Genomic DNA, 115,343 nt, shown 5'->3' on the forward strand with positions numbered 1-115,343 from the left:
TGATTGTCTAATTGTTCTTTTTTTACAGCAAAGCCATGGTTTTGAGAAGTAATTTCTCCTTTTCCTGTAATGATATTTTTAACCGGATGATTAATCCCACGATGCCCATTAAACATTTTATAAGTCTGAACTCCATTTGCCAAAGCAATTACCTGATGTCCTAAACAGATTCCGAATAAAGGTTTATCTTCTTCAAGAATTTTCTTTGCAACTTCGATTGCACCAAATAATGGATCCGGATCCCCAGGTCCGTTTGACAAGAAAAATCCATCTGGATTAAACGAATTCAAATCTTCATAAGTTGAATTATACGGAAAAACTTTAATGTAGCAATCTCTTTTAGCAAGATTTCTTAAGATATTCTTTTTAATTCCAAGATCAAGTGCAGAAATCTTATACGTCGCATTTTCATCCCCAACAAAATATGGTTCTGTAGTCGAAACTTTTGAAGCCAACTCCAAACCTTCCATGTCCGGAACATTTGCTAATTCTTTTTTCAAATCCTCAACTGAAGTCCCATCTGTACAAATTACTGCATTCATCGCCCCATTGTCGCGAATGTAACTTACAAGGGCTCTTGTATCAACATCAGAAATACAAATCAGGTTTTGTTTCGTAAAGTAGTCTTCCAGACTTCCAGAAGCACCTTCTCTAGAATAATTAAAGCTAAAGTTTTTACAAACCAAACCAGCAATCTTGATGCTGTCTGATTCAACTTCTAAATCATTAACACCATAATTACCAATATGCGGATTAGTCGCAACCATAATTTGACCAAAATAAGAAGGATCAGTAAAAATCTCCTGATATCCGGTCATTCCAGTATTAAAACAAACTTCACCAAAAGTTTTACCGCTGATTCCGATAGATTTACCATGAAAGATAGTTCCATCGCTAAGTAATAAAATGGCGCTTTGTCGTGTTGTGTATTTCATTCTTTAATTTGTATTGTTTTTAATCGTCTTATGAAACTTATTAATATTTCATTTGTAATTAGGTATTTTGCAAATTTACTTCTTTAAAAGAGCGCTGCCAAGATTTTTTAAATTTTTCATTCATAAAAATAAAACCTTGACACTGAAATAAGTTAAATTTTACTCTTCTAAAAAAATCAAAAAAAAAGGATAAACTAAAAATTAGCTTATCCTTGATTTCTATAGAATCATTACTTTCATAATTATTCAGAAGCTTCAGTAGTCGATTCTGATTCAGCTGCAGGAGCTTCAGGAGCAGTACCTTCAGCTTTCTTAGCTTTACCACCACGACGGCTTTTAGCTTTTTTAACTTCTTTTTTACCTCCATTGTAAAGTTCATTGAAATCTACAAGTTCGATCATCGCCATATCGGCGTTATCTCCCAAACGATTTCCAACTTTAATGATACGAGTGTATCCACCTGGGCGGTCTCCAACTTTAGCAGCTACATCTCTGAACAAATCAGTTACAGCATATTTGCTACGTAAGTATGCAAAAACAATACGACGATTGTGAGTCGTATCTTCTTTTGATTTTGTGATTAAAGGCTCAACGAATTGTTTAAGCGCTTTAGCTTTAGCAACAGTAGTGTTAATACGTTTGTGCTCGATAAGAGAACAAGCCATATTAGCTAACATAGCTTTTCTATGTCCAGTCTGTCTGCTTAAGTGATTGAATTTTTTTCCGTGTCTCATTGCTATTTTAAATTTAATCCCGCAAGCGGGATTGAATTATTCTTTATCTAGTTTGTATTTAGCTAAATCCATTCCGAAAGTTAAATTCTTAACTGCAACAAGTTCATCAAGTTCAGTTAAAGATTTTTTACCAAAATTACGGAATTTCATTAGGTCATTTTTATTGAACGATACTAAATCACCAAGTGTATCAACTTCAGCCGCTTTCAAGCAATTTAATGCTCTTACAGATAAATCCATATCAACAAGCTTAGTTTTAAGCAATTGTCTCATATGCAATGACTCTTCATCATACGATTCTGTTTGTGCAATTTCGTCAGCCTCAAGTGTAATTCTTTCATCAGAAAACAACATGAAATGGTGAATTAAAACTTTAGCAGCTTCAGTAAGGGCATCTTTTGGATTAATAGATCCATCAGTTTTGATTTCAAAAACTAGTTTCTCGTAATCTGTTTTTTGCTCTACACGGAAATTTTCGATTGCATATTTTACATTTTTTACCGGAGTAAAAATAGAATCTGTAAAAATCGTTCCAATTGCAGCATTCTGTTTTTTGTTCTCTTCAGCAGGAACGTATCCTCTACCTTTTTCGATTGTTAGATCGAAGTTCAATTTGATTTTAGAATCTAAATTACAGATAACAAGGTCTGGATTCAAAACTTGAAAACCTGAGATAAATTTTTGAAAATCACCTGCTGTCAATTGATCTTTACCAGAAACAGAAATTGTAACTGATTCATTATCGATATCTTCAATTTGACGTTTGAAACGTACTTGTTTAAGATTAAGGATAATTTCGGTAACATCTTCAACAACACCTGAAATAGTAGAAAACTCATGATCTACACCTTCGATACGAACAGATGTAATTGCATAACCTTCTAACGCTGAAAGCAAAACTCTTCTAAGTGCATTACCAACTGTCAATCCATAACCAGGTTCTAAAGGTCTAAATTCGAATTTACCTTCAAAATCGGTTGAATCGATCATGATAACTTTATCGGGCTTTTGAAAATTAAATATTGCCATAAATTTCGACTAAGTCAATTATTATTTGTTGTACAACTCTACGATTAATTGTTCTTTAATGTTTTCTGGAATTTGAAGTCTCGCAGGTACAGAAACAAAAGTTCCTTCTTTAAGATCATTGTTCCAAGTAATCCATTCATAAACATGACTTGAATTTGATAAAGAACGTTCGATAGCTTCTAAAGATTTAGATTTTTCACGAACAGCAACTTTATCACCAGGTTTTAGGTGGTAAGAAGGAATGTTTACAACTTCTCCGTTTACAGTAATGTGTCTGTGAGATACAATTTGACGAGCACCTCTTCTAGATGGAGCAATTCCCATTCTAAAAACAACATTATCTAATCTTGCTTCACATAGTTGTAATAAAACTTCACCAGTTACACCTTTAGTAGCTGATGCTTTTTCGAATAAATTTCTGAATTGTTTTTCTAAAATTCCATAAGAATATTTAGCTTTTTGCTTTTCCATTAACTGAACAGCATACTCAGATTTTTTTCCTCTTTTCTTAGCCATCCCGTGTTGTCCAGGTGGGTAATTTCTTTTTTCGAAAGATTTATCATCTCCGAAGATTGCTTCGCCAAATTTACGAGCGATTTTGGTTTTTGGACCAGTATATCTTGCCATTTTAAAAAAATTTTAAGGTAGAGATTATGAATTCAGGTCTAATCCTCCGATAATCTATATTCTACCTTGATTATACTATAAAAATAAAAAATTAAACTCTACGTCTTTTTGGAGGACGACATCCGTTGTGCGGCATTGGAGTAACGTCGATAATCTCAGTAACTTCAATTCCACCGTTATGAATAGAACGGATAGCAGACTCACGTCCGTTTCCTGGTCCTTTTACATAAACCTTAACTTTTTTAAGTCCTGCCTCAAGAGCTACTTTGCTACAATCTTCTGCTGCCATTTGAGCTGCATACGGAGTATTCTTTTTAGAACCTCTGAAACCCATTTTACCAGCTGAAGACCAAGCAATAACTTCACCTTTCTTATTTGTCAAAGAAATGATAATATTGTTGAAAGTCGAAGAAATATGAGCTTCACCCGTTGATTCAACGATAACTTTACGTTTTTTTGCAGTTGCTTTAGCCATATTACTTATTATTTAGTTGCTTTTTTCTTGTTAGCAACAGTTTTTCTTTTTCCTTTTCTTGTTCTAGAGTTGTTTTTAGTTCTTTGACCTCTTAATGGAAGACCAGATCTATGACGAATTCCTCTATAACAACCAATATCCATTAAACGTTTGATGTTCAAAGAAACTTCAGAACGTAATTCTCCTTCAATTTTGTAAAATGAAACAGCATCACGAATCGCTCCGATCTCGTCATCATTCCAATCTTGAACTTTTTTATCTTGGCTAACTTGAGCTTTTTCTAAAATCTCAATAGCTCTACTTTTTCCTAATCCGAAGATGTAGGTAAGTGCTATAACACCTCTTTTGTTTTTTGGGATATCTACCCCTGCTATTCTTGCCATAATTATCCTTGTCTTTGTTTAAATCTAGGATTCTTTTTGTTTATCACGTACAATCTTCCTTTTCTACGCACGATAATGCACTCGGCACTTCTCTTTTTTACTGATGCTCTAACTTTCATAGTGAATATCCTTTAATATCGATAAGTAATTCTTGCTTTTGACAAATCGTAAGGACTCATTTCCAGTTTCACTTTATCACCAGGTAATAACTTGATATAATGCATACGCATTTTTCCAGAAATATGAGCAATTACAATATGTCCATTTTCTAACTCCACACGGAACATCGCATTAGATAATGCTTCAATGATTGATCCGTCTTGTTCTATTGCTGATTGTTTTGCCATAAATATATTAAGCTACTGCTTTTCTATTTTTACCAGTCTTCATTAAACCATCATAATGTTTGTTTAACAAGTATGAATTGATTTGTTGAATAGTGTCTATTGCAACCCCAACCATAATTATTAATGAGGTACCTCCAAAAAACATTGCCCAAGATTGTTGTACATCCATAATACTTACAACAATAGCTGGGAACACAGCAATCAAAGCAAGGAATAAAGATCCTGGGAAAGTTATTAAAGACATCACTTTATCTAAGAAATCTGAAGTTTCAGCTCCCGGACGAACTCCAGGAATAAAACCGCCGCTTCTTTTTAAATCATCAGCCATTTTGTTAGTAGGTACAGTGATTGCAGTATAAAAGAATGTAAATACAATAATTAAAGTTGCAAAAACAAAATTATACCAGAAACCAAACATATTACTAAATGCACCAACAATAGATTGTGATGTATCTGACTTAGACAATCCAGCTACAGCTGCAGGGATAAACATAATTGCCTGAGCAAAAATGATTGGCATAACTCCAGAAGCATTAAGCTTAAGAGGAATCCATTGTCTATTACCGCCTGCCAAATCTTGCTCATAATCACCAGTTGTTGTACGACGAGCGTATTGAACCGGGATTCTACGTACTGCCATTGTAAGCAATACACAAGAAATGATTACTAATAACCACACAATAATTTCAATAACTAACAACATTGGACCTCCATTGTTGTTGGTAACTCTCGTTGTAAACTCTTGAATAAAAGCTTGAGGTAAACGAGCTAGGATACCAACCATAATTAATAATGAAATTCCATTTCCAATACCTTTATCAGTAATTTTTTCACCAAGCCACATAGCAAAAATTGTACCTGTAACTAAGATGATAACAGAGGAGAACAAAAATTCAGGTGAATTAAAGCCTAGTAGAAAAGCACTACCAGGCAATGTTCTGTATAAATTATAGATATAAGTTGGACCTTGAACCAGTGTAATAGCTATAGTCAACCAACGAGTGATTTGATTAATCTTTTTTCTACCACTTTCTCCGTCATTTTGAAGTTTTTGTAAATAAGGAATCGCAATTCCCATTAACTGAACAACAATAGATGCAGAAATATAAGGCATAATACCTAAAGCAAAAACTGAAGCTTTAGAGAAAGCACCCCCAGTAAACATGTCTAGGATAGATCCTAAACCATTTTTAGTTTGTCCCGCTAAACCTGTTAATTGAGTTGCGTCAATTCCAGGAAGCGTAACGTGTGCACCAAAACGATATACTAAAAGCAATCCTAATGTAATTAAGATTCTGTTTTTCAGTTCTTCGATTTTCCAAACATTACTTATTGATTCAATAAATTTCTTCATCTTAATAGATAAGTTATATAGTTACAGCTTCTCCACCAGCAGCCTCAATAGCAGCTTTTGCAGTAGCAGTAAATTTGTGGGCAGTTACTTTTAATTTTGCTTTCAATTCTCCTCTACCTAAAATCTTAACGATTTCATTTTTGGTAGCTAGACGATTTGCCACGAAATCTGTCATTGAAACAGAATCAGTAATCACACCATTGTCTACTAATAATTGAAGCGTATCTAAATTAACACCTTCGTATTCTTTACGATTGATGTTTTTGAAACCAAACTTAGGAACACGTCTTTGAAGTGGCATTTGTCCACCCTCAAAACCAATCTTTTTAGAATAACCAGAACGAGATTTTGCTCCTTTGTGACCTCTTGCAGCAGTGCCACCTTTTCCAGAACCTTCTCCTCTACCTAATCTTTTATTTTGATTGTGCGTTGATCCTTCAGCAGGTTGTAAGTTACTTAAATTCATAACAGTATTTGTTATTTAGCTTCTTCAACAGAAACTAAGTGTTTAACTTTATTTATCATACCAAGGATAGCAGGATTTGACTCATGCTCCACAACTTGTCCCATTTTACGTAGACCTAAAGCTTCTAAACCTCTCTTTTGAGAAAGAGGACAGTTGATCTTGCTTCTTACTTGTTTTACTAATAATTTAGCCATAATTTACTTGATTAACCTTTAAAAACTTTTTCTAAAGAAACACCTCTTTGTTTTGCAACAGTATGAGCGCTTCTCATTTGTAATAAAGCATCAAAAGTTGCTTTAACTACGTTATGAGGATTTGACGATCCTTGAGATTTTGATAATACATCATGAATACCAACTGATTCAAGAACTGAACGAACAGCTCCACCAGCAATAACTCCTGTACCATGAGAAGCAGGAATTAAGAATACACGTGCACCACCAAATTTTCCTTTTTGTTCGTGAGGAACTGATTGACCATTTAAAGGAATTTTTACCAAATTTTTCTTAGCATCTTCTACTGCTTTCGCAATTGCTTCAGAAACGTCTTTAGATTTTCCTAATCCGTGACCAACTACTCCATTTTCATCACCTACAACTACAATAGCAGAAAAACCAAAAGCTCTACCTCCTTTTGTAACTTTAGTAACACGATTAACACTTACCAGACGATCTTTAAGTTCAAGACCACTTGGTTTTACCAATTCTACATTTTTGTATTTAGACATAATATATTAGAATTTAAGTCCAGCCGCTCTTGCGCCTTCTGCTAATGATTTAATACGACCGTGATATAAATAACCACCTCTATCAAAAGTAATGGTATCAATCCCGGCTTTTAACGCTTTCTCTGCAACTAATTTTCCAACAGCAGCAGCGATTTCAACGTTAGTACCTTTTCCTATTTCTTTTTCTCTCGAAGATGCAGCTAATATAGTAACTCCATTTACATCATCAATAAGTTGAGCATAAATTTCTTTGTTACTTCTAAATACAGATAGTCTTGGTTTAGCAGCAGAACCACTAATCGTTTTTCTAATTCTGAATTTAATTCTCTGTCTTCTTTCAGATTTTGTTAATGACATAATCTTATTTTTTAAGCTGATTTACCTGCTTTTCTTCTTAATACTTCACCCACAAATTTAACACCTTTACCTTTGTATGGCTCTGGCTTACGGAAACCTCTGATTTTCGCAGCAACTTGACCTAAAAGTTGTTTATCAAATGATGTTAATTTTACGATTGGGTTCTTACCTTTTTCAGATATTGTTTCTAAAGCTACTTCTGGAGCAATTTCTAAAACAATATTGTGAGAATATCCAAGAGCTAAATCTAATTTTTGACCTTGGTTTGAAGCTCTATAACCAACTCCAACTAATTCTAGTTCTTTTGTAAAACCTTCAGAAACACCGATAATCATATTATTGATCAAAGATCTGAATAATCCGTGTTTTGCTCTGTGGTCTTTATGATCAGACGATCTTTCAACTAAAACTTGATCGCCTTCAACAGTTACATTTACGTCCGAAAACTCCTGAACTAATTGACCTTTTTTTCCTTTTACTGTAATAATACCGTCTTTAACTTCTACAGTTACACCAGCAGGGATTACAATTGGGCTTTTACCTATTCTTGACATCTTATCTAGTGTTTAAAATTAGTATACGTAACAAATTACTTCACCACCTACATTTAATTGCTTAGCTTGTTTTCCTGTCATCAAACCTTTTGATGTAGAAACAATAGCAATTCCTAATCCGTTAAGGATTCTTGGTAATTTGGCAGCACCTGCGTACTTACGTAAACCAGGTTTACTAATTCTTTGGATATCTTTAATTACAGGCTCTTTAGTGTCTTTATCATACTTTAAAGCAATTTTGATAGAACCTTGAACAGTGTTCGTCTCAAATTTGTAACTTAAGATATAACCTTGATCAAATAAGATCTTAGTTATTTCTTTTTTAAGATTAGAAGCTGGAATTTCAACAACTTTGTGGTTTGCTGCCACAGCGTTACGAACTCTAGTCAAATAATCTGCAATAGGATCTGTATACATATGTATTTGATTGCGATTATGGTTTTCAGGAAGCACCCTGCCTCCTGAACCTTTAATCAATTTATAAACTTTTTTAAATTACCAGCTGGCTTTTTTTACACCTGGAATTAATCCATTGTTAGCCATTTCACGGAAAGTTACACGTGAAATACCGAATTGACGGATATAACCTCTTGGTCTTCCAGTTAATTTACAACGGTTGTGTAAACGAACAGGTGAAGCGTTTTTTGGTAATCTTTGTAAACCTTCGTAGTCTCCAGCTTCTAATAAAGCTTTTCTCTTTTCAGCATACTTAGCTACCGTTTTTTCTCTTTTCACCTCACGGGCTTTCATTGATTCTTTAGCCATATCTTAATTCTTTTTAAAAGGTAATCCTAATTCAGCCAATAATGACTTTGCTTCCTTGTCTGTTTTTGCAGTAGTAACAAATGTAATATCCATTCCTGAGATTTTGTTTACTTTGTCAATATCAATTTCCGGGAAAATGATTTGCTCCAAAACTCCAAGATTGTAGTTACCTCTTCCGTCGAAACCAGTAGCTTTAATACCACTAAAATCTCTAACACGCGGTAAAGCAGAAGTAATAAGTCTATCTAAAAACTCATACATTCTTTCACCACGTAATGTAACTTTTGCTCCAATAGGCATCCCTTTTCTCAATTTGAAAGACGCAACGTCTTTCTTTGAAATTGTAGATACTGCTTTTTGTCCAGTGATCTTTGTTAACTCATCAACTGCATAGTCAATAAGTTTTTTATCAGATACAGCTGCACCAACTCCACGGCTCAAAACGATTTTTTCAAGTTTTGGAACTTGCATAACGTTTGTATATCCGAACTCTTCTTTAAGAGCAGAGATTACTCTACTCTTATATTCTTCTTTTAGTCTAGGTGTATATGCCATTACTATAGTACTTGATTAGATTTTTTTGAAAATCTTACTTTCTTATCTCCTTCTACTCTAATACCTACTCTAGTTGTTTCCTTAGTTTTAGGATCAATTAGTGCAATGTTAGAAATTTGAATAGAAGCCTCTTTCTTAACGATACCACCTTGAGGGTTTTTAGCACTTGGTTTTGTATGTTTTGAAACCAGGTTAACACCTTCAACTATCGCTTTATTTTTCTCACGGTAAACACGTAAAACTTTACCTTCAGCACCTTTATGGTCTCCGGCAATAACTCTTACGATATCTCCTGATTTTATTTTTAGCTTTATCATCTTAAAACGAATTAAAGCACTTCTGGTGCTAATGATACAATTTTCATGAATTGTTTTTCACGAAGTTCTCTTGCTACCGGACCAAAAACACGAGTTCCTCTCATTTCCCCTGCTGCATTCAAAAGAACACATGCATTGTCATCGAAACGGATATAAGAACCATCAGCTCTTCTCACTTCTTTTTTGGTACGCACAACAACTGCAGTTGAAACAGCTCCTTTTTTCACGTTACCGTTTGGAGTTGCATCTTTAATAGATACTACAATCTTGTCACCAACAGAGGCATACCTTCTTTTGGTACCTCCTAAAACACGAATAGTTAAAACTTCTTTTGCTCCCGTGTTATCTGCTACTTTTAGTCTTGATTCCTGTTGTACCATAATTATTTAGCTCTTTCTAAGATTTCAACTAATCTCCAACATTTTGTTTTACTTAAAGGACGCGTTTCGCTAATTCTTACAGTATCTCCAATGTTACAGTCGTTTGTTTCGTCGTGTGCAACATATTTCTTAGTTTTCAACACGAACTTACCGTATAATGGGTGTTTTACTTTTCTTACTTCAGCAATAACAATAGATTTATCCATTTTATTTGAAGTAACAACACCTATTCTTTCTTTTCTTAAATTTCTTTTTTCTTCCATCTTTCAGCAGAATACAATTATTGTAACTCTCTTTTAGTTAACTCTGTAGCCAATCTTGCAACTGTTCTTCTAACGCTTCTAATTTGAAGTGGGTTAGCAATTGGAGAAATAGCGTGAGCCATTTTTAGGTCAGCATATACTTTCTTAGTTTGACTAAGCTTTTCTTGCAACTCCGCTGCAGAAAGATCTTTTATTTCTGATTGTTTCATAATAAATATAAATTATGCTTCGAAATCTCTAGCAACGACGAATTTAGTTTTTACTGGAAGTTTCTGAGCCGCAAGACGCAAAGCCTCTTTTGCAACTGACAATGGAACTCCTCCAACTTCAAACATAATTCTTCCTGGTTTAACAACAGCAGCCCAATACTCAACTGCTCCTTTACCTTTACCCATACGTACTTCAAGAGGTTTCTTAGTGATAGGTTTGTCTGGAAATATTTTAATCCATAATTGCCCCTCTCTCTTCATGTAACGAGTTGCAGCAATACGCGCAGCTTCGATTTGACGAGAAGTTAAGAACATTCCATCTTCATGTACAGATTTAATACCAAACATTCCATTAGAAAGTTCATGCCCTCTTTGAGAGTTACCTTTCATTTTACCTTTTTGTACCTTACGGTATTTTGTTCTTTTAGGCTGTAACATTTTTCTTTAGTTTAAAAATTTACTTTCTTTTACGAGCGTCTGGTTTTCCACCTTTATTAAAGTTAGATTTACCTCTAGGGGCATCTCCACCTTTACCACCGCCAGTACCAGATTGTTTTTTATCCATCCCAGCAAGTGGAGAAAGATCTCTCTTTCCATAAACTTCACCTTTCATGATCCATACTTTGATACCCATTCTACCGTAAGTAGTGTGAGCTTCAGCCAAAGCATAATCAATATCAGCTCTGAAAGTTGATAGAGGAATTCTACCTTCTTTGAAACCTTCAGAACGTGCCATTTCAGCACCATTCAAACGACCAGAAATCAAAACTTTAATACCTTCTGCATTCATACGCATAGAAGCTGCAATAGCCATCTTAATTGCACGTCTGTAAGAGATACGGCTTTCGATTTGACGAGCGATGCTAGTCGCCACAAGATAAGCATCTAACTCAGGTCTTTTAATTTCAAAGATGTTAATTTGAACCTCTTTGTCAGTAACTTTCTTAAGTTCTTCTTTTAACTTGTCTACCTCTTGTCCGCCTTTTCCGATAATGATACCAGGTCTAGCAGTAGTGATAGTAACGGTTACAAGTTTCAAAGTTCTCTCTATGATTACTTTTGATACACTAGCTTTTGATAAACGAGCGTGGATATACTTTCTGATTTTGTGATCTTCGGCAAGTTTATCACCGTAATCATTTCCACCATACCAGTTTGAGTCCCACCCTCTGATGATACCAAGTCTATTTCCAATTGGATTTGTCTTTTGTCCCATGCTGCTTAAGAATTGCTTTGTGTGTTATTGATAGCTCCAAGCACGATTGTAACGTGATTAGAACGTTTTCTTATTCTGTGTGCACGACCTTGTGGAGCTGGACGAAGTCTTTTTAACATCATTCCACCATCTACTCTGATCTCTTTAACAAATAATCCAGCTTCTTCTAAATTACCTTCACTATTTTTTTGCTCCCAGTTATTGATTGCAGATAATAATAGTTTTTCTAATTTTCTTGAAGCTTCTTTAGAACTGAATCTTAAAATGTTAAGTGCTCTTTCTACCTTCTGACCTCTTACCAAGTCCGCTACTAAGCGCATTTTTCTAGGTGAAGTAGGGCAGTTATTCAATTTTGCGAAAGCAATAGACTTATTAGCCTCTTTTCTCGCATCTGCTGTTTCTCTTTTACGAACTCCCATTGCTTCTTATTTTTTACCTTTATTTTTTGCTCCAGCATGACCTCTAAAAGATCTAGTTGGTGAAAACTCTCCTAATTTGTGACCTACCATGTTTTCTGTTACGTAAACTGGTACAAATTGACGACCGTTATGAACTGCGATAGTTTGTCCAACGAAATCTGGAGTAATCATTGAAGCTCTAGACCAAGTCTTTACTACTCCATTTTTACCACTTTCTACGTTTTCCTGAACTTTCTTGTCTAATTTATAATGAACGAAAGGTCCTTTTTTTAATGAACGTGCCATATCTTATTATTTCTTTCTACGTTCTACGATATACTTGTTACTCGGGTTTTTCTTAGAACGAGTTCTGTAACCTTTAGCTGGCAATCCGTTTCTTGAACGCGGGTGCCCTCCAGAAGAACGTCCTTCACCACCTCCCATAGGGTGATCAACTGGGTTCATCGCTACTGGTCTAGTTCTAGGTCTTCTTCCTAACCATCTTGTTCTACCTGCTTTTCCAGATACAACTAATTGGTGGTCAGAATTAGAAACAGCTCCAATTGTAGCCGAACAAGTTAACAAGATTAATCTTGTCTCACCAGATGGCATTTTAATTGTTGCATATTTCCCGTCTCTTGCCATTAACTGAGCAAAAGTTCCAGCTGAACGAGCAATAACCGCTCCTTGTCCTGGACGTAACTCAATACAAGATATAACAGTTCCAAGAGGAATTCTGCTTAAAGGTAATGTATTACCAATTTCAGGTTGAGATTCTGGACCAGAAACTAATTTCTGACCAACTTTCAATCCGTTTTGAGCAATAACATAAGTTTTCTCTCCATCAGCGTAAGCTAATAAAGCGATGAACGCAGTACGATTTGGATCGTATTCGATTGATTTCACTGTAGCTGGGATTCCATCTTTAGTTCTTTTGAAATCAATAATACGATATCTCTGCTTGTGACCACCACCCGTATAACGCATGGTCATCTTTCCTTGACTATTTCTACCTCCAGAGTTTTTTATCGGCGCTATCAAAGAGCGTTCCGGCTTATCAGTTGTAATGGCGTCATAACCATTCACAACTCTAAATCGCTGACCTGGGGTAATAGGTTTTAATTTTCTTACTGACATTTTTCTATCTTAGATATTGTTGTAAAAATCAATTGTTTCTCCTTCTTGTACTTGAACAATTGCTTTTTTAATTGCATTTGTCTTTCCACTGATTAAACCACTTTTAGTGTATTTAGTAGATCTATCTGGTCTCACATTCATTGTGTTAACTGAAACGATAGTTACTCCATAAGCAGCTTCAACAGCTTTCTTAATCTGAACTTTGTTTGCTTTTTTGTCAACAACGAATCCGAAGCGGTTTAGAACTTCACTTTCTTTGGTTACTTTTTCAGTTACTATAGGTCTAATTATGATACTCATACTCCTATTATTTGCTTAAATTTTCTTCAATTAACTCTAAAGAACCTTCCAAAAGCACCAAATTATTAGTGTTTAATATTGCGTAAGTGCTTAATTCTGAGCTAGTTACGACATTAGAAGCCTTTAAATTGCGTGACGACAAATATACATTTTTATTTGACTCTCCCAACACAAATAGAGATTTTTTATTTTCTAACCCTAAAGCTTTCAAAACGTTAATGAAATTTTTAGTGTTTGGCGCATCAAAATTAAAGTCTTCAAGAACAATAATATTTGATTCTTTTGCTTTGATCGAGAAAGCTGATTTTCTAGCCAATCTTTTCAATCCTTTATTCAATTTGAATGAATAACTTCTTGGTCTTGGTCCGAAAACTGTTCCCCCACCTTTAAACAAAGGATTCTTAACACTTCCCGCACGAGCTGTACCCGTACCTTTTTGCTTTTTAATCTTACGCGTACTTCCAGTTACTTCAGCTCTTTCTTTAGCTTTGTGAGTACCCTGTCTTTGATTAGCAAGATATTGCTTAACATCAAGATATACAGCGTGATTATTTGGTTCAATTGCGAATACTGAATCAGAAAGTTGAACTTTTCTACCAGTATCTTTTCCGTTGAAATCTAATACTTTTACTTCCATTACTTCTGAATGATTACGTAAGAGTTTTTGTGTCCAGGAATACATCCTTTAACAACAAGTAGATTCTTTTCAGCAACTACTTTTAAAACTCTAAGGTTTTGAACTTTTACATTATCTCCTCCCATTCTTCCAGCCATACGCATTCCTTTGAATACTCTAGATGGATAAGAAGAAGCTCCTACAGAACCTGGCGCTCTTAAACGGTTGTGCTGACCATGAGTAGCTTGTCCAACACCACCAAAACCGTGACGTTTAACAACCCCTTGGAAACCTTTACCTTTAGACACACCTTGTACGTCTACAAATTCTCCTTCTTCAAAAATAGAAACATCAATAAGATCTCCTAATTTTTGTTCAGTTGCAAAATCTTGGAATTCAACGACTTTTTTCTTAGCAACAGTTCCAGCTTTTTTAAAGTGACCTAAAGCCGCTTTAGTAGAATGTTTCTCGTTTTTGTCATCGAAACCTAGCTGCAACGCTTCGTACCCGTCAACACCTTTGGTTCTGACTTGGGTAACAACACACGGCCCAGCTTCGATTACTGTACAAGGAATGTTTTTCCCGTTTTCATCGAAAATACTAGTCATGCCGATTTTTTTACCAATTAACCCAGACATAAATATTAATTATTAATTACTAAAATTCCCTTCAATTTGAAAATAACAGAAATTTCCAAACAGGGAGTGCAAAAGTAGATATTAAAATTGAATATACCAAACAGTTACAAAAATTAAATCGCTCATTATCAAAATCCAAGCCCCAAACTCACAACAAAAGAGATTTTATTTATTCCAAAATCTAAACTTTAGACTTCAATAAAATTCAATTTTACATACAACAATTACTTAAACAAATCACAACAAAAAACTCTCGCAGCATGCTAAAATAAAGACATCTATACATTTCATCTCTAGCCTTAACTACAAAAAAATCAAATTAAAAATCACCTTGAAGCAACAAAAAAAGCGAGACACTTACGTCTCGCTTTTATATATAAAAAATATAAAAAAAATTATACTTTTATCTCTACTTCAACACCACTTGGCAATTCAAGTTTCATTAATGCATCGATAGTTTTTGATGAAGATGAATAAATATCAATCAATCTCTTGTATGACATTACTTCAAACTGTTCTCTCGCTTTTTTGTTAACGTGCGGAGAACGTAGCACAGTGAAAAGTTTTTTGTGAGTTGGCAACGGAATTGGACCTGTTACAACTGCTCCAGTAGTTTTTACTGTTTTTACGATCTTTTCAGCAGATTTATCTACCAACATGTGATCGTAAGATTTTAGTTTTATTCTGATTTTTTGACTCATTTTCTTAAAATTAAGCGTTACCTTTTGCTTTTTTGATTACCTCTTCTGAAATATTAGAAGGTGTTTCTGCATAGTGAGAAAACTCCATTGTTGAAGTAGCTCTACCAGAAGATAATGTTCTTAATGTAGTTACATATCCAAACATTTCTGATAAAGGCACATCAGCCTTAATAGTTTTAGCACCATTTCTATCACCCATATCATTAACCTGACCTCTACGACGGTTCAAGTCACCTACGATATCACCCATATTTTCTTCTGGAGTAATAACTTCGATTTTCATGATTGGCTCAAGAATAACAGCTCCAGCAGCACGTCCTGATTCTTTATAACCCATTCTTGCAGCTAACTCAAAAGATAATGCATCAGAATCCACAGGGTGGAAAGATCCATCAGTTAAAGTTACTTTCAAACTATCCACAGCATATCCTGCCAACGGACCAGTTTTCATAGCCTCTCTAAATCCTTTTTCAACAGCAGGGATATATTCTTTAGGAACGTTACCACCTTTTACAGCATTGATAAATTGTAATCCAACTGGAACTTTACCATCAACTTCATCAGCAGGCTCGATTGTAAATACGATATCCCCGAATTTACCACGACCTCCAGATTGTTTCTTGTAAGTCTCTCTATGTGTTGCAGATCTTGTAAACGCTTCTTTATACTCAACTTGAGGCTCACCTTGGTTTACTTCAACTTTAAATTCACGTTTCATACGATCCACTAAGATATCTAAGTGAAGCTCACCCATACCTGAAATAATAGTCTGCCCAGAAGCCTCATCAGTTCTAACTGTAAATGTTGGATCTTCTTCAGCTAATTTAGCTAAAGCCATACCCATTTTATCTACGTCAGCTTTTGTTTTTGGCTCAATAGCAATACCAATTACAGGATCAGGGAATTTCATAGATTCCAAGATAATTGGATTCTTTTCATCACAAAGAGTATCTCCTGTTTTAATATCTTTAAATCCAACAGCAGCACCAATATCTCCAGCTTCAATAAATTCGATTGGATTTTGTTTATTAGCATGCATTTGGTAAATACGAGAAATTCTTTCTTTATTACCAGAACGAGTATTTAAAACATAAGATCCAGCATCTAAACGCCCAGAATATGCACGGAAGAAAGCTAAACGCCCAACGAATGGGTCAGTAGCAATTTTAAACGCCAAAGCAGCGAATGGCTCTTTAACATCTGGCTTACGTAAAATTTTCGTTTGATCTTCTTCTAATAAATCAGCATCATCAGGATGAATTCCTTCAATACCTTCTTTATCTAAAGGAGATGGTAAATACTTACAAACCGCATCCAACATAAACTGAACACCTTTGTTTTTGAAAGATGAACCAGCAAGCATTGGAATAATAGCCATATCAATAGTAGCAGCTCTTAATGCATTGTTGATTTCTTCCTCTGTAATAGAGTTTTCATCTTCCATATATTTATCCAAAAGATTTTCATCATAAGTTGCAATCTCTTCGATAAGAATAGAACGGTAATGCTTAACATCATCAATCATATCCGCTGGGATATCAACGATATCAAAAGTAGCTCCTTGAGTTTCATCATGCCATACAATAGCTTGATTTTTCACTAAGTCAACAATACCTTTAAAATCAGCTTCATCTCCAATAGGCAAAGTAATTGCAACCGCATTCGATTTCAACATGTCTTTAACCTGTCCGCATACAGCTAAAAAGTTAGCACCTTGACGATCCATTTTATTTACGAATCCCATACGAGGAACTCTATATTGATCAGCAAGTCTCCAGTTAGTTTCTGATTGAGGCTCAACACCATCAACAGCACTAAATAAGAAAACCAAACCATCAAGTACACGTAAAGAACGGTTTACCTCTACGGTAAAGTCAACGTGTCCAGGAGTATCAATAATATTAAAGTGATAAGGCAATGATTCCGGAAGCGCTTTACCTTGCTCTGTTGGAAAATTCCAAGTACAAGTCGTAGCAGCAGAAGTAATTGTAATACCTCTTTCCTGCTCTTGCGCCATCCAGTCCATTGTTGCAGCACCATCGTGTACCTCACCAATTTTGTGTGACTTTCCAGTATAAAAAAGAATACGCTCAGTAGTTGTTGTTTTACCAGCATCAATGTGAGCAGCAATTCCGATATTTCTTGTATATTTTAAATCTCTAGCCATTTCTTACGAATTAAAATCTAAAGTGAGAGAATGCTTTGTTAGCTTCTGCCATTTTGTGAGTATCCATTCTTTTCTTAACCGCAGCACCTTCTTCTTTAGCAGCAGCTAAACATTCTGACGCTAAACGTTGTGCCATAGATTTTTCATTTCTTCTTCTAGAATAAAGTATTAACCACTTCATTGCCATAGAAATTTTTCTGTCTGGACGAATCTGCATTGGAATTTGAAATGTAGCTCCACCAACTCTACGGCTACGTACTTCTACGTGAGGCATAACGTTTGTTAAAGCATCTTTCCAAATTTCTAATGAAGTTTTCTCTGAATCTTGCTTTTTAGTTTCAATGATATCAATTGCATCATAAAATACTTTGAAAGCTGTAGATTTTTTACCATCCCACATTAAGTTGTTCACAAAACGCGTTACCAACTGGTCATTAAACCTTGGATCCGGTAAAAGTGGTCTTTTCTTTGCCGCTCTTTTTCTCATGTCTTTTTCTTAAAAGTTTTAAATTACTTTTTTGCTTCTTTTGGGCGTTTAGCACCGTACTTAGATCTTCTTTGCGTTCTTCCTGCAACTCCTGACGTGTCAAGCGCTCCACGAACGATATGATATCTAACACCTGGTAAATCTTTTACCCTTCCGCCTCTAACTAATACTATCGAGTGCTCTTGTAGATTGTGTCCTTCTCCAGGAATGTAAGCATTCACCTCATTACCATTTGTCAAACGTACACGCGCAACTTTACGCATTGCAGAGTTTGGTTTTTTTGGTGTAGTAGTGTAAACACGCGTACAAACCCCTCTTCTTTGAGGACAAGAATCTAAAGCAACCGATTTACTCTTCTTAGTTATCTGAGTTCTTCCTGTTCTTACTAATTGTTGAATTGTTGGCATAATTAATACTAAAAATTATTATGTTTATTAAATTCCCGCTTTTTACGGGGTTGCAAATGTATAAAATAATTTCCACTATACAAACGTTAATCTATTAATTTTCAACAACATTATTTATTAGTATGTTTTTACAAACAAACAATAGATATTTGCATACACTTTAATTAAACAAAACATTTTCACTTGAAACAGTTTTTCAATACATTGTTTTTTTTCTTCATAAGCTTTTCTGCTTATACTCAAACCTTTCATCTAAAAATAAACGGATCAAATGAAATTGAAAACAAAATTATTGACTCCTTAAATTACACTGCAGTTCACCCAAATATCAAATCACTGTTTGATGAGATAAAAAACACTTCCGGCAAACTTTCAAAAAAAGGCTTTTTAGACAATAAAACACTTGAAAACAACAAAATAAATGACAGCACTTATGCCGTTATTTTTAGCCTGAAAAACAGAATACAAAGTATACATATATATATAGGTATAAATAATCGCTTTTTTGATTCTCATAAAAAACAAAATGACTCCATAATTCTTCCTTATAGTGAAATTGAAAACTATTTAAACTCGAAAATAATCCAAGCTGAAAAAGATGGTTTTGCACTTAGCAAAATTAAACTCGAAAATATCCGAAGAAAGGATTTGGTAATTTGCGCCGATTTAAATTTTAAATCTGAAAAAAAACGCAATGTAAATTCCATTATTCTAAATTATGTAAATAACAATTCTCGTAATTTTTTCCCGAAAGGCCATTTAAAACAACTTAACAAAAAATATCTAAACAAGACATTTAATCAGGAAATCACAAAACAGCTTTACGAAGACATTAATAATTTCGAGTTTGTTTCTCAAACTAAATATCCCGAAATACTCTTTACAAATGATTCTACTAAAATTTATACTTATATAGAAAAAAGAAAGGCAAACACTTTTGATGGTTTTATTGGGTTTTCAAATGATGAAAACAAAAAAGTAACTCTTAATGGTTATCTTGACATTCTACTAATCAACACACTTCATGCCGGAGAACAATTTTCATTGTACTGGAAAAGCGACGGAAATCAACAAAAGACCTTTAACACTAAATTGGAGATTCCATATATATTCAAGTCACCACTTGGAATAAAAGCCCAATTAAATATATTCAAACAAGACAGTACTTTTCAAAACACAAAAACGGCAATTGATTTAGGTTATTATATAAATTACAATTCTAAAATATATCTAGGATATCAATCTACTGAGTCAAGCGACATTCAAAACACCAACAACTCAACAATCAGTGATTTTGACAATTCGTATTTCACATCAACTTTCGAATATAAAAAAACAGATTACAACAATTACCTGATGCAAAGAAAAGCATTCTTGAACCTAGCATCCGGATACGGGAGAAGAAATACAAATAACGATTTAGAAACAGCCGGATCAAGCAAACAATTCTACATAAGTTTAAGTGCCGGCTATAATTTTGAACTCAACAGTAAAAATTATATTAACATAAATTCACAAAATTTTTATTTGCAAAGTAAAAACTACATTTCAAACGAATTGTTCAGATTTGGCGGAATTAAATCAATAAGAGGATTTTTAGAAAATAGTCTCCAGGCAAATTTCACAGCATCCATTCTTACAGAGTACAGATATATTGTTTCATCAAATCTCTACATTAATTCAATCTTAGATTATGGAATATATCAAGACTTAACAAGCGTTTCAGAGCCTAACAAAATAAAAAAATTAATAGGAATTGGAATTGGAACCACAATTCAAACTCCAAATGGGTTAATAAATATTAATCTCACAAACGGAGCTAATAAAACTCAGGAATTACAATTATATAACACTATCATAAACATATGTTATAATGTTAAATTTTGACCTTTAACGAAAAAAAAAAATATTTTACTAGGAAAGTTAACAAATTATTAAGAGTTTTGCGATACTAATTCAAAATATTTAAAAATGAAACTAAAGTTCAATGGATTCTTAGTGCTTTTATTAGTACTAGTTGCGCAACTTTCTTTTGCGCAAGAAAGAGCTGTTTCGGGAACAGTTTCTGACAATGCAGGAATGCCTTTACCAGGTGTTAGTGTAATAGTCAAAGGAACAAAATCTGGAACACAAACCGATTTTGATGGTAAATATTCTATCAAAGCTTCATCAAGCCAAATTTTGGTATTTAGCTATATTGGGATGAAAACCCAAGAAATAGCTGCAACTTCATCAACAGTTAATGTAAAATTAGCAGGAGATGCACAAGAACTTGAAAGCGTTGTTGTAACAACAGCTTTAGGTGTAAAAAGAGAGAAAAAATCTCTTGGTTATGCAACACAAGAGGTTAAAGGAGGAGATTTAAGAAATGGTACTGCAAGTGGTAACTTCTTAAACGAACTTTCTGGTAAAGTTGCCGGGGTTAACGTAAGAAGAAATACTAACTTTGGTGGTTCTACAAGTGCTATCTCACGTGGGGTTAAAGCTATCAATCAAAGTAATGAGATGCTTATTGTAATTGACGGTATGCCAATTAACAATGCAAACAATACTAATGATGGTACTGTAGCTCAATCAAGAGGAGCTCAAGGTTATGACTATGGAAATAATGGTATGGATATCAATCCAGAAGATATTGAAAGTGTCAACGTATTAAAAGGTGCAGCTGCATCTGCACTATATGGTTACCTTGCTGGAAACGGGGTTTTAATGATTACTACTAAAAAAGGTAAAGCTAAAAAAGGTTTAGGAATCACTGTTTCATCTGAAGTAGTTACTGGTGTAATAGACAAAAGCACTTTTACTAAATACCAAAAATCATACGGAGCTGGATACGGTGCTTCTTTTGACACTACACAAGATATTGATGGTGATGGTGTAAATGACAGAGTTGTATACATGGGAGATGATGCTTCTGTTGGAGCTGCTTTTGATCCATCATTAAATGTTTACCAATGGGATGCATTCTCTGCTTATCCAGGAAATAACAATTACGGAAAAAAAACTGCTTGGGTTGGAGCTAAAAATGATCCTACATCATTCTTTAAAAATTCTTTATCATTAGTAAATACTATCTCTTTTGAAGATGGTAATGACAAAACGAATGTTGTATTCAACTATACAAACACTAAACAAACAGGTGTAATGCCTAATAGTGAAATAAACAAAAATAATTTCAGTTTAAAATTGAACCATCAATTTACAGACAGATTATCTTTGAGCACTTTTGCTAACTTTTCAAATCAAGCTACAATTGGTAGAAACATGACTGGATACAGCGACAACTTAGTTTCTGGTTTCCGTCAATGGTGGCAGACAAACGTTGATATCAAACAACTTGAGCAAGCTTACAACGCTTCAGGCGGGCAAAACATTACTTGGAACAGAACATCTGCATCTAATGGATTCCCAGCTTATTGGAACAACCCATATTTTGATCGTTACAAAAACTACCAAAATGACAGCAGAAATCGTTTTGTAGGTTATGCTAACTTAACATACAAAATTGCTGACTGGTTGTCTGCAACAGCAAAAATATCTACAGATACATACGCTGAACTTCGTGAAGAAAGATTAGCAGTAGGTTCTGTTGGAAAAACTTTTGGTATCAATGCTTTCACAGAAACATCAGGATACCAACGTTATAATGGTAACTTCTCTGAGCAGAACTACGATTTATTACTTAACTTCAAAAAGAATTTTGGAGAGAACTTTAGCTTCACTGGAGTATTAGGTGGAACTGTAAGAAGAAATTACTTCAATCAAATTACAGCTTCTACAGAAGGAGGACTTATTACTCCGGGACTTTATAGCTTAGATAATTCAGTTTCTGGAAGCCCATTCCCTTACGAAAGAGAAACTAAAACTGGAGTAAACAGTTATTTTGCTTCTGTTTCGTTAGGTTACTTAGATCAGTTTTTCATCGATGCTACATCAAGAAGAGATGCATTCTCTCAATTACCAGAAGGTGACAACTCATTATTTAGTAACTCTATTTCAGGCAGCTGGGTTTTCACAAAAGCTGTAGATGCTAGCTGGTTAACGTTTGGTAAATTAAGAGGTGGATACTCTGAGAGCCCACTTGGAACTCCAACATTGGCTTTAGTTGATACTTATACTAAAATCAACTCATTCAATGGACAACAACAATATTCTGTAAACTCTACAAAAAACAATCCCAATTTAGAACCTATCAAAACTAAAACACAAGAGATTGGTCTTGAGATGCAATTCTTAAACAGAAGAGTTGGTTTTGACGTGAGTTTATACAAAAACGTTAATGACGGTGAAGCTATCCCAGTTCCATATTCAACTGCAACAGGATATTCAACTCGTTATGTAAATGCTGCAACTATTGAAAATAAAGGTATTGAGGTGCAATTTAACGCAACCCCTATTAAAACAAATGATTTCGCTTGGGATATTACAGTTAACTGGTCTAAAAACGACAACAAAGTAACTGCATTAGCTGATGGCGTACAGAACTTATTAATTGGAGCTTCATACCCTGGAGGTGTAACATTAAATGCAGTTGTTGGACAACCATTTGGTGTACTAAAAGGTACAGATTATACTTATACAGCTGATGGTCAAAAAATTGTTAACCCTACAACAGGAAGATATGTTATCAACACATCTACAAATAACATCATTGGTGATATCAACCCAGATTGGATTGGTGGTATTCGCAACAAATTCTCATACAAAAATCTTTCTTTCAGCTTCTTAATTGATATGAAAAAAGGAGGAGATATCTTCTCAACTGACCAATGGTATGGTGTTGGTACAGGTTTAACTGATGATACTGCCGGCAACAACGACCTTGGAAACCCAAAAAGAAATACAATTGCTAATGGTGGAGGTATAATCAATCCGGGAGTTTATGCTGACGGGACACCAAATACTACAAGAACTGCTTATTCAACTGGTGGAGCTATTACTAATGCTTACTCTAACGGACCAAGAAGTCAATATATATACGATGCTGGTTTTATCAAATTAAGAGAAGTAAATATTACTTATACTTTACCAACTTCATTAGTACAAAAAATCAAATTGGTAGATGCAAAAATCTCGCTTATTGGATCTAACTTATGGATAATTGACAAAAATCTTCCAGACGCAGACCCAGAAAGTGGTTTAGGTTCTAACATTGGATCTGCTGGTTTATCTATCGGATCTCTTCCAACCACTAGAAACATTGGTTGCAACTTAACAATAAAATTCTAAGCTATGAAAAATAGACTTCTTATATTAATACCGCTTTTATCCTTGTTTGCATCATGTACTGATGATATCACAGGATTAAACACGGACACTAAACGTCCAACTTACACTCAGGCTGAATACTTATTTACTAACGCAGAACATGCAATGGTAGATCAAGTAACAAGCACTTCTGTTAACTTTAACGTTTTCAGATTATTTGCTCAACAATGGACAGAAGTTCAATATCCACAAGAAAGTCAGTATGATTTAACAGGACGTACTATTCCTGATACTCACTGGACAACATATTACCGTGATGTACTAAAAGACTACAAAGAAGCTAGACAAATTTTGGTTGATTCAAAAGCTGCTTATACTGGAGCTCCTGAAGGTCTAATTGTTATCGATAATAAAATTGCTGTAATCGATATCTTAACTGCATATAGTTATGGAATTTTAGTAGATACTTTTGGAGACGTTCCTTATAGTGAAGCATTAGATATCTTAAATCACCCGCTACCAAAATACGATGACGCTCAAACAATCTACAGAGATCTTATCTCAAAATTAACAACAGCATCAAATGCATTAGATGCCAGCGAGGATAGTTTTGGTGATGCTGATTTGATCTATGGTGGAGATGTAGCAAAATGGGCAAAATTTGCAAATTCATTACGTTTAAGAATGGCAATTAACATGCATGATGTTGATGCTACTTATGCTTCAACTCAAGCTTTAGCTGCAATTGCAGATGGTATAATCACATCAAGTGCTGATGGAACTTATATGAATTATGCTGCAACTCAGCCAAATGCAAACCCATTGTATGTTGATTTAGTTGCATCTGGTCGTAATGACTTTATACCAGCTGATACATTCGTAAACAAATTAAATGCGCTTAGCGATCCTAGAAGACCTCAATATTTCACTGAATATCCAGTTGGATCTGGATTATACAAAGGCGGTGTCTATGGAGCAATTAACACTTACGATGCATTCTCTCATTTAACTGAGACAATTAAAGCACCAACATATCCTGGTGTATTATTTACTTATTCTGAAGTTGAGTTTTTATTAGCTGAGGCATCTGCAAGAGGTATCGCTGTTGGTGGTACTCCAGCATCTCACTACAATGCGGCCATTACAGCTTCTATGTTAGATTGGGGCGTAGCACCAGCTGCTATCGCAACTTACTTAGCAAGACCTGATGTAGCTTATGCTACAGCAACAGGAACTTGGCAGCAAAAAATTGGGGAACAATCTTGGATTGCTTTATACAACAGAGGATTTGAAGCTTGGACTTCATACAGAAGATTAGATTTCCCTGCTTTACAAGTACCTGCAGTAACTTATGGTGACATCACAGAAGTTCCAAAACGTTATTCTTACCCTAACAGAGAGCAAACTCTTAATGCTACTAATTTACAAGCAGCAGTTACTAAATTAGGAAACAATAATGTTACTACTAAAGTTTTCTGGGATAAACACTAAATTTATTCTAAATTAAATACTAAAAAGCCATCCCGTTCATTCGGGGTGGTTTTTTTTTATATAAACATTATACCTATATTTGCCACATGGAAAAAGAACATCAAATATTTGGTATTAGAGCCATTATAGAAGCAATACAAGCTGGTCAGGAAGTTGACAAAGTATTTATACAAAAAGAAATTTCCGGAGAATTAATGAAAGATTTAATGAAGGTAATGAAACGTGCCAACATTAATTTCTCTTACGTTCCGGTTGAAAAACTAAATCGATTAACACCAAACAATCATCAAGGTGCTGTTGCAACAATTTCACCTATTGGATTCATTGATATAGAACATTTAGTAGAATCGACTATTGCTTCGGGTTCAAAACCATTATTTTTAATATTAGACCAAATCTCAGATGCGAGAAATTTTGGTGCTATTATCAGAACTGCAGAGTGTACAGGAGTAAATGGAATTATCGTTCAAAAAGCAGGTTCTGCACCGGTAAATGGCGACACGGTTAAAACATCAGCAGGTGCAGTATTCAATGTACCTATTTGTAAAGTGGAACATATTAAAGATGCAATATTCTACCTTCAGGGATCTGGAATAAAAACTGTAGCCGCTACCGAAAAAACAGATCAAAACATTTATGACTTATCATTAAATGAACCCGTAGCTATTATAATGGGATCTGAAGACAGAGGTATAAATCCTTCTGTTTTAAAAATCGTAGATGAAAAAGCAAAGTTACCAATGTTTGGTTCCATAGGATCACTTAACGTATCTGTTGCCTGCGGTGCATTTTTATACGAGGCAGTTCGCCAAAGAAGTTAATATATCCCAAAAATAGAATGACAACTTAATAAACATTAAATGTCGTCAAAAGTTACTCATAATATAATACGCAGAAAAATTGGGTATGTCGTTGTAATTTTTTTAATTACAACAATGAGTCACGGGCAAACAACAAAGTATAATCAATTTTGGGGTGAGATTCAATTTAACAGAACCATTACCAAAAAGTGGTCAACAGAACTTAATTTAGGCACAAGTTACAGTAGTACTGAATCATCTGCAAATATTTTTGAGGAGAATACGCAACGATCATTTAGAGCTTGGGGGCATTACTATCTGTCTCCACGTTGGAAATTATCCTCATTTGTTGGGTACTTTAATAATAAGGATGTTCCAGAAATTGGACAATACGAATCTCCAGAATGGAGATTTGCCTTACAGGGCATCTATTATTTTCATAAAACCGGATATACATTAAGCACAAGAATGCGGCTTGAACTTCGTCATATGAAAAATGACGATGACAATTATGAAAATGTATTTCGATATCGTCAGCAAATTAAATACTTAAAGCCCATCAACAGTAAAGTTTTACGAGAAGGTGTTGTATATGCTGTTGCTTCTGATGAACTATTTTTTAAATCTGGAACAAAAGTTACCGGTCTTAGTTTTTTTGACAGAAACAGATTAAATATTGGGGCTGGTTATCTTTTTACAGATAACATACAAATCGAACTAACTTATGCTAACGAATACCTTCCGAGGGATGATGGAAATCAAATCATAAATGCCGCAGCGTTCACACTTACTTTTAATAATTTTTTTGAGAATCTAAACAAAAAGTTCTTACACAAATCCGAAACTACAAGTGATGATTAAATCTACTTTTCTTCTTCTTTTAAAAAGCAGGCCAGCTGATTTACAATTTCATCTTTATGCAATTTGAAATTGTAATCACGCATAAACTCAGTTCCCTTCATATTTATAGAAGCAACAACGGCTTCGAATTTAGAAAATGCCTTTAAATCCTTTTTGTCTATTAAATATAAAACCTGCATAACAGAATCATTTTTTATATACTGGGTATCATAATGCGTCAATTTATAAGCATTATTGTCTGCTAAGTGTATTATCAAATCATCTGTAATTTCTTTGCCTACTTTCTTTTCCGGAAATGGCATGGGCTGTAGAGCAACAAAATAATTTTCTTTATCGGTAACAATATTTATTTTTAGAGATTTAGATTTTGCGGTATAAAAAACCGCTGGATCAAAATAATACATCAGAGAACCGTCTGCAAGTACTTTATTTTTCGCATCACATTGAGCAAAAGATTCAGAACCTCCAAAAATCAATAAAATAAAAATAGAAAAGAAAGTGTTTTTCATGAGTTAGAATAATCAAATTAAAATAAATCTTGACAAATTTAATAATTTAAATCCATAAAAATTACCCCTCAAAGCCTTTATCAATTGGTTCTGATTTAGTTACAATATAATTTACAATAATATTGGAGTTAAAATACATATTAGGATTTTCATTTTCTTCTTCAGGAATTTCAGTATTTACGAAATTTCCATCCTCATCAAAATGTTTCATAAAAACATCTTGCGAAGGATCAAAGTCAGGTTTCTGCCAATCGTAAATTATAGGTTTTGTATATTCAGAAGTCTTATAATATAAAGAAAGTCCAAATCCTGTAATAAATCCTGCTAAATGACCTTCCCATGAAATTGCAGCATCAACATCGGGAAAAACATACCAAATCATTCCTCCATAAAGTAAAATAACTGATAATGAAAGTGCCACCAGACGATAATATTTAGTTTGTATTCCTTTAAAAAAAATAAAACTGACCAAAACATAAATTAATCCACTGGCACCAATATGAAAATTTTCCCTGCCAATGATCCAGGTTATTAATCCCGAAAATAGAATTCCATAACAGATAACCCCAAATGACTGCTTGGGATAAAAAAACTGCAAAGCTGTCAGCAAGACAAAAAGCGGAATTGAGTTATTATATAAATGCTCTAAATTTTCGTGAATAAATGGACTAAACAAAATACCTTGTAATCCGAAAAAATCCCTGGGATAAATTCCGTTTTGGTAAAAATCAAAATCAAATCGAATCTGAATCCAGTATATAACCCATAGAAAAAGCACAAAAAATACTGGAACTCCAATAACTGCAGTTGAAAACTTAAATTGATTATCATTCATATAGTCTCGAGTCTAATTCATGTTTTTGACATCAAAAAACTATCCAAACAAAATTTACTGATAATTTGTCAGCTATTCAATTATATGTTAAATGTTTAAAATTGAATTGGTATATAATATTTCATGTAATAAAATTAATTTTGAAAATAGTAATTTTACAAAATGGAAGCACCGTTAGCCGAGCGTATTCGCCCACAGAAATTAGAGGATTATGTTAGTCAAAGTCATTTGGTTGGGCCAAATGGTTCATTGACGCAGCAAATTTCAAAAGGAATAATTCCGTCACTTATTTTTTGGGGGCCGCCGGGAACTGGCAAAACAACTTTGGCACAAATTATTGCACAAGAATCTAAACGTCCGTTTTATATTTTAAGTGCCATTAATTCTGGAGTTAAAGACATTCGCGACGTAATTGAAAAAGCAAAACAAAGCGGAGGTTTGTTTACTGCCAAAAACCCTATTCTATTTATTGATGAAATTCACAGGTTTAGCAAATCGCAGCAAGATTCACTTTTAGCTGCCGTCGAAAAAGGATGGATTACCCTTATTGGTGCAACTACAGAAAACCCAAGTTTTGAAGTTATTCCCGCACTACTATCGCGCTGTCAAGTGTATATACTAAATGCTTTCACAAAAGATGATTTAGAAGCCTTATTACATCGTGCAATGAAAATTGATGTAGAATTAGCGTCTAAGAAAATAATTTTAAAAGAAACAGAAGCATTACTCCGACTTTCTGGCGGTGACGGCAGAAAACTGCTCAATATTTTTGAACTTGTAGTTAATGCCTCTCCAAGCGATAATGTAATTATTACCAACGATCGTGTTTTTGAATTGGTTCAGCAAAATACTGTTTTGTATGACAAAACTGGTGAACAACATTATGATATTGTTTCTGCTTTTATAAAATCAATACGAGGAAGCGATCCAAATGGTGCCGTTTACTGGCTGGCGAGAATGATTGAAGGAGGTGAAGATGTAAAATTTATTGCCCGCAGAATGCTGATTTTATCTAGTGAAGATATTGGAAATGCAAACCCAACGGCATTTATTATGGCAAATAATACTTTTCAGGCGGTTTCAACAATAGGTTATCCGGAAAGCCGAATCATATTAAGCCAATGCGCCATATATCTGGCAACATCTCCCAAAAGCAACGCATCCTATATGGCTATTGGAAATGCACAGCAATTGGTAAAACAAACAGGTGATTTACCTGTTCCTATACATTTGCGAAATGCTCCAACTAAATTGATGAAAGAATTAGGGTATGGTGAAGATTATAAATATTCTCATGATTATGCGAATAATTTTGCTGAACAAGAATTTCTGCCCGATGCCATAAAAGAAACGGTTCTTTACAATCCGGGAAGCAATTCCAGAGAGAACAGCAACCGCGAATTTTTAAAGAACCGCTGGAAAGATAAATATGGTTATTAAACCATAATATGTTTTAGAATTTTACAGAAACTTTTTCTGAAACCAATTTATCATTTTGATAATACTCAAAATACCATTGATTATCTTTTGCGTTTAAAGACCCCTGAATTCCATCTTTAATAGCAATAAAAGAATCTGCACGTGAAGTTTTTAATAGTTTCATTACCACTTTTGGCGTTTTATCAATTAACTGAAAACCATTTTCTGTTGGCTGCGCATATAATAAATTTGGATCTGAAAGATTAACTGCAGGCTTCTCTTCAACTTGAGTATTTGCTACAGCAACAACTGGAGCTGCAGTTTGCATTACACTCGAAGAAATTGAAGAAACAGTTTTTCCATTATATTTATAATGCAGCCCAATAACAGATACAAATGCACCTTCAAGGCTTTCTTTATATGCCGCTTCATAATCCTTTTCCCTGCTTTTTCCAGTTTCAGAAGTATAAACTACTTTTCCGTAGCAATCCTTAAACTGAATAAAAAGTTTCGTTACTAAAAAAGCATTGTCTTTTTTAACATCGATATACAAAAGCTCGCATCTATCATAACCTGCAGGTATTTGCTCATTAGTATAAAAAGCCTCAAAACCAGCTTTAAGTAAATTTGATTTAGTTAACGTAGCTAATCGATATTGATTATCTGTTTTTATAAAATCATATTTAAGAGGAATCATAACCGCTTTATAATCGTTAACAGATTGCGAAAACCCAATAGCAGAACAAAATAGTAAAGCCAGAAAAACTTTTATTTTCATAATTATAAATATTTTTTTAGTTCAAGTAAATGATTAATTTGTTTTAAATTTTTAGGCACATCAATATTTCTAACATTGAAGAAAATTGCATCGAGACCAGCGTTTAAAGCACCATTAACATCTGCATCAAAATCATCTCCAATCATAATGCTGCTTTCTTTTGAAGCCTGGGCCAGATTAACAGCATAGTCAAAGATAATACTATTTGGCTTTTTAACCCCGGCTAATTCAGAATTTGTAATCGTGCTGAAATAACCGCCAAGCGAAGCATTATTTATTTTCTTGGTTTGAACATGGGCAAAACCATTTGTAATGATATGCAATTTATATTTTGGTTTAAGATATTCCAGAACTTCAATTGCTCCATCAAAAAGATAATTATTATCGGTCAAAAACTCAATATAATCGTTAGCAATTTGATCTATGTTTTCATCGGAAATGGAATAATTTAAAGCATCAAAAGAATATTTTAACCGGTTATAACGTAATTCCTGATGCGTAATTTCATCGTTTTGGTATAACCTCCAGCATTCCTGATTTATAGGAACATATTTTTTAATAAAATCTTCAATTTTTATCTCTCCGAAGTTATTTTTAAAAATACGGTCAAATGCCATTTCTGAATTTTTATCAAAATCCCAAAGTGTGTGATCTAAATCAAAAAAAATGTCTGTAATGTTGGTATTCATAAATTAAAAAATTCCTTCATCTACAAAACTATAATATTTTGTTTCAGTAATAATCAAATGATCTAAAATTTTAACATCTAGAATCTCTCCTGCTGTTTTTATTTTCTTTGTAATTTGTTTATCTGCATCACTTGGTTTCAAATTCCCAGAAGGATGATTATGACACAAAATCAAACCTGTAGCGCCATTTTCTAATGCTAATTTAAAAACTAATCGTATATCTACAACTGTTCCAGCGATTCCTCCTTTGCTTAATTGAGATTTAGAAATAACCTTATTCGAATTATTCAGAAAAAGTACCCAAAATTCTTCATGAGACAATTCACCTATAATGGGCTGCATAATTTCGAAAGCATTTTTACTTGAGATAATTTTGGATAATTCAACTGTATCCTCTGCCCTTCTTCTTCGCCCTAATTCTAAAGCTGCAATAATCGTAATTGCTTTTGCTTCGCCAATACCTTTAAATTGCATTAATTGAGAAATAGATACTTTTCCTAAAGAATTCAGATTTCCTGCATTGGCTAAAATCCGTTGACTTAATGCAACAGCAGATTCATTACGACTTCCAGAACCAATTAAAATAGCCATTAACTCCGCATCACTTAACGCATCTTTTCCTTTTAGCATTAATTTTTCCCGAGGCTTATCATCTTCTGACCAATTTTTTATAGCAAAATGACTCCCTTCCATAATAATATATTTTAAGAGGCGAATATATATTAAAAAGAAGAAAAATCTTTCAAAAAATTGAATCATTTCCAAATTTGTTTAACTTTAAAAACTAACCTATCTCGAAATGAAAATTTTATGTATTTCTTTCCTTCTATTTCTTTTTATATCCTGTCAAAAGAAGGAAATAGCAAAAATTGCAAGCAATGAAAATCAGGCAAATAGTTTTGCAGAGAGATTATCTCAAGCTGCGATTTCAATTATTGATCCATCGATAGATTATGATCCTGCTTATTTTTCAATTCAATATCCTAACGGAGATGTTCCGGCAAAAAAAGGTGTTTGTACGGATGTTATTATTCGCTCTTATCGAAAATTAGGAATTGATCTTCAAAAAGAAGTTCATGAAGATATGATAGAAAACTTTGATACATATCCGAATTTAAAAAATTGGGGAATGACTAAAACAGATACTAATATTGATCACAGAAGAGTGCCAAACCTTGAAATATTTTTTGAAAGAAAAGGAACAAAACTACCTGTAACTCAAAATTCAAACGATTATAAAACAGGCGAAATTGTAACATGGATGATTAATGACAAACTGCCTCATATAGGAATAGTAACCAACAAAAAATCAAAAGACGGAAAACGAAACTTGATTGTTCACAATGTTGGTAATGGCCAAGTTCTTCAAGATTGTTTATTTGAATATAAAATTGTTGGGCATTTTAAATATTCAAAAGAAATTCCAAATTAGAAATTCCAAAATCTAAAAATCTAAAAGTCAAAAAAAAAGCCAGCTGTAAAAACAGCCGGCAATTATCTAATTTTCAAATTGACCAATTTCCTCCTAATTAATCAATTGTTTTACTTCATCAAAATTCAAACCTCCGTAATTTCCTGAACTCATTAATAAAAGTGCTGAATTATCTAAGTTCAAATTGAATAAATATTCTTTAAACTCAGCTGGGTTTGTATAGATAATTAAATCTTCTCTATTAAAAGCAGAAGCAATTTGCTCGTATGTAACTTCTTCTAACTGTTTAATTTTTACAGCATCCGGAGAATAAAAAACTACCGCAACATCAGCATATTCTAAGGCCCCCTCATACTCTTTTAAAAATTCAGCATTTAAACTGCTGTAGGTATGTAATTCTAAACATGCTACTAAAGTTCTGTTTGGATATTGTTCTTTTACTGCTTTTGTTGTTGCAGCCACTTTACTTGGTGAATGTGCAAAATCTTTGTAAGCAACTTTTCCTTTTCCTTCGGCAATTTTTTCTAAACGTTTAGATGCACCTTTAAAACTGGCAATTGCTTCATAAAAATCAGCTTCGTCAACACCCATATTTTGGCAGATCCATTTTGCTCCGGCAAGATTATTTAAATTATGCGCTCCAAAAACTTCAATTGGCATATCGCCTTCTGGTGTTTTTAATAATGTTACACCATCACTAACCGTATATTCAGGAGTGTGATACGGTAATTTACGAATTGGATTTGTTGCAGCTTCAGAAACACGTTTAACTTCCGGGTCATTTTCGTTATAAACTAAAATCCCTCCATTTGTAATTTTCGAAATAAAGATTTCAAATTGCTCTACATAATTTTCATATGTTGGAAACACGTTAATATGATCCCACGCAATTCCTGAAATCAAAGCAATATTTGGCTGATACAAATGAAATTTCGGACGACGATCTATTGGGGAAGATAAATATTCATCCCCTTCTAAAACCATAAAGTCATTTTCTTCAGTAAGATGCACCATGGTATCAAAACCTTCTAATTGTGCACCAACCATATAATCGACTTCAATATTATGATAATGCATAACGTGCAAAATCATCGAAGTAATCGTTGTTTTTCCGTGCGAACCACCAATTACAACGCGAGTTTTATTTTTAGATTGTTCGTATAAAAATTCAGGATAAGAATAAATTTTAAGTCCCAATTCCTGCGCTTTCAACAATTCAGGGTTATCCGCTTTTGCATGCATTCCAAGAATTATAGCATCAATATCGGCAGTGATTTTTTCAGGAAACCAGCCCAGTTCAGCAGGAAGAATTCCTTTTTTCTCTAATCTTGATTTTGAAGGCTCAAAAATAGCATCATCGCTCCCTGTAACCTGATATCCTTTATTATGCAATGCTAATGCTAAGTTGTGCATAGCGCTTCCGCCTATAGCGATGAAATGTGTTTTCATTTAAAATGTTTAATCGTTAAACTGTTTAATTGGTTAATCGAAAAAGCCAATAACTAATAAAACTCCAATAATTATTTTTCAAAAATAAGGAAATATAAAATGTGTTATTTGGTTTGAAGCAATAAATTAGAAAAAAAGCCCGATAGATTTAAAATCCGTCGGGCTTAAGTTTTATAATAAAAATTGCAATTATTTCGTAATCGTCAATTCGTCAATAATATTTTTAGCTCCAGCGTATTTGTCAATAATCCAAAGCACATAACGAATATCAACGTTAATAGTTCTTTGTAGTTTAGGATCAAAAATTACGTCTCCGGCCATTGCTTCAATGTTTCCATCAAAAGCAATTCCAATTAATTCTCCTTTTCCATTTAAAACCGGCGAACCTGAATTTCCTCCAGTAATATCATTATCAGTTAAAAAGTTTACCGGCATGTAACCTGCTTTATCAGCATATTGACCAAAATCTTTTGCTTTGTTTAATTCTAACAAACGAGCTGGTAAATCAAATTCCTGATCTCCTGCTTTATACTTTTTCACCATGCTTTCCATAGTAGTATAATTATTGATTGCAGCATCATTACGAGGATCTGCAGGTAACGCACGAACTTTTCCGTAAGTTAATCTCAAAGTAGAGTTAGCATCAGGATATTTAATTGCGTTTAATTTTGATTCTCTTAAACCTTCAACAAGTTCGCGGTAAGCTATTGCAAAACCATCATCAGCTTTCTTTTGGTCATCTGTTTTAGCACGTGATTTTGTCAATAAATCATTTGAAATAATATACAAAGGATCGTGTACAATTGCCAATGGTTTTGGATCAGCCATAAAAGCTAATACTTTTTCCTTAGTTGTAAAATAACTAATTTCTGTAGCTTTTGCCACATCAGCAGTAAAGTCACCATTATTGGCAGTTTTCATTTTAGCAATTTCTGGAGCAAGTCCATATTCAGCAGCTTTAGAAGCATATAAATTTAATTGCGCTGTCAATACATCTTTTTCAAGCGGAGCATAAAAATTACCGTAGATATTTTCAATCATTGTGTTGATCTTCGGTAACATCTCTGCTCTTTTTGCTTCATTTTCTTTATAGTAAGCAATCAGCTCATTTCCTAAATTTGCCGGACCTGCTGCATAGCTGGAAGTACGTAAAAGCTGTGTTAAATAATTATCGTGACGTGCTTTTAAGTTTGTTTCTCTGTAATAATCGTTAATAGTAGGAATTACATTTTCATACTTATCTTTATTAGCCGGTTTACTTGCCCACTCATAAAATTTATCTTCCTGCTCTGATTTAGTGTCTACCGTTCCTGCTTTTGTTAAAGCATCGATCATTCCTTGACGGTTTTTCCAGTAGTTTGCTGTCGAAGCATATTTAGATGCATATTTCAAACGAACTGTTGCATCTGTATCCATATACTTTTTCATTACGTCCATTCCGGTCTTAGCACCTTCAACCCATGCAGGGTAAGCATATTTTATATTCTGCTCAATTCCTCCCGCCGGCATCCAGCGATTTGTTCTTCCAGGATAACCTAGAATCATGGCAAAATCATTTTCTTTTACACCTTTAATACTTACAGGCAAATAATGTTTTGGCTGTAAAGGCACATTATCTTTTGAGTAAGCTGCAGGATTTCCATCCTTATCAGCATAAACCCTAAACATAGAGAAATCCCCAGTTTGACGAGGCCATTCCCAGTTATCAGTATCACCGCCAAATTTACCAACACTTTCCGGAGGTGTTCCCACTAAACGAACATCTGTGTAATCTTGGTAAACGAAATAGTAATATTCATTTCCTTGAAAGAAAGGACGGACAGAAACAGTATATTTCCCATTTTCGCTATTTTCTTTTTCGATCAAAGCAATCTCCTGCTGAATAATTTTGTTTCTTTCAGTTTCGGTCATTGCATCATTTACCTTAGACAAAATTCTTTTAGAAACGTTGTCCATACGAACAAAGAAACGAACGTATAAAGATTTAGGTTTCATTTCGGCACTTTTTTCTTTTGCCCAAAAACCATCTTTCAAATAGTTTTGTTCTGCAGTAGAAAGTTCTGCAATCGCATTATATCCGCAATGGTGGTTTGTTAAAACCAACCCGCTTTTAGAAACGATTTCAGCAGTACATCCACCATTAAACTGCACAATTGCATCTTTTAAACTATGATGGTTAATACTGTAAATTTCTTCGGCTGTTAATTGCAAGCCCATTTTCTCCATATCTCTATGGTTCAATCTTTCGATAAACATCAAGAACCACATTCCCTCATCAGCTCTTACAGGAAAAGCCATAAGGCACATGGTCAAGAATAAAACTATTTTTTTCATGTTATTTTGTTTAAGTACTGCGAATATAACTCATTTTCGCAAAAAAAATAAACATTCGATCTAAAAACAAAACATTATAAATAAATATGAAGATGATTTTGCGAAATTCATAATTTGATGAAAAAGAAAAATTATTAGAATATAAAAAGATAATACTTAATTAAACTTATAAAATTCTAGATTTAATGAAATCATGATTTTAAATTTTAATAATAATTGTAAAAATTAACTTTCAATTAAAAATATTTAATTTAATCCATTTCTTACAAATAATTATTTCTTTAATTTGCCTTTCTAATTAAAAAAATAAAAATGAAAAAATTATTAGTAGCAGTTGTACTATTAGTGACAACAATGATGAGTGCGCAAAAAGGATCAATTTTGCTTGGTGGAAATGTTGGATTTAGTTCAGAAAAAATTGGTGATGATAAATATGAAAACTTTGAATTTTCTCCAAAAGTAGGATACCAGTTTACAGACAAATGGACTTTAGGAGTTGAAGGTTCAATCCTGAACTATAAAGAATCTGGCTCTAAAACAAAAGAAGCATACAGAGTTGGTGCTTTTACTCGTTACTCTATGCCTCTTTCTGAATTATTCTCTTTCTACGCTGATTTAGGAGTTGGATACCAAGAAAGAAGTATTGATAAAACTAAAGGAGTTTATGCAGGTTTAACACCAGGCTTATTCATTAACATGAAAAAAGGGTTTGGTTTAAATTTCAATATTGGAGGCATTGGTTACGACAATCTTAGTGGAAAAGGAACTCCAAGAGAGCAGCGTTTTGGCTTTAATTTTGGAGAAAGTATCACTTTTGGAATCTCTAAAAACTTTGGACTATAATATCATTAGGATTTAAGTTAGAAAGTAAAATCCTTTATACTTTTTGTTTTTTCGCACAGAAAGTAAAAAACCCGACAATTTCTATTGTCGGGTTTTTAAATTTATAATAAAAATGATATTATTCATTAAGCATTTTCCAAAGTTTATCCTTCAAATCTGTTAAACCTTGCTGTGCAACAGATGAAATAAACATATACGGAATATCTTTAAACGAAACATCTAATTCTGCTTTCAATTCTGCTTTAAGTTCATCATCCAGCATATCACATTTTGAGATAACTAAAAGACGTTCTTTGTCCAGCATTTCAGGATTATACTTCGTTAATTCATTTACCAAAATATCATATTCTGCTTTAATATCCGGCGTATCAACCGGAACTAAAAATAATAAAGTTGAATTACGCTCAATATGGCGAAGGAAATAATGTCCTAAACCTTTTCCTTCGGCAGCGCCTTCAATAATTCCCGGAATATCAGCAATTACAAAAGATTGATAATCTCTGTAAGCTACAATTCCTAAGTTTGGTTTTAAAGTTGTAAAAGGATAATCGGCAATTTTTGGTTTTGCTGAAGTTAATACAGATAATAATGTAGATTTTCCTGCATTAGGAAAACCAACCAATCCAACATCTGCCAAAACTTTAAGTTCCAGAATAACGTCCATTTCTAAACCTGGCAAACCTGGCTGCGCATAACGCGGCGTTTGGTTTGTCGAACTTCTAAAATGCCAGTTTCCTAAACCTCCCTTTCCTCCTTTTGCAAGAATCCTTTTTTCACCGTCTTCTGTAATTTCAAAAAGTACTTCACCAGTTTCCTTGTCTTTTACAACAGTACCCAGAGGCACTTCAATAAATTTATCATCTCCATCTGCTCCCGTGCTGCGGTCTCCTCCTCCATCGCCGCCGTGTCCAGCTTTAATGTGACGCGCAAACTTTAAATGAAATAATGTCCAGAGTCCTTTATTTCCCACTAAATACACATGTCCGCCTCGACCGCCATCACCACCGTCCGGGCCGCCTTTTTCAATAAATTTCTCTCTATGTAAATGCGTAGATCCTTTTCCTCCCTTTCCGGACGAAACATATATCTTAACGTAATCTACAAAATTTCCTTCTGTCATTTTTCTGAATTTCAGATTTTAGGTTTTAGATTTTAGATTTCTCTAAATTCTATATCTAAACTCTATTTTATTTACTTTTCAGTCTCAGTCTGGATTTTCAGCACAAACTGCGACTGAAAACTGCGACTGAAAACTATTTTCTTTTTATTCTTTAAGCGCTTTTACAAGCACTTTATCAATCTTTACCCCGTCCATGTCGACAACTTCTAAAATGAATTTTTGCCAAATTAGTTTTTCACCCTCTTTTGGAATATGCGAAAGTTCGGTCATAATCATCCCGCTTACGGTATTTACTTCGTAATCGTTTGTTAATTCGTCCAATTCAAAATACGTTAAGAAATCGTGTAATGAATAATGCCCGTCTACCAGCCATGATCCATCTTCTCTTTCTATAAGCTGGAATTCATCTTTATAAAATTCAGACGCGTCACCAACTAAAGCCTCCAGAATATCATTCAAAGTAATTAACCCTTGAAAAACACCATATTCATCTGAAACCAAAGCATAATGAACACCTGTCTTTTTGAAATTTTCTAATGCCTTATAAGCCGTTGTCTGCTCCATTAAATAAGGCGCATCCGAAATTATAGAAGCAAAATCAAAATTATCATTTTCAATATTAGCAAATATATTTTTCAACGTTACAACCCCAACAATGTCATCATAGTTTTCATTGTAAACCGGATAAACCGTATGCAGATCCTGAACAACCAATTCTTTTATTTTAGTTTTATCAGCATTTAAAGGAAGCATATCTACCGATTTTCGGTGTGTCATTAACGAACTTACTTTTCTGTCGCCAATATGAAAAACACGCTCCACAATATCTTGTTCAATTTCCTGAACTTCTCCAACTTCTGTACCTTCTTTAATGATTGCTTTAATCTCTTCCTCAGTAACTTTTCCGTCAGCAGTTGGTTTTATCTGTAAGATATTCAATAGAAAATCTGTTGAAGAGGTTAATAACCAAATAAATGGCGCCGTAATAATCGAGATTACTTTCATTGGCATCGCTACCATTTTTGCAATCGATTCCGGATAATTTAATCCGATACGTTTTGGAAGCAATTCTCCTAAAACCAAAGAGAAAAATGTTAAAACAACAACTACAATTCCAACAGCAATTGAATGCGAGTATGGTTTTAAAGCCGCAAATCCTGCAACGAATAATTCTACGTCCATTGTAATTTTATCACCACTATAAATACCGGTTAAAATCCCAATTAAGGTAATTCCAATTTGTACTGTTGATAAAAATTTATTTGGAGAATTTGCCAGATCAAGCGCTGTTTTGGCACTTTTGTTCCCTTTTTTTGCTGCTGTTTCCAGTCTGTTTTTTCGCGCCGAGATCAATGCAATTTCTGACATCGAAAAAACCCCATTTAATAGTATTAGAAAAAATATTATTAGTATTTCCATTTTTAAGTTTAAAGTTAAAAGTCAAAAGTTAAATGTTTTTCAGAACTTTATTTCAAATTTCCTTCTAAACATTTAACTTTTAACTTCAAACAGATTTTGTTACAAATTATCTATAACTGACGTTAAGCGCTCTGTAATTTCTTCGATAGTTCCGATACCGTTTACGGCGTGAAACTTATTCTGCTCTTTATAATACCCAATTAACGGAGCCGTTTTTTCGTTGTATTCCTGATATCTAACACGAATTTTTTCTTCGTCCTGATCATCTGGTCTTCCGCTTGTTTTTCCTCTTTCAAGTAAACGTGCTACCAAAATTTCATCATCAGCCTCTAATGCAATTGTTGCAGTTACGCTTGAACCAATTGTTGGTAAAAATTTATCTAAAGCTTCAGCCTGATCTAAAGTTCTTGGATATCCGTCGAACAAAAATCCTGCACTATCTGGGTGTTTATTTACTTCGTCAATTAACATTGCAGTTGTTACTTCGCAAGGAACTAATTCTCCGTTGTCCATAAAAACTCTTGCTTTTTTACCTAGTTCAGTATCATTTTTTAAATTAAAACGAAAAATATCTCCTGTCGAAAGATGTGTTAAATTGTATTTTTCTTTTAAAAATTCTGCCTGAGTTCCTTTTCCTGCTCCAGGCTTTCCAAATAAAACAATGTTAATCATAGTACGTTTGAGTTGTGTGACTTCTTAATATTTCAAAGAAGTTTAAAATGAATATATAGTTGTGTTTTGTTTAATATTATTCTGCTAATTTATATACTTCTGTCAGGTTTCGTCCAAGGCCATCATAATCTAATCCGTAACCCACAATAAATTTATTCGGGATTCTGATTCCGATATAATCTATTTTAATGTCTTTTTTATATGCTTCCGGTTTAAAGAACAAAGTGGCCACCTTAAAATGTTTTACATTTTGTGCTTTAAATAAATGTTTTAATTCTTCAAGCGTATTTCCTGTATCAATAATGTCCTCGATTATTACTACGCTTCTTCCAGATAAATCCTGATTGATCCCAATCAATTCTTTAACTGAATTTGTTGTTTCAGTTCCTTCATAAGAAGCCATTTTAATGAATGAAACCTCGCAGGGCTTTTTATATTTTTTCAGGAAATCGGCAACAACCATAAATGCGCCATTTAAAACTCCAATAAAAATTGGAGTATCATCTCCAAAATCATCTTCTACCTGTGCAGCTAATTTGGTTAAAGCAAAATCAATTTCCTTAGCCGAAATAAACGGAACAAATTGTTTATCGTGAAGTTGTATCATTATTTTTAAATTTAAAATAATGGACAAAGATACAGAATTACAACCAATCTGCCCACATGAAAATATATTCGCGAGATGACTTTTTTGTGAATGTTAAATATCAGTTAATAATTACAAAATCATTCTTGCAGCTACTTTTAAATTCACTAAATTGTTGTTGAATAATCAGTTAACCCCAAGAACCAAATGAAAAGATCCTTACTGCTTTTTTCTATTTCATTAATATTTTTAGTAACTGCCTGTAACGGACAAGTTAAAAAAGAAGAAAAAGAAGCGCTGGCAAAACAACCCGGAAATGTTGTAAAAACGGCTATTGGCGACATTACGCTGCCATCTCCTTATGCAACCGAATCTAAAACCAATAACAGCAAAGTGATTGGATGGCCAGACGGAATTACTCCTAAAGCACCGGAAGGTTTTACGGTTGCCAAATTTGCTGATGGTTTTGAAAACCCGCGTTGGACTTATATTGCACCAAACCAAGATATTTTTGTTGTAGAAAGCGGGACAAGAACGAGTAAAAATCAAATCACGGTTTTGCGCGACAAAGATAAAGACGGAAAATTTGAAACCCGCCAGGTTTTTATTACCGGTTTAAACAGACCTTTAGGAATGCTGGTTTTAAAAGATTTTTTTTACATCGCAAATACCAACGGTTTATACCGTTATCCTTATAAAAACAGTTCGTTGAAATTAGAAACCAAAGGAGAAAAAATTCTTGACCTTCCTGCCGGCGGCTACAATAATCACTGGACCAGAAATTTATTAGCCAGCCCTGACGGAAGTAAAATTTATGTTTCTGTAGGTTCAGGAAGCAATAATGCTGAACATGGCATTGACAAAGAAGTGCGTCGTGCCGGAATTCTTGAAATTAATCCTGACGGAACTGGCGAAAAAATCTATGCTTCGGGGCTTAGAAATCCTGTTGGAATGGACTGGAACCCTGTTAATAAAGAACTTTGGACTGCAGTAAATGAGCGTGATGATTTGGGCGACGATCTGGTTCCTGATTATATTACCAGTGTAAAAAAAGATGGCTTTTACGGATGGCCTTATTCTTATTTTGGAAGTATTCCTGATCCAAGAATGAAAGGCGAACGTAAAGATTTAGTTGAAAAAACTGTTATTCCTGATGTTCCTGTTGGTGCACATACCGCTTCATTAGGATTGGCTTTTTATACTAAAGATGCTTTTCCGGCGAGATATAAAAATGGCGCTTTTGTTGGACAGCATGGTTCCTGGAATCGTGCTAAGATATCAGGCTATAAAGTTGTTTTTGTTCCTTTTGCAAATGGAAAACCCTCAGGAAAACCAGAAGATTTTTTAACTGGTTTTATTTCTAATGAAGCAAAAGCTGAAGTTTACGGGCGCCCGACTGCTGTTACAGTTACGAATGACGGATCGCTTTTAGTAAATGATGACAGCAGTAATACGATTTGGAAAGTTAGTGCAAATAAATTCTAATTTTATGCAGATAATTTAAGCACATAGAAACATAGCTTTTTGTTTTCTTATAAAGTAAGATTGAAAAGAAAACTCGTTTTCACACACATTTATGTGACTTTAAAGATGTGAAATGCCTTTTTTGCCTCCATTAATCCTATGTTTCTATGTGTTATAAAGACTACGCCTTTAATTCAAATCATTTATGAACTTAAAAAAATATTGTCTTTCTCTTTTTGTGTTTTTTGTTTTTCAAAACATTTTAGCACAGAAAAAAGAAGGTAAAAATATTGATTCTTTAGGAACTGAAAAACTGAAAGAAGTTGTAATCAGTTCGCTTCATATTGATAACAATTTATTAAATACACCAGCCTCAATTGGTATTCTTTCAAAAAAAGATTTACTGCAAAATAATGCCACAGATATTACAACTGTAATCAATACAATCCCGGGTGTTTTTATGCAGTCGTCCAATTTCACTACAACTAGAATTTCGATTCGCGGTATTGGTGCGAGAACTACTTACGGCACTAATAAAATCAGGGCGTTTTATGGAAGTATTCCGTTAACTTCCGGAAACAGCGAAACGGTAATTGATGATATTGATCTTGAAAACCTCAACCAGATTGAAATTATAAAAGGTCCGCTTTCGAGTGTTTATGGCGCGGGTTTGGGTGGTGCTATTTTAATTTCACCTCAGCTTTCTAAAAACGGAAATCAAAGTGCCGGAATAAGTTCTGTTTTTGGTTCTTTTGGGTTATTAAAAAATAGCTTGAATTTTGGTTTAGATGAAAAAAACGGAAGTTTAAACATAAGCTGCCACAATTTAAAAACAGATGGCTGGCGTGAAAACAGCGCGTACAAACGGGAAGGAATTACACTTGCAGGCGAACTATTCCGAAAGAAAAACAGCAAACTGACTTACTTTTCAAATTATACTTATTTAAAAGCTTTTATTCCGAGTTCTATAAATAAAAATACTTTTGAAAACAATCCAAAATCTGGTGCGCCAACCTGGGTCGCCTCAAAAGGATATAAAGAATACAAATCGACTTTAGGCGGATTGGCTTATGATTTTAAAATTAATAAGAACTTAAACAACTCAACTTCAGTCTTTATAAATTATAAAGACAGCAACGAACCGAGGCCTTTTGATATTTTACGTCAATATACTTTTGCAACGGGCGCCAGAACGCAATTCTCAGGAAATTTTAAAACTGGGAGAATAGAAAACAACTTTATTGCCGGAATTGAATACTTTACAGATACTTATAAAGGCAATACTTTCGAAAATCTGTATCAGCAAAATAACGGTTTAGGAAGTCTAGAAGGCAATCAGCTTACAGAAACTGGACAAAAAAGACATTTCTATAATATCTTTTCTCAATTGAGAACTTTACTTTCAGATCAATTTGAAATTCAGGCTGGTTTAAATTACAATAAAACTAAATTCAGTCTCGACAATTATAATGAAAGCACAAATCAGGAATATAGTTATGACGGCATTTTTTCACCGCAATTGTCTTTATTATTTAAACCAAATTCTCAGCAGACGGTTTATTTTTCTGTAAGCCGGGGGTTTTCATTGCCGGCGACAGAAGAAACTCTTACAAGCGAAGGCACAATTAATACGAATATAAAACCTGAAAACGGATATAATTTTGAAGTTGGAGGAAAGTTATATTTCTTCAATAAAAAACTTTATACAGAAATTGCGGTTTACCGAATGGAAATTAAAGATTTATTGGTCGCAAAAAGAGTTGGTGATGATCAATATGCAGGTTTAAATGCCGGAAAAACATTTCATGAAGGAATCGAAATTACCTTAAATCATAATTGGCCAATCAATCGATTCTTTTCTCTGAATTCTTATTTAGCCGGATCTATAGGAAATTATGAGTTTAAAGAATTTGTCGATAACGGAAATGATTATTCCGGAAACAAATTAACCGGAGTTGCCGCAAATAAAATCAACGCAGGAATTACTTTAAATACAAATTTTGGAATTTACTTCAACGCCGATTATCAGTTTGTGGATGAAATTCCTATGAATGATTCTAATACTGCATTCTCTGATTCTTATACTATCATAAACTTAAAAAGCAGTTATCGATTTGAAATTCTCCCGCAGTTAACGACACATTTTTCTGCCGGCGTAAATAATGTAACAAATACAAAATATGCATCACTAATACTGCCAAATGCCATCGCAGTAGGAAACGCGGCACCCCGCTATTATTATCCCGGGCTCCCTATAAATTATTACGGAACAATCTCATTAAATTATTTATTTTAGATGCTTGAAATTACCCCCAAACCAAAAAAAATGTTTTCTTTATTACAAGAAAAATTGGAATATGTAAGTGCTTATCGGGAAAACCGTTTAAAGTGCGCACAGGACATTCTCGAAAACCCATCTTTATTTGAAGAATTAGTTTCTATTTGCTTTTCGCCCGAAAATAAAAACAATCATAAAGCCTGCTGGATTCTGGAATTTGTATCTTATGAAGAATTAATCTGGCTGCAGCCCCATCTTGATTTTTTCTGTTCTAATTTGAAAGTTCTAAAAGATGAAAGTTCGCTTCGCCCAATTGCAAAAGTAGTGCAGCTTTTAGTAAAATCTCATTATAAGAAAAATGAAAACAGTATTTCATTATCCGAAGAAAACCTTCAGGATTGTATCGAAGTCAGTTTTGACTGGCTCATAAGCGATGTAAAAGTGGCCACAAAAGCCTATTCTATAAGAACTTTATACGTTCTGGGAAATTATTATAACTGGATTCATCCCGAACTTCAGGTTATTTTAAACAAAGATTACGGAGATCATTCTGCTGCATACAAAGCCGTTGCGCGAGAAGTTTTGAAGAAAATAGAGTAGTTTTTGCCACTCCCGATGGCTATCGGGAAAAAGGATTAAAATGATTTTTTGTTTGCCACGAATTGCACGAATTTTTACGAATTATTTTCTTTGACATTCAATAAAAAGAAAATCCTTCTAATCCTTTTAATCTGTGGCAAAACTTTAAAAATAGAATTCGTGGAAATTCACGCAATTCGTGGCTGAAAAACTAAATTTTGGCTAAAAAAAGATTAAAAGGTATCTTTGCAAAAACACAACACAAAATGAATTATTTTTCTTCTGATTTTAAATTAGGAATATTGGGCGGAGGACAATTAGGCAAAATGCTTTTGTTCGATACCCGAAAATTTGACATACAAACTTATGTTTTAGATCCGAGTGACGAAGCGCCTAGCAAAATTGCCTGCAACAAATTCTTTCAGGGCGATTTAATGGATTATGACACGGTTTACAACTTCGGGAAACAAGTCGATGTCCTGACTTTTGAAATCGAATTGGTAAACCTTGAAGCTTTAACACAATTAGAAAACGAAGGCCTAAAAGTATATCCATCTCCAAAAACTTTAAAAGGAATTCAGAATAAAGGAACTCAAAAAGATTTTTACACTAAAAATAATATCCCAACCGCACCATTTGAAAGATTTGAAAATTTAGATAAATTAAAATCTGCTGCCACATCAAACGGAGTCGAGATGCCGTTTGTTTGGAAATGTACTGAATTTGGTTACGACGGAAATGGCGTAAAAGTTATTCGCCAGATTTCTGACATGGATGATTTACCAAATGTGGAATGTATTGCAGAAACAATGATTCCGTTCAAAAATGAATTAGCGGTAATTGTAGTAAGAAATCCATCGGGAGAAATAAAAACTTATCCAGTTGTAGAAATGGAATTTCACCCGGAAGCGAATCAGGTTGAATACGTAATCTGCCCTGCAAGAATCGACGAAAAAGTAGCTGAAAAAGCCAGAGCAATTGCTTTGAATGTTTCTGAAAAATTCAATCACGTTGGACTTTTAGCAGTTGAAATGTTTCAAACTCACGAAGATGAGATTTTGGTAAATGAAGTTGCACCTCGCCCACATAATTCTGGACATTATTCAATTGAAGCAAGTTATACTTCACAATTCGAAAATCATTTACGCGCTATTTTAGATCTTCCTTTAGGGAATACAGACAGTAAAGTTGCCGGAATTATGGTAAATTTAGTGGGGGCCGAAGGTTTCTCTGGAAATGTAGTGTATGAAAACATCCAAACCATTCTAGGCTGGGATGGCGTTACACCGCATATTTACGGTAAAAAACAAACGCGTCCGTTTAGAAAAATGGGCCACGTGACAATTGTAAATGAAAATATGGCTGAAGCTAGACGAATTGCGCAGGAAGTTAAGAATACTATTAGAGTGATCAGTGGTCAGTAATTTTTAGTGTTCAGTCGCAGTTTTCAGTATAAAATCGCAATTGTTTTTTAATTAGCTTTGTAAAAACTCAATAAATGAAAATTTCAAAATTACATATCGATCAGTTTAGGCATTTAGAAAATCTAGATTTTGATTTTACATATCCAAAAGATTTTCATATTGAAGAAAAAAGAGGAAAACCATTAGAAAAAATATGTTTTATTGGACAAAGTGCTACTGGGAAAACTGGCTTATTGGAATTAATTAATAATAGTATATCAGAGTTTTTTGATTTTAGAATAATAAGTGAAGATAGAATTTTACCTTCTCTTTATTTTAATCATTACAATATTAAATTAGATTTTGAAGCAGACTCCATCAATTATAAATATGAAGAAAAATCAATCAAAATTGACAATAAAAAATTCAATATTTACGAAGGAAGTTATAGTGGTGGTGCAAAAGATGTTATAAATTATAAGAATAAACTATTCTACTTTACAGCAGAAATTTTATCTAAACAAAACATCAAACTTTTTGAAGAAGAAACTGTTATATTAATAGAACGCTACAAAAGTTTAAAAGAAAAAATTAAAGACAATTCCTATTTTAGGTTAACATTCGACGATAAAGTTGAAGATGCTATTTGGATTGGTTTATTAGAAGAGAATATAAATTATTTGCAAAAATTCTTGCAATTTGCGTCTGAATTGATCAATAGTGGTAAAATGCTGGACAGTTCGTCACAAACAAAAGTTGAGAATTGGAAAGGTAACAACATAAATCCGTTAATAGAATTTTCTGAAAAATTCAACAGCATTTTAGAAAAAATAAATTTGGAGGTTGATTTAGTAAATACAAGAAACATTACGCCATTACATAATAAAATATCAGGCGAAAACATTCCAATACAAAAAACAAGTACCGGAACAAAACAACTTCTTCTAACTGCATTACTTCTTTTTAAACTAAATACTACAGACTCAGTTATTTTAATAGACGAACCTGAAAGATCATTATATCCAGATATGCAAATGGAATTAATGGATCACTATAAAAACCTTGCGCCAGAAGCACAATTTATTGTCGCTACTCATTCTCCATTTATTGCAGCTTCATTTGAACCAGAAGAAAGGTTTATTTTATATTTCGATAATGAAGGTAAGGTTGCTGTACGCAGAGGTATTTCTCCGATTGGAGATGACCCAAATGATATGCTTTTTAATGATTTCGGTGTAAACTATTATAATGATGATGTACAAGAAAAGTTTAAAGAATATCTAGAATTATTAGATAAAGTAAAATCCGAAAGCAATAAAGAGTTAAAGAAAAAATATCTTTTGGAAGCTTCTAAATTAGGCAATCAGTACAATTTTATTTTAGATGAAAAAAATCAAGAAAGACTACAATAATTCTAAAATCATTACTGATATTTTACAATACAATTGTAAAAAGGGAGCCAATAATAGTGTATTGGGTTCTATTCTTCTAAAAGAACAAAAAAGTTTCTGTGCCTATTCAGAAGAATTTATTGATCCAATCAGTGACGCTAATGACATTGAACATTTTAATCCAGATTTAAAATGCTCAGATGATGATTCATATTCAAATTGGTTTAAAGTTAAAAACAAGGTTAATTTTCGAAAAAGACAAAAAGAATTAGAATTCAAGAAAAACAACATCTCTTTTGATGATATTTTACAGCCCTGTGAAAATGATTTTGAAGAAAAACTAAAATATATAGTTGGCCAATATCGATTTGAAGAAAGTTCAGAGGTAAAAGTTAAAAACTTAATAGATTTTTTAGAATTAAACATACCTGAAAAAATTGAACAGAGACGTAATTTCATCATTAGAAAAAGAAAAGAAATAGAGATTTTTGGAGTTTCACCAGAAGACTTTTTTTCTACACTTATTGAAGACGATATAACGCAAATATCATATCTAAGAGCAATTCAAGAAGAATTCAAAATTGATATTTGGAATATGATTCCAGAAATAGAATAATAAAACTTGTTTTCAGTCACAACAAAAACTTTAAACCTGAAACAAAACAAACAAAAATAAACACATGAGCAAAGTAGCCATTATAATGGGAAGCATCTCAGACATGCCAGTTATGCAGGATGCAATCGACATATTAAAACAATTTAATGTAGAAGTTGAAGTAGATATCGTTTCGGCACACAGAACGCCGGAGAAATTATTCGATTTCAGTAAAAATGCACATACTCGCGGGATTTCGGTAATTATTGCCGGTGCGGGAGGTGCGGCGCATTTACCTGGAATGGTAGCTTCAATGTCTCCGCTTCCTGTAATTGGAGTTCCTGTAAAATCAAGCAATTCTATTGATGGCTGGGATTCGGTATTATCGATTCTGCAAATGCCGGGCGGAGTTCCTGTTGCAACTGTGGCTTTAAATGGCGCAAAAAATGCCGGAATTTTAGCAGCACAAATCATCGGAAGTCACGATAAAAAAGTTTTAGATACTATTATTTCTTATAAAGAAGAATTAAAAGCTGCAGTTAATAAAGCTGCTGAAGGTTTAAAGAAATAAGCTTTCTGATTCCTGCAAGGTTTCCAAAACCTTGTAGGTCTGATTATCACAATCAAAAAATAATACTTCAAAAATACCTACAAGGTTTTGAAAACCTTGCAGGATAAAAAAATGCAATATGAGTATCTTAACCCAATATTTCAATACCAAACATAACACCGCGCCTTTCTCGCAAATTAAAATAGAAGATTATGTTCCTGCATTCAACGAAGGAATTGCTTTGGCTAAAGCCGAAATTGATGCAATCGTAAACAATCCAGATGTACCGACTTTTGAAAACACCATTGTAGCGATGGATTTTTCGGGCGATATTTTAGATCGTCTTTCTAGTATTTTCTTTAATTTGAATTCGGCTGAAACGAATGACGAAATGCAGAAAATTGCTCAGGAAGTTTCGCCTTTACTTTCAGAATTTGGAAACGACATTCGTTTGAATGCTGAATTATTTGCAAAAGTAAAAGCGGTTTACGATCAAAAAGAAAGTTTAGGTTTAAATCCTGAACAAACAACTTTATTAGATAAAAAATACAAAAGCTTCTCCAGAAATGGAGCGAATTTGCCAGAAGACAAGAAAAATCAATTAAGAGAAATCGACAAAGAATTATCGAAATTAAGTCTGCAGTTTGGCGAAAATGTTTTGGCAGAAACCAACAACTTCGAATTGCATTTAACGGATGAGAAAGATTTATCTGGTTTGCCTGAAGGCACAATCGAAGCCGCAAGATTATTAGCTAAAAATCAGGAAAAAGAAGGCTGGGTTTTCACTTTAGATCATCCAAGTTATGTTCCGTTTTTGACTTATGCTGACAATCGTGAATTACGTAAAAAAATGGCGATTGCGTTTGGCGCAAAAGCTTTTCAGAATAATGAATTCGACAATCAGGAAAATGTTTTAAAAATTGCGAAACTTCGTTTTGAAAGAGCTAATTTATTAGGCTACAAAACGCACGCACATTTTGTTTTGGAAGAAAGAATGGCCGAAAGTCCAGAGAAAGTTTTTTCTTTTTTGAATGATTTGTTAGCAAAAGCAAAACCTGCAGCTCAAAAAGAGTTTACAGAATTAACTGCTTTTGCAAAAGAACTGGACGGAATCGAACAATTAGAAAAATGGGACGGCGCTTATTATTCTGAAAAATTAAAACAACAGCTTTTTAATTTAGATGATGAAAAACTGAAACCTTATTTTCAATTAGAAAAAGTTTTGGATGGCGCCTTTACTGTTGCCAAAAAACTATACGGTTTAACTTTTACCGAGGTTTTTGATATCGATAAATATCATGAAGAAGTTACGACTTATGAAGTAAGAGATGCCGAAAACAATTTGGTTTCGATTTTCTATGCTGATTTCTTCCCAAGAAAAGGAAAAAGAAACGGCGCGTGGATGACTTCATTCAAATCTCAATATGTAAAAGACGGCGTAAACGAAAGACCGCATATTTCTAACGTTTGTAATTTTACAAAGCCAACAGAAACAAAACCGTCTTTATTGACTTTTAATGAAGTAACAACTTTATTCCACGAATTTGGACACGGATTGCACGGAATGTTAGCAAATACGGTTTACCCAAGTTTATCGGGAACTTCTGTTTATTGGGATTTTGTAGAATTACCAAGTCAGATTATGGAAAACTGGTGTTACGAACCAGAAGCTTTGGCATTATTTGCAAATCATTATGAAACAGGAGAAATTATTCCGATTGAATATGTGCAGAAAATTAAAGAAAGTGCTAGTTTCCAGGAAGGTTTGGCAACATTGCGTCAGTTAAGTTTTGGATTATTAGATATGGCTTGGCATGGGCAAGATCCAACAAATATTACAGATTTAAAAGCTTTTGAAACAGAACAATTTGCTAACACGCAATTATATCCTGATGTAAAAGAAAATGCTATGAGCACGGCTTTCTCTCATATTTTTCAAGGCGGATATTCTTCTGGATATTACAGCTACAAATGGGCTGAAGTTTTAGATGCTGATGCTTTTGAATATTTTCACGAAAACGGAATTTTCAATGAAGAAATAGCGAAGAAATTTAAAGATAATGTTCTTTCTAAAGGTGGAACAGAACATCCAATGACTTTATACAAACGTTTTAGAGGACAAGAACCTAAACCTGAAGCTTTACTGAAAAGAGCAGGTCTTTTATAATTGCAGATTTCTGATTGTAGATTTTAGATTTTTTAATCTCAATCACTAATAAATTTTAGATTAAACCGAAGTATTTCAACTTCGGTTTTTTTATTTGATTTCTCTTAGAAATAATTTTAGTTATCTTCGTGTTTTTAAATCTTAATCTTACAAATACAAGCCGTGAAAAAATATTTTAGAATAGCTCTTTATCTTGCAATTATTGGATTGATTGCTATTGTTTCTATAAACTATTACGTAAAATCTTCTACTAAAAACAAGATTTATTATTCGGTTAAAAAATTTCCGAAAAATGATGTGGGAATTATTTTTGGTGCGGGAATTAATGGGAATCAGCCAAGTAAATATTTAAAGGATCGTCTTGATGCCGGGATTTTATTGTACAAGATGAAACGTATCAATAAAATTTTACTTTCGGGAGATAACGGGCGCGATGAGTATGATGAATTAACGGTTATGAAAAACTACTGTTTTAATCACGGAGTTGACACTGCAAAAATCTTTGTTGATTATGCCGGATTTGACACCTACTCTACTATGTATCGTGCAAAACATATTTTTAAAATTAAAAAAGCAACATTAATTTCTCAGGAATATCATTTAAACAGAGCGATTTATATTGGCAATAAACTTGGTGTAAAATCGGTGGGATACTCTGCAAACAATGGAGAATATCTTGGTTACAAATATGTAACTTTTAGGGAGTATGGTTCGATTTTTAAATCTTTTTTTGATGTATTAAGAAATCGTGAACCTCGTTTTTTAGGAAATGAAATTAATATAAATGGTGTTTCTAATTATTCTAAAGAAGATAAACGATAAAATCTTTTTAGTTTTATCATCTCAAATCTAATAATTGAGGTGTTTTGGTTGTATTGGGATCCGTATATAAATCAGCAGCTGTAACCAGTAAAACCTCAACCTCCATAAAAAGTTCATCGTAACCTAACAGCTTTTTTAGTGCTTCACATTTTTCTACAGTAAAATTCAGTTTTTGGTTTTGGGGAACATTTTGTACAAGCAGCATTTTAACGACTTCTTTAAAATCTTTACTGGATAATTGAATCTGAAAAGCTGTGGCGGAACTTGTAAGAAAATTGAATTCATCTAAATCATAGTGCTGTTCAGAAAGTATAAAAGATTTAGTTTCTCTTGATTTTAATTCCAGAAAAACTTTTCCGTCTAAATTAACCCATCGCCCTAAATCGCCAATAGCATACCGAAAAACAGGAAATCTTTTTCGGAAAGTATTGGTAACGGCAATTGTTCCATATCCGTCATTATCCGGATTAATGATTTCGATTATAATTCCTTCAATAACTGAAAACAAAGAAGGGTTTTGAGTAAAATCCGACAACGCCCAAATTCCAGTTTCGGCAGAACCGTACATGGAATAAATTTGTTTAATCCCAAATACTTTTTGCAAAAGTTTTTGTATTTCATGTCTTAAAAACTCCCCTGCATATAACAAATTTTGTATTTGCAGTTTTTGATTTTTCTCTTGTAAAAACTGTGCAAAGCATAATAATTTAGAAGGCGTTCCCAGTATAAAATCCGGTTTGAAATAAGCCGCGGCTTGTTCCATATCTTTATAACTGGCGTGCGCACTGAGTGCTAATGTTGTTGCCTGGCATTTTTCTAAAATATCATCCATTATAGCAGCTGTGCGATACATGTCTGAATATCCAAAAATATTTAAAGCGATTGTTTTGGAAGTAAAAAAATTATTCTCTGTTAATTCCTTTGCCATTGCAAGACGCTGGTTTTGATTTTCTTGTATGTCTACCGGAAAAACCAAAGGATTTTGAGTACTTCCGCCTGAACGTACTAAATATACCCCTATCTTTTCTTCGTGCAGTTTAAAATTGTTTTTCAAAATGGGCATCAATTCTTTTTTACTAAGAACCGGGGCTTTCTCTGCACAATCATGTTCTTTATAAAACTCAATATATAAAGGATTCTTTTTTGCTAATTCAAAATAATCCTGCAATTCTGACTTGTCTGTTTTTGAAATATCTGGGTGCATAATTTTTAAATTAATTTGCTCTTTTTTTGAAATAATACCAATTCCTGATTAAGCTTTGAGAATGGTTTATCAGGAATAACATTTTTTGGTACCAGGATGGTAATCGTTCCATGGCGTGTTCCAGCCATCGCTGTGATAACATGCCCATGAGCTGCTGGTCGTATTTATCTTTACTTTTATGATATCTTTCTATTGTAACGGGAGTTTTTAATTCTTTCCAATTAGAATATTTAATTCTCGACAAACTGCCCTCAACCTCTCTTACTTCGATGCAGACTTTGTTTAGTAATGCCGCTCTGGATTCGTTTTTTAAACTTTTTAGAACACGATACCAAAAATCAATTCCTTCGTTTAAGGATACATTTGTTTCGTAGCGAATATTTTCTAAATGCTTTTTTCTGATTACCACATTACTGCCAACTCCCATAATAAAATCCGGAGAACTGATGGTATGTAATATATCAGGAATCAAAAACAATTCATTTGAGAGCGAAGTCATTTCTTTTTTAAAGGATTGAATATTTGGCAGATAATAATCAGACGGAATTAATAAAATTCCGAGTACGAGAACATCTATGTTTTCCTGTTCCATAATTAAGCCGACTTCTTTTAAACAAGAAGAAGTATAACAATCATCGGCATCCAAAAAACTGATAAGATCTCCCGTTGCGAGTTCCATCCCTAAATTTCTTGCATGACCCGGGCCTTTATTTTCCTTTAATTCAATAACCTCAACATCTGTTAGTAAAAACTGCGGTGCAAAAAATGACAAGGCATCTTTTAGCAAAAACATACTTTGATCTGTACTAAAATCATCTACAATAATAATTTGTGAAGCTTTTTTTTCCTGAAAAGCCAGCGACCGAATCGTATCGTATATGAACGCTTCTTTATTATAAAGAGGAATTACAACTGTATGTTTCATGATTTTTACTCTGCTAATTGATAAATTAAAGCTCTGCCCTGATGTACGTTTACAACTGATTCATCTGAACCGCGAAACAAACCCGAACCATAGTTTTTGTCGTCTTTACACAGCAACATCCCTACTAAATGGATCAAGCGATTGTTTTCAAGATCTCTAAACTCTTTCTGTTCAACAAAATGCTGAATTAGATATTTACTCCAGTTTTCTCTAATAATGGTATCCCATTCCTGAGCCGTGCAATCACTTTTTACGTAAGCTCCAATTCCTCTTCCGCTGCTATTTAATTTTAAAATCAGGTTTTGATCGTTTTCAATAAAAGCATCACAGCCGGCGGGATCAACAATTACATAACTTGGAATTAGATATTGTTTTAAAAAATCGTAATCTTCTTCGCTTAGATAATCATACATTATATCGGCATCATACATTACGGCCAGAACCCTTTTGTCATGAATTAAAATTAAAGTCCTGATATCATTAAAATAGCAGTTTTGCTCAATCAGTTTATCAAGTACATCTGGTTTTATTTTTTTTAGTTCTTCCCGATCCATTTCTAATATAAACTGCGAAACGGGTTCTCCATTTACATAAATAGAATTGTTTGAAACAGTTAAATCCTGAGGTTTTACCGAAATTAATTCAACTCCCAATTTTGCTAATTCTTTTTGAAGATAAAAAATCTCGGTTCCTTTTTCGTCGTCGTGAACAAGAGCCAGTTTTTTATTTGGAGCAAATTGATAATATAAATCGTCGATCAGGTTTTTTAAATCGGGATCTTTAAAAGTTAATCCATCTTTAGTTTCACTTATTTCGTCGTTTATCAATTTTAGATAATAACTAATCATCCAGCCGTTTAGCGGATAACGGGCGCCTATCTCACAAATTTTTGCCTGATTGTTTGTATCATATAAAAAATCAGGGCGGTAAAAGCCCTGATTGTATGTTGCGCTGCTGCTTTTTTTTAATAAAGCTTCAAGGTCTTTGTCCAGCTGATAATAATTTCGAATTCTTTCGTCTCTAAAATAATGCTGGACAATTGCTTTACAAGCGTAATTTAAAATAGAACACAAACGATTCATTTCGTTATCATATCCTAAAGGTAGTTTTACCGAAGAATTAGCAAAAAAATGACTCCCCAATCCTGTATTTTTTTCAAAATATTCAGAAAATAATTCCTTCCATTTTTTCTGTTTTTCAGGCTGATTTTGCTGCAGACTTATTTTAGGGGCAATGTGCTGCGCTTTTGGTTCTTTCTTTGTAATCATGTATTGAAATATGAATTATAAACTAAGTTCTTCAATTTCCATAACATCTTCCATTACGGCAGATTTTTTAGCCAAATAGTCCTTAATGATAGTTTCCAGATCGTAGGTTTCCAGATCAACATTCATGGCTTTGGCATAATAGAAAATAGAACTTACGGCAAAAAAGAAGTGATTTTTTTCGGTTGGACCGCAGTGAACGCTTATCCAGGCTAATGTTTTGTCACGATCTTCTTCTGAAAAACCGTAATCGTTTGTAAGCCATGATTCAAATTTTGGAAGAATATATTCTACCTCGCCATGTGTATAAATTTCGTGGATTAAAGTTGTCAATAAAGCGATCATTATATCTTTATTTCGCAGCGAATTTTGGTCTTTCCACGCTTTAAAATCGTAGGCACTCTGGTTTAAATATTTACGAGAAAGCCAGTCATCGTCTGTACAAATATTGGTAGCCATGGTATAAAATAACTGAGAATGTAAAACTCTGCCCACAACTGCCAGGTCTTCGTCTACAATTCTATTTAAACTCGTGATAGACTGCAAAAGTGCTTCTTTGTCTGCAATAGGCTGTTTTTTGTGAACCAGCATTGTCATACGGTTGCTGATTCCTGCAACAGTCATTGCGCTGTTATTGGTTTGGCTCCAACTGTGAAAAAAACGCTGTAAACGCTCTTTGTCCTGAACTTTTGAGGTTAATTGTTTGAAGCTTTTTTCAATTTTTGAAAATGATTCCTCTTGATTAGGGAGAAACTTTAATAGTTGATCTTTTAAATAAGATTCTTCCATATCTTTAAGAACGGGAAGAATAATTGAACTTAGATTTGTCATGATTCTTGGGGTTTTAGGGTTTAATTTATTTTTAGTTTGTATTTTATTTTGACTGAAAATTCGTTATAGACAGTATAAAAATTCTTTTTAAAACTTATTCCTTAAATATTTACTGGCTTTAAAAATTGCCGCAAATACATTAACATCAGGTATTAGGTGGTTAATCTCTGCAATAAAAAGTCTTAACTGAGAGAGAACCCTTCTAATTTTTATATTAAGGAGTTTTGGTAAATTTGGAATGATAGTATTTAATTTTTCTAACTACATCAATATCTTTAAGGTGATATTGTTCTAACCATTCGGCTTCATCAAAAAAATTACATCTGGATTCTGCAATTACTGTAATAGGTTTATGTAATGAAATCTGATGCAGTTTATTCAATAATTCGGCGTATTGAAAATCATAAAGAGGATTGTACAGATAAAAAATAGTCCCATCGGAAATATCCGTTTTTAAAATATCGCCACAAATTGCAACAGCATTTTTTATTTGCTCTTTTTCGATTAAACCGGCACAGACTTCATGTCGTTCTTTAAGGATTTCAATTCCTTTAAACTTCGCATTTGGGTATTTTACAGCTCCATATAAAATTATGTTTCCATAACCGGAACCTAAATCGTAAAATACCGTTTCGTTTGTTATTACGATAGGATCAAAAAGATCTGATAAAAAACTGGAAGAGCCATATCGATACGAATTAAGTCCATATTTAATTGTAATCTCAGAAAGGCTTAAAGCTCCTTCAATAGTATTTGAATATTGGTCAATTTCTGATTGAATCTTTTTTAGCAGTTTCATATTATTTCATCATTAATAATTCTAATTTTTCCAGTGAACGTTTTGCTTTTTCCATTTTAGCGGCATATTCATCGTTTACTTTTTGAATATCGGCACTGCAAAAACTACAGGTGGTTTCTTCTTCATAAACATAATTATCGCAGCCATTGCATAGTTTAAGCGCTTTTGGAATTCTTGGAACTCTGTCTGTATCTGCTACCGGAACCAGAGGTGTATTATGAGGTGACTGCACTTCGATTACTTCTCCTTTTTCATTTTCAACTATGATTTCAAATAAACCAATATCAAAAGAGAGTCCGGGTGCTTCTTTTATTTTTCTTATTCTTTCGTGAAGTCCTTTCTTTTTTAATTCTAAGGCGCGATAATGGCAAAAAGGATTATTGCCTCTTTTTCCAAATAAGACATGACTAGTCCAGGTACAGCCAGCCAGACAAGAAGATTCGTAATAACAGCCTTTACATCCTCCCCATAATTCTTCTTTATTTCTATATCTGGAAAAAACCATTTCTTCGCTGTATCGCCAAATATCTTCGAGCTTCATGTCTTTTACATTCCCTCCTGTATATTCGGTTGTGGGTAATGACGGACAGCCTTTTATTTTGCCATCGGCTTCAATTCCAATTCCGGTATGTCCGGCAGAACATCCTGTATAATATTTTTCATTGCCTTGTCTCCAGATGTGCTCATAAGGTCCAAAGTAACCTATGTTGTTTCCTGCTTGTATTAAAACATTATTTGCCAGTGCTTTTCTGTATATAACGATAAGTTTTTCGTAAAAGTCAATTAGTTCATAAGGCTGCAGGATCAATTCTTCAGAATGGTCAACGGCATTTCCCATGGCAACTGCCAGTTGTATCTGCCAGTTTCTTACGCCATTTTCGATCAAAACATCCAGAAGTTCACTAAGTTCATTTTGATTCAATTTTGTAATCACTGTATTTACACTAGAAGGTATATTGTACTTTTTTAGTAATTGCAGACAATGGATCACATGCTCAAAAGAATCCCTTCTTCCTCTTATTTTATTGTGAGTATCCGGTAATCCATCAATAGAAACACCAATGTTTCTTATTCCTGCTTTTTTTGCATCACTAATTCGCTCTTCATTTAAATTATAAGCTCCAGACTGCATAGAACATTCAATTCCGCTTTCGTGTATTTTTTCAATTATTTCAAGCCAGTCTTTTCTTAAAAAAGCTTCGCCGCCAATAATTGTAATCTCTCTTGTACCAAGGCGTTTAAGACTATCAATAACGTCAAAACATTGTTCGGTAGTTAGTTCACCAGGTCTCACTTTTCCGGCTCTGGATCCGCAGTGCGAGCATTTCAAATTACAGGCAAGAGTTATTTCCCAAACGACATGAACCGGGGTCGCAGTTTTATAATCATCTCTTACTCTGTATCGTATAGAAGTCTTATCCATCTTAGTTGATTTAGGGTTTTGTTGATTTATTTAAAGAACGGTTTAAAAAGCAAGGCTTAATAAACCGTTCTTTTTAGATTACTTTCTAAGCTTTTCAATAGCCTCCAGCAATTCTACCAAAGCAGCGCTCAGGTCTCCCTGTTCTCTTACTGTTTGTTTTGCCTGTTCGGCCACTGCTTTCATTTTTTCTAAATCATTTGAAGCAATTGCTTCTCTGATTCCTGCTGCGTAAAGCATTACTACTCCCATAACATTTTGTTTTTTAGTTATTCCTACTCTTAAGGTTTTTCGGATTCACCCTTGTTATACTGAACAAGCCAGCTTATTTTTCTACTCATTTTTACTTTTTGTTCTTTAGGGCATCTATTGCTTCCAGTAATTCTAACAAAGCGGCACTTAAGTCTCCTTGTTCTTTTATCAGCTTTTTTGCCTGCTCAGCAATAGACTCCATCTTTGCTAAATCATTTGAAGCTATCGCTTCTCTGACCGCAGCACCGTAAGGCATCATTATTCCCATAGCTATTTTGTTTAATGAGTTATTAACCTCCAAACTGATGTAGAAAAATGGCCGGATCATTTGGGTTTAAACAAGTTAAATTACCCATCGTAACCGTTTTGCCATCTTTGTTTTTTCCGGTAATCATAATGTTTTTCATTCCTGTTCTTAATTGTCCAACACGATTACCGCCGGTTACTTCAATTCCCATTTCATGGGGTGTACCGGTTCTTGTGGCGATAACATTTCCTGATCCGTTTTCGATTAGGAGAATCTCTCCAATTGCCGGAGGAGGAAACGACTGCGTAACAGTAATATCAGTAAGCGGCCCCAGTGTTATATATTCTGGTAAAACTTCTGTGTTAATAGCATCTAAGTCTGGTTTAAGGAGGTTGATCGTTCTTCCAAACTCTGGGTTATTACTTGCATTTGTGCAGTACATCCATGGAGTCGTGAAAGAGGTCCCATCTTCTGTCTCTCCTATCGCTACATATCTCTGGTGTATTCCAAGTTTAGATTTTTGAGTTACAGAATTAAGATCAAGATTGTAAAATATTGATGTAATAAGTGTCCCAACAGCATATGTCCCGCTGGCGCCTTCGATAACAGGAAGAATAACAGGGCCAACGCCTCCGCCTTTCCAGTCTATATAAGGATACACATTTACGTTTTTAACTTTTCTAGGTATAGGTTGCATAATAATAATTTTTTGGGTCTTACTCATAAGGCTTTTCAGCTCCGCCTTCGCTTTTTCCTGTGCGAAACAGTTCGTTTTTTTAAGTGAGTTCTGCTCCACTACTACTATTATTTCGCAATGCATATTTTAAGAAACTATACTTGTTTATGGCATAAAAAGGGCTGTTCTTAAAAATCAAATAGAAATAATTAATAAAATAAATTCTGCCGGCTGCCTTTATTCTATACATTAAAATTAATTCTGATATACAGATGTTTACCTCAAAAATGTTATAAAAAGAATATTTTTTGTCATGAAACAGAAAAAACAAGCCATAAGATTATTCTTAGAAAACAGAAATACATTAAATAAGTTTTTATTTACATTTTATTTATGAAGTTCAAAGAAATATTTTTTTCAAACCGGAGATTTCGGTTTTCATTTTTGAAATAGATAAAATCGGAATGGAGATTTACAGCGAGGCTTTAGAAAAAGATAGGCGGAGATATATTACATAAATAATTCAAGTTGCTAGTTTAATAATTCAATAAATAAATTGGCTCTAAAAAAGTTTAATCCCTGCGGGCAAAGTCATTAAGTTAAGAGGAAATCTATAAAATTACTTAACAGTTTAATTAAGAAAGTCATTAGAAAAATCAGTTTTTATCAGCGTTTTCGCTTTAGCGAATCAGTAAAATCAGTGTCTAATTGTGACGCGGATAAAACAGATTTACTTCGTAAAAACGCTGATAAACACGGATTTGATTTGCAATAATTTTATTTTCTAAAAGCTTAACTTAATGACATTGCCCGGAGGGACAATTATATTGTGGTCATATTTTTTTTCTACCGATACTAAACCTCTATCGAGGTAAACTTACTACAATTTAGAAAACTCCGTTAGGAGTTAAATATCGGTAGAAATCAGTTTATTCATGTCAATTTTTGTCCTGCAGGGACTACACTTTATTAACTGGCAGCTTGAATTAAATATCAAAACAAAACGGAGTTTCTATCGCAGCAAATTGTTACGATAGAAACTCCGTTTATCAGGATTGGAATATCATTTAATATTTTGAAAAATCGTGAACCTTGTTTTTTTACGAAATGAAATTAATATAAACGCCTTCAAATTATTCTAAAGAAGATAAACAAAAAAGCCGAAGTAATACTTCAGCTTTTCATTTGGAGCAAAATTAAAATAAGACATTTTCGTTTGCGAAAAATGGATTATTTATTCTTACGAACAAATACCTCTTCAAACTGTTTAAGTTTAAGAGCTTTTGTTTCTTCAATTCGTTTCGCTTTCAGGTTAACATTTTTAGCAACTGTCGGTTGAGGTTTTGTAGTATACAAATAAGACTCAAACACATGGCTTAAATACAATGGAGATTTTCCTGTTCCTCTTGATGTATCAAAATTTTGAGATTGATGACATGTAAAACAGTTTACAAGATTTCCTGCATTAATATCGTGTACATCATTTTTAAATGTCTGTGTATAGGTTTCCATTGTAATATTTGCCAGATTCGAAGAACCTCTTGCCAATGAATCCGGAAGAACGCTCGATATTTGGCTTTTTACAATTGTTTGCGCCTGCTGCGCCGGAGTTAACCCATCTGTGTTTAACCAAATTGATCCGTTATAAAAATAATTTTTGAAAACGTCTGTTAACTTAGATGCTACACATTTATTGATAGTATCAATGTTATCAAAATTAGCAGGCTCAGACTGGCTTGTTGTCATGTATTCATTTGTACTTAGAACTTTTGGAATACCGTATTCATAAAGAATAAAAGCTTTATTTGGTGTTAATGGTTTCTTGCTTGTTTTATTCCATTTAATACCCTGCAGACCAGAAGTTGTGCCGCTTTCATAAAAAAGCATTTCGGCAGTTGAAGTTACAGAGTTGTTTTTCCAGTCATAAACCGGTGCCATCTCTTTGTGTTCAAAGGTTGCCCAGATAAATTCAGGATGATTTTTTACAACTCCTACAACGTGCATTCCTAACAATGCAACAGATTTTGCAACATATTGCCCCTGCTTATTTTTGAATGCTGCTTTAGTAACAAAATAATCTGCAATTTTTTCTTTCGGGATTGCATCTGTACTAATCCATGAAACTTTCAATTCAAGTGAACCAACAGGAAATGTTTCTAAATTTGAATAGGGTACTTTTCCGCTGTTAATTTCAGAAGCTGCCAAAGTTGCCTTATCCAGTAATATTTTACTAACATGTATAGAGTAAAATACGGTATCGCCGGCAGTTTTTCCAGGAACATTTTTTGGATTAGAAACCAAAACAGCTTCAGGTCCAGCCTGATTAATAGAGCTCAAAACTAATTTTAATCCCAACTGCGGAGCAACCGGCGCCATCTCAGGGCTAACCACATCCAGTGAATCTAAAAACAAAGGATTCCCGGACGGAAGTGGTTTTGTCAGCCAAAGAAATTTCTGCCATGACCATTGATGAAAGATACAATTTGTAGTGCTTGAAGCATCAAAAGGACTTCCGTCTCCTTCTGCAGGCGGCGGTGTTTGTTCGTGAGGAAACCAGCTTGCTTCGCACTCGCAAGGTTCTGCTGTTTCCGTTTTAGCATATCCTGTAACTCCGGCTTTTCCCAATATTTTTTCTTTATTCAAAAAAAATAATGTAACAGCTGCAGCAACAAAGACAACTAATAAGATGATAATAATAGGTTTTCTTTTCATGTTTTTGTGATTTATTTTTTTCGGTAATAAAAAGGCCGTCTGCAAAGACGACCCTTTCAATCAAAACTGTAACCAAATCAGGCATAATTAAATCCTAATTGTATCGTGCTTCGAGTTGTTTAAATTTGGTGTCTTTTAATTATGCCAACTCTGCTTGTAAATTTGCTACTGCTTTTACAGGTACATTTTCAATATTATGCTGGTAGTATGAAAAACCTCCTGTTCCGTTCCATGCACCGTCGATTGCTAAGTGAGCATCAAAATCGGCTAAAAATGCGCCAATTGCCGGTGGAGGAAAAGAATGAACGTATTGTCCTTGTAAACTTACTACTTGTGTAAATTGTCCAAATCCAGTTGCATATATTTTTCCTGTTACAGGAACAACTATATTTCCATCAGGACCGCTTATAGCCTGAGTAATTACTACTGTACCAGAAACAGAATTTTGTGATGGTACAACAACTAAACTAAATGATGCGATTGGAGCACCTGGTGTTCCTACATTTCCGATTGTGCCTTTTGCTAAATAAGCACCTGCTAATAAATCTGTCATAACTTTTATATTTTTGGTTTTCCTACTCATAAGGCTTTTCGGAACCGCCTCGTTTTTTTAAGTGGGTTCTGCTCCACCTATTTGATATTTTATATTCTTATTTAAATACTTTATCAAGCATATTAAATAACAATTTTTGGTTTATTTCGATATCAAAACTATATCAGATAAGTAGACATAATATAAAAAATGATATGAAGTGCTGTTTCTTTGACATGAATCAAACAAAAAGTGACACGAGAAAACAGGATGCGTAAAAACACCTGTTTGGAAAAAAGCTGACGTACTGAAGATTGAAATTAATTACAGCTTTTCAAAAAATATTATGCAAATGGATAAACAATTTCAACGGCTACTAATTGACACGAAGATTCTGTTATATCAGCTGTTGGCGGTATATAACCCGGCGGATTAGGCCTTATAGTTACTGCAGCTGAAGTATTGCTGTTTTCATTTACGACCTGACACGAATAAGACAATTCTTCTGATGGATTTCCAATTGATCGTCCTAGAAAGTTAAAGCTTGAAAATTTATTCTCCTCAAAATAATTTTTTACTTTTCTCGCATTACAATCTGTAAAAGTTATATACAACTCAAGAAATTGACTAAATACAAGGGAATTGATGAATCCAAAATCTCCGCCTTCGGTGAAATCAAAATTTGGCTGACTATTAAAGATATATCCGGTAAGATCTGATGGGGCCGGATATCCGTTTTTAATGGCATTTTTTACCGGTTCAGAAAGCATCCAGCCAGTATTTGTCCTGATATCAAAAGGAACCGGGGTTATCATCAGCTGCGGGTCAATAACAGGATTATTAACTATCGCTTCAACAACATAAGATGTTCCTGAGAATGTTTCTTTAAAAACACTGCTCATAGTGCCGTCTTCTAAAACATTTGACAAAAATTTTAATGGCGAAATAGTAATATCTTCTGAATTAAGGACGTTTATTTTTAAAAGTTCTGAGGATAATTTCTGTACATCATTATTATTCGTGTATGAAACAACAGGAACTTTACTCAACTGATCTGTAATATTATCAGGATTAGACGGTTCAAACCACATTCCCGGAATTAAATTGTCTGACCCGGTTAACGAAAGTCCTTTATTTTGAGTGCTGGGATAATTAAGATTATAAATTATCATTGCTAAAGTATGAACCGCATTAGCAATCTCTGCCGTAACCGCTCCCGAAGCACCAGATAAACTATAGATGTTTTCCATTAATTTCTTCATTTCAGGAATAAAGTATTCTTCTGTTGGGATCTCACTATAAATTTTTGAAAATTCATCAATATGGGTATAAGGATATGAAGGTTCATCTTTTAAAACCAGAATATATTCAGGATTTATCCATACTGTATTTAGAGTATCTGTAACTTGAATTAATGCAATATTTGTATTCGTTTCATTTAATTTGCTGATATTGTTTGGATGATATTTATCTACATAAGCATTCCATAATGGAATCAAATCCGTAACTGTAGATGCAACTTTACTGCTTATTTCTTCTTGTTCGGCTTTATCTTTTGGAGATAGCTGATATCTTATTTTCAAATACACACTCAAATAGCTGTTTATAAATGAATCTAATGTTAAGCCTGCTTGTCTGACTCCATATTGAATCCCTTCGCCGGATATTCTTTGGTTTAAAAAATTATTATATAAACTAGCGTTAACTTCTCCCTTATTGTTCATAAAATAAAAGGAAGCCTGCCCGCTGGACGTTCCGGTTAAAAGCTGCAATTTTTCTGAATTCGGCAATTGCAGAATAATATTAGACATATATTCAGCATAGGTCTGATTTTCTACAGAATCATCCTGTACACTTTCAATAAATATTTTATCATCAATGTTTGATATAAGATTTCCCATTAGCTTTCATTTAAATTCTAAAATTTAGATTTGAAGTTATTTTCAACTATAAAAAATAACTTCAAAGTTTAATAACAAGAGGGTTATCAATCATCTCATTATGATTAACAACCCTCTTTAACTATTTTAAAACAATAATTAGGCGAAAGGATATACTACACCTACAGCAACTAATTGAGATAGTGATTGATTGATATTGTCTGTTCCGGGAACATAACCAGGAGCTTCAGGTTTTATAGTAACTCTAATTGAAGTAGCAGTTTCATCGCTGAAAGAATAGCTATAGCTTGAAGATTGGCTTGCTCCTCCTAAACGAATACCTAAGAAATACACGCCCATATCTGTATGCTCTTCAAAGTACTTTTTAACCTGGTTGCTGTCACATTTATCAAAACCAATGTTTATTTCAAGAAATTGGCTAAAAATCAATGAATTAATATATCCAAAATCTGCACCTTCATTAAAGTCAAAATTTGGGTTGCTATTAAATACATAACCAGTAATACCTGTTGGAGCAGGATATCCGTTTTTAATGGCATCTTTTACCGGAGAAGTTGACATCCAACCCTGTCTTGTTGAAATATTATAAAGCATTGGACTGCTGCTCATAAGCGGACTAACTGTAGCGTTATTAACTACTACATCTACTGTAAAATTCGAGCCTGAATAATCTCTTTCGAAAATACTGGTTTTAGCACCGCCGCTAACTCCAACAGAAAAAAATGATAAAATTGGAATAGATATTCCTGCACTTACAGAAGCCTGAACGTTTAATGTTGTTTCAGTAGATTTAGTAACTCTTTTTGAAACTCTGAAAACTGAAGAAGGAGGATTAGTTCTAAGCTGATCTACTATTGCATTTGGTCTTGCTGGTTCAAATACCAATCCCGGAATTGCTTTATCTGATCCTGTAATTGTCATTCCGCCATTTCCATCGTCACCTGTTGTTGGTCTTTGAATATTATCAATAATACCAGCTAAAGTTTGCGTTGCATTAGCAATATCTGCAGTAATAGCCCCTGCAGCACCAGATTTATTAAACACCTCAATCATATAATCTCTCATTTGTTTAGAAACTGATACCGGTATTTTACTGTAAATTGTATTAAAGTCGTTTAAATGTGTATAAGGATAAGAAGAGTCTTTTTCTATAATTTCTTTGAATTTTGGATTAAGCCAAACCGTATTTAGAGTACTAGTCATTTGAATCAAAGCCACATCAGTATTAGTTGCATTTAGCTTTTTAACATCTGTTGGCAAAACCGCTTCGTACCAGGCATTCCAAACAGGAATAAGGGCTCTTACTGTAGAAGCAACATCTGCATTAACTCTTTGTTGTGTCGCTTTGTCGTTTGGAGATAACTGATATCTTAATTTTGTATAAACACTTAGATAACTATTCGTAAATGCATCCTGTGTAAGTCCAACCTGCTCAACACCATTAGCCGTTCCTTCTCCTTCAATTCTTTGGTTCAATAAATTGTTGTACAAAGTCGAATTAACTGCACTAGTTGCGTCGTCCAGAAAATAAAAAGAAGCCTGCGCGCTCGAAGTATTGGTTAATAATTTCAACTTACCCGGATTTGGAAGCTGCTTAATAATATTTGACATATACTCCGCATAAACTTCATATTCTGCTGGTGTGCCAATTGTCTTCAAAGTTGCATTCTCTTTCAAAATTTCTTGTAAAGTTTCCATGATAAATTTGTTTTTTGGGTTCCTACTCGTAAGGCTTTTCAGATTCCGCCTCGTTTTTTATAGTGGTCTCTGCTCCACATTAAAATAAAATTGAAAATAGATTTAGCTAGCCTTTAAATTTTCAGCGTCAAATTTACTTTAGAACAATTCCTACAATACAAAAAATGTCATGAAGTATAAAATATTAGTAATGAAACACTTAAAAATACAACATAAAATTATTCTTACATCAAAAACCATTTTGAATAAAACAACTTGAAAACAAACTTTCAATTATTTTTGAAAGTTTAAAAACTTTTACTTACATTTGATCCATGGAATTCAAAGAAGCAAAAAATAAGTTTGTACAAACCTGGGGGGCATTAGGCTCACAATGGGGAATTAATAAAACGATGGCACAAATCCACGCTTTATTAATGGTCTCAAACGAAGCTGTTTCTATGGAGGACATTATGGAAGAATTACAGATTTCGCGCGGCAATGCCAGCATGAACCTAAGAGCTTTAATGGATTGGGGAATTGTTTATAAAGAATTTAAAGCCGGAGAAAGAAAAGAATTCTTTACTGCCGAAAAAGATTTAGACGAATTAGCCGCAAAAATTTCCAGAGAAAGAAGCAAACGAGAAATTAAACCGGCTCTTAAAATATTAAAAGAAGTTTCGACAATCGAAGCAAAAGATTCAGCAGAAGAAAAACACTTTGTTGACCAAACTTCCAAATTATACGATTTCGTTTTAAAGGCAGATAATATGCTGGACAAAATGACTGAATTCAATGAAAACTGGTTAGGGAAATTAGTTATAAAAATGATGAAGTAAAAAAATTTAACCAAAACTTTCATTTTTTTCTGAAAGTTTAAAAATAACAAATAGTTATGAAAACAACTTCCAAAGTTTTAGAAATTATTAATATTTGTGCATTATTATTCTTGCTACTTGGAGCATACGGAATAGCAATTACAGGAGTACTGCAAGTTTTGGCTGCGATTTTATTTCTAATACTATTTCCGAAAAACAAACTGATCTATATTTATTTTGGTTTGGTAATTATTTTCTTCCTGATCTGGAATGGAGAATTTAACTGGCTTTTCTTGTTGCCAATTTCATTAATATTCTTCCTTACGTTTATTATTTACAATCAAAAAAAGAAATCATGAACCTCAACATTATTGGATATTTAATCTACTTAGGAATTACGACTTTCATCATTCTAAAAGTTGGAAAAATCTGCTGCAAAAATGGAAATATTTATGTTGCTGATCTAATTCCAAATCATGCTGACCTCTGCCAAAAAATCAATCAGGTTTTGCTTTTGGGATATTATCTCTTAAACATTGGTTATTGTACCATGACTTTAATTTCCTGGCAAAAAATTATTTCATCAACACAATTGATTGAAACAATCTGTATAAAAACAGCTGTCATAATTTTTATTATCTCAGTTCTGCATTACCTCAACATTTTAATTATAACTAAATACATTCAAAAACTAATTAATAACAACAAAAACTAAATATTATGGAAACTACAAAAATCTTAATCGGTTACAGTATTTATTTGCCAGTCGCTTTATTTTTAACTTATTACGTTTCTAAAACACTTTTTAAAAACGGAAAAATCTTTATGCTTGACATCTTTAAAGGCCGGGAAGAAATTGCAGAGGCAACCAACAGACTTTTTGAAACCGGATTCTATCTTTTAAATATTGGCTTTGCCTTAATGATTTTAGAAATGCAGTTATATCGAGACAGTTATCAGGAATTAATTGAAAACTTAAGTTATAAAATTGGCGGGTTTTCTATTTATCTTGGTATCATGTTATTCTTCAATTTGTATTTCTTTTTTAGAGGAAAACGTAAAGCTAAAGAAGCTCAAAGAGAAGAAAGATTAGTCTTTAAAGCATAACACAGAACGAAACCTAACAGGTTTTAAAAACCTGTTAGGTTTAATACTCGACAACAAATGAAAAAACTCATAATCGCGGCAGGAACTGGTTTTCTCGGACAAGTTTTAGTCAATCATTTCAGAGATAAATTTGAAGAAATTGTAATTCTGACCCGAAGAAAATCGCAGACAATTGATGGAATTAAATATGTAAACTGGAACGCCAGAACTTTTTCGGGCTGGGAAAAGGAATTGGAAAATGCTTCAGTTTTAATCAATCTCGCCGGAAAATCTGTTGATTGCCGTTATACCAAAGAGAATAAAAAAGAAATTCTTTGGTCTAGAATTGAAAGTACCAAGATTTTAAATAAAGCAGTTTTAAATTGTCAAAATCCACCTAAACATTGGTTGAATTCATCTACCGCAACTATTTATCGTTTTTCTTTAGACAAACAAATGGGTGAAATCGATGGCGAAATTGGGAATGACTTTTCTATAAATGTGGCACTTTCATGGGAAAAAGCATTTTTTAAAACCGAAACTCCAAATACGTTAAAAACGGCTTTGCGGACTTCTATTGTTTTAGGAAAAAATGGAGGTGCTTTAATTCCGTTGAAAACTTTGGCTAAAATTGGTTTCGGAGGAAAACAAGGAGAAGGAAATCAGTTTGTAAGCTGGATTCATGAAGAAGATTTTGCGAATGCAATTGATATTGTTATTCAAAAAGAAATTACAGGCGTTATAAATATTGTTTCTCCCGAACCTATTCGAAATACTGATTTTATGCAGAAACTGAGAAAAGCAGTTGATTTTCCGTTCGGAATTCCGATGAATAAATTCTTTCTTGAAATTGGTGCTTTCTTTATTCGTACAGAACCTGAATTAATTTTGAAAAGTAGAAATGTGATTCCGACAAGGCTTTTGGAAAATGGATTTCAATTTAAATTTGGAGATATTGATAATGCTTTTAAAAATTTATTACACTAAAACTACGTATTTCTTGTCATGCTGACGGAGGAAGGATCACACACGAAGCTCGACAAAGAATTGTCGATATACATTGTGGAGTTTCTAGTGTGATCCCTCGTTCCTCGGGATGACAAAAATGCGGAAAACTAAACTAAATCATGACAACAATACACCTCACAACAAAAATAAAAGCGTCAAAACAAATCGTTTTTGATGCTTCAAGAAATATCGATATTCACCAGCAATCTGCGAGTCCTTCAAAAGAAAAAGCGATTGCCGGCGTAACATCAGGCTTAATAAATTTAAACGAAACGGTAACCTGGCGCGGTAAACATTTCGGGTTTTATCTCACACACAAAACCCGAATTCCTGTAATGGATTTTTATGATTATTTTGTGGATGAAATGGAGGAAGGAAGATTCAAATCTTTCAGACATGAACATATTTTTGAGGAAGAAAATGGTGTAACGATCATGAAAGATGTATTACAATATGAAACTCCATTTGGAATATTTGGGGAATTTTTCGATATTTTATTTTTAGAAAAACATCTTACCAATTTTCTTTTGGAAAGAAATAAGGTTTTGAAAGAAGTTTCAGAAAAGAAATAATAAATTGCCCCCAGCTTTAGCTGGAGGGCAAGTAGGATTAAATATTCCTGGCTTTAGCCAAACTTTATCTTTTGGCTAAAGCCCTTGTTAGGAGACTCATTTTTACCTCCAGCTAAAGCTGGAGGCAATTAAATCAAAATTTATTTTTCAAACCCTACAATTTAAACATAGCCCGCGGTTTCAACCGCGGGAAACGTTATGTAAAGAAAGCCTCCCAATGGTTTCAACCATTGGTAATGTTAATATCTTATATTCTCTCAAGATATTTTTAAAATAAATTTTCTCGTTTTACGGTTTGCGTGAGGGATAGAAGCGGATAGCCCACAGCCTGACGAAGGAAGTGCGAGGACTTGGAGCGGATAGCCCGACCCGGAGGGACACGCCCAAATTATTTAGAAACTTTTACGTATTTTATAAAAACGCGATCATTAGCCACCAAAATATAGGAACACTTTCGACCCAAAAAGAAGTATAATATCGAGATCGGTTTGTATTAGCAAAAAAGATAAAAAGCATTAAAGTCACAACCATAATGAGGTTGATAATAAGATCGTGAAGCGTAAAAGACAAAATTCCTAAAACCCAAAACGGAACTAAAAGCGAGAATCCTAAAATCTTGGTTCGTTTTACACCAATTGTCTGCGGAACGGTTTGCAAATGCGGGTCGTCATTTGCTAAATCCAGAATTTCAAAAACTAAAATCAGTACAAAAACTAAAACAAAACGCTGGATACATTTTATAAAAAAGTCGGCTGTAAACGGAATTTCGGCATTTATATAAGGTAAAACCAAAGTCGCTCCTACCCAGCAAAGTGCTACAATATAAATTTTTACTCCAGCCCAGTTTCGGGCATTTTTTCTATTTGGAAAAAACGGTAAAGTATAAAGTGTCGTTATAGCAAAAATTACAACCGAAACAATTTGGGTAATTCGCTTTAAATGGAAAAAATAATAGCCAACTAAAATCACCGAAAGAAAACTTAAAACCGCGATGATTTTGAGTTGAATCCCAACCGGTTTTCTTTTCACCCGAACTAAAGCATCGTATTTTACAAAATTATACCCTACAATTGTTCCGAAAAAAACAAACAAAGCCATTGGTTCATCATACTGAATATGAAAGAAATGAAAAGTAATACGAACCAAAGCATAACACGATAAAGCCACGTGAATACTGCTGTTTAAATAAAAATCTAATATTTGTTTTAGAAGTTTCATACCTCAAATCTAATCAATTGGTAACAAATCAACTCTTTAGTTATAAATTTGATAAAAATTGAAGTTAAAAATACCCATTAAATTATTAATAATACTTAATTTTGCGCCACAAAAAAACAACACATTTACTATAAATTGTAATAAACCTTGTGAAATCGTATAGAAACACTCGGCAAATTACTTTTGATCTTTAAAAAATAGACTGCTACAGATGAAAACAGATGCTTTTGCTTTAAGACACATTGGTCCAAGAGAAACAGATCTTCAACACATGTTACAAACCATTGGTGTTGACTCGATCGAACAACTTGTTTATGAAACCCTTCCGGACGATATTCGTTTAAAAGCTCCTTTGAATTTGGATCCTGCAATGACAGAATACGAATTCGCAAATCATATTCAGGAATTAGGAAAGAAAAATAAAGTATTCAAATCTTATATTGGTTTGGGTTATCATCCAACTATCGTTCCAGCCCCAATTCAAAGAAATATCTTCGAAAACCCGGGATGGTATACAGCTTACACGCCTTATCAGGCAGAAATTGCTCAAGGTCGTCTTGAAGCAATTTTAAATTTCCAGACTACAGTTATTGAATTGACAGGAATGGAAATTGCAAATGCTTCTTTACTTGATGAAGGAACTGCTGCTGCAGAAGCTATGGCTTTACTTTTTGATGTTCGTACACGCGACCAAAAGAAAAACAATACAAACAAATTCTTCGTTTCTGAAGAAATTTTACCACAAACTTTATCTGTACTGCAAACACGTTCAACTCCTATTGGAATTGAATTAGTTATTGGAAACCACGAAACTTTTGATTTTTCAACTGAGTTTTTCGGAGCTATTTTACAATATCCGGGAAAATATGGTCAGGTAAACGATTATAGTGCTTTTGTTGCTAAAGCAAAAGAAAATGAAATTAAAGTTGCCTTTGCTGCTGATATTTTATCACTTGCTGCTTTAACTTCTCCGGGAGAAATGGGAGCTGCAGTAGTAGTTGGAACTACACAGCGTTTTGGTGTACCAATGGGTTATGGCGGTCCTCACGCTGCTTACTTTGCAACTAAAGACGAATATAAACGCTCTATGCCAGGTCGTATCATTGGAGTTTCGATTGATACGAATGGAAACCGTGCTTTACGTATGGCTTTAGGAACTCGTGAGCAGCACATTAAACGTGAAAAAGCAACTTCAAACATCTGTACTGCTCAGGTTTTATTAGCAGTTATGGCCGGAATGTATGCGGTTTACCATGGACCAAAAGGATTACAATATATTGCAAACAAAGTTCATGCATCGGCGGTTACTACTGCTGAAGCTTTAAATAAATTGGGAGTTTTTCAAACTAACACAGCTTACTTTGATACTATTTTAGTAAAAGCAGATGCTCAAAAAGTAAAAGCAATTGCTGAGAAAAATGAAGTAAACTTCTTTTATCCTGATGCTGATACGATTTCTATTTCGTTCAACGAAACGACTTCAATTGCAGACATCAACCAAATTATTGCCATTTTTGCTGAAGCTTTAGGAAAAGAAACTTTTACCGTTTCTGAATTAGCAACTGCAAGTCAATTACCGGCTTCATTAGAAAGAACGTCTTCTTTCTTAACGCATGATGTATTCAACAATCATCATTCAGAAAGTCAGTTAATGCGTTACATCAAAAAGTTAGAGCGCAAAGATTTATCGTTGAATCATTCGATGATTTCATTAGGTTCTTGTACGATGAAATTAAACGCGGCTTCAGAAATGTTACCGCTGTCAATGCCAAACTGGAACAGCATTCACCCTTTTGCACCAGTAGAGCAAGCGGAAGGTTATATCACAATGCTTAAAAAATTAGAGCAGCAATTAAATGTAATTACCGGATTTGCCGGAACTACATTACAGCCAAACTCAGGAGCTCAAGGAGAATATGCAGGTTTAATGGCTATTCGTGCTTACCATATGTCAAGAAACGAAGGCCACCGTAATGTATGTTTAATTCCATCATCGGCTCACGGAACAAATCCTGCTTCTGCAGCGATGGCCGGAATGAAAATCATTGTTACTAAAACTACTCCGGAAGGAAATATTGACGTAGAAGATTTAAGAGAAAAAGCGATTGAGCATAAAGATGATTTATCTTGCTTAATGGTAACGTATCCTTCGACTCACGGAGTTTATGAATCTTCGATTATTGAAATCACAAAATTAATCCACGAAAATGGCGGATTAGTATATATGGATGGTGCAAACATGAACGCACAAGTTGGATTAACAAATCCTGCTACAATTGGCGCTGACGTTTGTCACTTGAACTTACACAAAACATTTGCTATTCCTCACGGCGGCGGCGGACCTGGAGTTGGACCTATTTGTGTGAACGAAAAATTAGTTCCGTTCTTGCCAACAAACCCAATCTTAAAAGTAGGTGGTGAACAAGCTATTACAGCAATTTCATCCGCACCTTACGGATCAGCTTTAGTTTGTTTAATCTCTTACGGTTACATTACCATGATGGGTGCTGAAGGATTAAAAAGCGCTACAGAGCACGCTATTTTGAATGCTAACTATATGAAATCTCGTTTCGAAGGACACTACCCAATTCTTTATACGGGAGAATGCGGAAGAGCAGCTCACGAAATGATTTTAGATTGTCGTTCATTTAAAGAAAACGGAATTGAAGTGGGTGATATCGCAAAACGTTTAATGGATTACGGTTTCCACGCTCCAACGGTTTCTTTCCCTGTAGCGGGAACTTTAATGATTGAACCAACTGAATCTGAAGATTTAGCAGAATTAGATCGTTTTTGTGATGCTCTTATCTCAATCAGAAAAGAAATCGAAGCGTCAACGGCTGATGACAAAAACAATGTATTGAAAAATGCACCGCACACATTGGCAATGTTAACTACAGATACTTGGGATTTCCCTTATACTAGAGAAAAAGCGGCTTACCCATTAGAGTATATTGCTGAAAATAAATTCTGGCCATCAGTTCGTCGTGTAGATGACGCATACGGTGACAGAAACTTAGTTTGCAGCTGTGCTCCTATTGAAGCTTACATGGAAAGCTAAAATTTAGTTTTCTTATAAATATTCAAACCCGACAGATTTTAAAAACCTGTCGGGTTTTGTTTTTGTTTCAAGTTTCAGGTTTCAAGTTCCAAACTAACGTGAAACCTGAAACTTGAAACTTTTTTAAATCTCCATAAAAAACCTGAAACTTGAAACTTGAAACAAAAAATTTAAAACCTGAAACAAAAAACTTTTCCTTCCACTTTCACTTCAATCGTTTGAAATCTCGGAAAAATTAAAAAATCATTAGAAAATAACCATTATATCATCCAAAAAATTGTTATTCCATAATTATATGCATGCATAGTATTTTTTATGATAGTTATCATATTTTTATTTATACTTTAGCATGAAATTTATTGGATAATTAAGGGAAAAATGAAAATAAAAATTATTGGTATTGGGAGTTATATTCCTAATTTAGAAATTAAAAATACAGATTTTGATAAGCATATTTTTTTAAATGAGGACGGAACTCCTTTTGGTTATCCGAATGAAGTTGTTATTAAAAAATTTAAAGGCATTACCGGAATTGAAAATCGTCGATACGCCGAACCACAATATACAGCATCAGATTTAGCCTTTTTTGCAGCCGAAAAAGCAATTGCAAATGCAAAAATTGATGCCGAAACTTTAGACTACATTATTTTTGCCCACAACTTTGGCGATGTAAAAACCGGAACGCATCAAACGGACATTTTACCAAGTTTAGCAACACGTGTTAAAAACAAACTAGGCATCAAGAATCCTAAATGTGTAGCTTACGATATTCTTTTTGGATGTCCGGGCTGGATTGAAGGTGTTTTACAAGCAAACGCTTTTATCAAATCCGGAATGGCAAAAAGAGTTATGGTAATTGGTGCTGAAACGCTTTCAAGAGTTGTTGACGATCACGATCGTGATTCGATGATTTATTCTGATGGAGCCGGAGTTTCTATCTTAGAAGCTTCAACTGATGAATCTGGTCTTTTATCTTATGAAAGTGCTACTTATGCGAATGATGAAGCTAATTATCTGTACTTCGGAAAATCATACAATCCAGATTTAGATCCGGATATTAAATACATCAAAATGTACGGACGTAAAATCTACGAGTTTGCCTTAAGCAATGTTCCGTGCGCGATGAAAAGCTGTTTAGACCAAAGCGGAATCGCTATCGACGATGTAAAAAAAATCCTGATTCATCAGGCAAATGAAAAAATGGACGAAGCTATTATTGAACGTTTCTACAAATTATACGATAAAACGGCTCCTAAAGATATTATGCCAATGAGCATTCACGATCTAGGAAACAGCAGCGTTGCAACGGTTCCTACATTATATGATTTGATTCTTCAGGGAAAAATTGAAAACCACGAAATCAAGAAAGGCGACGTCATCATCTTTGCTTCAGTTGGAGCGGGAATGAACATTAATGCTTTTGTTTACCGATATTAATTTATAGTAATCAGTGTTCAGTTTTTAGTATTCAGCCGTATTTTACGCAGAATTTAATCTCTGTCTAAAAAGGAGTAACTAATTACACTAAATAAAATCTGAACACTGCAAATCTAATAACTACACTGTTCACTAAAAACTGAACACTGAATACTTTTTTAGTATATTTGCGACCTAATTAAAATCAAGAACGAGAGCTTGTTTCGTTCCTCGCAATAACTATGTACGAAAAAACATTTCCGAATAAAAGATTCAAACTTACCTTAGAGTTTTTACAAAAGCACGTTAGCACATCAGAAACCATTTTTGATTTTGGTGTACCAAATCCGTTTTCTAAAATAATGGAAGAAAATGGTTATACTGTAAAAAATACAAAAGGCGAAGATTTAGACAACGACCAAAGGGCGCTGCAAACGGAAGAATATACTGTTTTTACGGCATTTGAAATTTTCGAACATTTGCTAAATCCATACACAATTTTACAAAACGTAAAATGTGACAAATTATTAATTTCGATTCCATTACGTCTATGGTTTTCACCGGCGTATCGTTCTAAAACTGATATGTGGGACAGACATTATCATGAATTTGAAGACTGGCAGTTAGACTGGCTTTTAGAAAAAACAGGCTGGAAAATAACAGACCGTCTGCAATTTACGCACCCGGTAAAAAAGTTCGGATTAAGACCCTTATTAAGATATTTCACTCCAAGATATTATCTTGTTGTTGCTGAAAAAGTTAAGAACTAAGATTGCAGATTAACGATTTTTGATTTTTGATTTTAGACCACTCCAAACAATCTAAAATCTAAAATCTAAAATCTAAAATTTTTCACATGAAGTACTATATCGTCATTCCCGCGCACAACGAGCAAGATTTAATTGGCCTGACTTTACAATCTCTGGTTACTCAAACTGTTCTGCCTGCTAAAGTTGTAGTCGTAAACGACAATTCGACAGATAAAACAGAAGAAGTTGTATTAAGTTTTGCAAAAGATAATCCATATATTTCTGTTGTCAATAAAACTTCAGATGCGATTCATTTACCGGGAAGCAAAGTAATTCAGGCTTTTCAAAAAGGTTTTGAAACACTGGATTCTGATTATGATATTATGGTAAAGATAGACGGCGATTTAATTTTTCCTCCTAATTATTTTGAAACTATAATTAAACATTTCGAATCTGATCCTAAAATCGGAATGGCTGGCGGATTTTGTTATATAGACAAAAACGGCGAATGGGTTCTTGAAAATCTAACAGATAAAGACCATATTCGCGGAGCTTTAAAAGCGTACCGCAAGGAAACTTTTCAGCAAATTGGCGGTTTAAAACCTGCAATGGGCTGGGATACTGTAGATGAATTGTTGTGTAAATATTATGATTGGAAAATTGTTACCGACGAATCTTTACATGTAAAACACTTAAAACCAACAGGTGCCAATTACAACAAAACAGCTCGTTATAAACAAGGCGAAGCTTTTTATACTTTAGGTTATGGTTTTTGGATCACAGCAATTGCTTCGGCAAAGCTGGCAATGATGAAGAAAAAACCTTTCCTTTTTTTAGATTATATAAAAGGGTTTTTAAAAGCAAAAAAAGCAAAAACTCCTTTATTAGTTACCCCTGAACAAGCTAAATTTATTAGAAATTATCGTTTACAAAAAATGAAGCAAAAGCTTTTCTAGTTTTTTAAAACTTAAAAAACTCTAAAGTGAAACGGTAAACTGTAAACTAATCCTTAATTTAGCCAATATTTGTAAAACTTATGATGCTAGTTCGTTATTTATCCCAAATAGGAAGATATTTTTTAATGCTTAAAGAAATTTTCAATAAACAGACTAAGTGGCCTGTTATGAGAAATCTAATTTTCAAAGAAATTGATGATTTAATTATTGACTCTCTTGGAATCGTTTGCTTTATATCTTTTTTTATTGGAGGAGTTGTTGCCATCCAAACGGCATTAAACTTAACTAATCCATTAATTCCAAAATATTTAATTGGTTTTGCTACACGTCAATCTGTAATACTGGAGTTTGCCCCTACCTTTATTTCGGTAATTATGGCCGGAAAAATGGGATCTTACATTACTTCAAGTATCGGGACAATGCGTGTTACAGAACAAATTGATGCTTTAGAAGTTATGGGTGTTAATTCATTAAATTATCTTGTTTTTCCAAAAATAATAGCTTTATTAATGTATCCTTTTGTAATTGGGATTAGTATGTTTTTGGGTATTTTTGGCGGATGGCTTGCTTGTGCATACGGCGGATTTTCGACTAGTCAGGACTTTATTCAAGGTGCTCAAATGGAGTTTATTCCTTTTCATATTACATATGCCTTCATTAAAACTTTAATTTTTGCAATGTTATTAGCTACAATTCCATCTTTTCATGGATATTACATGAAAGGCGGAGCGCTAGAAGTGGGTAAAGCAAGTACAGTATCCTTTGTATGGACATCTGTTTGTATTATTCTCTTTAATTATATATTAACTCAATTATTATTAGGATAATGATCGAAGTAAAAAACATAGAAAAATCATTTGGTGACAGCAAAGTTTTAAAAGGTGTTTCGACGGTTTTTGAAACTGGAAAAACAAACCTTATTATTGGACAAAGTGGATCTGGAAAAACCGTTCTATTAAAAACGCTGTTAGGAATTCATTCTCCAGATTCAGGAGCAATTGAATTTGACGGAAGGGTTTACTCTGAATTAGATCCGGACGAAAAAAGAGAATTAAGAACTGAAATTGGAATGGTTTTCCAAGGAAGTGCCTTATTTGACTCGATGACTGTTGAAGAAAACGTCGCTTTTCCTCTAAAGATGTTTACAAATGATAACAAAGCTAAAATTCAGGAACGCGTTGATTTTGTTTTAGAAAGGGTTAATCTTGTTGATGCACATAAAAAACTGCCTTCTGAAATTTCTGGTGGTATGCAAAAGCGTGTGGCGATTGCCCGTGCGATTGTAAACAATCCTAAATATTTGTTTTGTGATGAACCAAACTCTGGTTTAGATCCAAATACTTCAACTTTGATCGATAATTTGATTAAAGAAATTACAGAAGAATATAATATCACAACCGTAATTAATACGCACGATATGAACTCTGTAATGGAAATTGGCGAGAATATTGTTTTCTTAAAAAAGGGAATAAAAGCGTGGCAGGGAACTAAAGAAGAAATATTTATAACCGACAATAAAGATATTGTCAAATTTGTTTACTCTTCAAACCTGTTTAAAAAAGTTCGTGAAGCTTATTTGAAAGGCTAAAACCTTTTAAATTTTCAATAAAAAATTCCAAATTCCAATTTTTACTAAGATTGGAATTTGGAATTTCTTTTTAGAATCTAGGCGAATAGATTTCAAATTTCAACTGTCCGGATTCTTCTAAAAACAATTTTAATTGATCTGAGTATTTTTGAGAATTCAATTTAATTATGGATTGTTTTTCTAAATGGTTTTCATTCAATAAAATAAAATCCTGAATTGCAAATTCGTAACTCACATCAGCTCCACCTGCACTTAGATATTCGTTTCGCTGAGATACCTTTTTATATAAAATAGAAAATATTTCATTCTTTTTTGGGTTTATCTTTTTTGAATAAAAATCAAAATTAAAAAAAGATAAAGTTCTATAAAGCTCATTATTATGAATTTTAAAACCGACTTTAGAAAAAGTAAGAGCAAATAAGGACATCCCTAAAACTGAGAAAATAAATAACATAATAAAAAAGACATAATTTAATTCTTCTATTTTATGATTAAAAAATGTTTGCCAGCCGATATAAGAAAAATACAAGAAAACAGAAGTTGGAACTAAGAGTATTGCTTTTTGTTTAAATTCGAAATTATGACTCAGTACTATTTTATTCATTATGTATTTAATTTTTTATTGGCAAAAGCTCCACTTCTGCATTTGGATTAAAAAGATAGGTCTTTCCTGAACTTATTTCGAGACATTCAAAACGTTTGGTTCTAACGGCTATTTTCTTGAATATTTTTCCGTTTTTAATTCGGAAAACACTTCCGTAGGGAATTTCAAAAACATAATTTTTATCATTGGTCAAATCATATTGTTTTAGTGCCAAAGATAAAGTGGTGTCTGTATCACTGCTTGCCGAAGGATTTTTGAAGTGTCGCGCCAATAAAGGCAGCAAATGACTCGGAAATATTTCCGGTCGTATAAACGGCACCATTAAACGCTGAAAAGAATATTTCCATTCATTTCCATGCGGTTTAATATTTCGCCCAAATTTCTCAAAAGCAACTAAATGAGAAATCTCATGAATAAGCGTAATCAAAAATCGGTACTTATTTAAACTCGCATTAACGGTAATTTCATGTTTACCGCTCAGTCCTCTCCTATAATCGCCATGACGCGTCTGACGCTCATTTACAATCTTCAGATGAACCTGATTGGCTACAATCAAATCAAAAACAGGCTTTACTGCATGTTCAGGAATGTATTTTGCTAATGTATCGCTCAAAATAATTATGAATTATAAAGTATGAGTTATGAGTTGTTTTTCAATTGGAATTTGGAATTTCAAAATTGGAATTCAATTACGGGTTGGTTGATGAAACTTCAAGTACTTTTCCATTAAAATATTTATTTCCGTTAAGAGTAAAATCATAAATATAAGCTGCCATTCCCTCTGCAGAAATTGGAGCCTGATACCCCGGGAAAGCTTCATTTAGCATTTCGGTTTGTACAGAACCCAAAGCTAAAACATTAAATGAAATACCTTTCTCTTTATATTCTTCCGCTAATAATTCGGTTAAAGTAATTACAGCGCCTTTACTTGAACTGTAAGCTGCTAATCCTGCAAATTTTAAACTTCCTCTTACGCCGCCCATCGAACTTATAGTTACAACATGACTTCCTTTTTGTAAATACGGCAGACAAACTCTGGTAAGATTCGCTACAGCAAAAACATTTACTTTATAAATACTTTCAAAATCAGCTTGTGTGGTTTCTGCAAAAGGTTTTAGCAGTAAAGCTCCAGCATTATGCACAATGGCATCGACTTTTTTCCAGGTTGAAGAAAGAAAACTTTCTACTTCCTGCAAAGCTGTTTCATTGGCTAAATCAATTGATAAGCAGGTTATGTTTTGATGTTCTAAAAGTATTTTTGGAATTTTTCTAGAAATCGCTAAAACCTGATTTCCGGCATTGGCAAACTGCAATGCTAATTCATATCCAATTCCTCTACTCGTTCCGGTAACAATAATATTTTTCATGCAGCAAAAATAAGTAAAACCAAAATAATGAGCTGTTATTTATTCATTACAATTTCTTCTGTTGGAGTTGTTGCTATTTTAGTTACTGCTGGTAAAAACTCCTGTATAAAAGCCGTCATGTGCGGAATATCCATTACTTTAAATTCGTCTGAAACGTGGTGATAAAAATCAAAATTTTCAAAATCAAAAGTACTTATCGATTGGCATGGTTTCCCAAAAGCTTCAAAAAACGAATAATTATCAGATCTGTAAAACAATTTATATTCGGCTTCTTTTGGTAAAAACCCAATTGTCTTTTTTCCGGTATATTCATTTATTTTTTCGGCCATATTCGATTTATCAAAACCTGTAATATAAGCCAGATAATCACGTTTCATAGGAACTCCAATCATTTCGATATTTAATTGTGTGTATAAATTAAAGTTCTTTGCTTTCAATTTCGGAGCCATACTTTTTGATCCCAAAAGACCTTTTTCTTCTCCGGCAAAAAACACAAAAAGAATACTTCTTTTATTGGAGTGGGTTTTACTGAAATATTTTGCCAATTGCGCCACAGCTGTTACTCCCGAAGCATCATCATTGGCACCATTATAAATTTTATCCGGCTGTTGTTTTTTCTCAACTCCAATATGATCGTAGTGTGCGCTTAAAACTACATATTCATTTTTAAGAACCGGATCTGTTCCTTCAAGAACCCCAACAATATTAAAAGCCGGAGATTTAAAATTAGTCAAGGTATCTCGATAAGAAGCAAAATAAGGTTTTACATTATTCTTTTTAAAGAAATCTTCTAAAAAAACTGCTGCTTTTTCTATCCCTTTTGTTCCCGTTTCACGTCCTTCTAATTCATCTGAAGAAAGATATTTTAAAAAATCTGAAACATCAGATTCTTCCACTTTATATGTTATCTCTACTGATTCTGATTTAAGTTCTTTTTCACTTACAACTGTTGTACTTGTTTTACAGGCAATAAAAACAAACGGAAGAAGAAAGTATAGTTTTTTCATAAAAAGATATTTTAATAAATTGAAAATTAAGCCATTATTCTAAAACAATAAACTTTCTGAAAAGTAACGAAAAAATATGAAAAAACCCTTTCGAAGCTCAAAAAGCTGAAAGGGTTTTGTTTTTATTTTGAAAAGAATAAGGGTTTATCCGGCAATAACTGCTCTTGAAATAACGATTTTTTGAATCTCTGAAGTTCCTTCGTAAATCTGAGTAATTTTTGCATCACGCATTAAACGTTCTACATGGTATTCTTTAACATAACCATTTCCTCCGTGAATCTGCACAGCTTCAACTGCAGTATCCATTGCAACCTGCGAAGCAAATAATTTTGCCATTGCGCCGCTCACATCATAATTTTTGTGCTGGTCTTTATCCCAAGCCGCTTTCATACATAAATGACGTGCTGCTTCAATATTTACAGCCATATCTGCCAGTTTAAAAGCAATTGCCTGATGATTACAAATTTCAGTTCCAAAAGCTTTACGCTCTTTAGAATATTTTAAAGCCAGTTCATAAGCTCCAGAAGCAATTCCTAATGCTTGAGATGCAATACCAATTCTACCTCCGGCAAGCGTTTTCATAGCAAATTTAAATCCGAAACCATCTTCACCAATTCTGTTTTCTTTCGGGACTTTTACATCACTAAACATTAAAGAGTGCGTATCAGAACCGCGGATTCCCATTTTTTGCTCTTTTGGACCAATAGAAAAACCAGGCATATCTTTAGTCATAATCAAAGCATTGATTCCTTTATGTTTTAATTCAGGATGTGTTTGCGCAATTACTAAATATACAGAAGCTGTGTTTCCGTTTGTAATCCAGTTTTTGGTTCCGTTTACCAAATAATGATCGCCCATATCAATCGCAGTTGTTTTTTGCGAAGTAGCATCACTTCCTGCCTCTGGTTCGCTTAAACAAAAAGCACCATGAATTTGACCTGAAGCCAGACCCGGTAAATATTTTTGCTTTTGTTCTTCAGTTCCATATTCCTGTAATCCCCAACAAACCAAAGAATTATTTACAGACATTACTACAGAAGCCGAAGCATCAACTTTAGAAATTTCTTCCATAGCAATAACATACGAAATTGCATCAAGTCCGCTTCCGCCATATTTTGGATCAACCATCATTCCCATGAACCCAAGTTCACCCATTTTTTTAACCTGCTCGGTTGGAAAAATTTGTTTCTCATCGCGTTCAATAACTCCGGGTAATAATTCATTTTGAGCAAAATCTCTTGCAGCTTGCTGAATCATTAAATGTTCTTCGGTAAGATTAAAATCCATAGTTTTTATTTTATTGTTTTTTCAAAACCAAATTTAGAATTCAGTTTTTGTGGTTTTTTATTTGTTTTTTTGAAAAGCCAATTATTTTTAAAAGGCTCCCAAAGATAATTTTTAAATGCGGATTTTACAATGCATGCATATAAATTTAATAGATCAGCAAGAATAACGATAACGTTTTCGTAATAATTTATAATTTGCAGCAAACAGGCTATAATTTTGCAGCATTTTTTCTAAAATCCAAGATTGAAAAATGTGATTTAAAAACTTCATAAAAGTAAAATTTAAGGCATTTCCTGCACAGAAAAGATTAAACAAATCATAAAGAGCGAAAATCTACGTAAAACTAGTACTACTAATTTGATTATTAAAGCAATAGAATAAAAAAAATCGAAAAACGCAGAAAAAAAACTTTCAAAAAAAGATGATTATATTAATAAATTAACATTATTTTTGCCCTAAAAATAAATAATTGACAGAGCATGAAAAAGATTTTACTAGTACTTACACTCCTTTTAACTTTACAATTTTCAGCAGTTTCTGCCCAGACTCATTTAGAGGTAAACGGCGTTACTGTTCCTAGAAAAATAGATTATCAAAACAAAACTTTACAGCTTAACGGCGCTGGCGGCAGATCAAAAATGTGGTTAGAAGTTTATGTACAGGCTTTGTATTTATCTCAATTAAGCCAGGATCCACAGTTTATTATTGACAGTGATACCGAAATGGCAATTCGAATTGAAATTACATCGTCTATGGTTTCAGCAAATAAATTAACTAAAGCGATGAATGTTGGTTTCGAAAAATCTGCAGGAAGCAACTTAGAACAATTACGCCCAAGAATCGAACAATTCAAAACGTATTTAAGCGATGCCATTACAGAAAAAGATGTATTCATTTTGGCATATAATCCGCTTGATCAAACTATCAATGTTTTTAAGAATGAAGTTTTGAAAGGAAAAGTTCAGGGATTTGATTTCAAAAAAGCATTATTCGGCATTTGGCTTTCTAATAAACCAGTTGACGAAACTTTGAAAAAACACTTATTAGGAATATAATCCTTAAAATTTTACATATTCAGAAAGCCGAAAACCGTATAGTTTTCGGCTTTTCTTTTTTGTTTAATAAATTTGATGCAAAATACATTATTCGCATTATTCTATTTTATACATTTACACAAAATAAACATATCACAACAAAATGAAAGATTTATTACAACAATTTGAAAATAAAGCACCTGAAATTGTTTTTAACTGGAAAGATTCTGAAACAGAAGCTGAAGGATGGACTGTAATTAATTCGCTGCGCGGAGGAGCTGCCGGCGGAGGAACAAGAATGAGAAAAGGCTTAGACATGAACGAAGTTTTGTCGCTTGCCAAAACAATGGAAGTTAAATTTTCTGTTTCGGGTCCGGCAATTGGCGGCGCTAAATCTGGAATAAATTTTGACCCGAATGACCCTCGCAAAAAAGGAGTTTTACAGCGTTGGTATAAAGCGGTTTCTCCATTATTAAAAAGTTACTACGGAACTGGAGGAGATTTAAATGTTGATGAAATTCACGAAGTAATCCCAATGACAGAGGAATGTGGTGTTTGGCATCCGCAGGAAGGTGTTTTCAACGGACATTTTAAACCTACAGAAGCGGATAAAATTAATAGAATTGGTCAATTACGTCAGGGCGTAATTAAGGTTATCGAAAACCCAAAATTCTCACCAGACGTTACAAGAAAATATACTGTTGCTGATATGATTACGGGTTATGGCGTTGCCGAAGCGGTTCGTCATTTCTACGCAACTTACGGCGGAGACATTAAAGGTAAAAAAGCAATTGTACAAGGTTTTGGAAACGTAGGTTCTGCAGCTGCTTTTTATTTAGCTGAAATGGGCGCGAAAGTTATCGGAATTATTGATCGCGATGGCGGATTAATTAAAGAAGATGGTTTTTCTTTTGAAGAAATCAGAACGTTGTTTTTAAATAAAGACGGAAATAAATTAGCTGCCGATAATATGATTCCGTTTGAAGAAATCAATTCTAAGATCTGGACAATTGGTGCTGAAATTTTCACGCCTTGCGCTGCTTCAAGACTGGTTACTCAAAACCAAATCGACAGCTTAATCGCAAACGGATTAGAGGTTATTTCCTGCGGAGCGAATGTTCCTTTTGCTGATAAAGAAATTTTCTTTGGTTCTATTATGGAAGAAGTAGATCATAAAGTTAGTTTAATCCCGGATTTTATTTCAAACTGCGGAATGGCGAGAGTTTTTGCTTATTTCATGGAGAAAAAAGTTCAAATGACAGATGAAGCAATTTTTAACGATACTTCTGAAATTATAAAAAATGCAATTGTAAAAGCACACACTTTAAATTCATCAAAAACAAATATCAGTGCAACAGCATTCGAAATTGCATTGAAACAATTAGTGTAATCTTATCTTATACTTTATATATAAACGAGCCAGACTTCTATTTGGCTCGTTTTTTTGTTTTGCCACAGATTAAAATGATTAAAATGATTTTCAAAGCTTTGCCTTAAATGTTTAACGCAGATTTTATACAGATTTAAGCAGATTCGAGCAGATTTAAATTTTTATTTATTTGATTAAAAAATCAAAAGAAAAAATCTGCTTAAATCTGCCAAATCTGCGTGCAAAAAACATTGCCTCGTAAAATCTTCTAAACAATTTTTAGTACTTTTAAACGTTTTTATTTAATACAATTTCAAAATTCAGAATTACAATGAGTTTCACTATTTCTTCAGATAAAAAGAAATCATTACTACTCACAACTGCAATATATGCGGCAATCATTGTATTGCTGTTTTTTATACGTTTTTGGCCTCCATACAATCCGGAAAATAACGTTGCACTTGCAGATGGCGGCGGTGGCGGTGGCGGCGTAACGGTAAATTTTGGTGACAGTGATTTAGGTTCCGGAGCCAATTATAAAAGCGAGGTTCTGGAGGTGAAAAACGAAGTAAAACAAGCTCCGGCAAAAGCTGTTGAAGAAGAGGCTATTATTTCTCAGGAAAATTCAAAAGCCGATGAAACAGATGTTGTTATTCCTGTAAAAGAAAAACCTAAAAAACCTGTTCCGGTTGAAAAACCAATACAAAAACCTGTTCCAGAAAAACCAAAAGTTTCAAACTCTACAAACGATGCTTTGTCAAGCATTTTAAAAGGCTCGAAAAAAGGCGGCGACGGCGATGATAAAGCAGCAGGAAATAAAGGAAAACCCGGAGGAGATTTAAACTCTAAAGGTTATTACGGATCCGGAGGTTCTGGCGGAGGAACCGGAGGCGGTAACGGAACCGGAAATGGAATTGGTACAGGAAGCGGTTACGGAGCCGGAAGCGGCGGTGGTTCTGGCGGAGGAACGGGATATTCTCTAGGAACAAGAAAAGCACTTTCTAAACCCGCACCAAAATATACTTGTAACGAAGAAGGAAAAGTTGTTGTTGAAATTAGCGTAGATCAAAACGGAAAAACAATAAGTGCAACTCCGGGAATAAAAGGAACAACCAATACGGCAAAATGTTTATTAGACCAAGCTAGAATTGCGGCTATGAATACGAAATGGGAATCTGACAATGATGCTCCCTCTAAACAAGTTGGAAAAATTATTTATAATTTCAGTTTGAATTAAAACACTAATTACACGGATTTACACAAATCTGTTTTCATAAAAAAGGCTTTCTGATTATCTCAGAAAGTCTTTTTTATTGTCTTTATTCTAATTTACGATTAGCTTGTCATCCTGAGCGAAGTCGAAGGACACACAAAATATTTCTGCAAAGGTAACCGCCAATCTTTGTCGAGCTTCTAGCGTGTCCTTCGACTTCGCTCAGGATGACAAATTGTTGCGTAAAATTTGTGTTGTTTTGCGTGAGGGATAGAAGCTGGCTACCGAAGTAGCGCTCCCGATAGCTATCGGGACGGCCGGAATAAAAAAATGGGCGAATCAACGTTATGCTGATTTGCCCATTTTTTTATTGTGGTCACGCCCTAATGATTATTTTACTTCGGACTCGTTGCAATTACAAACTTCAAATTGTTCTTTACTCCTATCTGCAAAACATCAACTAAATCCTGAACCTGCAGGTTAAAAGGAATTCGAACTACGACAGTCTGGCTTTTATCTGCACCAATTTTATTCATTAAAGTGCTTTCTAGTTCTTCAAAAACAACTGGCTTTTTGTCGATATAAAAATGCTTGTCTTCTGTAACAGATAAACTTATTAACTGCTTGTTCGTTTTTTCATTTGATTTCGCTTTAGGAAGCGTCATCTTAATAACATTTGGGTTTGCAAGTGTTGAGATTATCAGGAAAAACAACAGCAGGAAAAACATAATGTCACTTAAAGATGAAGTCGCAACTTCAGCATGAAATCTTCGTTTTCTCTTGATAGACATATCTTATGATCTTTGAATTATGTTTACAAATTCTAATATCTGTTTCTGAATTTTTAAAGCAAAATCATCAATTTTTCCGTTCAGTAAGTGGTAGGCACTATAAGCAATAATTCCCACGATAAGTCCTGATCCTGAACTGATCATTTTTTCGTATAAACCTCCTGAGATATTTCCGATACTGATATTTTCTGTAACCGAAATACTGTAGAAAATTTTAATAACCCCAGAAATAGTTCCGATGAAACCAAGAGTTGGTGCAATACCGGCGATAAGTCCTAAATGGCCTAAACGTCTTTCCATTTCACCAATTTCAATATCGGCAGCGCGGTCCATATTTGATTCGATTTCAGCAATTGGTCTCCCAATAACCAAAACACCTTCTTTTAAAATATTTCCAACTGCTGTGTCATTTCTTTCAACAATTGTTCTGGCTAATTCAATGTTTCCGGCATTTAGTTTTTCTCCCACATCCTGCATTAATCTCGCATCTATTCTCGAAGCTTTTTTGATATATAAGTAACGTTCGAAAATTACGTAAATCGTGTAAAACAATAAAAGTGCGATTGGTATTAGGAAGAAACCTCCTTTTAAGATAAATCCTAAAACAGAAATTTCGGTTTCCGGGTGAGCAATTTTTTCGATCACCACGTTTGAGGCGTTTGCGAGAGTATCAGCTTGTAATTGAATGTAGCTAAACATATTTTAATTCTGGTTTTTAATAATTAATTCTAAAAAATATTTCAATTTTGCAATAAAGATAATTTTCATTGTAATATTAAACTAAAAAAACTGGAAATTATTTCAATCAACAACTATTTTATCCAAATAAAATGAACTATCAGGAAACAACAAACTGGATGTTTAATCGATTACCTATGTATCAGCTTCAGGGTGCTTCGGCATACAAAGAAGACCTGACAAACATTAAGTTACTGGCAGAACATCTTGGTAATCCCGAAAAGAAATTACAAACGATTCACGTTGCGGGAACAAACGGAAAGGGTTCAACTTCGCACATGCTGGCTTCGGTTTTGCAGGAAGCTGGTTATAAAGTAGGTTTGTATACTTCGCCGCACTTAAAAGATTTCAGGGAAAGGATTAAAATAAACGGCCAGGAAATTTCAGAAGATTTTGTCTGCGAGTTCATTTCAAAACACAAAGATTTTTTTGAAGCCAATGATATGAGTTTCTTCGAAATGTCGGTTGGTTTGGCATTTGATTATTTTGCTTTTGAAAAAACAGATATCGCGATTATCGAAGTTGGTTTGGGCGGAAGACTGGACGCAACGAATATTATTACGCCTTTGGTTTCGGTTATTACCAATATTGGTTTAGATCACACGCAATTTTTAGGAAATACGCTTGAAGCTATTGCGGGCGAAAAAGCCGGAATTATTAAACCAAATGTTCCGGTTGTTATTGGCGAATATACTCAGGAAACTCAGCCTGTATTTTTGACTAAAGCCGAAAAGAATAAAGCGCCAATCTATTTTGCTTCTGATTTAATTTCAGAAATTTTCCCTTCTGACTTAATTGGAGATTATCAGTTTCATAATAAAAAGACAGTTCAGCAGACTATTTCAATTCTTAACAATCAAACCGATTTTAAAGTTTCGACTGAACAATTAAAAGAAGGTTTATTGAATGTTGTAAAAAATACAGGTTTACAAGGAAGATGGCAGCAGTTGGGCGAAAACCCAAAAATTATCTGTGATACGGCTCACAACAAACACGGATTAGCCGTTGTGATGAATCAGCTTCAAAATGAAAAATATGAAAAACTGCATATTGTTTTGGGCGTTGTAAACGATAAAGATCTGGATTCTATTTTGCCGCTTTTCCCGAAAGAAGCGCAATATTATTTCTGCAGTCCGAATTCGGCAAGAGGTTTACCAACTGAAACTTTGCAAAATGCCGCTGAGAAATTTAATTTAATTGGAGAAAAATACGATTCTGTTGAAAGCGCTTTCGCGAAAGCCAAACAAAACGCTTCAAAAAATGATTTTATTTATGCTGGCGGAAGCACTTTTGTCGTTGCCGAATTGCCTTTGTAACAAGCAAAACTTAAATCTTAGAAAAAAGTCTAAAAAAACCGATTTAATAACAAATTCATAAACAGCTAGATATAGTTTATTTTTAAAAAAGTTTTATTTTTTATTCGATTTTCTTTGCAGAACTCAAAAACTAGCGTATATTTGCACTCGCAATCACAAACGATAGCAACCTAATAAAATAGGGCGATTAGCTCAGCTGGTTCAGAGCACCTCGTTTACACCGAGGGGGTCGGGGGTTCGAACCCCTCATCGCCCACCAAGAAACTCCTTAAGAAATTAAGGAGTTTTTTTTTGTTTATTTTTTTAATATATTCACAAGTCGATTAGCTTAATTTTTACTTTCTCAAAAAATAAATCTCGATTTATTCTAAATCAATCGTAGTATTCTGTTTTTGTGTAATATTGTAAAAACTTGTGCTTGATTACATAGAATATATACTTCTATCAACAGCTCAATATGTGCCTATAAGTAGCAGATATACATAAGTTAGCAGAAAGCCTAAAAACAACCTTCATCTAAAAGAATTTCATATATGTACGAGATTGATAAGATAAAACCAGGAACAAGATTTATTGATCTGGCTAAAAACTATGATGAAATCAAGTTGATTACAGCATATTTTGATAAAACCAATAAAGGCAAATTTTCTCTATTCTGGTACAACTTCCCTGAAGACCCAACAATAATTGAAATAGACACTTTCAACGGAATTCCATTTCCAGATCTACTTAGTCCACAAACATATATCTACGGAAGATTTAAAGAGTTAAGAACAATTTACATAAAGTCACAAAAACCTTTAAACAGTTTTATATTTAATTCAAATTTAAAAAAAGTAACTCCGAAGGAGGTAAGTGATTTTCTAACAAAATCTTTTTCATTAAGCGAAGATGAAGCAAATGCTCTTGTTAAACTTAATCTCGCAAAAGGCTTATTAAACTTTGAAAGTCAAAAAACAGGAGATTTTATAAAATTGTCGGAACATATTTTAGAATATGAAAATAAGAAACGTTTCTTACAAGCAATTGCAGATGAAATTGTTTCAAAGAGTAATCGAATCGAACTTTTAGTTCAACATAATGTAACTAAAGGAAATTACCGAGAAGAATTATTTCGCGGTATTTTAAAAAAATATCTTCCTAAAAAGTACGAGGTTGCTACCGGATTTATTGAAGGATGTAAAAGACAATGCGATATTCTGATATATGATTCTCAAAATTTTTCTCCATTATTTCGTGAAGGAGATCTTGTTGTTTTACCTGAAAAAGCAGTTCGAGCAATTATCGAGGTAAAATCAACTCTTGATTCTAATCAGTTAGCAGACGCGATGGATTTGTTGGGAGAAGTAGCAAGACATAGAAATACAGCCGCTCCAATTTTTAAAGGAATTTTTGCTTTCAAAAAAGACATCCAAAATGAATTTACAATTGCAAATAACATTGCTAACTTTTATCATTCGTTTGATGATTCAGGTGTAGTTACAAAAGATATATTATATCTTTTCGAAACTGTTAATTCAATTTGTGTTCTAAATGAACAATGTTTAATTATTGATGTACTGGATTATAAACAAACAGATGAAACAGTCCGCCCAAGGTTCTATTCTATCCATTCTGAAAACCCAGATTTAAAGCCGTATTGTGCGTCATTTTTCAATGAATTATTTTCCTTCTTAGATGTTGATAAACATGCAAAAAAAGTAAATATTAATTATTTTAGATCTCTTGATAACGAAATCAAATACAAGATGGAACTTGAATTATATAATAAAGATTGGATTCCTCAATCAGCATTTATGAATGAGCATAAATTTGATCTAGATTCAATTTGGGAAAGAGTTTCCGATGTATTAAATTGGAAAGTTGGCAATTATGTTATACAGAATTTAGAAGAAAAATATTTTTCGGAGACATTTCTAGTAAATGATTATAGAGAACGTTTAAACATTCAATAAAGCCTTCTGCTAACCACTTGCAACTACAATTTGTAGTTTTCGGTAAGTTGATGTTTCATTTTCACGAAGAAATTCTATCTTAACAGAGAGAACTCAGCTCTGCTTTAATCCGCGACTGTCGATTACAGGCGAAACGTTAACGCATCTTCTTTTTTTATCAAACACTTCATTTTATATTCTAGAAAAACATTAAAATAGGCACAAAGTGTTCGACTGCAATCCCTGACACCCCACCAAGAAGCTCCTTAAGAAATTAAAAAGTTTTTTTATGACTTATTTCTCATTGTCACGGATCAAGTTAAAAAATTGCTTAATATCTAGTTTCTATTCCCATGCCGCTATAAATATTGCTATTATAGATACAATTAACGAGGCAATAGAAAAATAAAAACTCCAAGTCGCCCGCAAACGCTCAATTTTGAGTCTAGGATATTTTTTATCTCCATAAGCTTGCATACCTTTGTTAGTAATCCTATAGCCTGAGGAATCAAAATCATTTTGTGAATTAAACAATTTAATTTCTTCATTTGCTTGTAACGAAGCTAAGACAATTTTTACAACACCATAATTTAATTGATTCTTCTTTACTATCTGATCTATCGTTAAAAACGATTCATTTATGACATGATATTCTTCGATATAATTTAATCGCACTTCTGATAGTTGACCTAAAATTAAATGTGTAGTTTTATTATAATCCATTAGAGTTATTTTTTTGTTTATTTTCTTAAAACAATGACGGTTAATATTGAAAAAACTTAGAAAAGATATTTGAAAAACCTCTATTCTGTATAAAAATTAATTTCAAAATCCTTCAGCTATTCGAAAAAGTTGTTTCGTTTGTTTTTTAAGATTAGCTAAACCCAATTTATCTCAGTTATACTAATAATATAGCAATCTTCGTAGTTTTTTTGGTTGACTTTGCACAATAATTTAATATTTCTTCTAGCCAATCATTTATTTGATTTCCTGCTCGAGCGTCTTTTTTATATTTATCAAAATTCTCAAAATAAGTTTCACCTACCTAAGAAGTAATATTAAGCTTATACCCTTTTCCGCGTATAACAACAATTTGGACATTCGGATCATATTCCAGTTTTTTTCTGAGTTTTGATATGAACATATCCAGACTACGGCCCACAATAACACCTTCATCTTCCCATATCTCTTTTTGGAGTCGGCTTCTTTCTATGGTTTCGTTAGGAGACAATGTAAAAATGAGCAATAAACGGGTTTCCGTTCCGGTGAGATCTAATGTTTTTTCATTTATGAGCAGCTTACGGTTCTTCGCATCAAAAACTACCGAACCTAAAGTGAACAAACTAGTAGAATCATTAAGTAAAGTTACTTTCGGCTTAGCAGATCTAAAAAAAACAAATCCAACAAAAGCTAAAAATGACAGACCGCCTACCAAAAAATATTTATTCTTTGTTGTATAAATACCCAATGGTTTAAATTTGATGTTAATCATGTAACATGCTTTGGGTTGCTTTCTTCCTTTACATGGCACAATATCATCTTTCTTATTTTCTGATATAGCATATCCATAAGCTACATTGGTATTTTCACAGTTCACTACGTTAACAACATAATCTTGTGCGAGTGGATCTTGGGCTAACAAACGCTGCGTAATATTGACCAAAGAGTCCGTTTGAAAAGCAAACTCATTCTCGAACCTGATCTGATACTCATTTTCAGCGATCTTTTTTACGGGAAGAACCCTTGATGTTTTATCTCCCGACTGTAAAAGTAGTTCATGTCCGATTCTGCGGAGCAAAATTTCCCTTCTTGCAATAGCAAAGTCGTCACTATCTTCCAAACTGAAAGCTGTGCCGATTGCAGATATAAACAAAAGCATTATCAATCCAAAGATATATTTGCCTTTTCCGGATAGGAGATTTCGACTATAATGCATAGTGTCAAGTTTTTTATTTACAAAGTTTACATTTTTATTTACAATCTAAGTTACTCAGACTGAAATATATCAAAGTAATTTTGCTACAACAGCTTTAAAGATTGTGAAAAATAAAAGAATCCCTTACATGAACGAGATTTATCAGGAGATAGATCTATTTTAATTAAACCTATAAAAAATATGAAAAAAAACATTTATGCGCTGATCTTACCGCTGGTTGTGGTAAGTGGACTAGTTTTTACAAATTGTGAAATTAAAAATGAAACTTCTAAAAAACCAATCCCAAAAACACTTTCCATTGCTGAAAGGAAAGCCAAATTGAAAAAATGGGAAGCAACCCCTGATGGTGTAAAATTCAAAAACTGGGAAATGTCTCCCCGAGGTAAAAAAGTGCTTGCCGGCGCTACTAAAATAAGCAAGAATACCACTATGGAGGCTGTTGTAACTTCTCTTTCTCTTCCGCCAGGATCACTATTAGGTTTCGGAGTGATGGCCAGAATTAATGGTGACGATTATATTCTTAGATTTGAGCCGGAAAAGTCCCAACTTCAGCAATTGTACAGTCTGAAAGTTAACGACACAATAATTTTAAAAAGCCATGGTGTATCATACGCACCCAAGTATTCGTATCCAATAATATCGGGCAGCTACGTAGAACGAGATAATAAAGTACTTTATAAACGTGTCCCTCGCAAAGGCGGCTGTTAAGTAATAAATTAGAGATACATTCACGTATATAGCTTATGAACAACAAGTAAATAATTTTAATTATTGCTCCTTTTTCTCCGGCTGCCGTGGATATGTAAAAGAGGAACGAGAAATCGCACTAGAAAATCGACAAAGATTGGGGACATACTTTGCTGAATTTCTGGTGCGATTTCTCGTTTCAGTCGAAATGACAAGATTGTGTATTACAAAACCGCGTTACCGTAATGTAAACATATCCAAGCGAGGTTATAACTTCTAAAACGCAATAACATTTTTTAACTATATTTGATCTGGATATTATTTTGTTTGGCAGCTTTTTTGCTGAAAAGAAAATCAAATCATCAAACCCAAATCTTAAAAATGAAAACAAACCTAATAACTCTTTTATTTGTATTTGCTGTTATAAATACGTTTGGGCAAACGCCTGCCGTTTCAAAAACTACCAATACAAATAATAAAACTTTACCGCCTGGTGAGCAGGTTACGAATAAAGCTGTAAGCGCACTTAAAAAAGTTCCGCTAGATGAAGCATCGATTTTAATTTATGATTACGACGGTGCTCTTTTTTCATATGATTTAGAATCTGAACAAATTGGCTGGACTGTAAAAGCTACAAGTCCTTATACTGAAATGTGTGCCAATAAAGTAACTATCTCTAATGGTGTTGTGTACATCCCGTTTATCAACGGTGAAATTGTTGCTGTAGATAACCAAAGTGGTGATGTGTTTTGGAAATCAAGATTAGGAAATATCACAGATCAAATTGTTCTTAAAGATCAGGTTCCGGTTGTAAATAATGGAAAGCTGTTTATAACTGCTCAAAACCAAAATGGAAGCAGTAATATTTATGCTCTTGATACAAAAGACGGCAGTTTAGCATGGACTTACAAACTGGATACTCCAACTAACGACATTCCGGTACTGTTTTTTAATAACAAAATTTTTGTTCCAAGCGCAACAAATTTATATGCTTTTGATGCCAATACAGGAAAAGTCCTTAACCAAAAGAGTTTTGACGAAAGCATGCACAGTAAACCTGTAACTGATGGTGAAAATGTATTTATTGCAAATGAAAAAGATTTGCTTTTTGCCTTAACTCCAGATAAACTAGATGTTTTATGGCAATTTAAATTAGATGAAAATCAATATAATATTAAGGAACGCATCTTTACTAAAGACAAAAAAATATATTTTGCAGCGCAAGGCACTACAGTTTCTTCTGTATATGCTGTAGACTCTAAAACAGGAACTCAAATTTGGAAAAGGGATTTTCAAGATGATAATGTAGAATATATAACTGAGGACAGTGATAATATTTGGGGCTATACTAAAAAAGGAAGGCTTTTTCAACTAGACATAAACAATGGTGAAATTGCATTTGAATTAAAATTAACAACCCAGCCTATTTCAAATATTGAATTTCCGGTTGATGACACTATATTTTATTATTGTGATGCTGGTTTAATTAAATTTGATTTAAGCACCAAAGATGAAGATTTATATTATATGCGAACTTCTATTAAAGATGATGTTTACAGCGCATTTCTAAAAATAATTAGATAATATATAAAACTCCAAAGTCATTTGATTTTGGAGTTTTTTTGCTTACTATCCATATAATCCCTACGGGATATTCATTTATTGGGTTCTTTTTTTTCTAACGATACTTAACTCCTAACGGAGTATTTCGTTTAGACTTAACTTATTCAATTATTTTAAAACTTACATTACCTCACCCCTCCACCAAACAAATCTCAAAAACCGTTTTCCCATTCTCAGTTTTAAACGAAATATAACCGCCATGCGCTTCGATAATATTTTTAGAAAGCGTTAAACCAATTCCGGCGCCTTCGTTTCTCGTGGTGAAGAAAGGCAGGAAAACTTTATTTTCGATTTCTTTTTCAATTCCGCTTCCGGTGTCGGTGATTTTAATGTAGGTTCTGTTTTCTTTGGCTTCAGCCGAAATTAGAATTTGTTTTTGAGTCATATTCTTTAATGCATAAACAGAATTCATTAAAAGATTAATAATAACCTGTTCCGTTTGCTGTGGGTCGACATTAATTGGGCCTTTTAGGGAAATTGTGTTTACAGCTTCAATTCCGTCTTTTTTAAATAACGGATTCATGATTTGCAGACAATTTTCAATCAAAGGCTGTAGTTCTGTTTTTTGTTTTTTGGGAGACGGAAGCATGGCCAGTTTTCGATAACCTTCAACAAATTTCTGCAAATGATCGCTTCGCCTTAACATGGTTTCTACGCTGTTTTTGATATCTTCTAAATCTTCTGCCGAAAGTGAATCCTGCTCTACCAAATCCTGCAGGTTTTGGCAAATGGAACGAATGGGCGTTATCGAATTTAAAAGTTCATGCGAAATCACTTTCATCAAATTAACCCATGCATCTTTTTCTTTTTTCTCGACTACATTTTGAATAGAATCGAGTAAAACAATACAATACTCACGTTCAAAAATTTCTGTTTTTGATGCCTGCAAAACAAATGTCTGTGCTGCTTGTTCGTTTATACTAATTTCAACTGATGTTTTTATTTCATGAAAATCATCTTCTTCAATAATTTCACAAAGCGACGGCAATTGATTTTTAAGATATTTCCATTTCGAAACTTTAGGTACATTAAAATGAGACGAAAAATAATCGTTCATTAAAAATATATTCCAATCATTTTCCTGTTTTTCTAAAATGATAATTCCGGTTTCGATATTATTTAAAATCGAACGGTAAATAATATCTTTTGAGATCTGTTCGTTTTGTCTGCCTTTTAAAGTATCATACAGTTGAAACAAATCACCATAATTTTTATTGGCTTTATGTTTGGTAAAATCAGATGAAAAATCATTCTGCAGGATCGAAGCAATGGTTTTATCGTAAAGCAAAACAAAATTGCGAACATAAAAATACATTTCGCGAATGAGCAGAAAAACAATAAAAAAGCCAAATATCCCCGTAAAAAGCATATGGCTTTTAAAGAAATAAATCGAAATTTCAATTCCCAAAACAATAGCAATTAATCGAAAAAAAAGCAGCTTATAAGTTTGCAGTGTTTTAAACATACTAGTTAATATTGATATTATATTTCTCTAAACGTCTGTACAAAGAACCTCTTGACAAGCCTAATTCATCGGCTGTTTTGCTGATATTATTACCGTGCTTAAGAAGTGCTTTTTCAATCGTCGCTTTTTCTACAGAAGAAAGCTGAATATCATCCGGGTTTTCATCATAAGGAGTTATGGTTTCTAAATCTAAATCAGAAACTGTGATTATGTTGTTTTCACAAAGAATAACAGCGCGTTCAATTTTATTTTCCATTTCGCGGATGTTTCCGTTCCATGCGTGTTTTTCAATTTGTTCCAAAACCTTTTTATCAAAAGTAATTTCGCCTCTTCCGTATTTTTCAATCATTTTATCGAGAAGATATTCTGCCAGCGGGATTTTATCTTCGTTACGTTCCCGCAGCGGCGGCAGCACAATTTCCATCGTATTAATGCGATAATACAAATCTTCTCTAAAGTTTTTATCGGTCACTTCCAATTTCAAATTCAAATTGGTTGCCGTAATTATTCTAACATTCAAAGGTCTTGGTTTTGTTTCGCCCAATCTTGTTACCGTTTTGGTTTGAATAACCTGCAATAATTTGGATTGCAAATGCAGCGGTACATTTCCTATTTCATCTAAAAAAATAGTTCCGTTCTGCGCCATTTCAAAACGTCCGGGCGTATCGGTTTTTGCATCGGTAAAAGCGCCTTTTGCATAACCGAATAATTCACTTTCGAAAATATTCGAATTCAGTGAACCTAAATCAACAGCTATAAACGGATTGTTTTTTCTTTTGGACTGACAGTAAATATGATGTGCCAGAACAAATTTTCCGGTTCCGTTTTCTCCAAGAATTAAAACATTAGCATCGGTTTTGGCCACTTTATCAGCAAGAGAATATGCTTTTTTTATTATTTCAGAAGTGCCGACAAAAAAGTCATTATCAGTTTCAATCTCTTTGTTCTTTTTTTGTTCTTTTCGGGATTTATCAACGGCTTGTTTTACAGACTCTAAAAGCTTTTTGTTTTCCCAGGGTTTTAAGATATAATCAAAAGCGCCAGATTTTAATCCTTCAACAGCAGTTTCTACTTTTCCAAAAGCAGTCATTAATATCACAACGGTTTTTGGCGAAAGCGTTTTTATTTCTTTCAGCAGATATAAACCTTCTCTTCCATCCTCAAAACCTATTCTGTAATTCATATCGAGCAAAACAACATCAATGGCATTTTTTGACAGTAATTCGACTATTTTTTTCGGATTATTGAGTGTATGAATGTTCTCAAAATACTTTTTCAGGTACACTTTTGATGCAAAAAGAATGTCTTCCTGATCGTCGATGATTAATATTGATGCGTTTGTCTTTTTCATTTTTGTTCGGTTTTGGACAAAAGGTGTCCAATTGTGGACACCATGGATTTTTTTTTGGAAAATAAAATTTTAAAAATAAGGCAGTTACAAGGTTTAAATTTTTGGCATGAAAATCACTTTTCTACTTGTAAATCATTAATTATTAACATCTTCCTGAAGTAAAAATAGCAAAATAAATATCTATAAACCGCATTGTTAATTATCTTAATTTTCGGGTGTATTTCTTTTACTTCAGAAGACAAAAAAATCAGAAAACGAACAGCAATCAAACATTAAAAAATCAATTATGATTACGATCAAAAAACTTTCAAAAATTTTTAGAACCGAAGAAGTAGAAACAAATGCTTTAAACGAAATTTCATTAACCATAAACGAAGGCGATTTTGTCTCGATAATGGGACCTTCGGGGAGCGGAAAATCGACTTTATTAAATATCATCGGATTATTAGACAGCGCTTCTGGCGGAAGTTATGAATTGCTGGGACAGGAAATGATTGGCCAGAAGGAGAAATTAAAATCGAAAGCGCGAAAAGAAAATATCGGGTTCATTTTTCAGAATTTTAATTTAATTGATGAATTATCGGTTTATGATAATATCGAACTGCCATTGATTTACAACAATGTTTCCTCATCTGAAAGAAAGAAAAAAATAGAGCATATTGCAGGTGTTTTAGGCATTTCACATCGTTTAAAACATTATCCGCAGCAGCTTTCAGGAGGTCAGCAGCAACGTGTAGCTGTGGCAAGGGCTTTAATTAATGACCCAAAAATTATTCTTGCTGATGAACCTACAGGAAATCTGGACAGCAAAAATGGAAATGAAGTAATGGAATTATTGACGGATCTTCATGCTAATGGTTCTACAATTCTGATGGTAACGCATTCTGATTATGATGCTTCTTTTTCACAGAAAATAATTTTGATGAAAGACGGAGTTATTCTTTCTGAAAAATTAAATCAGAGAAATGTGGATGTTTTAGTAACTTCTAAAAACTAAGGTCATGCTGAAAAATTGGATTAATGTTTTTACGTACCATATAAAAAACAACAAACTTTTTACGGTTTTGAATGTTTTGGGGTTGAGCATTGGAATTGCGGGTTTAATTTTTGCGATTTTGTATTGGAACGAGGAATATTCATATGATAAATGGAATCCCGAAAAAGATAAAACTTATATCGTTCTCAATGATATTGGCAACGGAAGTGTCTGGGCTACAAACTCTCCTGTAACTGCCCCATCTTTAAAGTCTTCCACTTCCTATTTAGAAAATTATTGTTATTTCAGAACCTATTATACTAAGGAAATTATAGCCTATAATGGCAAACAAGAATTAGTAGATAAGATTTTTTCTGCACAGAGCAGTTTCTTTTCTTTTTTTCCTTTTGAATTTATTCGAGGCAATAGAAAAACGGCTATTCATGATCGTAATAGTATTGTTTTATCTGAAGAAACCGCTGCGCGTTTGTTTAAAGATGAAGACCCAATGGGAAAACAGATCAAGTATGCTGATCGTTTTTTTGTAGTTCGCGGAGTGTATCGATTATCTGGAAAATCAGCCGTTATGCCGGCAGTAATTACTACTATTGTTGAAGACGATTTGAAAAAAGACAGAGAAGACTGGGGTTTTAGTTATGGTTTACTACTTAAACTGAAAAAACAAAGTGATACGACTGCTGTCGTCAAAAAGCTAGATGAAATTTTTATTGAACAAAACTATAAAAAACAGGCTCAGGATGAAGGTTTATCACTTGATGCTTTTATAAAAATGTATGGTGATCCTGTAAAAGCGCAATTACTTCCTTTAAACGGATCGAGACTTTATGAAGGAAATTATCCTTTTCCTGAGGGAACTGGAAATCTTCAGTTTTTGAGAATATTAATGGGTTTATCGATACTTATTTTGTTATTGTCGATTGTAAATTATATTAATCTGGCTACGGCAAACGCAGTAAAACGTGCAAAAGAAGTTGGTGTACGCAAGATTGTGGGCGCTGCAAAATTTCAAATTATTGCTCAGTTTGTATTTGAAACGATATTAATTACACTTTTTTCGCTTTTACTGGCATTGGTAATTGTGGAGCTTTCGCTGCCTTTTTACAACTCTTTTTTAAATAAAAACCTGGTTCTTATCGGAACTCAATTTTACCTGCAGTTAATTTTAATATTCTTTTTTGTTGTATTTGTTTCCGGAGTTCTTCCTGCAGTATATATCTCAAATTTTGAAGTATTGAAGGTTTTAAAAGGAAATTTTTCAAGAAGTAAAAATGGTGTCTGGCTTCGAAACGGTATGTTGATTCTTCAGTTTTCAATAGCCGCCTTTTTTATTATTGGTTCTTTTATAGTTTACAAACAAGTAAGTTATATGACCGAAAAGGATTTGGGTTTTAAAGGCGCTCAGGTTATGGATATTTCTTTTAAACCCAAAAAAGGAAAAGAACAATTTGAAAGATATAAAACTATAAGACAAGAACTTTTAAAAATAAAAGGTATTGAAGCAGTTTCTACCGGATCATTTTCTATCGGAAGCGGCAGCAATTCCTGGTCGGGCATGCATTATAAAGCAAATAAAGAAGTTATAACGCAGCAAATGGGAATTGACTTTGGGCTTTTGGATATTCTGGGAATAAAGATAATTAAAGGAAGAAATTTAAGTGATAAATTGGCTTCAGACAGTATTTCTAATGTTTTACTAAATGAAACTGCGGCTAAAACACTGCAGGAAAAAGATCCTTTAAATAAGGAAATAACCTGGAAGGACCAAAAATTTAAGGTAATTGGGATTGTAAAGGATTTTAATTACTTCGGTTTGGAACATAAAATTGCCCCAATGATTTTCTTTCATATCAATGCATACAATTCTTCACAAGAAGAAATCAAAACTATTTCTGTTAAGATTGCACCACAGGAAATGTCTAAAACTATCGCTGCTTTGGATAAATTTTGGAGAACAAAAGTAGATACCGAATATCCGTTTGAATATAATTTTGTCGACACAAACTTTGCCCGAACGTATAAAAAATATGAAAACCAAAGTAACTTGTTTTCACTTTTAAATGGAATTGTAATTCTAATTGCCATTTTCGGATTATTTGCTTTGGCTTCTTATTCAATGGAAAGACGTTTAAGAGAAATTGCAATCAGGAAAACCTTAGGTGCAGAAACTAATCTTTTATTAAAAGAGTTATCAAAGCAATATATTGTTTTCTGCTTAATCGGGTTTTTAATCGGAATAATTCCGGCTTACCTTTTACTGCGAAAATGGCTTGAAGATTTTGCCTACAGAATTGATATTCCGCTGCTTCCATTTGTGACTGCATTTGTATTTTTAATGTTTCTGACTTTAGTCATTGTTTTGGCAAAAGCATATCAGGTAACTAAAATTGATGTTTTGAAATACTTAAAATACGAATAGATAATTTCTTAAAATATTTTGAATTTATTATTTCAATTAAAACTTAAAAGACTCCAATGTTTCTATTGGAGTCTTTTTTATCTTATAAGCTAACTGTTTTACCAAGGACTTACTCCTGTTTCATCTTCAATATCATTACTAAAGAATTGTCCGGTTGGTCCGTTTTCATCAGTTAATGTATGTTTGATAATAAAAGATGCTGCACTTTCTACAGTTCCCGGTCCGCTATGATGATTAAAATCTGTTGCTGTGTAACCCGGATCGATTGCATTTACTTTAAAAGACAAATCTTTTAGTTCATAAGCCAGTACAATGGTGTATGCATTTAATGCTGATTTTGAAGTTCCATAAGCTGCCGATTTGAAATCGTAATATTTCCATGATGGATCACTATGCAAAGTCAAAGAACCAAGTCCTGAAGTAATATTACTGATTCTCGGACTGTCTGATTTTTTAAGCAATTCTAAAAAAATCTGAGTAACATTTATAACACCAAAAAAGTTCGTTTCAAATACATTTTTAATGTCTTTGACACTGGTATCCGAAGCGGTTTGAGGAAACTGGCCGCCGCTTATTCCCGCATTGTTAATCAGGATATCTAATTTTCCCTGCTCGCTTTCTACAATTTTTTTAGCCTCAAAAATTGAATCTGAATTGGTAACATCAATTTGAATGGCTTTTATATTTTGAAATCCCTCTTTGTTTAATTGTTTTACAATTTCTTTTCCTTTTTCAAGATCGCGGCTTCCTAAATAAACAAACAATCCTTGCTTTGAAAGTTGTTTTGTTATTTCTAATCCTATGCTTCTGTTTGCTCCTGTTATTAATACTGATTTCATTTTTAAATTGGTTTAAAATTATAATACAAAGTTGGTTACTTTGAAAATGGAATCATTTGTCATTTGGCAAAAAGCAATTTTAACTGATGTTTTTTCTAATTCTGCTTAATGACGATTGTGTAATTCCTAAATAAGAAGCCACATAAGATAACGGAATTCGATTAATAACGTTTGGATAAATTTTAAGAAACATTAAATAACGTGTAGTGGCATCTTCTGAAACGAGCGGACTTCTTCTTTCTACTTTTTGTCTCAATGCTTTTGAAATAATTCTATGTACTATAGCGTCCCAGCCAATAATAGTTTCCAAAAGTTCCCTCCAGTCTTTTTTAGAAAAAACCAACAGTTTACAATCCGTTATCGCCTGCACATAAGCATTGGAACAAATATCATTATCGAAACTTTCCATATCAACAACCAGATTGTTTTCGTCGATAAAATATTTGGTAATTTCTTCACCTCTATTGTTGTAATAACAAACGCGGGTAATTCCGTCTAAAACAAAACCTACTTGCTGCGCAATTTTTCCAGCTTCCGAAAAATATTCATCTTTCTTAAGCTCCAATACAGTTATTTTACTCGCAATTAAATCCAGCTGATGCTGATTTAAAGTCCCAAAATGCAATATATAATCTATAAATTCTTTCATAGAGGCAAGTTAATCAAAGTTATTGGTGCAGAATTTGTCATTTGGCAAAAACGATTCAAAACATAAAAATTAATTTCCCTCTAATAAAATTGTCTTTTGCATTTTTAATTGTTTTAAAATTATAATGCAAAGACCAACCCAAGCTTAAAGCCGTTTCTAGTCATTTTGAATAATTGATTAGCCAAAATGACGATTGATAAAATAAGTTTATTCTTTTGTGAGTCGGTCTAACTCTTTTAATAAAGTCGGCATTCTAAATTCTCCAGACATGCTGTCTACTTTTTGGAAAGCTGTTTCTAAATCAATCCCAATAGAAGTGATAAATAAAGGTTTTGCACTGTCACCTCTCAGCAATGCTTTTTTATCTTTTTCGACACTGGCAAAATTCGTTTTAGCAACACCAATAATTGGAATTTGGTTATTCAGCTTTTCATATAAACGTCCGCCCAGACCATACTTTTTATCATCATCTAAATACACAAATCCGTCAACAATTATGGCTTCGATATTTTTTAAATTCATTTGATTTAACAAACTAATAATACACGGTAGTTCTCTTTTGTAAAATTCTCCCGGAATATATTCTGCAACATTGTCAATTATTTCTGTATGAATTTTAAAGTTTTTATCTTCATTCCAATCCTCAAACTCAAGGCAGACTGTTTTCGCTTTATTATCAAAATAATAAGTATCGAAGGCTAATATCATATTTATTTTTACTATTTAAACTCTTAATGAACCACGAAAACCTCTTGCGGCATAATACGAATCGGCCCCATTATGATATACAAAAATCGTATCATATCGAAAGTCTGAAAAAATTGCTCCGCCAAGTTTTCTGATATTTGCAGGCGTTAAAATCCAACTTGAGGTTTTAGTATCAAATTTTCCAAGTTTTTGAAGTTCACGATATTCTTCTTCATTCAAAATTTGAATTCCCATTTCAGAAGCCATATTTATAGCGCTGTCTTTAGGTTTATTTTCTTTTCTCTTTTCTAATGCTTCATGATCGTAACAAATACTTCTACGTCCTTTTGGGCTTTCTGCTGCACAATCATAAAAAATATATTCATTTGTTTTTTCATCATAACCTACAACATCCGGCTCGCCTTCAGTTCTTTCCATTTCGTCAAGAGACCAAAGTTTTTCAGGATTAGCTTTTAGTTTTAATTCAACTTTTTCCCATTCGATATTTTTATGACGATGCTTATTATTTTCAAAACGTGCTTCTAAAACACTCAATAATGATTCTTGCTGTTCTGACGATAATTTATTTTTTTGATTATTCATAACTTTTGAATTAATTATTTGAAAATAAATTCTGAGAGATATTTTTCAAGCTTTTCTATATTCTCTTTTTGTCCTTGATCTGCTTTGTGAGCTTTTACAATAATATCAAACATTTCTTCAGAATCGAATAAAAGTGTCCAGTCTAATAGTGTTTCAGAATTGTTAGATTCAAATAAAACAGTTGTAATAAAATGCGGATTGAAATGTTCGAAGACAATTTTTCTAAGTGAGATAATTTCTTTAAAGATACTGCGGTTTGGGTAATTCTTTCCATCCGGTCCATGCATTGTTAAATTCCACTCCCCTTCTTCCCTAAAATCCATTTTATGAATTGTATTTGTAAAACCGTTTGGTCCCCACCAATTTTCAATATGTTCGGGATTTTTCCACATTTCCCAGACTATATCCGTTGGAACTTTAAGCAATATTTTACTTTGAAGAATTCTATTTTGAATATTATTTTCTCTTCCCATCTTTAACTGACTGATTTAATCGTTCAACCCTTTACCTTCTAAAATATTTGGAATATTTTTTTCAACTCTAGATACTCTGGTTTTGGATTGTTTTGGTTGAGAAAAATGCAAAAGATAAGCCCTTTGTCTTCCAGGTGTAAGTGCAGAAAAAGCTTTTTGTAAATCAGGCATAGCATCTAATTTCTTTTGAAATTCTTCTGAAACGGCAAATTCAGAAGTTTTTTTCAACTCTACTTTCAAACCTGCTTTTTCGATTTCTATTGCTTGATAGATATATGTTTTCAAGATGTCTTTTAATTCGGCAATTTCTTTAAGATTTGTAAATCGTATTTGACGTGCTGCCTGAACATTCTCAGATTGCTGGATCAAAATTCCATCTGTATCTTTTAATAAAGCTCCTTTAAAAAACAAAAAGGCACAATATTCTTTAAAAGTATGAATTAAAACAATATTGGTATTTTGAAAAGTATAACATGGAACTCCCCATTTTAATTCTTCACTTAATTGACAATCTAACACGATTGTTCTCATTACATCTAATTCTTCCTGCCATTTCTTGGCTTCATCAAAAAAGAAATCAACTTTTGGATTTGCATTAATTTGTGACATCTCAATTTAATTAAAAAAATAATCTTTCAGAATAGGGAAAGATTTCAATTTAAAATTAAAACTTTTTTTTGATTTAATGATACAATTTAAAAATCCAATAATTAGAAGAATATAGTATCTAATGCAAGATAGGAATGAAATAGTTTTAAGACTTACAAATTAACAAGCGAAAAATAAGTTCTAAGGCATTATCTATTATCAATAAACCACAAAGTTGTTTTGACAAAAAAACAAGTTAAAACATATTATTTTAAGTAAAAAACACCATTCTCATTCAAACGTATGGAGACATAAAAGCTGTAAAATATTGCCTGCAGTTTCAACCGCTGGGACGCTTGTATTATAACTTTAGATTCTTTTCCTTGGATTTTGTTTCCAAAAGTTTTACAAAACAAAAAATCCTCATCAAATGAATGATGAGGATTCTTTAAAGAAAGGCGACGACATACTCTCCCACAATGATGCAGTACCATCTGCGCAGGCGGGCTTAACTACTCTGTTCGGGATGGGAAGAGGTGAGCCCCGCCGCAATAACCACCTTAAGGTTTTTAGTTGTTGGTTTGTGGTTGTCGGTTGATGGATTTCTCCAACAACTATCAACTCTTGACCATCAACTGCTCTGCGTCGAGCTAATATTTTAACATACTGAGATAAAGAAAAGTAAGTTTTTGTTTAGAAAGTTTCTTCTCCCGACCGTAGTCGGGAGAAAAGGGTGTACATAAGCTTACGGATTATTAGTACTACTCGACTATGACATTACTGCCTTTACATCTATAGCCTATCAACGTGGTCATCTTCCACGATCCTTAAAAGAAATCTCATCTTGTGGTGGGTTTCGCGCTTATATGCTTTCAGCGCTTATCCCTTCCAAACGTAGCTACTCTGCGGTGCCCCTGGCGGGACAACAGATACACTAGAGGTTTGTCCAATTCGGTCCTCTCGTACTAGAATCAGATCCACTCAAATTTCTAACGCCCACAGTAGATAGAGACCGAACTGTCTCACGACGTTCTGAACCCAGCTCGCGTGCCACTTTAATGGGCGAACAGCCCAACCCTTGGGACCTTCTCCAGCCCCAGGATGTGACGAGCCGACATCGAGGTGCCAAACCCCCCCGTCGATATGAGCTCTTGGGGGAGATCAGCCTGTTATCCCCGGCGTACCTTTTATCCTTTGAGCGATGGCCCTTCCATGCGGAACCACCGGATCACTATGCTCTACTTTCGTACCTGATCGACCTGTATGTCTCTCAGTCAAGCTCCCTTATGCCATTGCACTCTACGCACGGTTACCAAGCGTACTGAGGGAACCTTTAGAAGCCTCCGTTACTCTTTTGGAGGCGACCACCCCAGTCAAACTACCCACCAAGCAATGTCCCCCACACTATGGGGTTAGGCCTCAGATAAACAAAGGGTTGTATTTCAACAATGACTCCACAACGCCTGGCGACGCCGCTTCACAGTCTCCAACCTATCCTACACATCATTTATCCAAGGTCAATACTAAGCTATAGTAAAGGTGCACAGGGTCTTTTCGTCCCACTGCGGGTAAACGGCATCTTCACCGTTACTACAATTTCACCGAGCTCATGGCTGAGACAGTGTCCAGATCGTTACACCATTCGTGCAGGTCGGAACTTACCCGACAAGGAATTTCGCTACCTTAGGACCGTTATAGTTACGGCCGCCGTTTACTGGGGCTTCAATTCAATGCTTCTCCGAAGATAACATCTCCTCTTAACCTTCCAGCACCGGGCAGGTGTCAGGCCCTATACTTCATCTTACGATTTTGCAGAGCCCTGTGTTTTTGATAAACAGTCGCCTGGACCTCTTCACTGCGGCCCCGATTGCTCGGGGCGACCTTTCTCCCGAAGTTACAGGTCTATTTTGCCTAATTCCTTAGCCATGAATCTCTCGAGCACCTTAGGATTCTCTCCTCAACTACCTGTGTCGGTTTACGGTACTGGTACTAATTACCTGAAGTTTAGAGGTTTTTCTTGGAAGCCCTTAGGCGCACTATCTCTTTGTCCGAAGACTCCGAGTACTATCGTATTTCACCAGTCTCTGCGGATTTGCCTGCAGAGCCTATAGCTAGGTACTTTAACGAACTATTCCGTCAGTTCGCGGCGCTTTCATCACTCCGTCACCCCATCACAGTAATTAGTAGTACGGGAATATTAACCCGTTAGCCATCGACTGTCCCTTTCGGGTTCGCCTTAGGACCAGACTAACCCACAGCTGATTAGCATAGCTGTGGAAACCTTAGTTTTTCGGTGTGCGGGTTTCTCGCCCGCATTATCGTTACTTATGCCTACATTTTCTTTTCTAACCAGTCCAGCTCTCCTTACGAAAAACCTTCTGCCCTGTTAGAATGCTCCCCTACCACTTACAATTGCTTGTAAATCCATAGCTTCGGTAATATGCTTATGCCCGATTATTATCCATGCTCGTCCGCTCGACTAGTGAGCTGTTACGCACTCTTTAAATGAATGGCTGCTTCCAAGCCAACATCCTAGCTGTCTGGGCAGACAAACCTCGTTCTTTCAACTTAGCATATATTTGGGGACCTTAGCTGATGGTCTGGGTTCTTTCCCTCTCGGACTTGGACCTTAGCACCCAAGCCCTCACTGCTGAGAAACATTATACAGCATTCGGAGTTTGTCAGGAATTGGTAGGCGGTGAAGCCCCCGCATCCAATCAGTAGCTCTACCTCTATATAACTTAATTCAGCGCTGCACCTAAATGCATTTCGGGGAGTACGAGCTATTTCCGAGTTTGATTGGCCTTTCACCCCTACCCACAGGTCATCCGAAGACTTTTCAACGTCAACCGGTTCGGACCTCCACTGTGTGTTACCACAGCTTCATCCTGCCCATGGGTAGATCACACGGTTTCGCGTCTAACACTACTGACTAAAGCGCCCTATTCAGACTCGCTTTCGCTGCGGATCCATGGCTTAACCACTTATCCTTGCCAGCAGCGTTAACTCGTAGGCTCATTATGCAAAAGGCACGCCGTCACCCCACGAAAGGGCTCCGACCGCTTGTAAGCGTATGGTTTCAGGATCTATTTCACTCCGTTATTCACGGTTCTTTTCACCTTTCCCTCACGGTACTGGTTCACTATCGGTCTCTCAGGAGTATTTAGCCTTAGCGGATGGTCCCGCCAAATTCAGACAGGGTTTCACGTGCCCCGCCCTACTCAGGATACCACTATCTATTACATTTATTACCCATACGGGGCTGTCACCCTCTATGGCCCGACTTTCCAGTCAGTTCCGGTTCTGCATGCATAAAATGTCGTGGTCCTACAACCCCATCATTGCCGTAACAACAATGGTTTGGGCTAATCCGCGTTCGCTCGCCACTACTTACGGAATCACTTTTGTTTTCTTCTCCTCCGCCTACTTAGATGTTTCAGTTCAGCGGGTTTGCCCACCTATCGGTGTACTATGTCTTCAACATAGTGGGTTGCCCCATTCGGGTATCTGCGGATCAATCAATGTGTGCTTGTCCCCGCAGCTTTTCGCAGCTTATCACGCCCTTCATCGCCTCTGAGAGCCTAGGCATCCCCCATACGCCCTTATTTTGCTTATTGTACCAATCTTGTTAATTAAAACAAGACCGTTTTTTTTTGTTTTTTGTTATAAATAACAAAAAACGCTTTCTACTTTCTTATTATTTTCTTATCTCAATATGTCAATGAACTTTTATTTAGCCCAAGGTCTAAAGTCTAAAGTCTTAAAGTAAATCACTTTGGACTTTATGACTTTAATCTTTATGACTAAAATCGTGGAGAATAACGGAGTCGAACCGTTGACCTCCTGCGTGCAAGGCAGGCGCTCTAGCCAGCTGAGCTAATCCCCCATTTTTCAATCTTAGATTGTAGAATTCAGATTTTAGATTTAAATTCCTATCTAATTTCTTTGGTGAATCCCAGCTTCCAGAATTTCCTTTATTTCTTAAGTTTTCAGTTTTTAATTTGTTGTTTTTATAATTTACAATTCATAATTTATAATTAACAATTCTTAAAAAGTAGTCCCGGGCAGACTCGAACTGCCGACCCCTACATTATCAGTGTAGTACTCTAACCAGCTGAGCTACGAGACTCTGTTTTACTTAAGTTTTCATTATTTTTTTTAAATTAACAGCAAGAGTAATACAATCTCAGACTAAAACCAATAGGTTTCGCATCTTTTTCCCTCAGCGTGCATATAGCTAACACTAAGGCTCTAGAAAGGAGGTGTTCCAGCCGCACCTTCCGGTACGGCTACCTTGTTACGACTTAGCCCTAGTTACCAGTTTTACCCTAGGCAGCTCCTTGCGGTCACCGACTTCAGGCACCCCCAGCTTCCATGGCTTGACGGGCGGTGTGTACAAGGCCCGGGAACGTATTCACCGGATCATGGCTGATATCCGATTACTAGCGATTCCAGCTTCACGGAGTCGAGTTGCAGACTCCGATCCGAACTGTGACCGGCTTTATAGATTCGCTCCTGGTCACCCAGTGGCTGCTCTCTGTACCGGCCATTGTAGCACGTGTGTAGCCCAAGGCGTAAGGGCCGTGATGATTTGACGTCATCCCCACCTTCCTCACAGTTTGCACTGGCAGTCTTGTTAGAGTTCCCGACATGACTCGCTGGCAACTAACAACAGGGGTTGCGCTCGTTATAGGACTTAACCTGACACCTCACGGCACGAGCTGACGACAACCATGCAGCACCTTGTAAATTGTCTTGCGAAAGTTCTGTTTCCAAAACGGTCAATCTACATTTAAGCCTTGGTAAGGTTCCTCGCGTATCATCGAATTAAACCACATGCTCCACCGCTTGTGCGGGCCCCCGTCAATTCCTTTGAGTTTCATTCTTGCGAACGTACTCCCCAGGTGGGATACTTATCACTTTCGCTTAGCCACTGAAGTTGCCCCCAACAGCTAGTATCCATCGTTTACGGCGTGGACTACCAGGGTATCTAATCCTGTTCGCTCCCCACGCTTTCGTCCATCAGCGTCAATCCATTAGTAGTAACCTGCCTTCGCAATTGGTATTCCATGTAATATCTAAGCATTTCACCGCTACACTACATATTCTAGTTACTTCCTAATAATTCAAGTTCAGCAGTATCAATGGCCGTTCCACCGTTGAGCGATGGGCTTTCACCACTGACTTACTAAACCGCCTACGGACCCTTTAAACCCAATGATTCCGGATAACGCTTGGATCCTCCGTATTACCGCGGCTGCTGGCACGGAGTTAGCCGATCCTTATTCTTACGATACCGTCAAGTCCCGACACGTCGGGATGTTTCTTCTCGTACAAAAGCAGTTTACAATCCATAGGACCGTCATCCTGCACGCGGCATGGCTGGATCAGGCTTGCGCCCATTGTCCAATATTCCTCACTGCTGCCTCCCGTAGGAGTCTGGTCCGTGTCTCAGTACCAGTGTGGGGGATCTCCCTCTCAGGACCCCTACCCATCGTTGCCTTGGTAAGCCGTTACCTTACCAACTAGCTAATGGGACGCATGCTCATCTTTCACCGTTGTGACTTTAATAATTAAACCATGCGGCTTGATTATACTATGAGGTATTAATCCAAATTTCTCTGGGCTATCCCTCTGTGAAAGGCAGATTGCATACGCGTTACGCACCCGTGCGCCGGTCTCTATATCCGAAGACATATACCCCTCGACTTGCATGTGTTAAGCCTGCCGCTAGCGTTCATCCTGAGCCAGGATCAAACTCTTCATCGTATATTGTAATATTATATATTCGACGCTTCCTCTAGTGGTTTATTCTAATCTTACCGATTCTATTACTCTTATTCTTTTGTTCCGATCTGCATCGGAACGGCTGTCAATTCAATATGTCTACGAACGTATTTCTTTTTGTTTTCCGCTTGTCTCTCAAAGCGGGTGCAAAACTAAAACTTCTTTTTGTTTCTCGCAAGAAAAATTTAAAAAAATTTGAAACTTTTTTTTCGTTTCTTTTTTCTTAATTTCTCCTCCAGTCTCTCAATGAACTTCCGTGTTTTGCGGGGTGCAAATGTAAAAAGCATTTTCAAATCTCACAAGCTTTTTTTAATCTTTTTTCTGAAAAATTTTTCAGTTTTGATTTTCATTTCTTGCCAGTGTTTCAGGGAACGTCTTTCGCTGTTGCGGGTGCAAAAGTACACAACAATTCCAGTTACGCAAGCCTTTTCTCAAACTATTTTTAATCTTTTTTGTAATTATTTCTTAACTCCCTGATAACACAAGTTTTACAATTTAAACTTTTTTGAAAAATTATAAGGTTTTTCTGCAAAACATTGCTTTTTCCTTATTTTATACCCTTTCACCAATACCGTTTTTGAAGAGTTTTTATGTTTTAAAGCCGTTTTATAAACAATAATTATGTTTTGAAAACGAATTTCCTAGCCCCGATAGCAGCGAAAATCCTTTTGTGCCGGGGTTTGGCACAAAAGATTGAAGCGGATAGCGGGAAATAGCTCCTGAAAATTGCAATTATGAAATCACAAATTCTAAACTTAAAGACTTCGACTGCGTTCAGACGGACATATATACTATATGTAATATGTTGGTGGATTAAATTACTTTGCACACAAGACGAACTGCTGTGCGCCTCTACGAAAATTGGGGCGTAATTATAATTTCATACTTATATTATATATGCATATAAAAAACAAACCCGACTGGTTTTGAAAACTGTCGGGTTAGTGAAATATGTTGTTTTAATCAATCAATCGAAACGAATTGCTTTTACAGGAGAGATTTTTGTTATTATATAGGAAGGAATTAATAATACTAAGAAGCATACTGTTATAGTTAACAAATTCAACAGAGCTATATAACCCCAATTTAAATATACGGGAGCTTGGTTCACATAGTAGTTTTCGGGATTTAGATGGATGATTCCGAATTGCTGTTGAATTAACAGTAACGAAATCCCAATTAAGTTGCCCCAAAATAATCCTCGAACAATTAGGTAGAATGCATTGTATAGAAAAACTTTGCGGACCGTCCAGTTATTTGCACCTAATGCCTTTAGAATTCCAATCATTTGTGTGCGTTCTAAAATAAGAACCAATAATGCTACTACCATATTAATTGTAGCTACCAGAATCATTATGGCAAGAATTACAATTATATTGAAATCGAAAAGCTGAAGCCAGTCAAAAATATAGCTGTACTTTTCGGTAATTGTTTTTGTATCGAGATTTGAAGAGATTTGTTCATAAATCTGGTTTCCTGTTTCTTTAATAGTCGTAAAGTCTTTTACAAAAACTTCAAATGCTCCAACCTGATCCGGACTCCATTTATTGATTCGCTGAATATGACGAATATCTCCTATTATATATGCAGCATCGAAATCCTGAAATCCTGAACTAAAAATTCCTGCAATTTTAAATCGGCGGCTGTTTGGCAGTTTGCCTTGTTCTTCTTTTATGAAGAAGGTATTGAAGCTGTCTCCTAATTTTAAATTCAATCGATCTGCAAGAAATCTTGAGATGATAACTTCTTCGTTTAGTGTTTTTGAAAAATCAGGTAATTTACCTTCTACTAAATACTCTTTTATATTATTCCAATTGTAATCTGCTCCTACTCCTTTAAAAACAATTCCTTCAAAGGCGTTTTCCGTTCTGATTATTCCGGCTTTGCTTGCGACTGCCTGAATATGGCTTACCTCAGGAACTGATTTGAAATTTGGATAAAAATCCTGTTTTTTTGAAATTGGTATTAAGGTTATCTCTGAATTATTGTTGTCGTAATTCGAAATAATGATCTGGCCGTTGAAAGCAGAAACTTTTTCGCGTATTTTTTGCTGTAATCCAATTCCGGTTGCCACAGAAACGATCATCATAATTATGCCAATTGCAATTGCGGAAATGGCAATTTTAATAATTGGTGCCGATATACTGCTTTTGTAATCTTTGGCAGTGATAAGTCTTTTTGCTATAAAGTATTCTAGATTCAATAGGGTTCTGTTATGATTTATATTTCTTGTTCGATTCCACGTTATTCAAAAATACATTTAAAAAAGCGAAATGTATAATCTTAAAGCAACAATGCTTTTTAAAAGCTTAAAGCGGTAATTTCTTTTTCATTTCTTCTACTATATTATAAGCAGCAGGACAAATTGCAACATTTTTTAAAGTCAGATCTGCAATTTGATGAAACTTTTTGCGATCTGTATGCGGAAACTCTCGACAGGCTTTCGGTCTTACATCGTAAATTAAACAATAATTTTCACTATCCAGGAATGTACAAGGAACGCTTTTTAAAACATAATCTTTATCTTCATCAATACGAAGATACTGATCAATAAATTGTTGTGGTTTTTGTCTGAAAGATTTTGATATTCTTTCAATATCTGCCAAAGTAAATAAAGGCCCAGTTGTTTTACAGCAATTGGCACATTGCAAACAATCCGTTTTTTTAAATTCGGTATCATGCAAGTCCTGCATAACGTAATCTAAATTCTTTGGCTGTTTCTTTTTCAGCTTATCAAAATACTTTTTGTTTTCGATATGCTTATCTTTGGCTAACTTATTTAAGTTATTTAAAATCTGTTTCAAGTTTAATATTTAAAGTTGAGCTGCAAAATTAAACAACTTTAAACTTGAAACCTTAAACTTTGAACTAAATTACGATGAAAGATCTTTTTGGGAAAGCGATGTATGATTTCCAGACTAATAATTCGCCCGAAGATATTATTACTGAAACTTCAATTTCTGAAGAAGATGAAATGAGCGTTGAATATTTATTCCGCTCTTATGATGAAATGCCGAAAATTGAACAAAAGGCTTTACAGCTTGCAACGGGAAAAACTTTAGATGTGGGATGCGGAGCAGGAAGTCACAGTTTGTCTTTACAAAATGACCGCAATTTAGATGTTACTTCAATAGATATTTCTGAAAAAGCAATTGAAACTTGTAAGCTTCGCGGATTAAAAAACGCTATAGTTGAAAATATATTAGATTTTGAAGGAGAAAAATTTGATACAATTATTTTACTAATGAACGGAACCGGTATTTTTGGAAAATTAGAAAACTGCAATATGTATTTATCAAAATTAAAATCACTTTTGAATCCAAACGGGCAAATTTTAATTGACAGCTCAGATATTATCTATATGTTTGACGAAGATGAGGACGGTGGAAAATGGATTCCTTCTGAAACAGAGTATTATGGAGAGCTTACTT

General features: G+C 34.1%; 116 protein-coding genes, 3 tRNA genes and 3 rRNA genes (2 of these 122 cut by a window edge). 40 read left to right on the forward strand and 82 right to left on the reverse strand.

The genetic code is table 11. The annotated features are described in order from the left end of the window. The 33 genes from carA to rpsL form a co-directional block, all read right to left on the reverse strand. On the reverse strand, window positions 1–935 hold the 5' portion of the coding sequence (carA, locus tag AABD74_RS01850; RefSeq protein ID WP_406844531.1) for a glutamine-hydrolyzing carbamoyl-phosphate synthase small subunit. 184 nt of this gene lie to the left of the window's left edge; the window shows 935 of its 1,119 coding nt (coding positions 1–935); it begins with the start codon at window positions 933–935; its stop codon lies beyond the left edge, outside the window. Between the two features lie 242 nt (window positions 936–1,177). Continuing rightward, window positions 1,178–1,669: a 50S ribosomal protein L17 gene (gene rplQ / locus AABD74_RS01855; RefSeq protein ID WP_053470833.1), complete on the reverse strand. Its 492-nt coding sequence runs from the start codon at window positions 1,667–1,669 to the stop codon at window positions 1,178–1,180. A 36-nt stretch (window positions 1,670–1,705) separates the two neighbouring features. Beyond that, the gene (locus AABD74_RS01860; protein WP_008464329.1) at window positions 1,706–2,698 is read right to left on the reverse strand and encodes a DNA-directed RNA polymerase subunit alpha; all 993 of its coding nucleotides are present in this window, start codon (window positions 2,696–2,698) and stop codon (window positions 1,706–1,708) included. A 21-nt stretch (window positions 2,699–2,719) separates the two neighbouring features. Beyond that, window positions 2,720–3,325 (reverse strand): 30S ribosomal protein S4, encoded by a 606-nt coding sequence (gene rpsD / locus AABD74_RS01865; RefSeq protein WP_008464326.1) that lies wholly within the window; start codon window positions 3,323–3,325, stop codon window positions 2,720–2,722. A gap of 91 nt (window positions 3,326–3,416) precedes the next feature. Next, window positions 3,417–3,800 carry a 30S ribosomal protein S11 gene (gene rpsK, locus AABD74_RS01870; protein ID WP_012022477.1) on the reverse strand — a complete coding sequence of 128 codons (384 nt, stop codon included), beginning with the start codon at window positions 3,798–3,800 and terminating at the stop codon, window positions 3,417–3,419. An 8-nt stretch (window positions 3,801–3,808) separates the two neighbouring features. Next, complete coding sequence (gene rpsM, locus AABD74_RS01875; protein ID WP_012022478.1) at window positions 3,809–4,183, reverse strand: 30S ribosomal protein S13; 375 nt, start codon at window positions 4,181–4,183, stop codon at window positions 3,809–3,811. Window positions 4,184–4,185: 2 nt separating this feature from the next. Next, entirely contained in the window at window positions 4,186–4,302 is a 117-nt protein-coding gene (ykgO, locus tag AABD74_RS01880; RefSeq protein WP_002987490.1) for a type B 50S ribosomal protein L36, read from the reverse strand. 12 nt (window positions 4,303–4,314) lie between these two features. Then, complete coding sequence (gene infA, locus AABD74_RS01885; protein ID WP_007136545.1) at window positions 4,315–4,530, reverse strand: translation initiation factor IF-1; 216 nt, start codon at window positions 4,528–4,530, stop codon at window positions 4,315–4,317. 7 nt (window positions 4,531–4,537) lie between these two features. Continuing rightward, window positions 4,538–5,884, reverse strand: a complete 1,347-nt coding sequence (secY, locus tag AABD74_RS01890; RefSeq protein WP_017495008.1) for a preprotein translocase subunit SecY — start codon at window positions 5,882–5,884, stop codon at window positions 4,538–4,540. Between the two features lie 13 nt (window positions 5,885–5,897). Then, window positions 5,898–6,350 carry a 50S ribosomal protein L15 gene (gene rplO / locus AABD74_RS01895; RefSeq protein ID WP_109190654.1) on the reverse strand — a complete coding sequence of 151 codons (453 nt, stop codon included), beginning with the start codon at window positions 6,348–6,350 and terminating at the stop codon, window positions 5,898–5,900. An 11-nt stretch (window positions 6,351–6,361) separates the two neighbouring features. Further along, entirely contained in the window at window positions 6,362–6,544 is a 183-nt protein-coding gene (rpmD, locus tag AABD74_RS01900) for a 50S ribosomal protein L30 (protein WP_056068811.1), read from the reverse strand. Between the two features lie 11 nt (window positions 6,545–6,555). After that, on the reverse strand, window positions 6,556–7,080 hold the full coding sequence (rpsE, locus tag AABD74_RS01905) for a 30S ribosomal protein S5 (protein ID WP_085950926.1): 525 nt from the start codon (window positions 7,078–7,080) through the stop codon (window positions 6,556–6,558). Window positions 7,081–7,083: 3 nt separating this feature from the next. After that, entirely contained in the window at window positions 7,084–7,434 is a 351-nt protein-coding gene (gene rplR, locus AABD74_RS01910; RefSeq protein WP_083572173.1) for a 50S ribosomal protein L18, read from the reverse strand. A gap of 11 nt (window positions 7,435–7,445) precedes the next feature. Beyond that, a complete protein-coding gene (gene rplF / locus AABD74_RS01915; RefSeq protein ID WP_232680698.1) occupies window positions 7,446–7,988 on the reverse strand; it encodes a 50S ribosomal protein L6 in 543 nt (180 codons plus the stop codon). Window positions 7,989–8,006: 18 nt separating this feature from the next. After that, window positions 8,007–8,405 (reverse strand): 30S ribosomal protein S8, encoded by a 399-nt coding sequence (gene rpsH, locus AABD74_RS01920; protein ID WP_029272051.1) that lies wholly within the window; start codon window positions 8,403–8,405, stop codon window positions 8,007–8,009. Between the two features lie 78 nt (window positions 8,406–8,483). Then, window positions 8,484–8,753: a 30S ribosomal protein S14 gene (gene rpsN / locus AABD74_RS01925; protein ID WP_008464305.1), complete on the reverse strand. Its 270-nt coding sequence runs from the start codon at window positions 8,751–8,753 to the stop codon at window positions 8,484–8,486. Between the two features lie 3 nt (window positions 8,754–8,756). Then, entirely contained in the window at window positions 8,757–9,308 is a 552-nt protein-coding gene (gene rplE / locus AABD74_RS01930) for a 50S ribosomal protein L5 (protein WP_017495015.1), read from the reverse strand. 2 nt (window positions 9,309–9,310) lie between these two features. Continuing rightward, a complete protein-coding gene (gene rplX, locus AABD74_RS01935) occupies window positions 9,311–9,625 on the reverse strand; it encodes a 50S ribosomal protein L24 (RefSeq protein WP_008464300.1) in 315 nt (104 codons plus the stop codon). A gap of 11 nt (window positions 9,626–9,636) precedes the next feature. Further along, entirely contained in the window at window positions 9,637–10,005 is a 369-nt protein-coding gene (gene rplN / locus AABD74_RS01940) for a 50S ribosomal protein L14 (RefSeq protein WP_007803649.1), read from the reverse strand. A 2-nt stretch (window positions 10,006–10,007) separates the two neighbouring features. Then, complete coding sequence (rpsQ, locus tag AABD74_RS01945; protein ID WP_007803646.1) at window positions 10,008–10,268, reverse strand: 30S ribosomal protein S17; 261 nt, start codon at window positions 10,266–10,268, stop codon at window positions 10,008–10,010. 17 nt (window positions 10,269–10,285) lie between these two features. Continuing rightward, window positions 10,286–10,477 carry a 50S ribosomal protein L29 gene (rpmC, locus tag AABD74_RS01950; protein ID WP_008464297.1) on the reverse strand — a complete coding sequence of 64 codons (192 nt, stop codon included), beginning with the start codon at window positions 10,475–10,477 and terminating at the stop codon, window positions 10,286–10,288. Between the two features lie 12 nt (window positions 10,478–10,489). After that, on the reverse strand, window positions 10,490–10,915 hold the full coding sequence (gene rplP, locus AABD74_RS01955) for a 50S ribosomal protein L16 (RefSeq protein WP_017495016.1): 426 nt from the start codon (window positions 10,913–10,915) through the stop codon (window positions 10,490–10,492). 19 nt (window positions 10,916–10,934) lie between these two features. Then, window positions 10,935–11,693, reverse strand: coding sequence for a 30S ribosomal protein S3 (rpsC, locus tag AABD74_RS01960; protein ID WP_012022487.1), 759 nt, complete (start codon window positions 11,691–11,693; stop codon window positions 10,935–10,937). Window positions 11,694–11,698: 5 nt separating this feature from the next. Continuing rightward, window positions 11,699–12,112, reverse strand: coding sequence for a 50S ribosomal protein L22 (rplV, locus tag AABD74_RS01965; protein WP_007803631.1), 414 nt, complete (start codon window positions 12,110–12,112; stop codon window positions 11,699–11,701). Window positions 12,113–12,118: 6 nt separating this feature from the next. Beyond that, window positions 12,119–12,397, reverse strand: a complete 279-nt coding sequence (gene rpsS, locus AABD74_RS01970) for a 30S ribosomal protein S19 (RefSeq protein WP_115889866.1) — start codon at window positions 12,395–12,397, stop codon at window positions 12,119–12,121. Between the two features lie 6 nt (window positions 12,398–12,403). After that, window positions 12,404–13,228, reverse strand: a complete 825-nt coding sequence (gene rplB, locus AABD74_RS01975) for a 50S ribosomal protein L2 (RefSeq protein WP_035650459.1) — start codon at window positions 13,226–13,228, stop codon at window positions 12,404–12,406. Window positions 13,229–13,237: 9 nt separating this feature from the next. Beyond that, on the reverse strand, window positions 13,238–13,528 hold the full coding sequence (gene rplW, locus AABD74_RS01980; RefSeq protein WP_012022489.1) for a 50S ribosomal protein L23: 291 nt from the start codon (window positions 13,526–13,528) through the stop codon (window positions 13,238–13,240). 7 nt (window positions 13,529–13,535) lie between these two features. Next, window positions 13,536–14,165: a 50S ribosomal protein L4 gene (rplD, locus tag AABD74_RS01985; protein ID WP_057124293.1), complete on the reverse strand. Its 630-nt coding sequence runs from the start codon at window positions 14,163–14,165 to the stop codon at window positions 13,536–13,538. Then, entirely contained in the window at window positions 14,165–14,782 is a 618-nt protein-coding gene (rplC, locus tag AABD74_RS01990; RefSeq protein WP_057124294.1) for a 50S ribosomal protein L3, read from the reverse strand. Before rplC ends, rplD begins: the two co-directional genes overlap by 1 nt. A 395-nt stretch (window positions 14,783–15,177) precedes the next feature. Further along, entirely contained in the window at window positions 15,178–15,483 is a 306-nt protein-coding gene (gene rpsJ / locus AABD74_RS01995; protein ID WP_007803605.1) for a 30S ribosomal protein S10, read from the reverse strand. 10 nt (window positions 15,484–15,493) lie between these two features. After that, a complete protein-coding gene (fusA, locus tag AABD74_RS02000; protein WP_053470826.1) occupies window positions 15,494–17,650 on the reverse strand; it encodes an elongation factor G in 2,157 nt (718 codons plus the stop codon). 10 nt (window positions 17,651–17,660) lie between these two features. Continuing rightward, the gene (gene rpsG, locus AABD74_RS02005; RefSeq protein ID WP_056200545.1) at window positions 17,661–18,137 is read right to left on the reverse strand and encodes a 30S ribosomal protein S7; all 477 of its coding nucleotides are present in this window, start codon (window positions 18,135–18,137) and stop codon (window positions 17,661–17,663) included. A gap of 23 nt (window positions 18,138–18,160) precedes the next feature. Next, window positions 18,161–18,544, reverse strand: coding sequence for a 30S ribosomal protein S12 (rpsL, locus tag AABD74_RS02010; protein WP_007136570.1), 384 nt, complete (start codon window positions 18,542–18,544; stop codon window positions 18,161–18,163). 183 nt (window positions 18,545–18,727) lie between these two features. Here rpsL and AABD74_RS02015 point away from each other — a divergent pair, with 183 nt between their 5' ends. From AABD74_RS02015 to AABD74_RS02035, 5 genes are all read left to right on the forward strand, one after another. Next, window positions 18,728–20,431: a hypothetical protein gene (locus tag AABD74_RS02015; RefSeq protein ID WP_406844532.1), complete on the forward strand. Its 1,704-nt coding sequence runs from the start codon at window positions 18,728–18,730 to the stop codon at window positions 20,429–20,431. Window positions 20,432–20,515: 84 nt separating this feature from the next. Next, window positions 20,516–23,773, forward strand: coding sequence for a SusC/RagA family TonB-linked outer membrane protein (locus tag AABD74_RS02020; RefSeq protein ID WP_232680694.1), 3,258 nt, complete (start codon window positions 20,516–20,518; stop codon window positions 23,771–23,773). A gap of 3 nt (window positions 23,774–23,776) precedes the next feature. Next, window positions 23,777–25,243, forward strand: coding sequence for a SusD/RagB family nutrient-binding outer membrane lipoprotein (locus AABD74_RS02025; protein ID WP_406844533.1), 1,467 nt, complete (start codon window positions 23,777–23,779; stop codon window positions 25,241–25,243). Between the two features lie 86 nt (window positions 25,244–25,329). Then, window positions 25,330–26,064, forward strand: a complete 735-nt coding sequence (gene rlmB / locus AABD74_RS02030) for a 23S rRNA (guanosine(2251)-2'-O)-methyltransferase RlmB (protein ID WP_232680690.1) — start codon at window positions 25,330–25,332, stop codon at window positions 26,062–26,064. A 39-nt stretch (window positions 26,065–26,103) separates the two neighbouring features. Then, window positions 26,104–26,904, forward strand: coding sequence for a DUF2490 domain-containing protein (locus tag AABD74_RS02035; protein ID WP_406844534.1), 801 nt, complete (start codon window positions 26,104–26,106; stop codon window positions 26,902–26,904). A 2-nt stretch (window positions 26,905–26,906) separates the two neighbouring features. Here AABD74_RS02035 and AABD74_RS02040 read toward each other — a convergent pair whose 3' ends face one another. Both AABD74_RS02040 and AABD74_RS02045 read right to left on the reverse strand, forming a co-directional pair. Continuing rightward, entirely contained in the window at window positions 26,907–27,413 is a 507-nt protein-coding gene (locus AABD74_RS02040; RefSeq protein WP_232680686.1) for a hypothetical protein, read from the reverse strand. Between the two features lie 61 nt (window positions 27,414–27,474). Then, window positions 27,475–28,248, reverse strand: coding sequence for a rhomboid family intramembrane serine protease (locus tag AABD74_RS02045; RefSeq protein WP_406844535.1), 774 nt, complete (start codon window positions 28,246–28,248; stop codon window positions 27,475–27,477). 162 nt (window positions 28,249–28,410) lie between these two features. Between AABD74_RS02045 and AABD74_RS02050 the strand changes: the two genes are divergently transcribed. Continuing rightward, complete coding sequence (locus AABD74_RS02050) at window positions 28,411–29,688, forward strand: replication-associated recombination protein A (protein ID WP_232680682.1); 1,278 nt, start codon at window positions 28,411–28,413, stop codon at window positions 29,686–29,688. 13 nt (window positions 29,689–29,701) lie between these two features. Here AABD74_RS02050 and AABD74_RS02055 read toward each other — a convergent pair whose 3' ends face one another. From AABD74_RS02055 to radC, 3 genes are read right to left on the reverse strand one after another with little or no spacing between them, the layout of a single operon-like run. After that, window positions 29,702–30,445: a hypothetical protein gene (locus AABD74_RS02055; protein ID WP_232680680.1), complete on the reverse strand. Its 744-nt coding sequence runs from the start codon at window positions 30,443–30,445 to the stop codon at window positions 29,702–29,704. A gap of 2 nt (window positions 30,446–30,447) precedes the next feature. Then, complete coding sequence (locus tag AABD74_RS02060) at window positions 30,448–31,134, reverse strand: YjjG family noncanonical pyrimidine nucleotidase (protein ID WP_232680678.1); 687 nt, start codon at window positions 31,132–31,134, stop codon at window positions 30,448–30,450. A gap of 3 nt (window positions 31,135–31,137) precedes the next feature. Further along, window positions 31,138–31,827, reverse strand: coding sequence for a DNA repair protein RadC (gene radC, locus AABD74_RS02065; protein WP_406845619.1), 690 nt, complete (start codon window positions 31,825–31,827; stop codon window positions 31,138–31,140). A 106-nt stretch (window positions 31,828–31,933) separates the two neighbouring features. Between radC and AABD74_RS02070 the strand changes: the two genes are divergently transcribed. Then, a complete protein-coding gene (locus tag AABD74_RS02070) occupies window positions 31,934–32,566 on the forward strand; it encodes a DUF1287 domain-containing protein (RefSeq protein WP_232680676.1) in 633 nt (210 codons plus the stop codon). A gap of 93 nt (window positions 32,567–32,659) precedes the next feature. Here the strand turns inward: AABD74_RS02070 and murC are convergent, their stop codons facing one another. Continuing rightward, entirely contained in the window at window positions 32,660–34,015 is a 1,356-nt protein-coding gene (gene murC, locus AABD74_RS02075; protein ID WP_232680674.1) for a UDP-N-acetylmuramate--L-alanine ligase, read from the reverse strand. 189 nt (window positions 34,016–34,204) lie between these two features. Continuing rightward, window positions 34,205–36,349 (reverse strand): S46 family peptidase, encoded by a 2,145-nt coding sequence (locus AABD74_RS02080; RefSeq protein WP_406844536.1) that lies wholly within the window; start codon window positions 36,347–36,349, stop codon window positions 34,205–34,207. 312 nt (window positions 36,350–36,661) lie between these two features. Here AABD74_RS02080 and AABD74_RS02085 point away from each other — a divergent pair, with 312 nt between their 5' ends. Beyond that, window positions 36,662–37,192: an outer membrane beta-barrel protein gene (locus tag AABD74_RS02085; protein WP_406844537.1), complete on the forward strand. Its 531-nt coding sequence runs from the start codon at window positions 36,662–36,664 to the stop codon at window positions 37,190–37,192. Window positions 37,193–37,310: 118 nt separating this feature from the next. Here the strand turns inward: AABD74_RS02085 and obgE are convergent, their stop codons facing one another. The 4 genes from obgE to hpt all read right to left on the reverse strand — a co-directional run bounded on the left by obgE (window position 37,311) and on the right by hpt (window position 41,010). Beyond that, window positions 37,311–38,312: a GTPase ObgE gene (gene obgE, locus AABD74_RS02090; protein WP_073486737.1), complete on the reverse strand. Its 1,002-nt coding sequence runs from the start codon at window positions 38,310–38,312 to the stop codon at window positions 37,311–37,313. A 144-nt stretch (window positions 38,313–38,456) separates the two neighbouring features. Then, the gene (locus AABD74_RS02095; protein WP_406844538.1) at window positions 38,457–39,731 is read right to left on the reverse strand and encodes a hemolysin family protein; all 1,275 of its coding nucleotides are present in this window, start codon (window positions 39,729–39,731) and stop codon (window positions 38,457–38,459) included. 99 nt (window positions 39,732–39,830) lie between these two features. After that, window positions 39,831–40,403, reverse strand: a complete 573-nt coding sequence (locus tag AABD74_RS02100; protein ID WP_232680664.1) for an adenylate kinase — start codon at window positions 40,401–40,403, stop codon at window positions 39,831–39,833. A 76-nt stretch (window positions 40,404–40,479) separates the two neighbouring features. Beyond that, the gene (gene hpt / locus AABD74_RS02105; protein WP_232680661.1) at window positions 40,480–41,010 is read right to left on the reverse strand and encodes a hypoxanthine phosphoribosyltransferase; all 531 of its coding nucleotides are present in this window, start codon (window positions 41,008–41,010) and stop codon (window positions 40,480–40,482) included. Window positions 41,011–41,196: 186 nt separating this feature from the next. Between hpt and AABD74_RS02110 the strand changes: the two genes are divergently transcribed. The 9 genes from AABD74_RS02110 to AABD74_RS02150 all read left to right on the forward strand — a co-directional run bounded on the left by AABD74_RS02110 (window position 41,197) and on the right by AABD74_RS02150 (window position 52,238). Next, complete coding sequence (locus AABD74_RS02110) at window positions 41,197–42,474, forward strand: PQQ-dependent sugar dehydrogenase (RefSeq protein ID WP_406844539.1); 1,278 nt, start codon at window positions 41,197–41,199, stop codon at window positions 42,472–42,474. 184 nt (window positions 42,475–42,658) lie between these two features. Beyond that, on the forward strand, window positions 42,659–44,749 hold the full coding sequence (locus AABD74_RS02115; protein WP_406844540.1) for a TonB-dependent receptor family protein: 2,091 nt from the start codon (window positions 42,659–42,661) through the stop codon (window positions 44,747–44,749). Window positions 44,750–44,779: 30 nt separating this feature from the next. Next, window positions 44,780–45,331 carry a hypothetical protein gene (locus AABD74_RS02120; protein ID WP_232680655.1) on the forward strand — a complete coding sequence of 184 codons (552 nt, stop codon included), beginning with the start codon at window positions 44,780–44,782 and terminating at the stop codon, window positions 45,329–45,331. A gap of 245 nt (window positions 45,332–45,576) precedes the next feature. Then, window positions 45,577–46,734, forward strand: a complete 1,158-nt coding sequence (locus tag AABD74_RS02125; RefSeq protein ID WP_406844541.1) for a 5-(carboxyamino)imidazole ribonucleotide synthase — start codon at window positions 45,577–45,579, stop codon at window positions 46,732–46,734. A gap of 74 nt (window positions 46,735–46,808) precedes the next feature. Next, entirely contained in the window at window positions 46,809–48,125 is a 1,317-nt protein-coding gene (locus AABD74_RS02130; protein ID WP_406844542.1) for an AAA family ATPase, read from the forward strand. After that, complete coding sequence (locus tag AABD74_RS02135; protein ID WP_406844543.1) at window positions 48,097–48,720, forward strand: hypothetical protein; 624 nt, start codon at window positions 48,097–48,099, stop codon at window positions 48,718–48,720. The genes AABD74_RS02130 and AABD74_RS02135 overlap by 29 nt, the downstream gene beginning before the upstream one ends. A gap of 64 nt (window positions 48,721–48,784) precedes the next feature. Further along, window positions 48,785–49,270 (forward strand): 5-(carboxyamino)imidazole ribonucleotide mutase, encoded by a 486-nt coding sequence (gene purE, locus AABD74_RS02140; RefSeq protein ID WP_012022518.1) that lies wholly within the window; start codon window positions 48,785–48,787, stop codon window positions 49,268–49,270. Window positions 49,271–49,388: 118 nt separating this feature from the next. Then, window positions 49,389–51,416 carry a M3 family metallopeptidase gene (locus AABD74_RS02145; RefSeq protein WP_406844544.1) on the forward strand — a complete coding sequence of 676 codons (2,028 nt, stop codon included), beginning with the start codon at window positions 49,389–49,391 and terminating at the stop codon, window positions 51,414–51,416. 162 nt (window positions 51,417–51,578) lie between these two features. Beyond that, entirely contained in the window at window positions 51,579–52,238 is a 660-nt protein-coding gene (locus AABD74_RS02150; protein WP_406844545.1) for a vancomycin high temperature exclusion protein, read from the forward strand. A 16-nt stretch (window positions 52,239–52,254) separates the two neighbouring features. Here the strand turns inward: AABD74_RS02150 and AABD74_RS02155 are convergent, their stop codons facing one another. The 13 genes from AABD74_RS02155 to AABD74_RS02215 form a co-directional block, all read right to left on the reverse strand. Continuing rightward, entirely contained in the window at window positions 52,255–53,442 is a 1,188-nt protein-coding gene (locus AABD74_RS02155; RefSeq protein ID WP_406844546.1) for a hypothetical protein, read from the reverse strand. Between the two features lie 10 nt (window positions 53,443–53,452). Further along, entirely contained in the window at window positions 53,453–54,367 is a 915-nt protein-coding gene (locus AABD74_RS02160) for a glycosyltransferase family 2 protein (protein ID WP_406844547.1), read from the reverse strand. 5 nt (window positions 54,368–54,372) lie between these two features. Further along, window positions 54,373–55,635: a hypothetical protein gene (locus AABD74_RS02165; protein ID WP_406844548.1), complete on the reverse strand. Its 1,263-nt coding sequence runs from the start codon at window positions 55,633–55,635 to the stop codon at window positions 54,373–54,375. A gap of 15 nt (window positions 55,636–55,650) precedes the next feature. After that, a complete protein-coding gene (locus AABD74_RS02170) occupies window positions 55,651–56,463 on the reverse strand; it encodes a hypothetical protein (protein ID WP_406844549.1) in 813 nt (270 codons plus the stop codon). 214 nt (window positions 56,464–56,677) lie between these two features. Next, window positions 56,678–57,262: a hypothetical protein gene (locus AABD74_RS02175; protein ID WP_406844550.1), complete on the reverse strand. Its 585-nt coding sequence runs from the start codon at window positions 57,260–57,262 to the stop codon at window positions 56,678–56,680. A gap of 1 nt (window position 57,263) precedes the next feature. Continuing rightward, window positions 57,264–58,685: a radical SAM protein gene (locus tag AABD74_RS02180; RefSeq protein ID WP_406844551.1), complete on the reverse strand. Its 1,422-nt coding sequence runs from the start codon at window positions 58,683–58,685 to the stop codon at window positions 57,264–57,266. Between the two features lie 78 nt (window positions 58,686–58,763). Continuing rightward, window positions 58,764–58,934, reverse strand: coding sequence for a DUF1843 domain-containing protein (locus AABD74_RS02185; RefSeq protein WP_406844552.1), 171 nt, complete (start codon window positions 58,932–58,934; stop codon window positions 58,764–58,766). A 91-nt stretch (window positions 58,935–59,025) separates the two neighbouring features. After that, window positions 59,026–59,202 carry a DUF1843 domain-containing protein gene (locus tag AABD74_RS02190; protein ID WP_232680628.1) on the reverse strand — a complete coding sequence of 59 codons (177 nt, stop codon included), beginning with the start codon at window positions 59,200–59,202 and terminating at the stop codon, window positions 59,026–59,028. A gap of 22 nt (window positions 59,203–59,224) precedes the next feature. Then, window positions 59,225–59,878, reverse strand: coding sequence for a hypothetical protein (locus AABD74_RS02195; protein ID WP_232680626.1), 654 nt, complete (start codon window positions 59,876–59,878; stop codon window positions 59,225–59,227). A gap of 1,209 nt (window positions 59,879–61,087) precedes the next feature. Continuing rightward, the gene (locus tag AABD74_RS02200; protein WP_406844553.1) at window positions 61,088–62,569 is read right to left on the reverse strand and encodes a hypothetical protein; all 1,482 of its coding nucleotides are present in this window, start codon (window positions 62,567–62,569) and stop codon (window positions 61,088–61,090) included. Between the two features lie 139 nt (window positions 62,570–62,708). Beyond that, a complete protein-coding gene (locus AABD74_RS02205; RefSeq protein WP_406844554.1) occupies window positions 62,709–63,122 on the reverse strand; it encodes a DUF1842 domain-containing protein in 414 nt (137 codons plus the stop codon). A gap of 323 nt (window positions 63,123–63,445) precedes the next feature. Continuing rightward, complete coding sequence (locus AABD74_RS02210; RefSeq protein WP_406844555.1) at window positions 63,446–65,002, reverse strand: hypothetical protein; 1,557 nt, start codon at window positions 65,000–65,002, stop codon at window positions 63,446–63,448. Between the two features lie 138 nt (window positions 65,003–65,140). After that, complete coding sequence (locus AABD74_RS02215) at window positions 65,141–66,700, reverse strand: hypothetical protein (RefSeq protein ID WP_406844556.1); 1,560 nt, start codon at window positions 66,698–66,700, stop codon at window positions 65,141–65,143. Window positions 66,701–67,014: 314 nt separating this feature from the next. Here AABD74_RS02215 and AABD74_RS02220 point away from each other — a divergent pair, with 314 nt between their 5' ends. From AABD74_RS02220 to AABD74_RS02245, 6 genes are all read left to right on the forward strand, one after another. Beyond that, a complete protein-coding gene (locus tag AABD74_RS02220; RefSeq protein ID WP_232680616.1) occupies window positions 67,015–67,518 on the forward strand; it encodes a GbsR/MarR family transcriptional regulator in 504 nt (167 codons plus the stop codon). Window positions 67,519–67,574: 56 nt separating this feature from the next. Further along, a complete protein-coding gene (locus AABD74_RS02225) occupies window positions 67,575–67,856 on the forward strand; it encodes a hypothetical protein (RefSeq protein ID WP_406844557.1) in 282 nt (93 codons plus the stop codon). Further along, the gene (locus AABD74_RS02230) at window positions 67,853–68,212 is read left to right on the forward strand and encodes a hypothetical protein (protein ID WP_232680612.1); all 360 of its coding nucleotides are present in this window, start codon (window positions 67,853–67,855) and stop codon (window positions 68,210–68,212) included. The genes AABD74_RS02225 and AABD74_RS02230 overlap by 4 nt, the downstream gene beginning before the upstream one ends. A 5-nt stretch (window positions 68,213–68,217) precedes the next feature. Continuing rightward, window positions 68,218–68,604 carry a hypothetical protein gene (locus AABD74_RS02235; RefSeq protein WP_232680610.1) on the forward strand — a complete coding sequence of 129 codons (387 nt, stop codon included), beginning with the start codon at window positions 68,218–68,220 and terminating at the stop codon, window positions 68,602–68,604. Between the two features lie 57 nt (window positions 68,605–68,661). Beyond that, entirely contained in the window at window positions 68,662–69,570 is a 909-nt protein-coding gene (locus tag AABD74_RS02240; protein WP_406844558.1) for a TIGR01777 family oxidoreductase, read from the forward strand. A gap of 140 nt (window positions 69,571–69,710) precedes the next feature. After that, on the forward strand, window positions 69,711–70,163 hold the full coding sequence (locus tag AABD74_RS02245) for an SRPBCC family protein (RefSeq protein ID WP_406844559.1): 453 nt from the start codon (window positions 69,711–69,713) through the stop codon (window positions 70,161–70,163). 411 nt (window positions 70,164–70,574) lie between these two features. Here the strand turns inward: AABD74_RS02245 and AABD74_RS02250 are convergent, their stop codons facing one another. Beyond that, complete coding sequence (locus AABD74_RS02250; protein ID WP_406844560.1) at window positions 70,575–71,381, reverse strand: hypothetical protein; 807 nt, start codon at window positions 71,379–71,381, stop codon at window positions 70,575–70,577. A gap of 211 nt (window positions 71,382–71,592) precedes the next feature. Between AABD74_RS02250 and gcvP the strand changes: the two genes are divergently transcribed. The 6 genes from gcvP to AABD74_RS02280 all read left to right on the forward strand — a co-directional run bounded on the left by gcvP (window position 71,593) and on the right by AABD74_RS02280 (window position 79,151). Then, window positions 71,593–74,442, forward strand: a complete 2,850-nt coding sequence (gcvP, locus tag AABD74_RS02255) for an aminomethyl-transferring glycine dehydrogenase (protein WP_406844561.1) — start codon at window positions 71,593–71,595, stop codon at window positions 74,440–74,442. A 378-nt stretch (window positions 74,443–74,820) separates the two neighbouring features. Further along, on the forward strand, window positions 74,821–75,879 hold the full coding sequence (locus AABD74_RS02260; RefSeq protein ID WP_232680600.1) for a 3-oxoacyl-ACP synthase III family protein: 1,059 nt from the start codon (window positions 74,821–74,823) through the stop codon (window positions 75,877–75,879). A gap of 221 nt (window positions 75,880–76,100) precedes the next feature. After that, a complete protein-coding gene (locus tag AABD74_RS02265; RefSeq protein ID WP_232680598.1) occupies window positions 76,101–76,628 on the forward strand; it encodes a methyltransferase in 528 nt (175 codons plus the stop codon). Between the two features lie 86 nt (window positions 76,629–76,714). Next, window positions 76,715–77,563, forward strand: a complete 849-nt coding sequence (locus AABD74_RS02270; RefSeq protein ID WP_232680596.1) for a glycosyltransferase family 2 protein — start codon at window positions 76,715–76,717, stop codon at window positions 77,561–77,563. An 80-nt stretch (window positions 77,564–77,643) separates the two neighbouring features. Continuing rightward, on the forward strand, window positions 77,644–78,390 hold the full coding sequence (locus tag AABD74_RS02275) for an ABC transporter permease (RefSeq protein ID WP_232680594.1): 747 nt from the start codon (window positions 77,644–77,646) through the stop codon (window positions 78,388–78,390). Next, entirely contained in the window at window positions 78,390–79,151 is a 762-nt protein-coding gene (locus AABD74_RS02280) for an ABC transporter ATP-binding protein (RefSeq protein WP_232680592.1), read from the forward strand. Before AABD74_RS02275 ends, AABD74_RS02280 begins: the two co-directional genes overlap by 1 nt. A 70-nt stretch (window positions 79,152–79,221) precedes the next feature. Here AABD74_RS02280 and AABD74_RS02285 read toward each other — a convergent pair whose 3' ends face one another. From AABD74_RS02285 to AABD74_RS02305, 5 genes are all read right to left on the reverse strand, one after another. Beyond that, window positions 79,222–79,755, reverse strand: a complete 534-nt coding sequence (locus tag AABD74_RS02285; RefSeq protein ID WP_406844562.1) for a hypothetical protein — start codon at window positions 79,753–79,755, stop codon at window positions 79,222–79,224. Window positions 79,756–79,762: 7 nt separating this feature from the next. Beyond that, complete coding sequence (locus AABD74_RS02290) at window positions 79,763–80,368, reverse strand: SprT-like domain-containing protein (protein ID WP_232680588.1); 606 nt, start codon at window positions 80,366–80,368, stop codon at window positions 79,763–79,765. A 76-nt stretch (window positions 80,369–80,444) separates the two neighbouring features. Further along, on the reverse strand, window positions 80,445–81,122 hold the full coding sequence (locus AABD74_RS02295) for an SDR family oxidoreductase (protein ID WP_232680586.1): 678 nt from the start codon (window positions 81,120–81,122) through the stop codon (window positions 80,445–80,447). 35 nt (window positions 81,123–81,157) lie between these two features. Next, window positions 81,158–82,129: a M20/M25/M40 family metallo-hydrolase gene (locus AABD74_RS02300; RefSeq protein ID WP_232680584.1), complete on the reverse strand. Its 972-nt coding sequence runs from the start codon at window positions 82,127–82,129 to the stop codon at window positions 81,158–81,160. A 144-nt stretch (window positions 82,130–82,273) separates the two neighbouring features. Beyond that, on the reverse strand, window positions 82,274–83,416 hold the full coding sequence (locus AABD74_RS02305) for an acyl-CoA dehydrogenase (protein WP_232680582.1): 1,143 nt from the start codon (window positions 83,414–83,416) through the stop codon (window positions 82,274–82,276). A 479-nt stretch (window positions 83,417–83,895) separates the two neighbouring features. On the opposite strand from AABD74_RS02305, the gene AABD74_RS02310 reads away from it, so the two are divergent. The 3 genes from AABD74_RS02310 to AABD74_RS02320 all read left to right on the forward strand — a co-directional run bounded on the left by AABD74_RS02310 (window position 83,896) and on the right by AABD74_RS02320 (window position 87,056). Continuing rightward, on the forward strand, window positions 83,896–84,471 hold the full coding sequence (locus tag AABD74_RS02310; protein WP_232680581.1) for a chalcone isomerase family protein: 576 nt from the start codon (window positions 83,896–83,898) through the stop codon (window positions 84,469–84,471). A 142-nt stretch (window positions 84,472–84,613) separates the two neighbouring features. Further along, window positions 84,614–85,840 (forward strand): Glu/Leu/Phe/Val dehydrogenase dimerization domain-containing protein, encoded by a 1,227-nt coding sequence (locus AABD74_RS02315; protein ID WP_406844563.1) that lies wholly within the window; start codon window positions 84,614–84,616, stop codon window positions 85,838–85,840. Window positions 85,841–86,150: 310 nt separating this feature from the next. Next, a complete protein-coding gene (locus AABD74_RS02320) occupies window positions 86,151–87,056 on the forward strand; it encodes an energy transducer TonB (protein WP_232680577.1) in 906 nt (301 codons plus the stop codon). Window positions 87,057–87,427: 371 nt separating this feature from the next. Here the strand turns inward: AABD74_RS02320 and AABD74_RS02325 are convergent, their stop codons facing one another. Beyond that, on the reverse strand, window positions 87,428–87,823 hold the full coding sequence (locus tag AABD74_RS02325) for an ExbD/TolR family protein (protein WP_406844564.1): 396 nt from the start codon (window positions 87,821–87,823) through the stop codon (window positions 87,428–87,430). 3 nt (window positions 87,824–87,826) lie between these two features. Next, complete coding sequence (locus tag AABD74_RS02330; RefSeq protein WP_232680573.1) at window positions 87,827–88,522, reverse strand: MotA/TolQ/ExbB proton channel family protein; 696 nt, start codon at window positions 88,520–88,522, stop codon at window positions 87,827–87,829. Window positions 88,523–88,653: 131 nt separating this feature from the next. On the opposite strand from AABD74_RS02330, the gene AABD74_RS02335 reads away from it, so the two are divergent. The 3 genes from AABD74_RS02335 to AABD74_RS02345 all read left to right on the forward strand — a co-directional run bounded on the left by AABD74_RS02335 (window position 88,654) and on the right by AABD74_RS02345 (window position 91,832). After that, window positions 88,654–89,877 carry a bifunctional folylpolyglutamate synthase/dihydrofolate synthase gene (locus AABD74_RS02335; RefSeq protein ID WP_406844565.1) on the forward strand — a complete coding sequence of 408 codons (1,224 nt, stop codon included), beginning with the start codon at window positions 88,654–88,656 and terminating at the stop codon, window positions 89,875–89,877. A gap of 181 nt (window positions 89,878–90,058) precedes the next feature. Beyond that, a tRNA-Val gene (locus AABD74_RS02340) sits at window positions 90,059–90,136 on the forward strand. A 346-nt stretch (window positions 90,137–90,482) separates the two neighbouring features. Beyond that, on the forward strand, window positions 90,483–91,832 hold the full coding sequence (locus tag AABD74_RS02345; RefSeq protein ID WP_406844566.1) for a DUF6602 domain-containing protein: 1,350 nt from the start codon (window positions 90,483–90,485) through the stop codon (window positions 91,830–91,832). Between the two features lie 324 nt (window positions 91,833–92,156). Here AABD74_RS02345 and AABD74_RS02350 read toward each other — a convergent pair whose 3' ends face one another. Together AABD74_RS02350 and AABD74_RS02355 are read right to left on the reverse strand one after the other, a co-directional pair. After that, window positions 92,157–92,534: a hypothetical protein gene (locus AABD74_RS02350; protein WP_406844567.1), complete on the reverse strand. Its 378-nt coding sequence runs from the start codon at window positions 92,532–92,534 to the stop codon at window positions 92,157–92,159. Window positions 92,535–92,856: 322 nt separating this feature from the next. Continuing rightward, a complete protein-coding gene (locus AABD74_RS02355; protein ID WP_406844568.1) occupies window positions 92,857–93,747 on the reverse strand; it encodes a winged helix-turn-helix domain-containing protein in 891 nt (296 codons plus the stop codon). 180 nt (window positions 93,748–93,927) lie between these two features. Here AABD74_RS02355 and AABD74_RS02360 point away from each other — a divergent pair, with 180 nt between their 5' ends. Both AABD74_RS02360 and AABD74_RS02365 read left to right on the forward strand, forming a co-directional pair. Next, window positions 93,928–94,455 carry a hypothetical protein gene (locus tag AABD74_RS02360; RefSeq protein WP_406844569.1) on the forward strand — a complete coding sequence of 176 codons (528 nt, stop codon included), beginning with the start codon at window positions 93,928–93,930 and terminating at the stop codon, window positions 94,453–94,455. Window positions 94,456–94,815: 360 nt separating this feature from the next. After that, complete coding sequence (locus AABD74_RS02365) at window positions 94,816–96,018, forward strand: PQQ-binding-like beta-propeller repeat protein (RefSeq protein ID WP_406844570.1); 1,203 nt, start codon at window positions 94,816–94,818, stop codon at window positions 96,016–96,018. A 169-nt stretch (window positions 96,019–96,187) separates the two neighbouring features. On the opposite strand, the gene AABD74_RS02370 is transcribed toward AABD74_RS02365, so the two are convergent. Together AABD74_RS02370 and AABD74_RS02375 are read right to left on the reverse strand one after the other, a co-directional pair. Beyond that, complete coding sequence (locus tag AABD74_RS02370) at window positions 96,188–97,522, reverse strand: sensor histidine kinase (protein ID WP_406844571.1); 1,335 nt, start codon at window positions 97,520–97,522, stop codon at window positions 96,188–96,190. A 1-nt stretch (window position 97,523) separates the two neighbouring features. Further along, entirely contained in the window at window positions 97,524–98,873 is a 1,350-nt protein-coding gene (locus AABD74_RS02375; RefSeq protein WP_406844572.1) for a sigma-54-dependent transcriptional regulator, read from the reverse strand. A gap of 286 nt (window positions 98,874–99,159) precedes the next feature. Between AABD74_RS02375 and AABD74_RS02380 the strand changes: the two genes are divergently transcribed. Both AABD74_RS02380 and AABD74_RS02385 read left to right on the forward strand, forming a co-directional pair. Next, a complete protein-coding gene (locus tag AABD74_RS02380) occupies window positions 99,160–99,870 on the forward strand; it encodes an ABC transporter ATP-binding protein (protein ID WP_232680552.1) in 711 nt (236 codons plus the stop codon). A 4-nt stretch (window positions 99,871–99,874) separates the two neighbouring features. Then, complete coding sequence (locus AABD74_RS02385; RefSeq protein WP_406844573.1) at window positions 99,875–102,286, forward strand: ABC transporter permease; 2,412 nt, start codon at window positions 99,875–99,877, stop codon at window positions 102,284–102,286. 98 nt (window positions 102,287–102,384) lie between these two features. Here AABD74_RS02385 and AABD74_RS02390 read toward each other — a convergent pair whose 3' ends face one another. The 13 genes from AABD74_RS02390 to AABD74_RS02450 form a co-directional block, all read right to left on the reverse strand. Then, window positions 102,385–103,125, reverse strand: a complete 741-nt coding sequence (locus AABD74_RS02390; RefSeq protein WP_406844574.1) for an SDR family oxidoreductase — start codon at window positions 103,123–103,125, stop codon at window positions 102,385–102,387. 79 nt (window positions 103,126–103,204) lie between these two features. After that, window positions 103,205–103,774, reverse strand: a complete 570-nt coding sequence (locus AABD74_RS02395) for a Crp/Fnr family transcriptional regulator (protein WP_406844575.1) — start codon at window positions 103,772–103,774, stop codon at window positions 103,205–103,207. Between the two features lie 207 nt (window positions 103,775–103,981). Continuing rightward, on the reverse strand, window positions 103,982–104,482 hold the full coding sequence (locus tag AABD74_RS02400) for an endonuclease V (protein ID WP_406844576.1): 501 nt from the start codon (window positions 104,480–104,482) through the stop codon (window positions 103,982–103,984). A gap of 15 nt (window positions 104,483–104,497) precedes the next feature. Next, the gene (locus tag AABD74_RS02405; RefSeq protein ID WP_232680542.1) at window positions 104,498–105,064 is read right to left on the reverse strand and encodes a DUF4256 domain-containing protein; all 567 of its coding nucleotides are present in this window, start codon (window positions 105,062–105,064) and stop codon (window positions 104,498–104,500) included. A 14-nt stretch (window positions 105,065–105,078) separates the two neighbouring features. Continuing rightward, on the reverse strand, window positions 105,079–105,537 hold the full coding sequence (locus AABD74_RS02410; RefSeq protein WP_232680539.1) for an SRPBCC domain-containing protein: 459 nt from the start codon (window positions 105,535–105,537) through the stop codon (window positions 105,079–105,081). A 15-nt stretch (window positions 105,538–105,552) separates the two neighbouring features. Further along, window positions 105,553–106,146 carry a YdeI/OmpD-associated family protein gene (locus AABD74_RS02415; protein ID WP_406844577.1) on the reverse strand — a complete coding sequence of 198 codons (594 nt, stop codon included), beginning with the start codon at window positions 106,144–106,146 and terminating at the stop codon, window positions 105,553–105,555. Between the two features lie 432 nt (window positions 106,147–106,578). Further along, window positions 106,579–106,688, reverse strand: a 5S ribosomal RNA gene (gene rrf / locus AABD74_RS02420). A gap of 172 nt (window positions 106,689–106,860) precedes the next feature. Next, window positions 106,861–109,742: ribosomal RNA gene (locus tag AABD74_RS02425) — 23S ribosomal RNA — on the reverse strand. A 195-nt stretch (window positions 109,743–109,937) separates the two neighbouring features. Next, window positions 109,938–110,011, reverse strand: a tRNA-Ala gene (locus AABD74_RS02430). Between the two features lie 169 nt (window positions 110,012–110,180). Further along, a tRNA-Ile gene (locus AABD74_RS02435) sits at window positions 110,181–110,254 on the reverse strand. 126 nt (window positions 110,255–110,380) lie between these two features. Then, a 16S ribosomal RNA gene (locus tag AABD74_RS02440) occupies window positions 110,381–111,894 on the reverse strand. The 16S, 23S and 5S rRNA genes sit together here with 2 tRNA genes alongside, the layout of an rRNA operon. Before the next feature lie 985 nt (window positions 111,895–112,879). Next, the gene (locus AABD74_RS02445) at window positions 112,880–114,115 is read right to left on the reverse strand and encodes an ABC transporter permease (RefSeq protein ID WP_406844578.1); all 1,236 of its coding nucleotides are present in this window, start codon (window positions 114,113–114,115) and stop codon (window positions 112,880–112,882) included. 106 nt (window positions 114,116–114,221) lie between these two features. After that, on the reverse strand, window positions 114,222–114,716 hold the full coding sequence (locus AABD74_RS02450; RefSeq protein ID WP_406844579.1) for a YkgJ family cysteine cluster protein: 495 nt from the start codon (window positions 114,714–114,716) through the stop codon (window positions 114,222–114,224). A gap of 74 nt (window positions 114,717–114,790) precedes the next feature. Here AABD74_RS02450 and AABD74_RS02455 point away from each other — a divergent pair, with 74 nt between their 5' ends. Further along, window positions 114,791–115,343 carry the 5' portion of a class I SAM-dependent methyltransferase gene (locus tag AABD74_RS02455; RefSeq protein WP_406844580.1) on the forward strand. It continues 155 nt past the right edge of the window, so 553 of the gene's 708 nt are visible here — the first part of the coding sequence; it begins with the start codon at window positions 114,791–114,793; the stop codon falls past the right edge of the window.

It is taken from the genome of Flavobacterium soyae, assembly GCF_045348165.1.
Taxonomy (GTDB): Bacteria; Bacteroidota; Bacteroidia; order Flavobacteriales; family Flavobacteriaceae; genus Flavobacterium; species Flavobacterium soyae.

Bases quoted from the DNA above. Each gene is read 5' to 3' on its own strand.
- rplQ (WP_053470833.1), bottom strand. From the start codon at position 1,669: ATGAGACACGGAAAAAAATTCAATCACTTAAGCAGACAGACTGGACAT.
- AABD74_RS01860 (WP_008464329.1), bottom strand. From the start codon at position 2,698: ATGGCAATATTTAATTTTCAAAAGCCCGATAAAGTTATCATGATCGAT.
- rpsD (WP_008464326.1), bottom strand. From the start codon at position 3,325: ATGGCAAGATATACTGGTCCAAAAACCAAAATCGCTCGTAAATTTGGC.
- rpsK (WP_012022477.1), bottom strand. From the start codon at position 3,800: ATGGCTAAAGCAACTGCAAAAAAACGTAAAGTTATCGTTGAATCAACG.
- rpsM (WP_012022478.1), bottom strand. From the start codon at position 4,183: ATGGCAAGAATAGCAGGGGTAGATATCCCAAAAAACAAAAGAGGTGTT.
- ykgO (WP_002987490.1), bottom strand. From the start codon at position 4,302: ATGAAAGTTAGAGCATCAGTAAAAAAGAGAAGTGCCGAGTGCATTATC.
- infA (WP_007136545.1), bottom strand. From the start codon at position 4,530: ATGGCAAAACAATCAGCAATAGAACAAGACGGATCAATCATTGAAGCA.
- secY (WP_017495008.1), bottom strand. From the start codon at position 5,884: ATGAAGAAATTTATTGAATCAATAAGTAATGTTTGGAAAATCGAAGAA.
- rplO (WP_109190654.1), bottom strand. From the start codon at position 6,350: ATGAATTTAAGTAACTTACAACCTGCTGAAGGATCAACGCACAATCAA.
- rpmD (WP_056068811.1), bottom strand. From the start codon at position 6,544: ATGGCTAAATTATTAGTAAAACAAGTAAGAAGCAAGATCAACTGTCCT.
- rplR (WP_083572173.1), bottom strand. From the start codon at position 7,434: ATGTCATTAACAAAATCTGAAAGAAGACAGAGAATTAAATTCAGAATT.
- rplF (WP_232680698.1), bottom strand. From the start codon at position 7,988: ATGTCAAGAATAGGTAAAAGCCCAATTGTAATCCCTGCTGGTGTAACT.
- rpsH (WP_029272051.1), bottom strand. From the start codon at position 8,405: ATGTATACAGATCCTATTGCAGATTATTTGACTAGAGTTCGTAACGCT.
- rpsN (WP_008464305.1), bottom strand. From the start codon at position 8,753: ATGGCTAAAGAATCAATGAAAGCCCGTGAGGTGAAAAGAGAAAAAACG.
- rplE (WP_017495015.1), bottom strand. From the start codon at position 9,308: ATGGCATATACACCTAGACTAAAAGAAGAATATAAGAGTAGAGTAATC.
- rplX (WP_008464300.1), bottom strand. From the start codon at position 9,625: ATGATAAAGCTAAAAATAAAATCAGGAGATATCGTAAGAGTTATTGCC.
- rplN (WP_007803649.1), bottom strand. From the start codon at position 10,005: ATGGTACAACAGGAATCAAGACTAAAAGTAGCAGATAACACGGGAGCA.
- rpsQ (WP_007803646.1), bottom strand. From the start codon at position 10,268: ATGGAAGAAAAAAGAAATTTAAGAAAAGAAAGAATAGGTGTTGTTACT.
- rpmC (WP_008464297.1), bottom strand. From the start codon at position 10,477: ATGAAACAATCAGAAATAAAAGATCTTTCTGCAGCGGAGTTGCAAGAA.
- rplP (WP_017495016.1), bottom strand. From the start codon at position 10,915: ATGTTACAGCCTAAAAGAACAAAATACCGTAAGGTACAAAAAGGTAAA.
- rpsC (WP_012022487.1), bottom strand. From the start codon at position 11,693: ATGGGACAAAAGACAAATCCAATTGGAAATAGACTTGGTATCATCAGA.
- rplV (WP_007803631.1), bottom strand. From the start codon at position 12,112: ATGGGAGTTCGTAAAAGAGAAACAGCAGATGCGAGAAAAGAGGCTAAT.
- rpsS (WP_115889866.1), bottom strand. From the start codon at position 12,397: ATGGCACGTTCATTAAAAAAAGGACCTTTCGTTCATTATAAATTAGAC.
- rplB (WP_035650459.1), bottom strand. From the start codon at position 13,228: ATGTCAGTAAGAAAATTAAAACCTATTACCCCAGGTCAGCGATTTAGA.
- rplW (WP_012022489.1), bottom strand. From the start codon at position 13,528: ATGAGTATCATAATTAGACCTATAGTAACTGAAAAAGTAACCAAAGAA.
- rplD (WP_057124293.1), bottom strand. From the start codon at position 14,165: ATGGAAGTAAAAGTATTAGATTTCAACGGAAAAGATACTGGTAGAAAA.
- rplC (WP_057124294.1), bottom strand. From the start codon at position 14,782: ATGTCTGGGTTAATTGGTAAAAAAATCGGCATGACTAGTATTTTCGAT.
- rpsJ (WP_007803605.1), bottom strand. From the start codon at position 15,483: ATGAGTCAAAAAATCAGAATAAAACTAAAATCTTACGATCACATGTTG.
- fusA (WP_053470826.1), bottom strand. From the start codon at position 17,650: ATGGCTAGAGATTTAAAATATACAAGAAATATCGGAATTGCTGCTCAC.
- rpsG (WP_056200545.1), bottom strand. From the start codon at position 18,137: ATGAGAAAAAGAGCGGCAAAGAAAAGACCACTTTTACCGGATCCAAGG.
- rpsL (WP_007136570.1), bottom strand. From the start codon at position 18,544: ATGCCAACAATTCAACAATTAGTAAGAACAGGAAGAACTCAGATAACT.
- AABD74_RS02020 (WP_232680694.1), top strand. From the start codon at position 20,516: ATGAAACTAAAGTTCAATGGATTCTTAGTGCTTTTATTAGTACTAGTT.
- AABD74_RS02025 (WP_406844533.1), top strand. From the start codon at position 23,777: ATGAAAAATAGACTTCTTATATTAATACCGCTTTTATCCTTGTTTGCA.
- rlmB (WP_232680690.1), top strand. From the start codon at position 25,330: ATGGAAAAAGAACATCAAATATTTGGTATTAGAGCCATTATAGAAGCA.
- AABD74_RS02035 (WP_406844534.1), top strand. From the start codon at position 26,104: ATGTCGTCAAAAGTTACTCATAATATAATACGCAGAAAAATTGGGTAT.
- AABD74_RS02040 (WP_232680686.1), bottom strand. From the start codon at position 27,413: ATGAAAAACACTTTCTTTTCTATTTTTATTTTATTGATTTTTGGAGGT.
- AABD74_RS02045 (WP_406844535.1), bottom strand. From the start codon at position 28,248: ATGAATGATAATCAATTTAAGTTTTCAACTGCAGTTATTGGAGTTCCA.
- AABD74_RS02050 (WP_232680682.1), top strand. From the start codon at position 28,411: ATGGAAGCACCGTTAGCCGAGCGTATTCGCCCACAGAAATTAGAGGAT.
- AABD74_RS02055 (WP_232680680.1), bottom strand. From the start codon at position 30,445: ATGAAAATAAAAGTTTTTCTGGCTTTACTATTTTGTTCTGCTATTGGG.
- AABD74_RS02060 (WP_232680678.1), bottom strand. From the start codon at position 31,134: ATGAATACCAACATTACAGACATTTTTTTTGATTTAGATCACACACTT.
- radC (WP_406845619.1), bottom strand. From the start codon at position 31,827: ATGGAAGGGAGTCATTTTGCTATAAAAAATTGGTCAGAAGATGATAAG.
- AABD74_RS02070 (WP_232680676.1), top strand. From the start codon at position 31,934: ATGAAAATTTTATGTATTTCTTTCCTTCTATTTCTTTTTATATCCTGT.
- murC (WP_232680674.1), bottom strand. From the start codon at position 34,015: ATGAAAACACATTTCATCGCTATAGGCGGAAGCGCTATGCACAACTTA.
- AABD74_RS02080 (WP_406844536.1), bottom strand. From the start codon at position 36,349: ATGAAAAAAATAGTTTTATTCTTGACCATGTGCCTTATGGCTTTTCCT.
- AABD74_RS02085 (WP_406844537.1), top strand. From the start codon at position 36,662: ATGAAAAAATTATTAGTAGCAGTTGTACTATTAGTGACAACAATGATG.
- obgE (WP_073486737.1), bottom strand. From the start codon at position 38,312: ATGACAGAAGGAAATTTTGTAGATTACGTTAAGATATATGTTTCGTCC.
- AABD74_RS02095 (WP_406844538.1), bottom strand. From the start codon at position 39,731: ATGGAAATACTAATAATATTTTTTCTAATACTATTAAATGGGGTTTTT.
- AABD74_RS02100 (WP_232680664.1), bottom strand. From the start codon at position 40,403: ATGATTAACATTGTTTTATTTGGAAAGCCTGGAGCAGGAAAAGGAACT.
- hpt (WP_232680661.1), bottom strand. From the start codon at position 41,010: ATGATACAACTTCACGATAAACAATTTGTTCCGTTTATTTCGGCTAAG.
- AABD74_RS02110 (WP_406844539.1), top strand. From the start codon at position 41,197: ATGAAAAGATCCTTACTGCTTTTTTCTATTTCATTAATATTTTTAGTA.
- AABD74_RS02115 (WP_406844540.1), top strand. From the start codon at position 42,659: ATGAACTTAAAAAAATATTGTCTTTCTCTTTTTGTGTTTTTTGTTTTT.
- AABD74_RS02120 (WP_232680655.1), top strand. From the start codon at position 44,780: ATGTTTTCTTTATTACAAGAAAAATTGGAATATGTAAGTGCTTATCGG.
- AABD74_RS02125 (WP_406844541.1), top strand. From the start codon at position 45,577: ATGAATTATTTTTCTTCTGATTTTAAATTAGGAATATTGGGCGGAGGA.
- AABD74_RS02130 (WP_406844542.1), top strand. From the start codon at position 46,809: ATGAAAATTTCAAAATTACATATCGATCAGTTTAGGCATTTAGAAAAT.
- AABD74_RS02135 (WP_406844543.1), top strand. From the start codon at position 48,097: ATGAAAAAAATCAAGAAAGACTACAATAATTCTAAAATCATTACTGAT.
- purE (WP_012022518.1), top strand. From the start codon at position 48,785: ATGAGCAAAGTAGCCATTATAATGGGAAGCATCTCAGACATGCCAGTT.
- AABD74_RS02145 (WP_406844544.1), top strand. From the start codon at position 49,389: ATGAGTATCTTAACCCAATATTTCAATACCAAACATAACACCGCGCCT.
- AABD74_RS02155 (WP_406844546.1), bottom strand. From the start codon at position 53,442: ATGCACCCAGATATTTCAAAAACAGACAAGTCAGAATTGCAGGATTAT.
- AABD74_RS02160 (WP_406844547.1), bottom strand. From the start codon at position 54,367: ATGAAACATACAGTTGTAATTCCTCTTTATAATAAAGAAGCGTTCATA.
- AABD74_RS02165 (WP_406844548.1), bottom strand. From the start codon at position 55,635: ATGATTACAAAGAAAGAACCAAAAGCGCAGCACATTGCCCCTAAAATA.
- AABD74_RS02170 (WP_406844549.1), bottom strand. From the start codon at position 56,463: ATGACAAATCTAAGTTCAATTATTCTTCCCGTTCTTAAAGATATGGAA.
- AABD74_RS02175 (WP_406844550.1), bottom strand. From the start codon at position 57,262: ATGAAACTGCTAAAAAAGATTCAATCAGAAATTGACCAATATTCAAAT.
- AABD74_RS02180 (WP_406844551.1), bottom strand. From the start codon at position 58,685: ATGGATAAGACTTCTATACGATACAGAGTAAGAGATGATTATAAAACT.
- AABD74_RS02185 (WP_406844552.1), bottom strand. From the start codon at position 58,934: ATGGGAGTAGTAATGCTTTACGCAGCAGGAATCAGAGAAGCAATTGCT.
- AABD74_RS02190 (WP_232680628.1), bottom strand. From the start codon at position 59,202: ATGGGAATAATGATGCCTTACGGTGCTGCGGTCAGAGAAGCGATAGCT.
- AABD74_RS02195 (WP_232680626.1), bottom strand. From the start codon at position 59,878: ATGCAACCTATACCTAGAAAAGTTAAAAACGTAAATGTGTATCCTTAT.
- AABD74_RS02200 (WP_406844553.1), bottom strand. From the start codon at position 62,569: ATGAAAAGAAAACCTATTATTATCATCTTATTAGTTGTCTTTGTTGCT.
- AABD74_RS02205 (WP_406844554.1), bottom strand. From the start codon at position 63,122: ATGACAGATTTATTAGCAGGTGCTTATTTAGCAAAAGGCACAATCGGA.
- AABD74_RS02210 (WP_406844555.1), bottom strand. From the start codon at position 65,002: ATGGGAAATCTTATATCAAACATTGATGATAAAATATTTATTGAAAGT.
- AABD74_RS02215 (WP_406844556.1), bottom strand. From the start codon at position 66,700: ATGGAAACTTTACAAGAAATTTTGAAAGAGAATGCAACTTTGAAGACA.
- AABD74_RS02220 (WP_232680616.1), top strand. From the start codon at position 67,015: ATGGAATTCAAAGAAGCAAAAAATAAGTTTGTACAAACCTGGGGGGCA.
- AABD74_RS02225 (WP_406844557.1), top strand. From the start codon at position 67,575: ATGAAAACAACTTCCAAAGTTTTAGAAATTATTAATATTTGTGCATTA.
- AABD74_RS02230 (WP_232680612.1), top strand. From the start codon at position 67,853: ATGAACCTCAACATTATTGGATATTTAATCTACTTAGGAATTACGACT.
- AABD74_RS02235 (WP_232680610.1), top strand. From the start codon at position 68,218: ATGGAAACTACAAAAATCTTAATCGGTTACAGTATTTATTTGCCAGTC.
- AABD74_RS02240 (WP_406844558.1), top strand. From the start codon at position 68,662: ATGAAAAAACTCATAATCGCGGCAGGAACTGGTTTTCTCGGACAAGTT.
- AABD74_RS02245 (WP_406844559.1), top strand. From the start codon at position 69,711: ATGACAACAATACACCTCACAACAAAAATAAAAGCGTCAAAACAAATC.
- AABD74_RS02250 (WP_406844560.1), bottom strand. From the start codon at position 71,381: ATGAAACTTCTAAAACAAATATTAGATTTTTATTTAAACAGCAGTATT.
- gcvP (WP_406844561.1), top strand. From the start codon at position 71,593: ATGAAAACAGATGCTTTTGCTTTAAGACACATTGGTCCAAGAGAAACA.
- AABD74_RS02260 (WP_232680600.1), top strand. From the start codon at position 74,821: ATGAAAATAAAAATTATTGGTATTGGGAGTTATATTCCTAATTTAGAA.
- AABD74_RS02265 (WP_232680598.1), top strand. From the start codon at position 76,101: ATGTACGAAAAAACATTTCCGAATAAAAGATTCAAACTTACCTTAGAG.
- AABD74_RS02270 (WP_232680596.1), top strand. From the start codon at position 76,715: ATGAAGTACTATATCGTCATTCCCGCGCACAACGAGCAAGATTTAATT.
- AABD74_RS02275 (WP_232680594.1), top strand. From the start codon at position 77,644: ATGATGCTAGTTCGTTATTTATCCCAAATAGGAAGATATTTTTTAATG.
- AABD74_RS02280 (WP_232680592.1), top strand. From the start codon at position 78,390: ATGATCGAAGTAAAAAACATAGAAAAATCATTTGGTGACAGCAAAGTT.
- AABD74_RS02285 (WP_406844562.1), bottom strand. From the start codon at position 79,755: ATGAATAAAATAGTACTGAGTCATAATTTCGAATTTAAACAAAAAGCA.
- AABD74_RS02295 (WP_232680586.1), bottom strand. From the start codon at position 81,122: ATGAAAAATATTATTGTTACCGGAACGAGTAGAGGAATTGGATATGAA.
- AABD74_RS02300 (WP_232680584.1), bottom strand. From the start codon at position 82,129: ATGAAAAAACTATACTTTCTTCTTCCGTTTGTTTTTATTGCCTGTAAA.
- AABD74_RS02305 (WP_232680582.1), bottom strand. From the start codon at position 83,416: ATGGATTTTAATCTTACCGAAGAACATTTAATGATTCAGCAAGCTGCA.
- AABD74_RS02310 (WP_232680581.1), top strand. From the start codon at position 83,896: ATGAAAAAGATTTTACTAGTACTTACACTCCTTTTAACTTTACAATTT.
- AABD74_RS02315 (WP_406844563.1), top strand. From the start codon at position 84,614: ATGAAAGATTTATTACAACAATTTGAAAATAAAGCACCTGAAATTGTT.
- AABD74_RS02320 (WP_232680577.1), top strand. From the start codon at position 86,151: ATGAGTTTCACTATTTCTTCAGATAAAAAGAAATCATTACTACTCACA.
- AABD74_RS02325 (WP_406844564.1), bottom strand. From the start codon at position 87,823: ATGTCTATCAAGAGAAAACGAAGATTTCATGCTGAAGTTGCGACTTCA.
- AABD74_RS02330 (WP_232680573.1), bottom strand. From the start codon at position 88,522: ATGTTTAGCTACATTCAATTACAAGCTGATACTCTCGCAAACGCCTCA.
- AABD74_RS02335 (WP_406844565.1), top strand. From the start codon at position 88,654: ATGAACTATCAGGAAACAACAAACTGGATGTTTAATCGATTACCTATG.
- AABD74_RS02350 (WP_406844567.1), bottom strand. From the start codon at position 92,534: ATGGATTATAATAAAACTACACATTTAATTTTAGGTCAACTATCAGAA.
- AABD74_RS02355 (WP_406844568.1), bottom strand. From the start codon at position 93,747: ATGCATTATAGTCGAAATCTCCTATCCGGAAAAGGCAAATATATCTTT.
- AABD74_RS02360 (WP_406844569.1), top strand. From the start codon at position 93,928: ATGAAAAAAAACATTTATGCGCTGATCTTACCGCTGGTTGTGGTAAGT.
- AABD74_RS02365 (WP_406844570.1), top strand. From the start codon at position 94,816: ATGAAAACAAACCTAATAACTCTTTTATTTGTATTTGCTGTTATAAAT.
- AABD74_RS02370 (WP_406844571.1), bottom strand. From the start codon at position 97,522: ATGTTTAAAACACTGCAAACTTATAAGCTGCTTTTTTTTCGATTAATT.
- AABD74_RS02375 (WP_406844572.1), bottom strand. From the start codon at position 98,873: ATGAAAAAGACAAACGCATCAATATTAATCATCGACGATCAGGAAGAC.
- AABD74_RS02380 (WP_232680552.1), top strand. From the start codon at position 99,160: ATGATTACGATCAAAAAACTTTCAAAAATTTTTAGAACCGAAGAAGTA.
- AABD74_RS02385 (WP_406844573.1), top strand. From the start codon at position 99,875: ATGCTGAAAAATTGGATTAATGTTTTTACGTACCATATAAAAAACAAC.
- AABD74_RS02390 (WP_406844574.1), bottom strand. From the start codon at position 103,125: ATGAAATCAGTATTAATAACAGGAGCAAACAGAAGCATAGGATTAGAA.
- AABD74_RS02395 (WP_406844575.1), bottom strand. From the start codon at position 103,774: ATGAAAGAATTTATAGATTATATATTGCATTTTGGGACTTTAAATCAG.
- AABD74_RS02400 (WP_406844576.1), bottom strand. From the start codon at position 104,482: ATGATATTAGCCTTCGATACTTATTATTTTGATAATAAAGCGAAAACA.
- AABD74_RS02405 (WP_232680542.1), bottom strand. From the start codon at position 105,064: ATGAATAATCAAAAAAATAAATTATCGTCAGAACAGCAAGAATCATTA.
- AABD74_RS02410 (WP_232680539.1), bottom strand. From the start codon at position 105,537: ATGGGAAGAGAAAATAATATTCAAAATAGAATTCTTCAAAGTAAAATA.
- AABD74_RS02415 (WP_406844577.1), bottom strand. From the start codon at position 106,146: ATGTCACAAATTAATGCAAATCCAAAAGTTGATTTCTTTTTTGATGAA.